The 115,343-nt window shown below is 44.8% G+C and carries 104 protein-coding genes, 6 tRNA genes and 2 pseudogenes (2 of these 112 cut by a window edge); 70 read left to right on the top strand and 42 right to left on the bottom strand.

The features are described 5' to 3' along the window. Positions 1–461, bottom strand: partial view of a PQQ-dependent sugar dehydrogenase gene (locus QE357_RS11415; RefSeq protein WP_309707512.1) — the beginning only. It extends 2,359 nt beyond the left edge of the window; only the first 461 of its 2,820 coding nucleotides appear in the window; its start codon is at positions 459–461; its stop codon lies off the left edge, out of view. Positions 462–668: 207 nt separating this feature from the next. Here QE357_RS11415 and QE357_RS11410 point away from each other — a divergent pair, with 207 nt between their 5' ends. After that, positions 669–1,382 (top strand): NrtR DNA-binding winged helix domain-containing protein, encoded by a 714-nt coding sequence (locus tag QE357_RS11410; RefSeq protein WP_307143134.1) that lies wholly within the window; start codon positions 669–671, stop codon positions 1,380–1,382. Positions 1,383–1,386: 4 nt separating this feature from the next. On the opposite strand, the gene QE357_RS11405 is transcribed toward QE357_RS11410, so the two are convergent. The 3 genes from QE357_RS11405 to QE357_RS11395 all read right to left on the bottom strand — a co-directional run bounded on the left by QE357_RS11405 (position 1,387) and on the right by QE357_RS11395 (position 4,231). After that, entirely contained in the window at positions 1,387–1,947 is a 561-nt protein-coding gene (locus QE357_RS11405; protein WP_309707510.1) for a TonB-dependent receptor plug domain-containing protein, read from the bottom strand. Positions 1,948–2,773: 826 nt separating this feature from the next. Then, positions 2,774–3,484, bottom strand: a complete 711-nt coding sequence (locus QE357_RS11400) for a DUF3307 domain-containing protein (RefSeq protein WP_309707508.1) — start codon at positions 3,482–3,484, stop codon at positions 2,774–2,776. A 90-nt stretch (positions 3,485–3,574) separates the two neighbouring features. Next, on the bottom strand, positions 3,575–4,231 hold the full coding sequence (locus QE357_RS11395) for a SatD family protein (protein WP_106634718.1): 657 nt from the start codon (positions 4,229–4,231) through the stop codon (positions 3,575–3,577). Positions 4,232–5,072: 841 nt separating this feature from the next. Here QE357_RS11395 and QE357_RS11390 point away from each other — a divergent pair. The 3 genes from QE357_RS11390 to miaA are packed head-to-tail and all read left to right on the top strand — an operon-like array spanning position 5,073 to position 7,506. Beyond that, on the top strand, positions 5,073–5,690 hold the full coding sequence (locus QE357_RS11390; RefSeq protein WP_106634719.1) for an LEA type 2 family protein: 618 nt from the start codon (positions 5,073–5,075) through the stop codon (positions 5,688–5,690). A 57-nt stretch (positions 5,691–5,747) separates the two neighbouring features. Continuing rightward, positions 5,748–6,584, top strand: coding sequence for a hypothetical protein (locus QE357_RS11385; protein ID WP_309707505.1), 837 nt, complete (start codon positions 5,748–5,750; stop codon positions 6,582–6,584). A 1-nt stretch (position 6,585) separates the two neighbouring features. Continuing rightward, positions 6,586–7,506, top strand: coding sequence for a tRNA (adenosine(37)-N6)-dimethylallyltransferase MiaA (miaA, locus tag QE357_RS11380; RefSeq protein WP_309707503.1), 921 nt, complete (start codon positions 6,586–6,588; stop codon positions 7,504–7,506). A gap of 44 nt (positions 7,507–7,550) precedes the next feature. On the opposite strand, the gene QE357_RS11375 is transcribed toward miaA, so the two are convergent. Both QE357_RS11375 and pepT read right to left on the bottom strand, forming a co-directional pair. Then, positions 7,551–8,384, bottom strand: coding sequence for a DUF3298 domain-containing protein (locus QE357_RS11375; protein ID WP_309707501.1), 834 nt, complete (start codon positions 8,382–8,384; stop codon positions 7,551–7,553). Positions 8,385–8,633: 249 nt separating this feature from the next. Continuing rightward, the gene (gene pepT, locus QE357_RS11370) at positions 8,634–9,887 is read right to left on the bottom strand and encodes a peptidase T (RefSeq protein WP_309707499.1); all 1,254 of its coding nucleotides are present in this window, start codon (positions 9,885–9,887) and stop codon (positions 8,634–8,636) included. Between the two features lie 192 nt (positions 9,888–10,079). On the opposite strand from pepT, the gene QE357_RS11365 reads away from it, so the two are divergent. The 4 genes from QE357_RS11365 (at position 10,080) to QE357_RS11350 (ending at position 15,614) form a co-directional block, all read left to right on the top strand. Continuing rightward, positions 10,080–11,360, top strand: a complete 1,281-nt coding sequence (locus tag QE357_RS11365) for a citrate synthase (RefSeq protein WP_106634724.1) — start codon at positions 10,080–10,082, stop codon at positions 11,358–11,360. A gap of 393 nt (positions 11,361–11,753) precedes the next feature. After that, positions 11,754–14,027 (top strand): NADP-dependent malic enzyme, encoded by a 2,274-nt coding sequence (locus QE357_RS11360; RefSeq protein ID WP_307143127.1) that lies wholly within the window; start codon positions 11,754–11,756, stop codon positions 14,025–14,027. Between the two features lie 283 nt (positions 14,028–14,310). After that, positions 14,311–15,054, top strand: a complete 744-nt coding sequence (locus QE357_RS11355) for a class I SAM-dependent methyltransferase (RefSeq protein ID WP_307143126.1) — start codon at positions 14,311–14,313, stop codon at positions 15,052–15,054. A 422-nt stretch (positions 15,055–15,476) separates the two neighbouring features. Further along, on the top strand, positions 15,477–15,614 hold the full coding sequence (locus QE357_RS11350; protein ID WP_157830157.1) for a hypothetical protein: 138 nt from the start codon (positions 15,477–15,479) through the stop codon (positions 15,612–15,614). 71 nt (positions 15,615–15,685) lie between these two features. Here QE357_RS11350 and QE357_RS11345 read toward each other — a convergent pair whose 3' ends face one another. Continuing rightward, positions 15,686–16,609, bottom strand: a complete 924-nt coding sequence (locus tag QE357_RS11345) for a glycoside hydrolase family 43 protein (protein ID WP_309707495.1) — start codon at positions 16,607–16,609, stop codon at positions 15,686–15,688. A gap of 166 nt (positions 16,610–16,775) precedes the next feature. Between QE357_RS11345 and QE357_RS11340 the strand changes: the two genes are divergently transcribed. The 7 genes from QE357_RS11340 (at position 16,776) to bshB1 (ending at position 24,985) form a co-directional block, all read left to right on the top strand. Continuing rightward, positions 16,776–17,840 (top strand): FUSC family protein, encoded by a 1,065-nt coding sequence (locus QE357_RS11340; RefSeq protein WP_307143124.1) that lies wholly within the window; start codon positions 16,776–16,778, stop codon positions 17,838–17,840. Positions 17,841–17,905: 65 nt separating this feature from the next. Then, positions 17,906–18,532, top strand: a complete 627-nt coding sequence (locus QE357_RS11335) for a 7-carboxy-7-deazaguanine synthase QueE (protein ID WP_232793521.1) — start codon at positions 17,906–17,908, stop codon at positions 18,530–18,532. A gap of 5 nt (positions 18,533–18,537) precedes the next feature. Then, positions 18,538–20,520: an OmpA family protein gene (locus QE357_RS11330; protein ID WP_309707492.1), complete on the top strand. Its 1,983-nt coding sequence runs from the start codon at positions 18,538–18,540 to the stop codon at positions 20,518–20,520. A gap of 286 nt (positions 20,521–20,806) precedes the next feature. Next, positions 20,807–21,781, top strand: coding sequence for a thioredoxin-disulfide reductase (trxB, locus tag QE357_RS11325; protein ID WP_106634731.1), 975 nt, complete (start codon positions 20,807–20,809; stop codon positions 21,779–21,781). Positions 21,782–21,930: 149 nt separating this feature from the next. Further along, positions 21,931–23,007 carry a peptidoglycan DD-metalloendopeptidase family protein gene (locus QE357_RS11320; protein ID WP_106634732.1) on the top strand — a complete coding sequence of 359 codons (1,077 nt, stop codon included), beginning with the start codon at positions 21,931–21,933 and terminating at the stop codon, positions 23,005–23,007. A 161-nt stretch (positions 23,008–23,168) separates the two neighbouring features. Beyond that, positions 23,169–24,266, top strand: a complete 1,098-nt coding sequence (locus tag QE357_RS11315) for a peptidoglycan DD-metalloendopeptidase family protein (RefSeq protein ID WP_309707488.1) — start codon at positions 23,169–23,171, stop codon at positions 24,264–24,266. Continuing rightward, positions 24,266–24,985, top strand: coding sequence for a bacillithiol biosynthesis deacetylase BshB1 (gene bshB1 / locus QE357_RS11310; RefSeq protein ID WP_307143119.1), 720 nt, complete (start codon positions 24,266–24,268; stop codon positions 24,983–24,985). Before QE357_RS11315 ends, bshB1 begins: the two co-directional genes overlap by 1 nt. A 105-nt stretch (positions 24,986–25,090) precedes the next feature. Here the strand turns inward: bshB1 and ygiD are convergent. Continuing rightward, a pseudogene (ygiD, locus tag QE357_RS11305) lies at positions 25,091–25,924 on the bottom strand (4,5-DOPA dioxygenase extradiol). Positions 25,925–26,103: 179 nt separating this feature from the next. Here ygiD and QE357_RS11300 point away from each other — a divergent pair. Continuing rightward, entirely contained in the window at positions 26,104–27,231 is a 1,128-nt protein-coding gene (locus QE357_RS11300) for a glycosyltransferase family 1 protein (RefSeq protein ID WP_307143117.1), read from the top strand. Positions 27,232–27,295: 64 nt separating this feature from the next. On the opposite strand, the gene pdxH is transcribed toward QE357_RS11300, so the two are convergent. Next, the gene (gene pdxH, locus QE357_RS11295; protein WP_309707485.1) at positions 27,296–27,949 is read right to left on the bottom strand and encodes a pyridoxamine 5'-phosphate oxidase; all 654 of its coding nucleotides are present in this window, start codon (positions 27,947–27,949) and stop codon (positions 27,296–27,298) included. Between the two features lie 178 nt (positions 27,950–28,127). Between pdxH and QE357_RS11290 the strand changes: the two genes are divergently transcribed. Beyond that, positions 28,128–30,239 (top strand): DUF349 domain-containing protein, encoded by a 2,112-nt coding sequence (locus QE357_RS11290; RefSeq protein WP_309707483.1) that lies wholly within the window; start codon positions 28,128–28,130, stop codon positions 30,237–30,239. A 182-nt stretch (positions 30,240–30,421) separates the two neighbouring features. After that, positions 30,422–30,494: transfer RNA gene (locus QE357_RS11285), tRNA-Thr, on the top strand. Positions 30,495–30,592: 98 nt separating this feature from the next. Here QE357_RS11285 and QE357_RS11280 read toward each other — a convergent pair. After that, a complete protein-coding gene (locus QE357_RS11280; protein WP_309707481.1) occupies positions 30,593–31,201 on the bottom strand; it encodes an acyloxyacyl hydrolase in 609 nt (202 codons plus the stop codon). 779 nt (positions 31,202–31,980) lie between these two features. On the opposite strand from QE357_RS11280, the gene QE357_RS11275 reads away from it, so the two are divergent. Beyond that, positions 31,981–33,240, top strand: coding sequence for a GAF domain-containing sensor histidine kinase (locus tag QE357_RS11275; RefSeq protein ID WP_106634740.1), 1,260 nt, complete (start codon positions 31,981–31,983; stop codon positions 33,238–33,240). Here the strand turns inward: QE357_RS11275 and QE357_RS11270 are convergent. Beyond that, complete coding sequence (locus QE357_RS11270) at positions 33,237–34,145, bottom strand: cation diffusion facilitator family transporter (protein WP_309707478.1); 909 nt, start codon at positions 34,143–34,145, stop codon at positions 33,237–33,239. The genes QE357_RS11275 and QE357_RS11270 overlap by 4 nt on opposite strands. Before the next feature lie 154 nt (positions 34,146–34,299). Here QE357_RS11270 and QE357_RS11265 point away from each other — a divergent pair, with 154 nt between their 5' ends. The 4 genes from QE357_RS11265 (at position 34,300) to QE357_RS11250 (ending at position 39,984) form a co-directional block, all read left to right on the top strand. Next, positions 34,300–34,584 carry a hypothetical protein gene (locus QE357_RS11265; protein ID WP_307143111.1) on the top strand — a complete coding sequence of 95 codons (285 nt, stop codon included), beginning with the start codon at positions 34,300–34,302 and terminating at the stop codon, positions 34,582–34,584. 259 nt (positions 34,585–34,843) lie between these two features. Next, positions 34,844–37,489: a DNA gyrase subunit A gene (gene gyrA, locus QE357_RS11260; protein ID WP_106634743.1), complete on the top strand. Its 2,646-nt coding sequence runs from the start codon at positions 34,844–34,846 to the stop codon at positions 37,487–37,489. A 167-nt stretch (positions 37,490–37,656) separates the two neighbouring features. Beyond that, a complete protein-coding gene (locus QE357_RS11255) occupies positions 37,657–39,129 on the top strand; it encodes a lipopolysaccharide assembly protein LapB (RefSeq protein ID WP_106634744.1) in 1,473 nt (490 codons plus the stop codon). A gap of 279 nt (positions 39,130–39,408) precedes the next feature. Continuing rightward, positions 39,409–39,984: a dihydrofolate reductase family protein gene (locus tag QE357_RS11250; protein WP_309707475.1), complete on the top strand. Its 576-nt coding sequence runs from the start codon at positions 39,409–39,411 to the stop codon at positions 39,982–39,984. A 46-nt stretch (positions 39,985–40,030) separates the two neighbouring features. Here QE357_RS11250 and QE357_RS11245 read toward each other — a convergent pair whose 3' ends face one another. The 3 genes from QE357_RS11245 to QE357_RS11235 form a co-directional block, all read right to left on the bottom strand. After that, positions 40,031–40,501, bottom strand: coding sequence for a nucleoside triphosphate pyrophosphohydrolase family protein (locus QE357_RS11245; protein WP_106634746.1), 471 nt, complete (start codon positions 40,499–40,501; stop codon positions 40,031–40,033). 747 nt (positions 40,502–41,248) lie between these two features. Next, a complete protein-coding gene (locus QE357_RS11240) occupies positions 41,249–41,680 on the bottom strand; it encodes a helix-turn-helix transcriptional regulator (RefSeq protein WP_307143109.1) in 432 nt (143 codons plus the stop codon). Positions 41,681–41,990: 310 nt separating this feature from the next. Continuing rightward, positions 41,991–42,809, bottom strand: a complete 819-nt coding sequence (locus tag QE357_RS11235) for a 2,3,4,5-tetrahydropyridine-2,6-dicarboxylate N-succinyltransferase (RefSeq protein ID WP_309707470.1) — start codon at positions 42,807–42,809, stop codon at positions 41,991–41,993. A 777-nt stretch (positions 42,810–43,586) separates the two neighbouring features. Here QE357_RS11235 and gap point away from each other — a divergent pair. Continuing rightward, the gene (gene gap, locus QE357_RS11230) at positions 43,587–44,585 is read left to right on the top strand and encodes a type I glyceraldehyde-3-phosphate dehydrogenase (protein ID WP_106634749.1); all 999 of its coding nucleotides are present in this window, start codon (positions 43,587–43,589) and stop codon (positions 44,583–44,585) included. A 59-nt stretch (positions 44,586–44,644) separates the two neighbouring features. Here the strand turns inward: gap and QE357_RS11225 are convergent, their stop codons facing one another. The 5 genes from QE357_RS11225 to QE357_RS11205 form a co-directional block, all read right to left on the bottom strand. After that, positions 44,645–45,937 carry a folylpolyglutamate synthase/dihydrofolate synthase family protein gene (locus tag QE357_RS11225; protein ID WP_309707466.1) on the bottom strand — a complete coding sequence of 431 codons (1,293 nt, stop codon included), beginning with the start codon at positions 45,935–45,937 and terminating at the stop codon, positions 44,645–44,647. A 53-nt stretch (positions 45,938–45,990) separates the two neighbouring features. Then, positions 45,991–46,935, bottom strand: a complete 945-nt coding sequence (locus QE357_RS11220; RefSeq protein WP_309707464.1) for a hypothetical protein — start codon at positions 46,933–46,935, stop codon at positions 45,991–45,993. A 127-nt stretch (positions 46,936–47,062) separates the two neighbouring features. Beyond that, positions 47,063–48,157, bottom strand: coding sequence for an SPOR domain-containing protein (locus tag QE357_RS11215; protein WP_309707462.1), 1,095 nt, complete (start codon positions 48,155–48,157; stop codon positions 47,063–47,065). 577 nt (positions 48,158–48,734) lie between these two features. After that, a complete protein-coding gene (locus tag QE357_RS11210) occupies positions 48,735–50,432 on the bottom strand; it encodes a TonB-dependent receptor (protein ID WP_309707460.1) in 1,698 nt (565 codons plus the stop codon). 27 nt (positions 50,433–50,459) lie between these two features. Further along, a complete protein-coding gene (locus tag QE357_RS11205) occupies positions 50,460–53,474 on the bottom strand; it encodes a tetratricopeptide repeat protein (protein WP_309707457.1) in 3,015 nt (1,004 codons plus the stop codon). Between the two features lie 217 nt (positions 53,475–53,691). On the opposite strand from QE357_RS11205, the gene QE357_RS11200 reads away from it, so the two are divergent. Next, positions 53,692–55,080, top strand: a complete 1,389-nt coding sequence (locus tag QE357_RS11200) for a peptidase M61 (protein WP_309707455.1) — start codon at positions 53,692–53,694, stop codon at positions 55,078–55,080. A gap of 44 nt (positions 55,081–55,124) precedes the next feature. Continuing rightward, positions 55,125–55,511, top strand: coding sequence for a PDZ domain-containing protein (locus QE357_RS11195; protein ID WP_309707453.1), 387 nt, complete (start codon positions 55,125–55,127; stop codon positions 55,509–55,511). A gap of 144 nt (positions 55,512–55,655) precedes the next feature. Here the strand turns inward: QE357_RS11195 and QE357_RS11190 are convergent, their stop codons facing one another. Beyond that, a complete protein-coding gene (locus QE357_RS11190; protein WP_106634755.1) occupies positions 55,656–55,901 on the bottom strand; it encodes a hypothetical protein in 246 nt (81 codons plus the stop codon). 1 nt (position 55,902) lies between these two features. Here QE357_RS11190 and QE357_RS11185 point away from each other — a divergent pair, with 1 nt between their 5' ends. Continuing rightward, a complete protein-coding gene (locus tag QE357_RS11185; protein ID WP_309707451.1) occupies positions 55,903–56,973 on the top strand; it encodes a tetratricopeptide repeat protein in 1,071 nt (356 codons plus the stop codon). A gap of 136 nt (positions 56,974–57,109) precedes the next feature. Here QE357_RS11185 and menD read toward each other — a convergent pair whose 3' ends face one another. The 6 genes from menD to QE357_RS11155 form a co-directional block, all read right to left on the bottom strand. Beyond that, entirely contained in the window at positions 57,110–58,822 is a 1,713-nt protein-coding gene (gene menD, locus QE357_RS11180) for a 2-succinyl-5-enolpyruvyl-6-hydroxy-3-cyclohexene-1-carboxylic-acid synthase (RefSeq protein WP_309707448.1), read from the bottom strand. A 106-nt stretch (positions 58,823–58,928) separates the two neighbouring features. Beyond that, a complete protein-coding gene (locus tag QE357_RS11175; protein ID WP_094810398.1) occupies positions 58,929–59,792 on the bottom strand; it encodes an RNA polymerase sigma factor RpoD/SigA in 864 nt (287 codons plus the stop codon). Between the two features lie 91 nt (positions 59,793–59,883). Continuing rightward, positions 59,884–62,091 carry a polyribonucleotide nucleotidyltransferase gene (pnp, locus tag QE357_RS11170; RefSeq protein ID WP_309707444.1) on the bottom strand — a complete coding sequence of 736 codons (2,208 nt, stop codon included), beginning with the start codon at positions 62,089–62,091 and terminating at the stop codon, positions 59,884–59,886. 266 nt (positions 62,092–62,357) lie between these two features. Further along, the gene (rpsO, locus tag QE357_RS11165; protein ID WP_106634758.1) at positions 62,358–62,633 is read right to left on the bottom strand and encodes a 30S ribosomal protein S15; all 276 of its coding nucleotides are present in this window, start codon (positions 62,631–62,633) and stop codon (positions 62,358–62,360) included. Between the two features lie 59 nt (positions 62,634–62,692). Continuing rightward, a complete protein-coding gene (locus tag QE357_RS11160) occupies positions 62,693–64,168 on the bottom strand; it encodes an LptF/LptG family permease (protein WP_309707442.1) in 1,476 nt (491 codons plus the stop codon). Between the two features lie 86 nt (positions 64,169–64,254). Further along, a complete protein-coding gene (locus tag QE357_RS11155) occupies positions 64,255–64,644 on the bottom strand; it encodes an START-like domain-containing protein (protein WP_106634760.1) in 390 nt (129 codons plus the stop codon). Positions 64,645–64,797: 153 nt separating this feature from the next. Between QE357_RS11155 and QE357_RS11150 the strand changes: the two genes are divergently transcribed. Then, positions 64,798–64,871 (top strand) — tRNA-Met (locus QE357_RS11150). Between the two features lie 356 nt (positions 64,872–65,227). Here QE357_RS11150 and holA read toward each other — a convergent pair. Next, positions 65,228–66,247, bottom strand: a complete 1,020-nt coding sequence (holA, locus tag QE357_RS11145) for a DNA polymerase III subunit delta (RefSeq protein WP_309707439.1) — start codon at positions 66,245–66,247, stop codon at positions 65,228–65,230. A 12-nt stretch (positions 66,248–66,259) separates the two neighbouring features. Next, the gene (locus tag QE357_RS11140; RefSeq protein WP_307143097.1) at positions 66,260–66,865 is read right to left on the bottom strand and encodes an ACP phosphodiesterase; all 606 of its coding nucleotides are present in this window, start codon (positions 66,863–66,865) and stop codon (positions 66,260–66,262) included. A gap of 152 nt (positions 66,866–67,017) precedes the next feature. Here QE357_RS11140 and QE357_RS11135 point away from each other — a divergent pair, with 152 nt between their 5' ends. Further along, the gene (locus tag QE357_RS11135) at positions 67,018–67,533 is read left to right on the top strand and encodes a peptidylprolyl isomerase (protein ID WP_106634762.1); all 516 of its coding nucleotides are present in this window, start codon (positions 67,018–67,020) and stop codon (positions 67,531–67,533) included. Between the two features lie 69 nt (positions 67,534–67,602). Here QE357_RS11135 and QE357_RS11130 read toward each other — a convergent pair whose 3' ends face one another. After that, positions 67,603–68,064, bottom strand: a complete 462-nt coding sequence (locus tag QE357_RS11130; protein WP_106634763.1) for a dCMP deaminase family protein — start codon at positions 68,062–68,064, stop codon at positions 67,603–67,605. A gap of 134 nt (positions 68,065–68,198) precedes the next feature. Here QE357_RS11130 and QE357_RS11125 point away from each other — a divergent pair, with 134 nt between their 5' ends. After that, positions 68,199–68,762 (top strand): DUF2911 domain-containing protein, encoded by a 564-nt coding sequence (locus QE357_RS11125; RefSeq protein WP_309707436.1) that lies wholly within the window; start codon positions 68,199–68,201, stop codon positions 68,760–68,762. 45 nt (positions 68,763–68,807) lie between these two features. On the opposite strand, the gene QE357_RS11120 is transcribed toward QE357_RS11125, so the two are convergent. The 7 genes from QE357_RS11120 to QE357_RS11090 form a co-directional block, all read right to left on the bottom strand. Beyond that, positions 68,808–70,130: an AarF/ABC1/UbiB kinase family protein gene (locus QE357_RS11120; protein WP_309707434.1), complete on the bottom strand. Its 1,323-nt coding sequence runs from the start codon at positions 70,128–70,130 to the stop codon at positions 68,808–68,810. A 15-nt stretch (positions 70,131–70,145) separates the two neighbouring features. Next, complete coding sequence (locus tag QE357_RS11115; protein ID WP_106634766.1) at positions 70,146–70,784, bottom strand: TetR/AcrR family transcriptional regulator; 639 nt, start codon at positions 70,782–70,784, stop codon at positions 70,146–70,148. A gap of 210 nt (positions 70,785–70,994) precedes the next feature. After that, positions 70,995–72,110 carry an acyltransferase gene (locus QE357_RS11110; protein WP_309707431.1) on the bottom strand — a complete coding sequence of 372 codons (1,116 nt, stop codon included), beginning with the start codon at positions 72,108–72,110 and terminating at the stop codon, positions 70,995–70,997. A gap of 231 nt (positions 72,111–72,341) precedes the next feature. Further along, positions 72,342–72,414: transfer RNA gene (locus QE357_RS11105), tRNA-Lys, on the bottom strand. A gap of 53 nt (positions 72,415–72,467) precedes the next feature. Then, positions 72,468–72,540, bottom strand: a tRNA-Lys gene (locus tag QE357_RS11100). A gap of 53 nt (positions 72,541–72,593) precedes the next feature. Continuing rightward, positions 72,594–72,666, bottom strand: a tRNA-Lys gene (locus tag QE357_RS11095). Positions 72,667–72,768: 102 nt separating this feature from the next. Continuing rightward, positions 72,769–72,841: transfer RNA gene (locus tag QE357_RS11090), tRNA-Lys, on the bottom strand. Positions 72,842–72,959: 118 nt separating this feature from the next. On the opposite strand from QE357_RS11090, the gene QE357_RS11085 reads away from it, so the two are divergent. Continuing rightward, positions 72,960–73,646, top strand: coding sequence for an SH3 domain-containing protein (locus QE357_RS11085; protein WP_106634768.1), 687 nt, complete (start codon positions 72,960–72,962; stop codon positions 73,644–73,646). A 4-nt stretch (positions 73,647–73,650) separates the two neighbouring features. Here QE357_RS11085 and QE357_RS11080 read toward each other — a convergent pair whose 3' ends face one another. Both QE357_RS11080 and QE357_RS11075 read right to left on the bottom strand, forming a co-directional pair. After that, the gene (locus tag QE357_RS11080) at positions 73,651–74,466 is read right to left on the bottom strand and encodes an SDR family oxidoreductase (protein WP_309707429.1); all 816 of its coding nucleotides are present in this window, start codon (positions 74,464–74,466) and stop codon (positions 73,651–73,653) included. Between the two features lie 51 nt (positions 74,467–74,517). Next, positions 74,518–76,740 carry a gliding motility-associated C-terminal domain-containing protein gene (locus tag QE357_RS11075; protein ID WP_309707427.1) on the bottom strand — a complete coding sequence of 741 codons (2,223 nt, stop codon included), beginning with the start codon at positions 76,738–76,740 and terminating at the stop codon, positions 74,518–74,520. 116 nt (positions 76,741–76,856) lie between these two features. On the opposite strand from QE357_RS11075, the gene rlmD reads away from it, so the two are divergent. From rlmD to QE357_RS11060, 3 genes are all read left to right on the top strand, one after another. Continuing rightward, complete coding sequence (rlmD, locus tag QE357_RS11070; protein ID WP_106634771.1) at positions 76,857–78,275, top strand: 23S rRNA (uracil(1939)-C(5))-methyltransferase RlmD; 1,419 nt, start codon at positions 76,857–76,859, stop codon at positions 78,273–78,275. A gap of 92 nt (positions 78,276–78,367) precedes the next feature. Next, positions 78,368–79,306: a beta-1,6-N-acetylglucosaminyltransferase gene (locus QE357_RS11065; RefSeq protein ID WP_309707423.1), complete on the top strand. Its 939-nt coding sequence runs from the start codon at positions 78,368–78,370 to the stop codon at positions 79,304–79,306. Between the two features lie 68 nt (positions 79,307–79,374). Continuing rightward, positions 79,375–80,040, top strand: coding sequence for an acyltransferase (locus tag QE357_RS11060; protein WP_309707421.1), 666 nt, complete (start codon positions 79,375–79,377; stop codon positions 80,038–80,040). Between the two features lie 59 nt (positions 80,041–80,099). Here the strand turns inward: QE357_RS11060 and dnaB are convergent, their stop codons facing one another. Then, the gene (gene dnaB / locus QE357_RS11055; protein WP_106634774.1) at positions 80,100–81,707 is read right to left on the bottom strand and encodes a replicative DNA helicase; all 1,608 of its coding nucleotides are present in this window, start codon (positions 81,705–81,707) and stop codon (positions 80,100–80,102) included. A 199-nt stretch (positions 81,708–81,906) separates the two neighbouring features. On the opposite strand from dnaB, the gene QE357_RS11050 reads away from it, so the two are divergent. The 5 genes and pseudogenes from QE357_RS11050 (at position 81,907) to QE357_RS11030 (ending at position 88,846) form a co-directional block, all read left to right on the top strand. Continuing rightward, complete coding sequence (locus QE357_RS11050; RefSeq protein ID WP_106634775.1) at positions 81,907–82,875, top strand: PhoH family protein; 969 nt, start codon at positions 81,907–81,909, stop codon at positions 82,873–82,875. Between the two features lie 61 nt (positions 82,876–82,936). After that, entirely contained in the window at positions 82,937–84,190 is a 1,254-nt protein-coding gene (locus QE357_RS11045) for a zinc metalloprotease (protein ID WP_309707419.1), read from the top strand. Between the two features lie 77 nt (positions 84,191–84,267). Then, positions 84,268–86,355: pseudogene (locus QE357_RS11040) on the top strand (ComEC/Rec2 family competence protein). A gap of 233 nt (positions 86,356–86,588) precedes the next feature. Further along, positions 86,589–87,164 carry a hypothetical protein gene (locus QE357_RS11035; protein WP_157830159.1) on the top strand — a complete coding sequence of 192 codons (576 nt, stop codon included), beginning with the start codon at positions 86,589–86,591 and terminating at the stop codon, positions 87,162–87,164. Between the two features lie 956 nt (positions 87,165–88,120). Next, positions 88,121–88,846: a hypothetical protein gene (locus tag QE357_RS11030; protein WP_309707417.1), complete on the top strand. Its 726-nt coding sequence runs from the start codon at positions 88,121–88,123 to the stop codon at positions 88,844–88,846. 170 nt (positions 88,847–89,016) lie between these two features. Here QE357_RS11030 and QE357_RS11025 read toward each other — a convergent pair whose 3' ends face one another. The 3 genes from QE357_RS11025 to QE357_RS11015 all read right to left on the bottom strand — a co-directional run bounded on the left by QE357_RS11025 (position 89,017) and on the right by QE357_RS11015 (position 90,585). Beyond that, the gene (locus tag QE357_RS11025; protein WP_309707415.1) at positions 89,017–89,172 is read right to left on the bottom strand and encodes a hypothetical protein; all 156 of its coding nucleotides are present in this window, start codon (positions 89,170–89,172) and stop codon (positions 89,017–89,019) included. Positions 89,173–89,326: 154 nt separating this feature from the next. After that, positions 89,327–89,887, bottom strand: coding sequence for a DUF4468 domain-containing protein (locus QE357_RS11020; protein ID WP_309707413.1), 561 nt, complete (start codon positions 89,885–89,887; stop codon positions 89,327–89,329). Between the two features lie 71 nt (positions 89,888–89,958). Next, positions 89,959–90,585 (bottom strand): LexA family transcriptional regulator, encoded by a 627-nt coding sequence (locus QE357_RS11015; protein ID WP_309707411.1) that lies wholly within the window; start codon positions 90,583–90,585, stop codon positions 89,959–89,961. 147 nt (positions 90,586–90,732) lie between these two features. On the opposite strand from QE357_RS11015, the gene QE357_RS11010 reads away from it, so the two are divergent. The 31 genes from QE357_RS11010 to QE357_RS10860 all read left to right on the top strand — a co-directional run. Next, on the top strand, positions 90,733–91,017 hold the full coding sequence (locus tag QE357_RS11010; protein ID WP_309707409.1) for a hypothetical protein: 285 nt from the start codon (positions 90,733–90,735) through the stop codon (positions 91,015–91,017). Positions 91,018–91,027: 10 nt separating this feature from the next. Further along, positions 91,028–91,447, top strand: coding sequence for a hypothetical protein (locus tag QE357_RS11005; protein ID WP_309707405.1), 420 nt, complete (start codon positions 91,028–91,030; stop codon positions 91,445–91,447). A gap of 413 nt (positions 91,448–91,860) precedes the next feature. Further along, complete coding sequence (locus QE357_RS11000; RefSeq protein ID WP_309707403.1) at positions 91,861–92,292, top strand: hypothetical protein; 432 nt, start codon at positions 91,861–91,863, stop codon at positions 92,290–92,292. Then, positions 92,273–92,506 carry a hypothetical protein gene (locus tag QE357_RS10995; RefSeq protein ID WP_309707401.1) on the top strand — a complete coding sequence of 78 codons (234 nt, stop codon included), beginning with the start codon at positions 92,273–92,275 and terminating at the stop codon, positions 92,504–92,506. Before QE357_RS11000 ends, QE357_RS10995 begins: the two co-directional genes overlap by 20 nt. Positions 92,507–92,524: 18 nt before the next feature. Beyond that, a complete protein-coding gene (locus QE357_RS10990) occupies positions 92,525–95,218 on the top strand; it encodes a DUF6371 domain-containing protein (RefSeq protein WP_309711364.1) in 2,694 nt (897 codons plus the stop codon). Between the two features lie 255 nt (positions 95,219–95,473). Continuing rightward, entirely contained in the window at positions 95,474–95,773 is a 300-nt protein-coding gene (locus tag QE357_RS10985; protein WP_309707399.1) for a hypothetical protein, read from the top strand. A 16-nt stretch (positions 95,774–95,789) separates the two neighbouring features. Beyond that, the gene (locus QE357_RS10980) at positions 95,790–96,020 is read left to right on the top strand and encodes a hypothetical protein (protein ID WP_309707397.1); all 231 of its coding nucleotides are present in this window, start codon (positions 95,790–95,792) and stop codon (positions 96,018–96,020) included. A gap of 12 nt (positions 96,021–96,032) precedes the next feature. After that, complete coding sequence (locus QE357_RS10975) at positions 96,033–96,338, top strand: hypothetical protein (protein ID WP_309707395.1); 306 nt, start codon at positions 96,033–96,035, stop codon at positions 96,336–96,338. A 58-nt stretch (positions 96,339–96,396) separates the two neighbouring features. Next, positions 96,397–96,786, top strand: a complete 390-nt coding sequence (locus QE357_RS10970; RefSeq protein WP_309707394.1) for a DUF3127 domain-containing protein — start codon at positions 96,397–96,399, stop codon at positions 96,784–96,786. 196 nt (positions 96,787–96,982) lie between these two features. Further along, on the top strand, positions 96,983–97,567 hold the full coding sequence (locus tag QE357_RS10965; protein WP_309707392.1) for a hypothetical protein: 585 nt from the start codon (positions 96,983–96,985) through the stop codon (positions 97,565–97,567). A 179-nt stretch (positions 97,568–97,746) separates the two neighbouring features. Next, complete coding sequence (locus QE357_RS10960; RefSeq protein WP_309707390.1) at positions 97,747–98,013, top strand: hypothetical protein; 267 nt, start codon at positions 97,747–97,749, stop codon at positions 98,011–98,013. A 448-nt stretch (positions 98,014–98,461) separates the two neighbouring features. Next, complete coding sequence (locus tag QE357_RS10955) at positions 98,462–98,734, top strand: hypothetical protein (RefSeq protein ID WP_309707388.1); 273 nt, start codon at positions 98,462–98,464, stop codon at positions 98,732–98,734. A gap of 170 nt (positions 98,735–98,904) precedes the next feature. Beyond that, positions 98,905–99,456, top strand: coding sequence for a hypothetical protein (locus QE357_RS10950; RefSeq protein WP_309707385.1), 552 nt, complete (start codon positions 98,905–98,907; stop codon positions 99,454–99,456). A gap of 177 nt (positions 99,457–99,633) precedes the next feature. Further along, a complete protein-coding gene (locus QE357_RS10945; protein WP_309707383.1) occupies positions 99,634–100,221 on the top strand; it encodes a hypothetical protein in 588 nt (195 codons plus the stop codon). Positions 100,222–100,228: 7 nt separating this feature from the next. Beyond that, entirely contained in the window at positions 100,229–102,520 is a 2,292-nt protein-coding gene (locus QE357_RS10940; RefSeq protein ID WP_309707381.1) for a hypothetical protein, read from the top strand. A gap of 40 nt (positions 102,521–102,560) precedes the next feature. Continuing rightward, on the top strand, positions 102,561–103,376 hold the full coding sequence (locus QE357_RS10935) for a hypothetical protein (RefSeq protein ID WP_309707379.1): 816 nt from the start codon (positions 102,561–102,563) through the stop codon (positions 103,374–103,376). A 433-nt stretch (positions 103,377–103,809) separates the two neighbouring features. Then, positions 103,810–104,367, top strand: a complete 558-nt coding sequence (locus tag QE357_RS10930; protein ID WP_309707377.1) for a S49 family peptidase — start codon at positions 103,810–103,812, stop codon at positions 104,365–104,367. A 33-nt stretch (positions 104,368–104,400) separates the two neighbouring features. Continuing rightward, positions 104,401–104,877 carry a hypothetical protein gene (locus tag QE357_RS10925; protein ID WP_309707376.1) on the top strand — a complete coding sequence of 159 codons (477 nt, stop codon included), beginning with the start codon at positions 104,401–104,403 and terminating at the stop codon, positions 104,875–104,877. 62 nt (positions 104,878–104,939) lie between these two features. Continuing rightward, entirely contained in the window at positions 104,940–105,929 is a 990-nt protein-coding gene (locus QE357_RS10920) for a hypothetical protein (protein ID WP_309707374.1), read from the top strand. Positions 105,930–106,021: 92 nt separating this feature from the next. Next, complete coding sequence (locus tag QE357_RS10915; protein ID WP_309707372.1) at positions 106,022–106,738, top strand: hypothetical protein; 717 nt, start codon at positions 106,022–106,024, stop codon at positions 106,736–106,738. A 171-nt stretch (positions 106,739–106,909) separates the two neighbouring features. Then, positions 106,910–107,542, top strand: coding sequence for a hypothetical protein (locus QE357_RS10910; RefSeq protein WP_309707370.1), 633 nt, complete (start codon positions 106,910–106,912; stop codon positions 107,540–107,542). A 311-nt stretch (positions 107,543–107,853) separates the two neighbouring features. Next, a complete protein-coding gene (locus QE357_RS10905) occupies positions 107,854–108,525 on the top strand; it encodes a hypothetical protein (protein ID WP_309707368.1) in 672 nt (223 codons plus the stop codon). Between the two features lie 137 nt (positions 108,526–108,662). Continuing rightward, complete coding sequence (locus QE357_RS10900) at positions 108,663–109,187, top strand: hypothetical protein (protein ID WP_309707367.1); 525 nt, start codon at positions 108,663–108,665, stop codon at positions 109,185–109,187. Continuing rightward, entirely contained in the window at positions 109,180–110,757 is a 1,578-nt protein-coding gene (locus tag QE357_RS10895) for a hypothetical protein (RefSeq protein ID WP_309707365.1), read from the top strand. The genes QE357_RS10900 and QE357_RS10895 overlap by 8 nt, the downstream gene beginning before the upstream one ends. 311 nt (positions 110,758–111,068) lie before the next feature. Further along, positions 111,069–111,374 (top strand): hypothetical protein, encoded by a 306-nt coding sequence (locus QE357_RS10890; RefSeq protein WP_309707363.1) that lies wholly within the window; start codon positions 111,069–111,071, stop codon positions 111,372–111,374. 2 nt (positions 111,375–111,376) lie between these two features. Further along, a complete protein-coding gene (locus QE357_RS10885) occupies positions 111,377–112,681 on the top strand; it encodes a hypothetical protein (protein WP_309707361.1) in 1,305 nt (434 codons plus the stop codon). Continuing rightward, positions 112,671–113,645 carry a DUF6712 family protein gene (locus QE357_RS10880; RefSeq protein WP_309707359.1) on the top strand — a complete coding sequence of 325 codons (975 nt, stop codon included), beginning with the start codon at positions 112,671–112,673 and terminating at the stop codon, positions 113,643–113,645. The genes QE357_RS10885 and QE357_RS10880 overlap by 11 nt, the downstream gene beginning before the upstream one ends. Positions 113,646–113,647: 2 nt before the next feature. Beyond that, entirely contained in the window at positions 113,648–113,896 is a 249-nt protein-coding gene (locus QE357_RS10875; RefSeq protein WP_309707357.1) for a hypothetical protein, read from the top strand. A gap of 9 nt (positions 113,897–113,905) precedes the next feature. Beyond that, the gene (locus QE357_RS10870; protein ID WP_309707355.1) at positions 113,906–114,676 is read left to right on the top strand and encodes a hypothetical protein; all 771 of its coding nucleotides are present in this window, start codon (positions 113,906–113,908) and stop codon (positions 114,674–114,676) included. After that, positions 114,595–115,257, top strand: a complete 663-nt coding sequence (locus tag QE357_RS10865) for a hypothetical protein (protein ID WP_309707353.1) — start codon at positions 114,595–114,597, stop codon at positions 115,255–115,257. The genes QE357_RS10870 and QE357_RS10865 overlap by 82 nt, the downstream gene beginning before the upstream one ends. Next, positions 115,247–115,343, top strand: the beginning of a protein-coding gene (locus tag QE357_RS10860; protein ID WP_309707351.1) for a hypothetical protein. It continues 227 nt past the right edge of the window; 97 of the gene's 324 nt are visible here — the first part of the coding sequence; it begins with the start codon at positions 115,247–115,249; its stop codon lies off the right edge, out of view. Before QE357_RS10865 ends, QE357_RS10860 begins: the two co-directional genes overlap by 11 nt.

Below are 115,343 nucleotides of genomic sequence, written 5' to 3'. Positions count from 1 at the left end.
TTTTCTGAACCCTCTTTCAAACCATCCTCTTCGACTACCCAGCGAGTAAGCAAATGCTTGTGTTCGGTAGGGTGGGCGTAGAACAAATAGATCCAGTGATTTTTTGTAAAGTTGGGATCCAGTGTCATTCCCATCAGCCCTTCTTCAGCCTCTGAAACTTTCCCTTCTGCACTGGTATACTTGGTATTCACTTCGAGTGTGCCAAGTAGATCTACCGATTTCGTTGCTGGGTTGTATCGCTTCACAGCTCCCTTACGTTCTATGATATACGCAGAGCCATCTTTCAATACTTCAAAAGACATGGGTTCGTCGAGGTCCTCTGCCACAACTACGGGAGTGAAACGACTTTCATCCGGTTTTTCCTGAGGGACCTGATCCCTCGAAATAAATGAGGCTAACCCAATGGCCATAGCCAATGGACCTAACAAGGCGATCCGCTGATAGGTTCGTTTTCGCTTCATGTGCGTGATTCGTTGAAATTTTATACTAGGTTTATCGGATTTTAATGAGCGTTTTCATCGGGTTATTGATACTAATTATTCTCAGATCAATATGAAAATCACTTATTGTATCATCAGGATACAATAATCGGTCTAGAAATTTCATTATCCAATCTTTTAGACGTATTCTTGAAAAAATTGTATAAAAAGGCGTTTATTAGAGAGGTTATGAGTTTAGAAAATCCTTACATTCCTCAACTTTCGCTCGACTGTGTCATCTTTGGCTTTCATGCCAGTCAGTTAAAAGTGCTGGTTTTGCGTTTTAAAAACTCGGATTTTTTTGCTTTACCGGGCGGATTTATCCGGCAGGATGAAGATTTGAACGAGGCGGCTCAGCGGGTATTAATGGAAAGAACCGGATTGACCGAAGTATATCTCGAACAATTTTACACGTTTGGTCAGCGGGAAAGGGGAGAGGTAAAGATGCAACGGGAGTGGGCGGAAGCAAATAAACGGGACGTTCCCGAGTGGTTAGAAAAACGTTTTATCTCCGTTGGCTTTTATGCCTTGGTTGATTTTTCAAAAGTCGTTCTCACCACAGATGAAATTTCTGATTCCTGTGATTGGATTGACATTAACGAGTTACCTTCTCTCATGATGGACCATAGCCTGATGGTAAAAAAAGCTCTGGAAACTTTGCGATTGCAGTTAGACCAAAAGTGGCTGGTTTTTAATTTATTACCCGAAATATTTACCATCGCTGAATTACAAAAAGCTTACGAAACAATTTTAGGAAAAACGTTGCTGCGGACCAACTTTCAGCGAAAAATGCTGAGTCTTGAAATTCTGGAACGTATTGAAAAAAAATATACAGGTAAGGCTCATAAAGCACCTTACCTGTATCGATTTCAAAAAACAGAGGATGAAGATAAGTTTTACTGATCGGCTACTTTTTTAAAGTAATCACAACAACGCCATCTTTTGCTTTTTCACCGTATTGGCTTAAAGCTTGTTCGCCCTTTAAAACATTTACTTTTTCAATGGTATTAGGGTCAATAGCATTCATTTGATCTTGGGTTACTTCTTTGCCATTGACAAGAATGATTGGCGTTTTACCCGAGGACTTGATTTTAACTTGATCCTTAGTTGTAATATGTAGAACTCCATTTTTTGCTTTGCTGAGAATTTCGGGATTATCCCCAAAATTCTTCTGAATGAAATCATCAGGAGTTTTTTTGAAAACTTCAACTGAACTAATTTGATCAGTAGTTAAATCTTTTTCTAATTTTTCTTTAGACCAAACTTTGTCATTGACAAGGATAACTACATTTTTATCCAATCCATTAATTTTTATTCTGTTCCCTTTCGAAGAAAGACTGGTGGTTTTGCCGATTTTGATAACTTTTTCTTGAGAAGTAGGAACAACTTCAGAGCGTTTACTACAGCTACTCGCCCCTAATAATGACAGTAGAGTAGCAGAGAGAATTAAGATTTTGCTGTTTTTCATAAGTGACAAGGTATAAGTGAGATAAATGATAATCCGATTACATCCGAAATATAGTTGATTATTCCGAAATATTCGGAATAAGTTAGACTTTTAACTTTCATTAAGATTTGAGAGGGATATATGGGATCTATTCAAACACCAATAGGTACGGTTACTTTAAGTAAAATACTAAGATTTAAAAAGTGAATAATAAGGATATACTTAAATACTTAAATTAATAATTAACCAGAAGTCATTAGTCAGGAATCAGCTCTTGAGTGGTAGCTAAATAAGGAATCTAGGGAAGGAGCCGTAGGGAACAATCGGGCAATTGTTTTTTTAATTAAGAGATCTGATTTGATAGATAGAGAAAATCTTCAAAGAGAATTACTGGATTTATACTTTTCTGTATTAAGAGGAGGAAGTGAAGCTTTTCGAGAAGATTGAGACGATTCTAACTAATCTGTTAACTAAATAAATAGTTCATGATTGGGAGTCTTTCTAACCAAGGAATAGCCATCATTAAGTTTCTTCAGAATTCATGAATGGTTAAATGGGGTATACCTTTTATCAAGGATCAAATAGGCTGAGGGATAAGCATCAAAATACACTTGCCAAGCTTCGTTAGAAACAGAAAAACGGCAGTGGAAACTGCCGTTTTAAATTGTACAAAATCAAGATTTCGTCTGAAATTTCCTTCTAAAATGCGGAAAGATGCGTAACATCTTAGCCTTATAGAGTATTTTGATTAGAATAATTATATAGTAAATTCATTTAGTTATAAAATTACCTTTACAGGTAGCTAATCAGAATGCTCTGAGAATCGTGTGAATGGGTAAAGGGTCAGTCAGAAACGCTCTATCAAAACCTCAGCGGCTGCCGCCAAGGCAATTGCTGCCCCATAACTTAATAGGGTACCGATTAACACGTACTCTGATTTGGGGGTAGCCTGTTTTTCCTCACTGAATCGTAGTAGCGATTTCGCTGCAATCAAAAAGCCGATGGCATCATAGTGATTGGCAAAAATCAGAACAATGATGATGATGCGTTCCACAAGCCCAATCCACATACCCGCTCGATCCAGGCCACCGGTACTATGCAGGTTGAGTTGATCCTGCCATCGCCGAGTAGCCATGTTGATAAGAATAGAAACGGGGAAGGTCCCCAGTAAAAAAGTTACCATTACGATCAAGCTATCTACATCGGAAAGTAAGTTACTCCATAGATAGGTCAGATTCCGATCGATGAGATAAAGCCAAGCCAAAATGAGTACGACGACATGAGCTACCTGATCGAGTAGAAAGTTCCGAACTTTGGCCTGCGAACGTCGGTCGGCCTCCAGCTTCCAGATGTCAATGCACAAATGCAAAATGGCTATGACTAAAGCAACGATCCACTGATTCCAGCTATTCAAAAATAGCCAGGTCAATAAAAAATGTAAACCCGCATGAGCATACAGATAAGGTGATTTATAACTACGTTGTTCTTTATCTTTTACCCATGCATGGCTCTGTAGGAAGAAGTCTCCCAGAATATGAGCAATCAATAGTTTTAGCATAATGAGTAGTTGAGAGGTGGTGTACATATTTTATTGTAGTCAATATGTTTATTATACAGTAATTGATGTATAATAAATGTTGTATTCAATTTATTTTGAATTAATGCACTGCAAAACAACTGTATAAAATCTTTTGACGAACAAATCAACGGCATTCCAGGAAGCGGCATTCGACCGCTGGTTCACTGCCGACTGCGTTATACCCAGCGTTGCAGAAATGTTCACTTCGGTGTGACCCAATAGCTTTAAATACATAATATCAGCCTGGGCTGCGGTCCACTTACTGGTAATGGTTTCGAGTAATACGAGTCCCGTATTGATTTCTGCATCCAGGGCGGGCCAGGAAGACTGAATTTCTATACGATTAGGATGCTTCTTCATCCCATCTAAAAGACGCCCTGAGTAATGAAAGGCCTCGCCATCTGACTCAGACAATTTAGGCGATTTATAGGCTACTGTACCGATTCCAATGCCAATTCGGGCATCCAGATTCTGTCCAGAATAAAAATCGCTTTTCAGGTAGGAGCGAATAAGCAGGGCTACTCGTAAAGCCTCGGCTGGCGTATCCAGTAACCCTTGAAAACTATCTCCTCTGAATACTTCAAATGGAATCTTCAATTGTAATTCGTTCTTCGCTTCCAGACGTGTAAAGAGATAGTCAAGATTCTTCATCAGGACTTTCCTTTCTGGAATCACTAGCTTCGTAGAATCCACAATGTCGCCTGTGAGTACAGCAAATACTTTCATTTTATAAGCTATTTATCTAATAATATTCAAATATAAGCTGTTTGTCTAATACTATAAAATTATAAGCTAATTAACTTATAAAATATTATATTTTAGGTTGTACTAGAAAATTGACTGCCCATTGCCCTGAGCAGTCTGGTTATGCGAAGAGATTGTGTAAAACTACAATCGTCGGCCCTGATGCGAATCATGACTTTTGAAGTCTTCACTAATTAAAAACCGGAAGACGATCCTTTATTTCTCTCAGCAGAATATGCTTAATATTCCTACCTCTCATTTCGAATGAGGGGAGAGACCTTCCGTGGGAATGGGACGAAATCAAAGAAGGATTGATCAATTTAGCCGTTACCCAATACGCTAGTAAAGCCCTCCGTCCAGAATGACAGAAGAGAGTAGGAAATAATGCTTCTATCATTTTACTTCTTAAACGGAAGTAGCTAGTGTCTAAGGGGAATAAAAGAATGAATCGAGAGGGGTTAAAACCCATTACGAATAAACTGGTGACTTTTTTATTCGTATATGGGTGGGTTGGATAATGAATAATTGTTGGCGTTACATAATAAAGTGTCTCTGATATCTATCAGATCAGTAGAATGTAATAAGGTATGGAAAGTGAATAGAAAAGATTTTTGCGGTAGCTATATATGGAGTAAAAGGCCGTAGTTAATAATTATTAACTAGATAAATATTATTGAATACAAATAATTTGTCAATAGAAATGTTATGTAATTATTGAATGCATTAATTATTGTCCATTTTAGAATAGTCAATAGTTTTAGTATAGATATGGGCTCAGTTTTTTAGAATATTTTTGTTGCATAAAAAGGCATTTCCCAAATCCATGAAAAAAATAATCTTATGGGGTTCGCTTCTGCTGGCAGCAGGTACGCTGAGCCGTTGCGGTGTAAACAAACAAATTGCGGAAGCGAAAGCTCTGGGCGATTGTCGCTACGATGTAACCTCCGCAGATAGCATTTATCTAGCTGGTGTAGACATTCGGGAGTTCAAGAACTTCGAAGCCCTTAATCCGTTGAAATTTCCACAGTTAGGAGCGGCATTGCTGCGTCAAAATGTGCCTTTAGATGCCCGGGTAAACCTGAATATCCAGAATCCAACGGGTAGGGCCGCCGGAATCAATCAATTGGAGTATAAAGTGCTGCTAACGGGGCAGGAGATTGCCACTGGGTTCATTAATGAGCGTATTTCGGTCGCTCCGGGCTCTAAAACGCAGGTTCCCATCCGAGTGTCGACAAACGCCTATCAATTGCTTTCTGATGCCAAAACGCGGGATTCGTTCATTCAGTTTGTACAGAATCTGGCGGGTAACAAATCAGCCAAGGCTAGTAAGTTAACCATCAAGATCAAGCCTACGCTTTCTTTAGGGGGAGCTCGGGTAAACTATCCGGGTTACATTACCATCGACCAGGAAGTGACCAATAAAATTCTGATTGGAAGATAAGATTACCCCTAGAGAAAAGAAAGGGTGGGGCATGGCTCCGCCCTTTTGTTTTACCAAATGACTTCATTACAGAACACGATATTTCGCGAGACGTTTGAACAATTCCTCTGGCAGGAAATGGAGGGAGAGGACTGGGTAAAAGCGGGTGAAGGCCAGTATGAAAATGAAGCCCGTCAATTGGCTATAGCTCTCAAAGTAGAAACGGATAAAATTGTACTTTTACAAGAATTAGACTTTTACGAAAGACGGGGTTGGCAAGTGATTCAATTATGGCAGGATGTATGGGAGAATCAACCTTCCATTGTGAAAAGTCGGCTGAAGTCTTTGCTTGGAAAATCAGCCCGAATTCCGGGGCGGCTGACGTTTGTAACACCGATTGAATCTGATTTTTTTAAAGAGTTTTTGAAAAAGAACCATTTACAGGATTCGGCTAAATGTCCCTATCGCTACGGCTTATTTTTAAAAAATAAGCCACAAAACCAGCTTTTTTTAAATGACCCAACCATCGTTAATGACTGTGTGGCCGTGGCTGGCTTCGGCCCTGTACGTTTCATGCCTGGCCGGGGAGAAAACTACTATTCAGGAGAATTAATTCGGTTTTCTAATGTGCTGAATCATACAGTTGTGGGCGGACTGGATAAATTGATCAAAGCCTTTTTGCTTGAACATCCCGTGCAGGATTTAATGACCTACGCTGACCGGGATTGGTCAACTGGTAAAAGTTATGAACGGCTCGGTTTTAAGCGTGTAGGAACAACACTGCCACAGGAGTTCTGTCTGGATTTAAAAACGAATATTCGGCATTACCCACATCGACTCAAAAAGGATTTTTCGGGAGAATTCAGGGAAGTGTATAATTCCGGTAATTACAAGTACATCAAGTTTTTAAGTTAATATGAGCGAGTTACAAACGCTTCAGCCCTTCGTTATTCTTGGGCCGACGGCTTCGGGCAAAACCCGTCTGGCGGTGCAGTTAGCGAAAGAATTTAATGGAGAGATTATAAGCGTCGATTCCCGGCAGGTATACCGGGATATGACGATTGGGACAGGGAAAGATCTGTCCGAATATGAAAATATACCCTACCATTTAATTGACCTGGTTGACGCCGGTACCGCTTATAATCTAGCGGAATTTCAACGAGATTTTCGAGAAAAGTTTATTGAAATCAAGGATCGTCAAAAAAGACCCGTGTTGTGTGGAGGGACGGGTTTATACCTGGAAGCGGTGCTTAAAAACCATCAGTATACAACCATTCCGAATGACTTTAAGCTAAGAACGGAATTGGATACCCTGACGGATGAAGAATTACAAAGTCGCTTTTCTCTTCTGCATTCCGCGTTTCATGCGGTCGCAGATCTTTCTACGCGGAAACGGACGATACGAGCCATTGAAATTGCGGAATACCTGCAAAATAATGCGTTGGAAGCTCGCCCTGAACTAACGTTAAATCCTCTGGTAATGGGCTTAAATCCACCCGTTGAAATCCGTCGGGATCGTATTACCAAACGTTTACGGGAACGATTAGAAAACGGAATGATTGAAGAAGTAGAGGCTTTACTGAATCGGGGCATACCTGCGAACCGACTGATGTATTATGGTCTGGAATACAAGTTCATAACTGAATATCTGGAAGGAAAATGGACGTATGCGTTACTCTTTGAACGATTGAACGTAGCCATTCATCAGTACGCTAAACGGCAGATGACCTTCTTCCGAAAAATGGAACGGGATGGCTTAACTATCCATTGGCTGGAGGGTTCGCCTGACGAAAATCTAATGACTGCTCGAATGCTTATCAAAGAAAACGGCGAATGAACCTGAAATCATTCGCCGTTTTTTATAAAGGTAATGGTATCCAATTATTGCACTGGATTACTCAATAATCCATCGCTTTTAATAATGCTTTTCAGCTCTGCGTAAGGAATCATAATTTCCGTTGGACCTTCAGCATATGACTTGATTTCCATCGCATTATAGCGGAATAATAAGCCCTCTTTCTGGATGCTGAAATTGTCATTTAAAGCAAAGGCATTCCCCGTAAAAAAGTAACGATCTCCGTAGGCATCCCCGTCTTTTAATCCTTCCTGTTTACGGAAAATTTTCTCGGCTACGGTCGAAAGAGTCTTCTCGTAACCTGGCTTAAATAATTCGGAAAGATTAATCCGGTGTCCGTTCGTAGTGAAGTTAGCGTATTGCGTGAACGTAACGGGATGAGCACCGCCAGAGTAATTGTAGCTGAAAATCGAAACGACAGTCAACTGAGGCGTTTGTCGGATTACCTCGGTTTTTACTTCACTCGCCCAGGCTCCACCTAAAATGGGTTCATTCGGAAAACGTTTTCGCTGATCGGTAATAAAGTCATCGAAGCCTGCCACAAAGTCCTTTACGACGGTATTCGGGCTGGCTTTCTTCATTTCTTCTGTACTGCTCTCTCCGTCCAGGTAACCCGAGGCCGCAACACTGGCCCGAATAATGCTGTCGGTCAGAGCTTTGTTTCCTTCAAAAACAGGATACGTGAAGCTGGCTTTCGCACACAAAGAGTCGGGACGTACGCATAACTGACTCTGAACGGAATCGCCTTTGATTTCATAGGCGGGGGCGTCCGAACCTTTGGCAGAGGACTGTTCCGATTGTTTGGACTCACAGGACGCCAATAGAAGTAAGGCGGGGAATAAGAGGGTTACTTTCTTCATAGTGTTCATGAATGGGACTGAGAACGGCTTGAATGGGCAGAAGGATGACCAGAAAAGGCTCTAGTTACGTTTGGGGCTGTTTGTTGTTCAATAGAAATGGTGGTAAATGGATCGTTAACCGTAAGAAGGTCGTGCCATAAAGCCATTTCAGTACGTTTGGAGCTAACATTCGGAAGTAAGGTTAACCCTTGCCTTCGGTGAGGTGTGAAAGTAACCAGAACTTCCGAATTACCCAGCTCAAACGAATAATTATGACTTTTCGGCCCAGATTTGAGCCAGATTTACGATGACTTCCACGGCTTTTTCCATGTCCTGACGTGTTACCCATTCCTGACGGGAGTGAAAAGCGTGCTCGCCTGCAAAAATATTGGGGCAAGGCAAGCCCATGAAGGAAAGTCGGGAACCGTCGGTACCCCCGCGAATGCTCATTTGCTTCGCCACAATACCGCTGCGTTCAATAGCTTCCAAAGCATATTGAGCTACTTGTGGATGCTGATCGAGTACCTCTTTCATGTTCCGGTACTGCTCCATAACCTTGAAGTCAATGCTGGAATTTGGATAATGCGTTAATACCTGATTGGTAATCTCTTTCAGAAAGGCTTCCTTTTCGTGCAGGCCTGCTTCCGAAAAATCACGGATGATGAATTCCAGTTCGGCTTCTTCAACCGTTCCATTCATGAAAGTCGGATGAACAAAGCCTTCCATCGCTTCCGTCGTTTCGGGCGAAAGGCGATCTTTAGGTAAAGCAGCCAGAATGTCTCCGGCAATCTTGATGGCACTTTCCATGCGTCCTTTGGCAAAACCGGGGTGCTGACTAACTCCCTGAATGCGAAGGTGAACGGCGTCGGCAGAGAAGGTCTCATCTTCCAGCGAACCCAGCGTTTCGCCGTCAATGGTATAGCCGAAGTGAGCACCGAGTTTCGCCAGATTTACGTGTTCTGTACCACGTCCTACTTCTTCATCAGGCGTGAAGAGGATCTTAATAACGCCGTGTTCAATTTCGGGATGCGTAATGAGGTAATGAACCGCATCCATAATTTCAGCCACACCGGCTTTGTTATCAGCTCCCAACAAAGTAGTTCCAGAGGCAGTAATCAAATCATTCCCAATCTGAGCGGCCAGGTCGGGGTGATCTTTCTGGCGAATCACCTGTGTGGGGTCATCGGGCAGAATCACATCGGAGCCATCGTAATTTTTGTGAACCAGGGGTTTGACACCGGCCCCGGAGCAGTCGGGCGAGGTATCCACGTGCGAACAGAAGCAGATCACCGGAATATTCGTTTTGCCGGAGGTAGCTGGTAACGTCGCATAGACGTACCCGAATGCATCCAGTTCAGCATCCGTAATACCCATTTCCAGAAGCTCCTGAACGAGTATTCGGCTTAAATCTTTCTGTTTTTCAGTAGAAGGAGAGGTTTTTGAATGCGGATCGGATTGCGTATTGACCTGAACATAACGTAAAAAGCGATCGGTGACGGTAAAATTATAATTCGCTGAAATCATTGATAGTCAATAGAATAAGGGATTTGTACAAAATTATATAGCAAATTAGCAAGTTTTTTTGCGGAATGGAGGCCGCTTTTTTACGTCATTCAAATTTATTTTTGTGCCGTGTGAAGGGTTTTTGTGTATTTTCGCTGTCATCAAAACGATGCCTCTCCTTAGCATGGCCATTGCCAAATAAATTTTTGCTTTATGTCTGATTTTGCAGAACTGTCCGTTGAAGGTAAAAAGTATCAACTTCCCATCGTAGTAGGGACGGAGGCTGAAAAAGCCCTCGATATTAACAAACTTCGCGATGAATCGGGATACATCACGATTGATTCTGGGTACAAAAACACTGGTGCTACGAAAAGTGCAATCACTTTTCTGGATGGTGAGAAGGGTATTCTGAACTACCGTGGCTATAGTATCGAAGATTTAGCAGCGAAAGCGACTTTCCTTGAAGTCGCTTATTTGCTTATTTATGGAGAGCTTCCCACTACTGAGCAATACGCTGAATTCGAAGGAGCGATTCGTCGCCACACGATCGTAAACGAAGGCGTACGTACGATCTTTGAAGGATTCCCCGTGAATTCGCACCCCATGGCGACGCTTTCCTCGCTGGTAAGCTCCCTGAGTGCCTTCTATCCAGACTCGTACGAAGGAAAAGACAATTCTGACCGTCATATCATTCGCTTACTGGCGAAGTTGCCTACAATTGCCAGCTGGAGCTATAAACGGGCGATGGGCCACCCGATGAACTATCCTAAAAATGATTTGGACTACTGTTCAAACTTTTTACACATGATGTTCTCGCTGCCCGTTGAGAAATACGAAGTAGATCCCGTGGTTGCTTCAGCCCTGAACACGCTGTTGATCCTCCACGCCGATCACGAACAAAACTGTTCGACTTCGACGGTACGTCTGGTCGGCTCTTCTCAGGCCAACCTGTACTCTTCGATTTCGGCGGGTATTAGTGCTCTCTGGGGACCTCTGCACGGCGGTGCTAACCAGGAAGTAATCGAAATGCTCGAAGCGATCAAAGCCGACGGCGGAGACGTTAGCAAATACATTGATATGGCTAAAAACGCGAAAACAACGGGCTTCCGTTTGTTCGGTTTTGGTCATCGTGTGTACAAAAACTTCGATCCCCGGGCGAAAATCATTAAGAAAGCAGCCGACGAAGTACTGGCGAAACTGGGCGTGAATGATCCCGTTCTGGAAATCGCAAAAGGACTGGAAGAAGCTGCTTTGAACGACGAATACTTCGTTGCTCGCAAGTTATACCCCAACGTAGATTTCTATTCAGGTATCATCTATCGTGCTTTAGGCATCCCAACGAACATGTTTACCGTTATGTTCGCCATCGGACGTCTGCCCGGCTGGATTGCTCAGTGGAAAGAAATGCGTGCGGCGAAAGAACCTATTGGTCGTCCTCGTCAGATTTATACGGGTGCTACGCTTCGCGAATTCGTTCCTATCGAAAACCGATAGTCACCGAACTGCTATTCAAAAATGTGGGCTTGTTCCCACATTTTTTTTGCCTTTACTTTTTCATGGCTTTTATGGGAAAGGCTTCCTCGGTTCGGGGAGGCCTTCTTTGTTAGGTAGTGAGCGGAAAAGATGATTGCACCGTACTCAAAATATTAGAACGTTTCTTTCAAACCTGACCGAAGGATGTTTGGATTTGTTGTGAAATGGTAAATTGAAAGATCAGAATCTTTTGGAAGAGGAGAATGAAACGATTCATTAGGGGCTTCTGGAGGCAATAAAGAATGCTAAATTTTGACACCAGCCTCGGCCTAAATGCACTACCTTAGTGGCCTATCGTACTTCTGAAGCGTTTTCCAGGGATTGGAAGACGTGCTTCTAAAAACTAACGCATGCATGGAAGAGAAAAAAAATCTTCGCCGTCAGGATGCTTTGGATTACCACTCCAAAGGCCGTCCTGGAAAGATCGAAGTGGTTACTACGAAAGAAACAGCCACTCAACGCGACCTCTCACTAGCTTATTCGCCCGGTGTTGCAGAACCCTGTCTCGCTATTGCTCAAAATCCTGAAGACGTATATACATACACCGCCAAGGGTAACCTCGTAGCGGTCATCTCCAACGGTACGGCTGTACTGGGACTGGGAGATATTGGTCCAGAGGCGGGTAAGCCCGTTATGGAAGGGAAAGGCGTACTTTTCAAGATTTATTCAGATATCGACGTCTTTGATATTGAGCTGAATACAAAAAACGTCGATGAATTTGTTCGGACGGTAAAAATCCTTGAACCGACCTTCGGCGGTGTGAACCTCGAAGATATTAAGGCTCCCGAGTGTTTCGAAATTGAAGATCGTCTGCGGAAGGAACTGAAGATTCCCGTCATGCACGATGACCAGCACGGAACGGCGATTATCTCCGGTGCTGCTCTGTTAAACGCTCTGGAAATCGTTGGAAAGAAAATCAGCGAAGTAAGATTCGTGATTAGTGGAGCCGGAGCGGCGGCCATTTCCTGTACAAAAATGTACGTGAATCTGGGAGCCCGTAAGGAAAACATCACGATGTTCGATAAAGACGGTACGATCTGTCTGGAACGCGATAACATCTTTGATATTCAGCGTGAATTTGCCGTAGAGAAATCCATTTCTATGGTAGACGCGGTCAAAGGTGCCGACGTTTTCATTGGATTAAGTGCGGCCAATGTCCTTTCGCAGGATATGGTGCGGAGCATGGGGGATAACCCCATCGTTTTTGCCATGGCTAACCCTTCGCCTGAAATCTCTTACGAAGACGCTACCGCGGCTCGTCCTGACATTATTATGGCGACGGGACGTAGTGATTACCCCAATCAGGTTAATAACGTCTTAGGTTTCCCGTATATCTTCCGGGGAGCTCTCGACGTGCGGGCCACGGGCATTAATGAAGCCATGAAAATGGCCGCTACGTATGCTCTTGCCGAATTAACTAAAGAACCCGTCCCCGATATTGTAACGATTGCTTACAACGAGAAAAACCTGTCTTTTGGCCGGAATTATATCATTCCCAAGCCGATGGACCCTCGTTTATTAACCAAAGTAGCTCCCGCAGTAGCGAAAGCAGCGATGGAGTCAGGCTTAGCAACCCAGCCCATTGAAGACTGGGAAGCTTACGAGCAGGTATTAGCGAAACGCTTAGGTCAGGATAACCAATTGACCCGTGCCATCGTCAACAAGGCGAAAAAAGATCCTAAGAAAGTAGTTTTTGCCGATGCCGAAAGTCAGGCGGTATTGAAAGCTGTTCAGCAAGTATGGGACGAAGGCATTTGCGAGCCTATTTTATTGGGTAACCAGACTAAAATTCGCCAGCTCATCAAGGAAGACCGTCTGGAACTGGAAGGCATTCAGATCATTGATCCTCGTTCGGAGGAGGCCAAATCGCTGGCGGATGAATTTGCTTCGGCTTTCTACGAAAAACGCAAACGCCGGGGAATTAGTCCCGCTGATGCCCAGCAATTTATGCTTCGTCGGACGTATTTCGGTGCGATGATGGTAGAGACGGGCAAGGCCGACTGTCTGATCTCGGGTCTGACGCGTAACTACCCCGATACCATTCGTCCTTCCTTGCAGATCATTGGTCGCCGGGAAGGCATTAGTAAGGTGTGCGGTATGTACATCCTGTTAACGAAAAAAGGCCCCTTATTCCTTTCTGATACGACGGTTAACTTCAATCCGACGGTTGAAGAACTCGTTGAAATCACGGAATTAACGGCGAATTCAGTGGAAAGCATGGGTGTTAAACCCAGAATCGCTCTGTTAACCTATTCTAACTTCGGTACGGCTGACGGTGAAGATGCTGAAAAAATGCGGAAAGCTACAGCCATCCTCCGTGGAAAGCATCCCGATTGGGTAGTAGAAGGCGAAATGCAGGCTCACCTGGCCTTTAATACCGATCTGGTGAAGCAACAGTATCCTTTCTCTGATTTAGCGGAAGAGGGAGCCAATGTGTTAATTTTCCCTAACCTGTCCGCCGCTAACATTGCCTATAACTTACTGAAAGAAGTAGGGGATCTGGAATACATCGGCCCTGTTCTTTTAGGATTGAAGAAACCCGTGCACGTATTGCAGTTGGGTAGTTCCGTTCGGGAGATCGTAAATATGGTGGCCATTGCAGTTACGCAGGCTCAGGAAATCCGGTAAAATACATTAGGAATCTCGTTGAAAGTTCCCGTCCGGTTTTTCCGTGGCGGGAATTTTTTATACATAAAAGTAAGTCTATTTCGCAAGCAAGAACTTGTAATGAAATGAGTATTTGTTTAAGTGTGTATTTCATTAAATAAGTAAATAGTGATTCAAGTAAAAGAGGTTATGATTAAATAATGATTTACGGAAATTATCAATTACTTATTTCAATAAAGAATTATTTAAGTAAATACACATTTGTAAAGAACAGTTAATCAGTGCCTTAAACCACCTTGATGTTATGAAAGATTTGTTTTCCCAGCAATCAGAAGCCTACGCCAAGTACCGGCCTACGTATCCACAGGAGTTATATGACTTCATTTTACAGCAGGTTCCCACGAAGGAAAAGGCATGGGATTGTGCTACGGGTAACGGACAAGTGGCCGTTAAACTGGCCGAATATTTCGAGCAGGTCAATGCGACAGATATTAGTGAAAGACAACTGAGTCAGGCTACCCCGGCTCAGAAGGTTCACTATGAAATCAGTCGGGCTGAAGAGACGCCCTTCCCGAATGATTACTTTGATTTAATAACCGTGGCTCAGGCTTTTCACTGGTTCGATTTTGAAGCCTTTCACCAGGAAGCCAAACGGGTACTGAAACCCGAAGGTGTCATTGCGGTATGGGGGTACGAGCTCTTAGAAATCTCCCCAGACATTGATCCCCTGATTCTGGAATTTTATGAAAATGTTGTCGGGCCTTATTGGGCACCCGAGCGGCATCATATAAAAGAGAAGTACAGCCGGATTTCCTTTCCTTACCGAGAAATTCAGGCTCCGGATTTTGAGATGGTAAAAGACTGGACGCTGGAAGATCTGGCGGGCTATTTCAGCTCCTGGTCGAGTGTGCAGGGATATAAGGAAGCCAACGAAGGCGAAGACCCCGTGCCGGAGTTAATCAAGCAAATCAGTCCGCTTTGGGATGTGGATACGCGACAAGAGGTAATCTTCCCGGTTTTTCTGCGGATTGGGATTAATAATCTATAGCCTGATGGTTCAATAGTTCTTCGGTCAGAAACATACACAACCTAACAAAAAATCCCCGAAATTGCTTCGGGGATTTTGTATTTTTCTAAGAGCCTGCTTGAGTTATTTCTCCACTGCTACCAGCGAAAAAAGCTGGTAGCGGTAGGTATGGAGTGATTTTAGACAGTGTTCAATTGCTTTTTTGTATGAATAATCAGTTCGTACTATTGCTATTGACGGACTCATGCCAAGAAGTAAGTCTGAATTAGCACTAAATCAATGTTGCCAGCGGCGGTAAGATTACTTGATCTTAAAAAACATAGCTTCTGAAGCTTTCACCGATTGAGAATGGAAAGGCTAATACATTTTTAAGAAGCGAGAAATTACGAAGCATACACCATCGGTCATTTCTCCACCGCTGCCAGCTTTTTTTGCTGGCAGCAATGACTCGCTCCCTCCCAGCTCATGCTGCCAGCAAAAAAGCTGGCAGCGGCAGTCCAAAAGTATCCCCCACGAGAGGTAGTACTTATTTCTTCGTCGCTTCCAGCGTGGCCCGGCCAGCTTTTTCGCTGGCAGCATAAGCTGGAAATCGGTCAATTCATTACTACTAGCAAAAAGCGGTAGGCAAGTAGTGACTTTAGGCAATCTTTAATTACTTGATCGCATTAAATTCAGCTTCAGTAATCGTCAAGACTGTTCCGTGACGAATGCCTTTGGGAAATTCTACCTGGTCAGATACATCTTCCCAGTGTTCCATGTCCTTCGAACGGAGGGCACCGTAGGTATGGTCGATGTATTTGTCGAAATACACGTAGACGTAATCGCCAATTTCTACCGCCGTTGGGCCTTCTGCCCAGTACTTACCCGTAATTGGAGCCGAAACCTCAACGGGATAAGGCCCTTCCGCTTTCCTTGACTTGGTAATCCGTATGTTTTTTTCCGCTGGTTTCGGATTCTCGTTTTTCACGAACATGTAATACCATTTTCCTTTTTTCAGCAAGCTTGCGTCAATGGCACTGAAGCTGGGATTAAAGAATAGCTTCGTCTTGCTGAATTTTTTGAAGTCTTTGGTCGTGACGTAATAGATGCGGTGGTTTAGTCCTTTTTCGTGTTCAGAATCGGCTATGTCCGCATGTCTTCCCGGAATGGTTGTAGCCCAGAAGATGAGGTACTGCTTTTGCTGATCGTCGTAGAAGACTTCGGGGGCCCAACTGTTCTTAGCGGTGGGTTCATGCTCCATGACCGGAATAGCTTGTTGAGGTGACCAGTTTTTTAAATCTTTGGAAGAACTATAGCCAATAATCTGATCGTGCCAGCCGGACGTCCAGACCATGTGGAATTGACCATCAGCTCCCCGAATGATACAAGGGTCCCGCATGAGCTTGTCTTTGCCTACTTCAGGGCTGAGGTAAGAAGCTCCCTGACGCAGGGCCGACCAGTGAAGACCATCGGTACTGGAGGCATAATGTAAACCGTCCTGACCGTTATCCGTGAAGTAAGAAAACAGATACACCTGTTTCTGAGCCGAACAAATCAGGCTCGCCAGAAAAAAGACTGGGAATAAGAATTTACGCATGAAAAGAAGGAAAAAAAATTAGACTCGACAAGTTATCGGTTTTCAATAAAAATAGGTGATGAGTAATTACTGAAATAATCAAATACTGATTTACTATAAAGATCATTTAAGTAATTGAGTATTTACTAGTGTCTGATTGTTAGTGCATTAATCGCATATGGAAAGAATGAATTTACTACATAGACCTCAAATTAAGTTATTGAAAAACTTTACCCGAAGCGATCTGGAAGGAGCTGCCTTACCCACACTTGGGGTATTTGTAGGGCTGGTATTAGCTCAGATTTCTTACTTTGGTCCCTTCGCCGGATTCATGGTGATGGTGATGCAATGCCTCATGAGCGTCCGGGCTAAGGGTTCGTACAGGGAGCGTCTGCAAATGCTGGCTTACGTTTTGCTCATTTTGATCGGGACGACGGCCTGGGGAATCTTCAGCTCTTTTCATACCATCAATGTCGTCTTCGGGGTGCTCTTATTATCCGTAGCTTTGACGTACTGGAGACATTTCTTTCCAGAGGACTGGAGGAGTATCAATGCCCCCGCATCGGCCTTGTATTTCGTAACCCTGGCGACGAAGGCGGATGAAAAAGCATTACTGGCGGTCTTATTCAGTGGAATTCTGGGCATCGGCTTGCAAGCGTTTCTCTGGTTTGTATACCCTCAGGCTTTTGATAAAAAGTCTCCCGTCATGCGACTGAAAAGTCGCCGGGCCCGGAAACGCCCTCGGGCCAACCCGGTCGATCTGACGCTCATTTCTTCGGTAAAGCCTGATCTCTGGCGTTACACCTTTCGGCTGATGTTTCTGTTGATATTAAGTGTCTGGATTGTGAATTACACGCATTCACTGCACGCGTACTGGATTCCCTTAACGGTAGTAATCGTGCTACAGGATAACCATCTGGATACGCTCAAGCGAGTAGGTGGGAGAGTGCTGGGCACCTTTATCGGGAGCATCATCGGGAGCTTCCTATTGGCCCTTCACCCGGATCCGCTACTAGGGATGCCTTTACTCATCCTCTGTATGTTTACCTTTCTGCTGATTGTCAAGCATAATTATCCAATAGCCTGTATTTTCCTGACGATTTATATTATTCTGTTGATTGGCCGACAATCGACGAACACGTTTCAGGTTGGCGTGGAGCGAACGCTGTTTACATTAGCGGGCGGGTTACTGGTATTTTTAAGCTCGTATGTGTTGTTCTGGCAACGCAAAAAACAACAAAGTGTCAGCTAAAGCTCTGGAACTTTACCGGATGCAATTGCCGTTGAATTATCTTTGTGAAAAGATTATAACGAGATATGTCAGAAGTGCTTATTGCTCCCCAGCCTGTTCAATTACCTGTGATGGAATCCTTTTATACGCTTCAGGGCGAGGGATATCATAACGGAAAAGCCGCTTACTTCATTCGCCTGGGTGGCTGTGAGGTAGGCTGTCACTGGTGTGATGTGAAGGAAAGCTGGGATGCCAGCCTGCATCCTCAATTTACGATTGAAGCCATAGTGAAAGGAGCCCTTCAGCATCCAGGACGATTGGCGGTGATTACGGGTGGAGAGCCCTTAATGCACGATTTAACGGATTTGACAGCGGCCTTACAGCAAGTCGGTTTTCAGACCAATATTGAAACCTCCGGCGTATATGCGGTGTCGGGAAGTTGGGACTGGGTTTGTTTTTCACCCAAGAAATTCAAGGAGCCGCATCCAGACATTTATTCGAAAGCGAATGAATTGAAGGTAATTATCTATAATAAGTCCGATTTTGAGTTTGCGGAAGAACACGCAGCGAAGTTACAGACTGACTGTCAGCTTCTGTTACAGCCGGAATGGAGCAGGCACGAAATGATGCTTCCCCAAATCATTGCGTACGTAAAAGACAATCCGAAGTGGCGGGTTTCGTTACAAACGCATAAATACATGAATATACCCTAAGCCGTATGTTTGAAAAAGGTACCTTAGTTCGGAATTTTTTTACGGAGCCCATGCAGGCCCGAAGATGTTTCAAAGCAGCCGCAGTGCTGGCCCTGTTCACACTGGGGTACCAAACTTCATTTGCTCAGGACAAAAGAGCACGGGATGCTTACGAGAAAGGGCAAAAGGCCTTGGCTAATCGGGATATGGGGGCGGCTCGCAAGGAATTTCAGAAGGCCGTCGAGCGGGACGAAAATTATGGCGAGGCTTATTTCAGACTGGCTCAGCTTTTCGAATATGACCGGAATCTGGAAGAATCGGCGAAGTATTACCAGAAAGCCGTTACGCTCAAGCCTGACTCGCCGGAAGTGCAGCCTGCCTTTTTATGGCTAGGGGCTTATTACCTGAAAACCGGGAACTACGCTCAGGCAGCTCCATTGCTGGAGAAATACCTGGAGGTTCAGAAATCCATTACCAAGCCGAGTCCGATTCTGAAAATAAGTCTGAAGCGTGCTCAGCGAATGCTGGATGTCTGCCGCTTCTCTCAGGAGGCAGTCAAACACCCGCTTACCGTACAAGTCAAAAAGCTTCCCGACGTTATTAATGCTTTTGATTCTCAGTATTTTCCGGTCTTAACTGCCGATCGGCAACACCTTTTCTTTACCGGAATTGAACAACCCAATGGGGATGAAAATCTCTACATTTCTTCGTATACCGAAGAACTCGGCTGGACGAAGCCCAGGGCGGTTTCCGGGATGATTAATACCGATGAAAACGAAGGAACTTCCAGCATTTCAGCGGATGGCCGGACGCTAGTCTTTACCGTTTGCCAGAGTCGCCTGCGTCGGGGATATGGGAATTGTGATTTATACATTACCTATCGAAATGGCGATCAATGGACGGAACCTGAAAACCTGGGGCCGCAGATTAACTCCGCTGCCTGGGAGTCTCAACCTACCTTATCGCCCGATGGACGGGTCATCTTCTTCGTTTCCGATCGTCCCGGGGGCCTAGGCAAGCGAGATATCTGGATGAGTAAAAAGGATTCACTCGGCCGCTGGATGCCTTCGGTTAATGCCGGGCCGGCTATTAATACCACCGAAGATGAAGTGTCTCCCTTCCTGCATGCCAATGGTACATCGCTGTTTTTTGCTTCCGATGGATACACGGGCCTGGGGGGATTTGATCTCTGGTTAACCGAATTTGACGGGAAAACTTTTTCAAAACCCGAAAATCTGGGGTATCCGCTGAACAATCATGAAGATCAGGTGGCTCTTTACATCACAGCCGATGGTCGGAAGGGCTATTATTCGCAGGAGGATCGCATCGAGACGGATCATCGGCAGTCGCGTTTATGGGAGCTGGATGTTCCTGAAACGTTGGCCTCCCGTTTCAAGCGGGCTCATGTGCTCAAGGGATTCATCGTCGATGCAACTACCAAGAAACCTTTGGTAGCGGCTCTAGAAGTGATAAATCTGAAAACCAAAGAAAAAGAAGCCGTTCTCCGCAGCGATAACCGCACGGGGGAATATGCTGTGGTTTTAACCTCAGGAAACGAATACGCCGTCTTTGTGAATCGGCCGGGGTACCTGTATAAGAGTCTTTCCTTTGATTTTTCGGGAACTAGTGCCGATAAAGTGTTGGATATCGCTCTGGAAGCCATCCGAAAAGATCAGCACGAAATCCTCAAAAATGTCTTTTTCGATTCGGGTAAATGGGAGATCAAGGAAAAGTCACAGGCAGAGCTGGAGAAGCTCGTAAAACTGCTGAACGAAAATCCGTCCGTCTCTATCGAAATCTCAGGCCATACCGATGACGTAGGAGAAGACAAAAATAACAAAGAGTTATCCCTGAAACGGGCCCGTTCCGTAACGGATTACCTGACCAGTCAGGGGATCTCCGCCCACCGTATCAAAGCCGTAGGCTACGGAGAAACGCAACCCGTAGTCTCCAACACCGACGAAGAAAGCCGGGCACTCAATCGGCGGATTGAGGTGAAAATACTTTAGCGTTGGGAGTGGAGGGTTTAGTGTTTTGAGTTAATACTGGTTCAAAATTTTCCTCGGGCTGTCAATAACTAGGGAATTATTCCGAGATGTAGTTTAGGGCCGATACTCAGATAAAGGCATTTAAGTAGGGGAGATTTCTGACAAAACTCTAAATCCCAAACGCAAAACTCCCAATGCTACACTCTGATTTTCAGTAAGTCTCAAAAAAATCTTGCCTTTCCGGCATGAATTGGCAATTTTTGTGTTAGCAACGTTGTTGCAAAGGAAGTATCATTTCCCATTTTTTATGTCAGCAGAACATATCCATTGCCTAATTATCGGCTCAGGCCCTGCGGGGTACACAGCCGCTATCTACGCCTCACGTGCGGGACTTAATCCCGTTTTATATACAGGTCCTCAACCCGGTGGTCAGTTGACTACTACTACGGAAGTCGATAACTTTCCTGGCTACCCCGAAGGAGTAACGGGTCCTGAAATGATGCAGGATCTGGAGAAACAGGCTCGTCGTTTCGGCACGGAAATCCGTTACGGCTTAGCTACCAAAGTTGATTTCTCGGACCCAACCTCCAAGAAAGTATGGATTGATGAAACGCACGAAATCTGTGCTGATGCCATCATCATCTCTACGGGAGCGTCTGCCAAATGGCTGGGTTTAGCCGGTGAAGATATCTACAATGGTCGCGGCGTTTCGGCCTGTGCCGTTTGTGATGGGTTCTTCTATCGGGGTCAGGAAGTAGTGGTTGTCGGAGGGGGTGATACCGCTGCTGAAGAGGCAAGCTATCTGGCCAAATTATGCAAGAAGGTATACCTGCTGGTGCGTCGGGATGAGTTACGTGCTTCGCAGATCATGCAGACCCGCGTAAAATCATTACCTAACCTCGAAATCCTGTGGAACACCGAAACGGAAGAGTTATTAGGTGATGAAACGGGATTAACAGGGGCTCGGGTGAAAAACGTAATTACGGGAGAAACGCAGGATTTATGCGTAACGGGCTTCTTCGTAGCGATTGGACACAAGCCTAACACCGATATTTTCAAGGATTATATCACCATGGATACTACAGGATACATTAAAACCGTTCCCGGTAGTAGCAGAACGAATGTAGCAGGCGTATTTGCCTGTGGTGATGCTCAGGATAATGTATACCGTCAGGCGATCACGGCAGCAGGTACGGGATGTATGGCTGCTCTGGACGCTGAACGCTGGCTGGCTGAAATGGAAGCCCCAGTGGTCATTACTCCAGAAATTTTGGAAAATTAATTGAACATAACTCCCTTACCGTACTCTAACGGAATAGAAGCGGGGCTTTCGGAGCCAAACCCTCCTGAAAAGCTCCGCTTCTTTTTGGGATAGACATATCGATCCATTCAATACGTCTGAATGGATACTTTTTAGGTGTACTGAAACACATGATGAAATTAGTAACCGCTCTTTTTTTCTGTAGCATCTGCGTGTTCGCCACCACGGAAAGCTTTGCTCAACAGGAAAAAGGTCTGTTTAAAAAGGCCCCCAGTATTAAGCCTAAGTCGACAGATAAGAAAAAAGTGAATGAGTTTGAGCTTCAGCAGGAAGCTACGCCGAGTCTTCGCTTTTCGGAACAGTTTGAACCCAAGAAAGCCGTAAACCCCGTGACCAGTAATATGGACACCACGCGGGTAGACGATAAAACGGAGAAAATTCCGACGGAAACCGAAGATCAGGTCTATGATGATTCTTCCGGGGTTTGGGTAACAACCCACCGCTACTTCTCCATCTGGGATCCCAATACCATTGATCCCTATAACATCAATCCACTGGATTTCGACGAACCTATCGATCTACTCCTATATGATGAGGCCAAAAGCCAACTCTGGTCGGCACCGCTCCAAAAAGGCGTGTTAACTTCCCAGTTTGGCCGTCGTTGGGGCCGCTGGCATACGGGAGCTGATCTTGATCTGGATACCGGAGAGGATGTGTTTGCTGCTTTTGATGGTCAGGTTAGGGTGGTCAGTTTTGATGGAGGCGGGTACGGTCGTTATGTCGTTATCCGACATTATAACGGTTTAGAAACGTTATATGGCCACTTATCAGCTCAATTGGTTCAATCAGGGCAGTTCGTTAAAGCCGGGGAAAAAATTGGTTTGGGAGGAAGCACGGGCCGGAGTACGGGACCGCACTTGCACTACGAAGTCCGCTACGAGGGTAATCCCTTTAATCCGCTGGAGATTTATAAATTCCCCGAAAACGTAATCAAATCCGATCATTACCTGCTCACTTCCAAGGTGTGGGACCACCTGCGGGGCGGCGGAAGTAACCGCGTTCAGTATGAATATAACACGGGGGAGAAATCGAAACAGCACCGTCAGATTCGATGGTATCGCGTTCGGAAAGGAGACACCTTATCCGAAATCGCTCACCGTTCCGGCATCACCATTACCCAACTGAAACGTCTGAATGGGTTGCGTAACAGTAACCTGAGTATTGGTAAAAAACTCCGGGTAAAATAAGGAATGAGTATACGCTAACCACCGCAGGCTGCATCGTCTGCGGTGGTTACTCGTTTTATTTGCTTCCTCATTAAACCCAGCCTTCGTAAATCCGTTCTTATTGGCTCAATTATTAGTAAGAGACAGGCACAGCCTGCCTCCTTATTTGTTACCTGGTATTCATGTCTTATTCCCACTATTTATGTACCGCCGTTTTCTTTCTAGCTACTTACTTCGCTACAACGCCCGCCCTGGCTCAGGAACGGGGTGTTTTTAAGAATACCCCCACCATCAAAAGTAAGATTCCTCCCAAGCCGGTAACGAAAAAATCGACGTTGGAAGAAGATCCCGTATTACTCTTACGGTCCTACGAGCAATTTGAGCCCTTGAAGTTACCTAATCCGTTCGTACGCAGTGCGGTTGATACCATGCATGCGTCTCAGCTGGAAACGGATCAGTTTATTGTAGAAACTTTTCAGGAAATTCGTCCTTATAATTCTGACACCTGGGCAAAAGTAAGTGAGCACTTTAGAGTGTGGGACGAGCACCATGTAAATCCCTATGGCTACGACATACGGAACTTTGACGAGTCAATTAACATTCAACTCTATGACACCACTCGTCAGCAGTATTGGTCGGCACCGCTTGAGAAGGGACAACCTACGTCGATTTTCGGCTGGCGGAAAATTCGCTGGCACAAAGGCGTGGATTTGAATCTAAATACAGGCGATCAGGTTCGGGCCGCTTTTGATGGCCAGGTTCGGGTGGTAAGCTTCGAAGGCCGGGGATTTGGTCGTTACATCGTCGTCCGGCATTACAATGGGCTGGAAACGGTTTATGGGCATTTATCCAAACAATTGGTGAAGCCCAAACAGCAGGTAAAAGCGGGCGAACTGATTGGGTTAGGTGGAAGCACGGGCCGAAGTAGTGGGCCACACCTTCATTTCGAGTTGCGGTACGAAGGTCATCCCTTTAACCCACTGGAGATTTTTGCCTTTCCTGAGAATGTGATACGCTTTAGCCAGTACATCCTCACGCCTAAAGTGTTTGCTTACGTGACCGGGCGTAAGTTTGAAGAAACCAAGAACGAGCCGGAAGGAGATGCTGACGAAGCGGAAGAAGAAGTAGAATACCGGGAAACCGATTGGTATACCGTACGGAAAGGGGATACTTTGGATGAAATATCACGTCGTTCGGGTATATCCATTGGCCGGATTAAAGAGTTAAATGGATTACGCACAAGCCGATTACAAATTGGACAAAAATTACGCATACGCTAATGAAATTAGACATACTGGTTCTGGCTGCTCATCCCGATGACGCGGAGATGTCCTGCGGAGGTACCATGGCTGCCGCAGTTGCTCAGGGGAAGAAAGTAGGAATTGTAGATTTTACCCGTGGAGAATTAGGAACCAGAGGAACGCCGGAGTTACGTCTTCAGGAAGCTGCCAACGCTGCCGAAATTCTGGGTCTCTCGGCTCGCGAAAACCTGGGCTTCCGGGATGGCTTTTTTGTAAACGATGAAGCCCATCAGTTGAAGGTCGTAGAAGTGATTCGTCGCTACCAGCCGGATTTATTAATTGCCAATGCCATTGATGATCGTCACCCGGACCACGGAAAAGGGGCTGCTCTGGCGGAATCGGCTAACTTCCTGAGTGGCCTCCGTCGCATCGAAACCTTCGAGCCAGATGGCACCCCGCAGTTACCCTGGCGACCCAAACAGGTGTTTCATTACATCCAGGATCGTTACATCAAGCCCGATGTGGTTGTTGACATTTCAGAGTTTTGGGAGAAGAAACTCGAAAGTGTGAAAGCCTATCGCAGTCAGTTCTACGATCCCGAGAACACCGAACCGGCCTCGTATATTTCCAGTAAAGAGTTCTTCGATTTTCTGGTATCACGCTGGCGGGAAGCGGGCCATCAGATCGGTGCTGAATTCGGAGAAGGATTCACCAATTACCGACAAATCGGAACGAAAGATCTCTTCGCATTACTGTAAAAAAAAGTCCTCATTTTCTATGATTCTGAAAATGAGGACTTTTTTTTGAGTAAATACGTAAAACAGTAATTACTAGAATAAGTAAACACTGTTTTACGTATTTACTTATCTTGAAAATACAACCGAAGTCATGGTTAAAGAGCCACCTACGGCCTTATCATTGAAAAACTGTACCTGATCTTTCTCGCTTTGTAAACCCAGGGTATACAGCAGCGGGTAATAATGATCGGGCGTTGGAATGGCGAGGGAAGCCGCTGGTCCCAGCTTCTCGTAATGAATGAGGTTCTGGTGTGTGTGTTCCAGAATGTTTTTCTTGAACGCCTCGTTCATGGACAGTGTCCAGTCATACCCATATTCGGGTTTATGCATGTGTTCCCAGGCAATCATCCGCAGGTTATGAACCATGTTGCCACTTCCCATAATTAATACCCCCTTTTTACGAAGAGCCGCCAGTTCTTTTGCTAAGGCATAATGATAGGATGCGGGTTTATTATAGTCAATGCTCAACTGTAAAACCGGAATATTCGCTTCGGGATACATATGGCGAATCACCGTCCAGGAACCGTGATCCAGCCCCCAGTCGTGATCTAAACCAACGTCGGTACTGGTAATAAGCTGTCTGGTTTCTAACGCAACGGACAAACTTCCGGGAACGGGATATTCAACTTCATGCAACTCCTGAGGAAAACCGCGAAAATCATGGATGGTCTTGGGGTGATCCATGGCGGTTACGTGGGTACCCCGCGTAACCGCCATGGATCACCCCAAGACCAGCACCGCAACGGGCTGAGGTAACTGTTTACCCAGTTCCCGCCAGGATTGGCTGAAGGTGTTATCTTCAATGCCGTTCATGGGCGAACCATGTCCCACAAACAGGACGGGCATTTCGTGCGTCTGTTTGTAAGTATCTGTTATTTTTTTTAGTGCCTGTAAATCCATGTTAATAGATGATAAACGAAGGATGATCTTCTGATTTCACACTATTGAATTATAATGTTAATACATTATATGTAATAACATATAAAAATAATAATTAATTCCTGTTAAGAATCATTAGTTTTGAAGATCATTCAGCCGGAAGCATTTAATGAGGTTACTGACGATTCAGTAACGAATCTATGAAAATTGGAATTGAAGCTCAACGCATTTTTGATCCCCAAAGACACAGCTCTGATTACGTAGCCATTAACCTGATCCAAGCCTTGCAAAAGCTCGATCAGCGAAATGAATACTTTATTTTTGCCCGTCCCGGCGAAGATCGGAGCAGTATGCAGGAAGCCTCCAATTTTCACGTCATCGAAATTCCGGGTTATAATTACCTTCACTGGGAACAGGTGCAGTTACCCCGGTACATGCGTCGCTTTAAAATTCACGTCTTGCACAGTACGGCTAATACGGCCCCGGTACGCCGTGAGGTGCCTCTGGTGCTAAATCTGCACCACATTAACTTTATGGATACGCACGACCGGACAAAAGCGGAAACGCGGTATCAGCAATTGAGTAATCGATACCGTCGCTGGATTGTTCCCCGGGTGGTCGATCAGGCAGAGTTAGTGATTACCGTTTCCGAGGAAGAAAAACAGCGAATTCTGAATCGTTTTCCGAAAGTGCAGGCAAATCGGGTGCAGGTAGTGTATAACGGTGTAAGCGAGGCGTATCATCAGGCCCATGAAGCGAATCAGGTTGCGGTACAGAAGCGTTATTCCCTGCCAGATCAGTACGTATTGCATTTCGGAAGCTCCGAGGCCCGAAAAAATACCCAGCGGGTAATTGAGGCTTTTGCCAGAGTAGCAGAGCGAGCGGATCAACTATGCCTGGTGATTACTAACGTTTCAAATGCTTTTGTAGAAAATAGCCTGGCTCACATACATAAATCTGAATTGCGGAACCGTATTCGTATTCTGGAAACGGTGAAGCAGAGCGATTTACCCGGACTATATCTGGGAGCAAAGGTTTTTATTTATCCTTCTACCCGGGAAAGTTTTATAAATCCGTTGCTGGAAGCCATGGCCGTGGGGGTACCCGTAATCACCTCTGACTTACCCGTTATGCACGAAATTGCTGGGCAGTCCGTCACGTGTATTGAGCCAACGGATGTATCTCTATTAGCAGAATCGATTCTTACGCTTTATACGGATCAGGCCCGGAGTAGCCGATTAGTGGAAGAAGCGAAACAGATTGCTCAGGATTTTACCTGGGAGCGAACCGCTCGACAAATGATTCAGATTTATGAATCCTTTAAATAGAAGGTTTCAGGCTTGATTTACTATCTATAAATCACCCCTGAAACCTTCAGCTCTTCTCAAATTATTAAGGAGCTAATCGCTCAATTTGCCATTGGTTATCCGTAAATGTGTACAACAGCCGATCGTGTAAACGGGAAGGGCGGCCCTGCCAGAACTCCATGCGTTGAGGAATGAGTCGATACCCACCCCAGTGAGCGGGTCGAGGGACAGGCTGATTCATGAATTGCTCCTGAAAACGCTTTTCGTTTTCTTCCAGCGTTTCACGGTTCGTAATAACCTGACTTTGGGGGGATGACCAAGCTCCAATCTGGCTGCTTCTGGGTCTGACGGCGAAGTAGGCGTCCGAGTCTTCCTCGGTAACTTTTTCCACTTTTCCTTCAATTCTAACCTGGCGTTCCAGTTCCACCCAGAAAAACGTCAGGGCTGCCTGTGGATGGTCGGCTAGCTCATGGCCTTTTTTGCTTTCGTAGTTCGTATACCACACGAATCCCTGTTCGTCCACGGTTTTTAATAACACAATACGACCGGAAGGCTGGCCTGAGGCCGAGACCGTTGCCAGGTGCATGGCGTTGGGTTCGGGCACTTGAGAAACGGTTGCTTCCTGAAACCAGATGCGAAACTGATCTATGGGGTTCGAGAAGACCGAAGAGACATCCAGATTGCCTTTGGTATAGTTTTCCCGGAGAGCGGATAAATCAAGCATAGGTGATGATGGCATGGCTTTCATACAAATTTAACATGGACAAAAGAAAGGACTAAGTCGTGATTACGAGCATGTTTTTCTAAATTTCATTTAAAAAACGGATTCAATTGCAGCGGAATCTACGAAGTGGTACAGTGCGTGCCGAATTTATTCTATTTTTGCCATTCCAATTCAATGGGTAAAGGATTTCAAAATGATTGACGACAACCAACTGACCCCTGAAGAGCAATCGACGGATTCGACAGCAGGACAGAACGCACCGCAAGGGCTGCCTACACAGGAAACGACATCACACGCTGGCACTGAAGATCAACCAACGACACCGGCTGAATCAGCAGAGACTTCTGCTGAGGGAACTCCCGTGTCGGAAGAGGTAGCACCGGCACAACCATCGGTGACGACCGAATGGGAATCCACGCCAGAAGTGGTCGCTGAGGCTGCACCTGAAGTGGCGGATCCTTCACTGCCCACTTCCGAATCTGATGAATCAGTGGTTGATTCGTCGGCGGATGAAGTCGAGGCCAGTGACCACACGCACACTGATTATACGCAATGGTCTAAACAGGATCTGGTAACGTTACTGGAGACCACGCTCATTGCTGTAAAAGAAGGAACTGCCGATCTGAAAGCTACCGACGCAATTCTGAAAGAAACCAAGCCCGTTTTCGAGCATATCAAAGCGGGTGAACGTCAGGAAGCTCTGCAACGTTTTATTGAGGAAGGTGGCGATGAAGAGGGGTTTGCGTACAAAGCCGATGCACTGACTCAAAAATTCGACCAGTTATACGGTCAGATTCGCGGGGAACGCGTTCGTCATTTCCAACAGGCGGAGAAAGCCCGTGAAGATAACTTCACGAAAAAGACGGAATTGCTGAATAAACTTCGTGAGCTCGTAGAAAACGAAGAAAAAAGCGGAGCTGGCGAGAAAAGCTGGGATACGTTCAAGCAAATTCAGACCGACTGGAAATCAGCGGGCAATGTATCTTCGGCTCATAACAACACGCTTTGGCAGACGTATCATGCTCTGGTAGACCGTTATTTCAACAATCGGAATATTTATTTCGAATTGAAAGAGCTGGATCGCAAGCGGAATATGCAGGCTAAAATCGAACTGATCGAGCGAGTAGAGAAAACTGCGGCGGCGGTTCAGGCTGGAGAAGAAGTGAGCGGAAAAATGCTTGATGATGCCAACGAGTTGTTTGAAGAATTCAAACACATTGGCCCAGCTCCCAAAGAAGTAAACGAAGAACTCTGGCGGAGATTCAAAGCTACCCTGGACACGCTTTACAGCAAAAAGCGGGAACAAAACGAAGCTTTGAAAACGCAGTCGGAGGAAATCTATAAATTAAAAGAAGACATTGCTTCACTGGTAGCCACATTCACGACCTTTCAGTCGAATTCCATTAATGAGTGGAACGATAAAACGAAGGCTATTCTGGCGATTCAGGATCAATGGAATGCGGTAAAAGGTCCCATGCCTCGTGATAAAGGTCGGGAAATGAGCCAGAAGTTCTGGGGAGACATTAAAACGTTCTTCCGTAACAAAGGTGAATTCTTCCGTCAGCTGGAAGCCAAGCGGGATGAGAATCTCCGTCAGAAAACGGCCCTTTGCGAACAGGTGGAGGCTTTGCTGGAAAGCGGACAGGACTCGGCAGAGACCACGCAAACGGTTATCGAACTGCAACGCCGCTGGAAATCCATTGGTCACGTTCCCGAGAAAATGCGGGATAAGATCTTTGATCGTTTCAAGAAAGCCTGCGATGCCTTCTTTGAACGCAAGCGAGATAAAAACGCCGGTATCGAGAAAGAATTTGAAGCAAACCTGGCTCAGAAAAAAGCCCTTTGCGATCAGATTGAACAGGAGGCGAAGTCGGGAGATACCGATGTGGATCGACTGAACGCATTCAAAACCCAGTGGGCAGCCATCGGATTTGTGCCACGCAAAGAAATTCAGCCCATTCAGCAACGCTACATCAAGGCTATTAATAGCTACGTAGCAGCGATGGGTAAACTAAGTGCTCACGAAAAAGAGCAATTAGTGCTGGAAAGCGAGGTAGAATTAGTGAAGCAGGAACGCGGTCGTGGCGGTCAGGTAGATCTGCGTGGAAAGGAAAACGACATTCGTCGCAAGATTCGCACGCTGGAAGACGAAATTGCTCAAATGGAAAACAACCTGGCATTCTTCGCGAATTCTAAAAACGCGGAGAAAATCCGTCTTGACTTCGAAAAACGGATCGAACGTTCTCGTAAAGATCTGGAACAACTACAACATCAGCTGCGTGTCGTTCGGGAAGCCGAAGATTAACTTTCATTAGTAACAAAAATGCCCATCTTACTCAGATGGGTATTTTTGTTAAAAACCGTTTTGATAACCAGATTATTAGAAAATATCTTCAAAAAAAATAAAAGACGGTCTTGACAAAGGGTCGTAAAAATACTAGTTTTGCGGAACGTTTGAGGGAAATGAAACACCCGCAAGCAACATAAGCCTCCTTAGCTCAGCTGGTAGAGCAACTGACTTGTAATCAGTAGGTCATTGGTTCGATCCCGATAGGGGGCTCTTAAAAGCACTTAACTACCTGGTTAAGTGCTTTTTTGTTTGGGGGATTTTTTGCATAACTCCCCAGGAAAGGACATAAGATCGTAATCCATTCTTCTCTAGAAGGCATAGTTGAGGTTACCGCCTATCATCACATTATCCAGGCCGTGGTTGGGCGGGAAAAGGCCTAAATTAGACATATGCCTTAGTCCGGCTTTTATTTCCATTCCTAAGGCCCCTGCAATGGGGAAGTGAAAGCCGAAACGAAAGTTATTATTAAAGATAAAGCCATTGTTTTGTCGAACAGGGGCCCGATCAATGTAATGGGGTCCGCTGCTGATGGAAGCAAATAAAAACACGCGGTGATGGTCCTTACCAGGATATACGCGAATCTTAAGTCCGGCGTTAATTCCTGCTTCCCAACTCGAACGGTTTTCCTTGAACTCCCAGTCGTGAAAATCAGTTGTATTGTATTGAGGGATGACCAGAAAATGCAAAGAAACCTGCTCGTCTGAATTACGTGTGACCGCCCTTTCGAGTTCTACCTGATGTGTAGTAACTACGTAACTATAATCCTGGTTGACTTTGTAGCCGCTCTTGATGCTACGTTCTACCGTGAAGGCGACGGAATGATTAAAAAATGTACGTGTGTCATTTTGGGCAAACGTATAATGTGAAACGGCGGTGACAAGCAACACCGAGGCAACCTTTCTGGCGGAAAGTTTCATAAAAAAGTATCTTCATTTGTAAACACGGAGACCGGTGCTAAAGAACAAGGTTTTATTTATCTTATCATCACCGAAGTGGATAAAATAGGATGCTGGGGACTATAAAAAGATCTTACCAAAAGTTCATAAATATTAGAGAAGATGCAAATCAGCGAAAAGATTATTTTTAAAGATTTATTTTATATCACTATTTAGATAACTATTTATACTATACGTTTATAATTTTGTAGCACTTCGTTCATGGTGATCGATTTTTTTAAGAATCACGTAGTGTTAAAATCTGATTATCTTTAGGCGTTTTGTTTGATAGGTGTGCCGTAATGAGAAATCGGCCTTCACACCGCTATCAAGTTTCTGAAAGGAGAAAAAGGTTACTAGCCCGAATCAGTTAACAGGAGGTTTTGGTAAATGAACTCCCCAAAACAACCATGTGAGTTAAACCCTATAAAAATAAATTAGGTTTGAAGAAAAGAGCTGGATCGTATTTTTCAAATGCTCCAGCGTTCATGCGATAACCAGAACTTTTCAGGCTCAAGTGTGGAGGTAGCTCAGTGTAGAAAAGTAGCAGAGTTATCGAGCGGTTTAAACCAAACCGGAACTATAGATTTAGTTTACTTGCATGAGTAATTACTTAAATGTTTAAATAGGGGTGGCTTTTCATTAAATACCTATTTACGTAAATAAGTAATGGAGTATAACGATTGCAGTTATTCAGTTATTAAGTAAATGAGTATTTAATTAAATAAGTATTTACGCTCGTTGAAATACGTTATAAAGCTATGATTTTGAGTGAACAATCGCGTTTGAAGGATTTAAATGAGTATCAGATTTTAGACACTCCACCCGAGATTGCTTATGATGCCATTACCCGACTGGCTTCTGCTATTTGCGATACGCCTATCAGTTTAGTGACCTTAATTGATCAAAATCGGCAATGGTTAAAGTCTAAAATAGGCGTTGATATCGACGAAATTCCCAGAGAAATAGCATTCTGTAATTATACCATACAGGAACCTTCGCACCCGTTGATTGTGGAAGATTCGGTATTGGATGTCCGCTTTTCAAATAGCCCTTTTGTTACGGGAGACCCTCACGTGCGGTTCTACGCCGGCGTGCCGCTGGTTTCCCCCAGAGGTCAGGCCATCGGAACCTTATGTGTGTTCGATCAGAGACCCAAACAATTGAGCCAGTTTCAAGTGGAAGCTCTACAGGATCTGGCGGCTCAGGTGGTATGGCTGTTCGAACTTCGGCGTTCCAGTCTGGAAAATATCAAAGCCAGAAATGAGTTGGCCGAACTTAATAAAAGCCTGCAACTGGCCAAAAGCCAGGCGGAGTTGGCCAGGGAAGACAAAGCCCGTTTTTTATCGACCATGAGTCACGAAATCCGAAACTCTTTGAATCCCATCATTGGTGCCTGTGATCTGTTATTGATGGAAGATTTGAATGAAGAATCGAAAGAACTGGTCGATATTCTACAGTTTTCATCTCAGACGCTTCATACGCTACTCGACGATATTTTGGCTTATAGTAAACTGGAAGCCGGAAAAGTCGTGCTGGAAAAAATTCCTTTCGATTTAAAGAAAGTGGTGCATCGGGTGATTGATGCCTATCAGCCTTCAGCCCGGGGTAAAGCCATTGAGTTGAATCTGAAGGTGGACGGCAGTATTCCTCAAACCATCTACGGAGATCCGGGACGACTGGTGCAGGTACTGAACAACCTGATTTCAAATGCCATAAAATTCACGGAGAAAGGTCAGGTATCCTTACGTGTTTTTGCTACGCAGATTACGGAAAAATGGGTAACGACTCAGTTTGAAGTAGCAGATACCGGCATTGGTATGCCCCCCGAGTTTCTGGACCATCTTTTCGAAGAATTTACCCAGGCCACCCCTGAAACCAGCCGACTGTACCAGGGTTCGGGCCTGGGCTTATCCATTGTACGCTTGATTCTGTTGCAATACAAAAGCCAAATACAGGTGGAAAGCAGTCCGGGCAAGGGCACTTGCTTCAGATTTGCCATCGACTTTTTGCTGTATTAATGGTGGTGTGTATCCAGGCAGGGGTCGTCTGGCGTTTCCGTTTCCAGGGTGGCATGCTGTATGGAGAGGTGTTCGAGGGTATGGCGGATCTCATGCTTTAGCTTAAAGATTTCGGCAGAACTCAAATGCGAAGGAATAACCAAATGGGCGGTTAATGCGTTTTCTGTGGTACTCATCGCCCAAATGTGAATGTGATGCACGTCAAGGACGGAAGGGTATTGAAGAATCTGCTCTTTGATGGATTGCGTAGATAAAGTGGCTGGAACGCCGTCGAGCGACAGAATTAGACTATCCCGAAGCAAAGACCAGGTGCTCCAGACCACTACCAGGGCGACGATGATCCCGAGAACAGGATCAAGCCAGTACCAGCCCGTTAGCGGCATAGCGATGCCTGCTGCCACTACCGCTGCGGATACCAAGGCATCGGCCAGCAGGTGGAGATAAGCCCCTTTGACATTGAGATCGTGCTCTTTCTGTCGAAAGAATAATAACGCTGTAAATGCGTTAATTCCAATACCGATACCAGCGACCAAGGCTATGGTGTCTCCTGCCACAACGTGAGCGGACCATAATCGGTTGAAGGCCTCATACCCAATGCCACCCATGACTACGAGTAATAACACAGCATTGGCCAGAGAAACCAGAACGGTGCTTTTCTGATATCCATAGGTAAAACGTTCGGTCGGTTTGGATTTGGCGAGACGAAACGCAAGCATGGCCAGTAATAAGCTGGCTACATCACTTAGGTTATGTCCGGCGTCGGTGAGTAAGGCCAGCGAATCGGTATAAAAACCAGCGGCGGCTTCAACGATAACAAAGGTGGTATTGAGAATGATGCCAATGACAAAAGCACGATTTACTTCGGCAGGAGCATGGGAATGATCGTGAGCGTGGGAGTGAGCCATAGGAATAAACGTTTTCAACGGGCGTATAAGCTGGGCTCAAAAGTAGCCCGGCAAGTCATGCAACAGGGAATCAATAACCAATTCATTGATAAATAATCGTTCATGCACTGATAAAGTCCGAATGATCGTTTCCATAAAACAGTCTGTTTACTTTATGAAATCAATACTTACGCTGGCTTTTAGCCTGATTCTTACTGTACTGATGAGTTCCTGCTGGGCTCCGAAGTGTCCCATGAAAAGCTGTCACGTCAAAATGGAACATCGTCACGAAGGAAGAATTTATCGGGGAAGCTCTATCTTTTCCAGTCCTACGCATGGGTTTGCCTGGAAAATGAAAAATCGTAGGGGAGAGGCCGAAGAAAAATCGCTCTACCGGGATAACAAAGATCCGAAGACCAGGAAAAAATTCAAAAAGCTATTACCCTGGGAAAAAGTATAAAGCCGTACGGGTAAGGTCTAAAGCCCCGTTAAAGCACTCCTATTCACGTCAAAAGCCGAATGAATTTCTGGCTGACTGAGTATGAGTGCTTTTCTGTTCCGTTCGTAGGGAGTAACCGCAAAATCCAATAATCCGTTGGCAAAGTTAGGTGTCCTTTTCTTGGGAAAATCTTTGAAAAAACGGTAAAAAATCAGTATTTTTGGTACTTCTAATAATAATGATTCCCTCGTAAATCGGGAAATTCTGCAATTGATTTAAAATGGCTGAAACTACAGAAGACCATCTGCCCGAAGACAATAGTAACTCTGGAAATATCATTCCCATTAACATTGAGGACGAAATGCGTGGAGCCTACATCGACTATTCGATGTCGGTTATCGTATCGCGTGCCTTGCCTGATGTGCGTGACGGTCTGAAGCCCGTTCACCGTCGGGTTTTGTTTGGAATGGACGAGTTGGGCGTTAACTACAACCGCGGATATAAGAAGTCAGCCCGTATCGTTGGAGAAGTGTTAGGTAAGTATCACCCCCACGGTGATTCTTCCGTTTATGATACCATGGTACGTATGGCCCAGGACTGGTCCCTGCGTTACCCCTTAGTGGACGGTCAGGGTAACTTTGGTTCGATTGACGGCGATTCTCCCGCAGCCATGCGTTACACGGAGGCTCGTCTGAAGCGTATTGCTGAAGAATTACTGGCCGATTTAGGTAAAGAAACCGTTGATTTTCAGAACAACTTCGATGATTCGCTGAAGGAGCCAACGGTTATGCCCGCAAAATTACCCAACTTGTTGCTGAACGGTTCGGCGGGTATTGCGGTGGGTATGGCCACCAACATGGCTCCTCATAACCTGACGGAGGTAGTGGATGGTATTGCCGCGTATCTGGATAATGCGGACATTACGATTCCTGAGTTAATGCAGCATATCAAAGGTCCTGATTTCCCCACGGGCGGGACGATCTACGGTTTGACGGGTATCAAGAATGCCTTTGAAACGGGTCGTGGTCGCGTGGTGGTACGGGCGAATGCTACATTCGAGCAGACTAAAACGGGTAAGGACCAGATCGTTATTACCGACATGCCTTATCAGGTGAATAAGGCGACACTTCAGGAGAAAATTGCTGAACTGGTTGAAGACAAGAAACTCGAAGGCATCTCCGCTATTCGGGATGAAAGCTCCAACCGGGAAGGTATTCGTTTGGTTATCGAACTCAAACGCGATGCCGTTCCTAATGTGGTCCTGAATAACCTGTATAAACATACGCCCCTTCAAACGGCATTCAGCGTAAACAACGTGGCCCTGGTTAAAGGTCGCCCGATGACGCTGAATCTGAAGGACATGATTCGCTATTACGTTGAGCACCGTCTGGATGTAATTGTGCGTCGGACGCGGTATGACTTACGCGAAGCCCGCAAACGGGCTCACATTCTGGAAGGCTTGCTGGTCGCTCTGGATCACCTCGATGCCGTGATAGCTCTGATTCGTGGCTCACGAGACCCGGAAGTGGCGAAGGCTGGTTTGATGAATGGTTCGTTCATGACGCCAGATCAACGCAAGAAGTTTCTGGAAAACCCGAATCGTTCGTTACAGATCGTCGATACCTTCAAAAACGAAGAAGGTTCCGAACTGATTCTGAGTGAAGCTCAGGCGAAAGCGATTCTGGAAATGCGTCTGCAACGTCTGACGGGTCTGGAGCGGGATAAAATCATGGAAGAATACAATGAGTTAATGAAACTCATTGCTGATCTGGAAGATATCCTGGCTCGTACCGAACGTCAGTATCAAATCATTAAGGATGATTTAGCGGAATTAAAAGCCCGTTACGGTGACGATCGGCGGACGCAGATTTCTCACGCGGACGACGAGTTATCGATTGAAGATATGATTGCCGATGAAGAAATGCTGATTACCGTTTCTTCACAAGGATACATCAAACGGACGCCATTGGCTGAATACCGCACCCAAAGCCGCGGCGGCGTAGGAGCGAGAGGAGTGAAAACGAAAGATGACGATTTCACCGAACACCTCTTTACGGCCACTATGCACAATTACCTGTTGTTCTTTACGGATACGGGTAAATGCTTCTGGTTACGGGTATTCAACGTTCCTGAAGGAAATAAGACGGCAAAAGGTCGTCCGATTCAAAACTTGCTGAACATCGAATCCGGTGATCACATTCGTGCCGTGATTAACGTGAAGACGCTGACGGACCCTGATTACGTAAACAATAACTTCATTGTGATGTGTACGGAACAGGGAACGGTGAAGAAAACTTCGCTGGAAGCTTACTCGCGTCCGCGTCAGAATGGGATCATTGCCGTAAATATCAATGAAGGTGATCGCCTGCTGGACGTAGCTCTGACGAATGGTAACAACGAAATTATCATTGCCGTAGATGCAGGTCGTGCGGTTCGTTTTAACGAAGGTAAAGTTCGTCCGATGGGCCGGACTGCCACGGGTGTCAAGGGTGTTGAATTGGCAGATGATGAAAAAGTGATTGGAATGGTTTGTGTGGTGGATCCCGCGACGGCTCAGTTACTCGTTGTATCGGAACAGGGCTACGGAAAACGTTCCGACATTGAAGATTATCGCCTGACGAACCGGGGTGCCAAAGGCGTTACTACGCTGAAAGTAACCGATAAAACCGGTAAGCTGGTGGCTATTAAACAAGTGACTGATAATGACGATTTAATGATCATTAACCGCTCAGGAATTGCGATTCGTTTTGCCGTAGCCGATCTACGGGTAATGGGACGAAATACGCAGGGTGTTCGACTGATCAGTTTACGTAATGGGGATGAGATTTCATCCATTACCAAGATTGAGAATGAAGAGCTGCTGGAGGTGACAGGGCAGGAGGGGGAACAGCCTACTACGCCGCCTGAAGCACCTGCTGAGGCATGATTTTTTAAGCCTTGAAGATTTTTAAAGTCTTCAAGGCTTTCTTTTTTGTTTACGATTAAAAGACTACAGAAATAAAGTCTTGTCAAACAAATCAATTAAAAGTACGTTTTCCGTATATCAGGAAAAGTACTTACTTCGCATAGTAACTAAACCAAAATAGTAGTACAATGAATAAACTCATTCTTCCGGCCTTATTAGGCCTGTTATCAGCATCCGCTTATGGCCAGAACAGTGCTTTGGCAGCGTTAGAAAGCGGAAAGCTCGACAAGGCAAAGGAGGAGATCGATAAAGCAGTTCAGGATGCCAAGTCAGGAGCAAAACCAAAGACGTGGTTAGTGAAAGGCCAGGTTTATGAAGCTCTCTCAACAGATCAGAAATTAGCGGGTCTTGATTCCATGTCTTCGCTGGCTGCTTACGATGCTTACAAAAAAGCAGTGGAGCTGGACACGAAAGATGGAAAACAGGGTAGTACTGCGAAAGATGCCCAGAAAGCAATCACGCAGGCACCGGATTCGAAGGATAAAGTTCGTCTTTACTATGGCTTGATTGGACAGGGAAATGCAAAATATCAGAACAAGAATTTTCCTGACGCTCTGAAACTTCTCAAGACAGCGATGGTCGTAGATCCTAAGGATACCACGGCTGCCATGTTTACGGGTATTGTGGCTCAACAAACGGGCGATAATGCCACGGCTAAGGAAGGCTTTGGCAAGTACCTGGAATTGGGTGGTAAAGATCCCGTTATTTTTTACACTTTGTCTAACATCTATCGTACTGAAAAGAACGATGATGAGGCGGTCAAAGTCTTAGATAAAGGGATTGCGGTTAACCCCGACAGCAAGGATCTTAAAAACGAAAAGATCAACATTTATCTGCAATCAGGTAATACGCACAAAGCGATCGATGATTTGAAGGCGTTAGTTGAGAAAGATCCCAACAACACGCAGAACATCGTTAACCTGGCCATTCTGTATGACAATGCCGCACAGAATACGCAGGAAGAACTGAAAAAGTATGCATCAGAAGCCAGAAAAGGCGGAGACGCTGACAAAGCAGTAAAAACGGCTGAAGCGGATGTGAAACTGTATCAGGATGAGGTAACTCGTTTGACGGCTGCTCTGAAGAAAAAACCAACGGACAAAGAATTAAAGCGTCAGTTGGGTGAAGTAAAATCTAAATTCGAATCAGCGAAGACTGCTTTAGCTTCAGCGACTCAGGCAAAGGCTGCTTCTGATCAGCAGAATTCTGGTAAAGCAGCCGAAGCTCAGGCGAAAGTTGCTGAACTGACGAAAAAACTGGAAGAGGAAAAAAGTGCGGCTAAGGCTGGCTACGAGAAAGTTCTTCAGATCGAGCCTAACAACTACGATGCCAACTATAACATGGGCGTTTATTATTTCAACGAAGGTGTTATGGTGAAAAGCAAAGTAGACGCGATGGACATGAACACCTATAACAAAGAAGGTAAAGCGGTTGAACAGGAAACGGTAGCTAAATTCAAGCAGTCATTACCATACTTTGAAAAAGCATGGTCATTGAAGCAGGAAGAAGCTCTGAAAAACAACTTGTCTCAAACGTATACCATTCTTAAGACGTTAGAGAAAACAGACGCTTACGATTCAAAACTTGCAGCGTTACAGTAGCAAATTTGAGTTGGTGTAGTATAAAAAGTCTCTGCGAGAATCTCGCAGAGACTTTTTTTGTGGAGTCAGCTACAGCCATAGAATTCTCAAAAACTTCATGTAGGGTGGATATTGGATTTAATTACTTAACATAATATAAATTATATAACATATATAAATAGCTGATTTACAGGGGTAATGGTACGGATTTACGGAGCTATGAAATGTATTTCATCCCTATACTGATTATAGATGGATCAATAATTTAGCAGATTACAATGAATCAACCATCAAATCAAAATGAGAAAATTAATTCTACAGGAATGGATTTCACTGGACGGTTTTGCGGCTGATGAAAACGGTCAGACGGATTTCTTTAATAAGCCTGAGTATAACGAAGAATCCGAGGCTGATGTGCTGGATTTTATGGGCACCATCGATGCCATCCTGTTGGGCTCCCGAACGTATCGCATGTTCGTGGAGTATTGGCCAACGGTAACCACTGAGGTTGAAACCATAGCTGACAAATTAAATGAAACGCCGAAGATTGTATTCTCACGCATGGTGGATCATGTTCCCTGGGGAAAATGGAACGATGCCAGGATTGTCAACAGAAATGCCGTTGAAGAAGTCACACGGCTTAAAAATAAGCCTGGACTGGACATGGTGCTTTGGGGAAGCCTTTCACTGGCACAATCGCTGTTACGAGCAGAATTGATCGATGAAATTCAGTTGCGGGTATGTCCCGTTATTCTTGGTAAAGGCAAACGGCTCTTTTCCGAAGAAATGAAGCATCTGGAATTAGAGCTACTGGAAACGCAATCTTTTAAGTCTGGGTTGGTCTTTTTAAAATACCAGCCTATTTATACAAGTTAATTTTTGGAGAGCAGGCTTCGTGAAGAGCTCCGAAGCCTGCTCTGGACTAGGATTGTAAAATAGATGCCAAATCCGCCGGTGAATAGTTGACCGATTTGAGCGTTTTATGGTCAGATTTGCGATATACGAGCCATTTACCGTTGTCTTCATGATAGGACGCCTCCGTGCCATCTTTCGCCAGATAGAAGGCAACCGTGGCCTGTGCTTCGGCCTCAGTAGAGCAGGCTTTGCTCATATTAGAACGATGCACCTCGTTGAATAGGTCAACAAACTTCTCTCCCAGACCAAATTCAAGCACCGCTCCAGACAGAACATATTGAAGGTCACAGAGAGCGTCCGCTACGCCAATCAAATCATTTGCTTCCACCGCTTCCTGAAATTCCTTCAGTTCTTCTGCCAGTAAAGCATACCGTAATTTCGATCTGTTCTCACTGGGTATTTGTGGATCAGATAAGACAGGAGCATGAAAAGTATGATGAAATTCAGCTACTTGTTGAAGAGAATTAAGTTGATCCATAGTGTATAATAACGTACTTTATGTTTAATAGAAAGAAAAAACACGTAGAAGAATCCCAGGTCAGGATACAAAATCTAAGCAAATATAAGCCTCACTCCCGCCCTTTTAAAGGTTAATTCTACCACAGGGTTTTGTTTCACGCCCGACTGGTAGCTAACTCTTTCACAATGAACAAATTAATATCCACGTGAAACATTAACTTTTAGAATATTAATAAATAGTTGAAAAATAGGTCCTTATAGGTCTCCTTCTCAATAATTAGTTGGTAGTGAAGCCTCAACGATTGCCAGCGTTATACCAGGGATTGTTATTCGGATTAGTAGAATGCTGAGACTGAAATGGTTTATGAAGAAACGCCGCAGTTGGCCTTTTGCTGTCTTAATTAATCGCAATTCTTTTCTCTAAGCCTTTATCTTCCTTTGAATGGATGTGTGTCCCGGAGGAATCCGATAGCAATTAAAGATGTAGCCGTCTTGCCCTATGAATCTTGTGAATCGGCCATCGGCAAAGTGATTGGGGAACACTTAATAGTATGAAAAATAGTAACTGTAAAGAGACGGTTAATAGGAAGGATCGAATCAGGGTATCTAAATCCCGCCACCGAGTCCGATCAAACTATTCTCAAAATGATCGTTGAGGCGTAGCCTCATGACCCAACCTAGTATGCACTAAAGTGCGTTTTTGAATGATTATTCATTCATATATGGGAGAATATAAATGTGTGAAAAGAATCATTATGCTTACTTATTAAAAAACCTCCTGCCAGGTTTGATCGGAATAGAAGACAATCATTTTAACGACGTGCTTATTCTCAAAAGAGGCTTTTTCATGAGCCTGAGAATACGCCAGATCGGGTCTTTGTCCTACTCCATTTTTTCTAGCGAAATCTGAGGACTTAACCTGAGGCTGCATTTCGTTAACAACGGGCTGACTATAAGCGGCTTTAGGGTGCGAAAAGCCATTTGATTTAATGACCGTCGGATTTTCATCACAAAGCCATTCATAGGTGATTTCAGGGAATTGCTTTACGATTTTGCGAGCAATATCCATGCTGAGCCGATTTCGGCCTGAGAGTATATGAGAAATGCTGGACCTTGGAATGCCAATAGAGTCTGCAAATTGTGCAGCAGTTAAGTCGTTGGATTCTAGCAGGTAAATTACTTTTTCTTTATCAGTCATAGTGGCTATATCGTATTGTAAACACTAGCATGTTACAAATGTATTTTACTTTTGTGAATTAACCAATGACGGATAGAAACATTTATAAATTCATCAATGTAAATAATTAAATACTTTTGTGAATTTAAAAATGTGAATATGTTTATTGTGTATAATCTGTTGAACATCAGTATTATTTACGAATGTAAATTACAATTGTGCTTCAAAAGTTTATGAAAGTTAACAGATCAAATATTCATTAGAAGGGTATAAAAAAAGGATAGGAGATTATTCCCCTACCCTTTTTACTGAGTTAATGTTATAGAAATCACTATACAGCTACGTTGTTTTCACGCAGAGCCTGATTCAATGAAGTCTTCAGATCCGTACTCTCTTTACGCTTGCCAATAATTAAAGCACAAGGAACCTGATAGTCGCCAGCAGGGAAATGTTTGGTATAGCTGCCTGGGATAACTACGCAGTTTTCAGGCACAAATCCGGTGTATTCAACAGGTGTCTCCCCAGTAACATCAATCACTTTTGAACTGCCCGTAATCACGACTCCAGCACCCAAAACGGCTTTTTTACCGATTCTAGCCCCTTCTACGACAATACAACGAGAGCCAATGAAAGCACCGTCTTCTATAATAACGGGTGCTGCCTGAGGTGGTTCAAGAACACCCCCAATTCCGACGCCACCACTTAAGTGAACGTCTTTACCAATTTGAGCACAACTTCCAACGGTTGCCCAGGTGTCAACCATAGTACCGCTATCAATATAGGCTCCGATGTTCACGTAAGATGGCATTAAAATAACGCCTTTAGAAAGGTAAGCTCCATAGCGAGCCACGGCTGGAGGAACGACCCGAACACCTAACTGTTCGTAACCCGTCTTCAATTTCATTTTATCATGGTACTCGAAGATGCCTACTTCCTGTACTTGCATGCTCTGTAAAGGGAAATAAAGAACAATTGCTTTTTTTACCCATTCATTAACTTTCCATTCTCCATTAGCAAGAGGTTCTGCTACACGAAGCGTGCCTTTGTCTACGGCTTCTACTACAGAACGAATAGCCTCTTTAGCAGAGTCCGTATTTAGCAGTTGACGATCGTCCCAGATCTTTTCAATCGTTGATTGTAATTCAGTCATATATTAAAATGGTTTCTGCAAATGTAAATAGAAACTCCCTTTAATAGATACGACAGTTTGTCACTTTAAAAAGTACAATATATAAAATTACAGCTCCTCAAATATCATTAAGATTATAGATGTTATTTAATTGATTTACAGGTATTTACTGGTATTATAGTTAAATCTTATACGTTCCTTATAATACAATTCAGAATATTATATGGATGTCAATGGATAATAATAAAATATGATTACAGGTCTACTATTGTCTATTCTATTGGAGTATTTACTGATTTATAGATAACTGTAAAAAATGTAATGCCAGCAATCCCTATTATACTATGGTGTTGGTGATTAGCAAAGGATTTGATAGATAAATGAAGGATAGAGTGCCGTGATCATTCTTAGGGGCGATATGTCTTTCTATTTTGTTTATTCCACATTATTTTCTACTTATTTCTAGACTTATCTCTCACATATTTATCATATATGCTATTTCCTGAATGATCTCTATTGCAGGATAATGACTATGAATACTGTTTTGGCTTATGTATTGGGGACCACCCTATTCTTCTAGGCAATTAGATAGAGGCAATACACTTTAGCAATGAACATAGATAGTTGATAATATATTTAGCAATTTTTAAATACTAAACTAATTTACTAAAATACTAATCATCTGTTATTGCTAATTTTAGTAGCTAGTTAATTGCTAAATTATTACTCTTTATAGGTGATAGGGAATTCGTATTATATTAATTAATATTGCATCGAAAACCATTAATCTATTTTCACATGGCAAAAGTTCGTGTCGCAATCAACGGGTTCGGTCGCATTGGACGGCTCTCCTTCCGTCGTCTATTAGAGAAAGAAAACGTTGAGATTGTTGCTATCAATGATTTAACAGATAATGCAACCTTAGCTCACCTCCTTAAATACGATTCAATTCACGGTAAATTTGCTGGTACAGTAGAGTCTGATTCAGAAAGCATCACTGTAAATGGCAGCAAAATCCACGCTTATGCTGAGCGTGATCCTAAGTTACTTCCCTGGGGTGATTTAAATATTGACGTAGTTATTGAGTCTACTGGCCGTTTTGTTGATGAAGCTGGTGCTGGACAACACTTAACTGCCGGAGCTAAGAAGGTAATCATCTCCGCTCCTGCCAAGGGTAATGTTAAAACAGTAGTATTAGGTGTTAACGATGACATCTTAACTGCTGATGACAAAATCATCTCTAATGCCTCTTGTACGACCAACTGCTTGGCTCCTATGGCTAAAGTAATTGAAGATACATTCGGTATTGAGAAAGGATACATGACTACTGTTCACGCATATACTGCTGATCAGAATCTGCAAGATGCTCCTCACAGCGATTTACGTCGTGCTCGTGCGGCGGCTCTGTCGATCATTCCTAGTACTACAGGTGCTGCGAAGGCCATCGGTCTGGTATTACCTAGCCTGAAAGGTAAATTAGATGGTTCTGCTTTACGCGTTCCTACACCTACAGGTTCTGTAACGGATCTTACTTTGGTATTGAAGAAAGAAGCCACTGCTGAAGAAATCAACGCTGCAATCAAAGCTGCTGCTGATGGACCGATGAAAGGTTACTTATTCTATGCTACTGATCCTATCGTTTCTGCCGATATTGTAGGCGATACTCACTCTTGTATCTTCGACTCAGAATTAACTTCTAGCCAAGGTAACTTAGTGAAAATCGTAGGTTGGTATGATAACGAAGCCGGCTACTCAAGCCGCGTTGCTGACCTGGTAGCTAAAGTAGCTAATCTGTAATTCCAGATTACCCTAGCACTAAAAAGCTCCTGAATGGATATTCAGGAGCTTTTTACTTTTTATAGCTGGTCTACCTCCGCCACGACAAACGTACTGCCTCCTATTACCACCAAATCGTCTTCATTTGCTTGGGATAATACCTCATCCAATGCTTCATTGACATTTACAAACCACGTTCCTTCTAATCCATAAGCCTGAGCCAGTTCTGTTAATTTTTCTGCAGCCAACGCTCGTGGCGTAGAAGATTGGCAGAATACATACTTTGCTTCTTTAGGATAGAGGGGAAGAATTTTCGACAAATCTTTATCCGCTACAAACCCCAGGATAAACCATAACTGATGGTAGGTGTAGGATGCAACCGTTTTTAAAACTTCTTTAATGCCGGCTTCATTATGCCCGGTGTCCCCATACACCCGGGGTTTTTCCTGAATTAACTGCCATCGTCCTTTCAGTCCGGTCAGCCCTATCACATTTTGTAATGCTTCTTTTACTACCTGCTCTGGCAAATCGTATCCCTGCTCACGTAATACTTCAACAGCCTGAAGCACACCCAGAACGTTTTTAGATTGATATGAGCCCGTTAAATCTAATTCCAGATCAATCGACCCATCTCCACCCTGAATACTTAGCTGCCTTTTTCCTTTGACTAGCTGTTCGGAAACAACCTGCAATTCATCAGAAGCAAACAGAATAGGACTTGTGGTTGATGCTGCTTTAGTAATAAACACTTCATCAATTTCTACCTGACGCTCGCTGATGACCACCGGAACCTGAGGCTTGATAATACCTGCTTTTTCAGCCGCAATTTTGGGCAGGGTATCGCCTAATACATCAGCGTGATCCCAACCAATATTCGTAATCAGGGACAGTTCGGGCAGGATTACATTCGTTGAATCCAATCGTCCCCCCATTCCCACTTCAATGACGGCAATATCTACCTGCTCTTCCGCAAATACGTGAAACGCCAAAGCAACGGTGAGCTCAAAGAAGGAGGGGTTTACCGATTGAATAAACATTCGGTTACGTTCAACGAAATCGATAACCTTCTGTTCCTGAATAGGTTGTCCATTGATTTTGATACGTTCACGGTAATCTTTTAGATGCGGGGAAGTGTAGAGACCCGTTTTGTACCCTGCCTGCTGAAAAATAGCCGCGAGCATGTGCGAAGAGCTTCCCTTCCCATTCGTTCCAGCGACATGAATGCTTTTGAATTGTCGATGAGGATTTCCCAAATGCTCCAGCAATGCATCCGTATTAGCAAAACCCGGTTTATAGGCTTTCTTGCCGGAGAGGTGAAACACGGGTAACTGTTGATAAAGGTATTCGATGGTTTCCTGATAAGTCATGGTCATAAAAAAATGCGTACTTCAAAAGTACGCATTCGTATGTATTGTAAGTAGTTTTTCTATTGAGAGCGGACTACGAAAGTGATCGTACCGGAGGATTGAGCCGCCCGGCTTCCAGCGGAATTGGTAGGAACGAATTCGAGTCGTTCAATCTCCCGCTCGCATTTACGAACATCAGCCGGACTTAGTGTGCTTTCCACCACAGATTTCGAAATCAGGTTACCGTTTTCGTCAATCTTGATCCGGAATACCACCTTTCCATCCGAATTCAATCCCTGCGGACTGGGTTTGCGACTCCAGGTCCAGCCCGTCATACTTAACGAAGAACCGTTACCCGTACCTCCACCGCCGCCTGAGCCTTTTCCATACAAGCCCCGACCATCCACTTTTCCATCTGGAGCACCGTAATCTCCTACCCCTTTATTTCCGGCAGGACCGTTGTTGTTACCTCCGGGATTATCACTGGTGCCGTTGGTTCCATTGGATTTCGCTTTCCCATACAAACCTTTTGTATCCACTTTAGGCTGCTCAACGGGCTTTGAAACCGTCTTCGCTGGCGTAGCTGGAGCTGGTGTTTTCGTCTCTACGGGTTTTACTTCTTTCGGCTCCGGCCTGGGGGGCACTTTAACCGGACTTTCTACTTTGGATGTTTTCAAAGGAGCCTCCACTGCCTTGGGAGTCGTTACCTTTTTTACCGGAACTACCTCTTTCACCTCAGGTTTGTGTACCCTTTCTTCCTTTACCTCTTCCTTGGCAGGCTTGGATTCTTCCCGATTCGTCAGTTTACTGGGCTTGTTACGAGTCTGAATGTCTCCACTACCCAGGGCCCCAGAACCGATATTGGCCAGTTCAATGCCCACCATAGGTTCTGGCGGTGGCGTTAATTTCCACATACCGACCAGCCATAACAGCAAAAACAAAAGAACATAAATGCCGGTCGTGACCATCAAAGCCACCGATCGGTTTCTGCGTTCTTCCTGTTCTAGTTGCACACTGCTATTCATATACGTTACTTATGATTCAAACGATTGATTGTAAAACGACTAAATGGGTAAATTGTTACGTAAAGTGTGGTAACAAAAAACCAAACCCGGCTGAGGTTTGGTTTCAAACATACGAATAAATAATTCCTTAATCAGCGATGGATTTCAGAATCCAGAGATTATTATTAAAATCAGGTCCCAGTTTCTGAGCCATGGCCTGAGCGGCACTGGCCGTGTTGAGACGGTCACTAACCGTTACTTTAACCAAACCTTTCCGGGGACGTAATAATTCTACTTTATATCCTTTTGAAAGCAATTGCTTTTTCATGACCTGAGCACTCTTGACGCTTCCGAAACTACCAGCTACTACATAATAGCCACTCGGAACGGCTTCTCCTTCAATGGTTTTCACCCGGGATGGAGTCACTAAAAACTTAACCTTATTCTTTACTACTTTCTCTTCCGCTGCCTCAACTTCTACTTTAGGAGTTTCGCGTATGTCAACTACTTCTACTTTAGGAGCAGGTTTGGGAGTAATAGCTACTTTCGCATGAATTGGGTCGTTTACTACGCTTACGGGCTGAGAAACCTTCTTTGAATTCAACCATGAGAAATCCAGAGCAGTCATGGGGTTCATGCTACTCAGGTTTGTTTTCTGTCCAGTATACCAGGCTCCTACTACCGTTACCACCACGAGCACCGCAGCGGCCACCCAACGGCCCAGCCGTTTGGAAGAATGAGCTACGGTTAGATTCGACTCCATCGGTTCTTCCGCCAGTGTTTCTACAACCGAAGCAGTTTCTGTGGCTTGGTTCACCGCATAATGACGGTGATAGGCAGGAACGAAGGAGGCTAAACCATACCCTTCTCCATAATAGTTAACCTTTTCCTGAGGAGCAAACACCAGTTTACCTTCTCCGTTTTGAGTGAAGGTTCCCAGATGCTCAAATCGATACTGTTGCTGACTACGAATGTCCAGTTTAACCTGCTCAACAAATTGCTTCAGACGGTTTCTGGTCTCTTCCCGGGAAATATTCTCCGATTTCGACACATGATTGGACAACAAGCCATCATCAAACTGTAACATCTCATTAAATACCAGCCGGGTACGAGGAGGCAGAACAGATCCATCGGATAAAAAAGTTGCTGAATCAAAATTGCCGATAAATCCCCCAAATTCGGGAATTACCACACAATCCTGTTCAAAAAGCAAGTTTCTTACGTGTTCGGGAATGGTAGCCATGAGATCCAGTGAGGTTGAAACCGTTATTACCTGAGCATGAAAGATCTGAGGAAGTTCAGATCATTTTAAAGTTTAAAGGTAGAATAACAACTACGAAAAGTCAAATGAGTTTTCGGTTTTTAGCAGATTGCCCTCACCTGCATGCAGTTTTTATTCAGTCAGGGCTCATTAACTCTTGTTATTTACAGGACATTGGAGACTGGGCTACACATGGCATTCTTCATAAAAAATTTCTCTCTTTTCGCTGGAGTATCCCTCTCTGTCATCCAGAGCAAAGCGAAGGACCTTATCACTTTTGCGAGCCTACTAGATCATGAGAGAACAGATTTACCTCCACCTCAACGCCGTCCCATTCAACGAGAAGAATTCATTTATACTTTGATCATTCGTCATCAAGGATCCAACGATTGTACATTATTAGTTTGCCTGTTAGAAATAAGTCGTTATCCTAATCGAATGACAGATTACGGTAAGAATGAACAAAGAGAGAGAAATTCCCGATTATCTTCTTAACATTCTCTATACACAAAAAAAGCCCGCTGGAAACAGCGGGCCTAATTAGAGCAAGAGTAATGATTTAGAATTGGTAGGATACGCCTGCCAGGAAGTTAACACCCTGTTGTTTGTAATACTGAAAGCGTTCAAAGTTCTTTCCTACAATGTTATTGACACTCACAAAAGCAGAAATGCGGTCGGTAATCAGGTAGGTGGTTCGCAGGTTCAGGTCAATGATGGGAGCCAGCGTTCTTACGACTCCTGAATTCAGATTTCGGCCTTTCAAACCGGTAATAACGTAGAAATCCGTTCCGACGATTAATTTCTTGCTGAAGGTTACTGTGTTACTCCAGGTAGCCGTGAATGTCGGACGATGGTAGGCAAAATCAATCTGCTTGAGGTCATACCCATACACATCAAATTTCAGGAACGAACGCCAGATGTCTTCATGCTGGTAGTTCAGTTGGCCCGACACGTTAATGACATTCGAGAAACCATTATCCTGCGGCTGATCGTACAACACGGAGAAACGAGTGGAGTCACTACCGGAATTATTAAACAGATACAGATTGCGGTACCGGCCAAAAGATACTTTAGCTTCATAACTAAAGCCTCCCTGAATCAGCCCTTTCGTTCCAATGTAGAAATCGTGCACTTTTTCCGTATTCAACAAGCGAACGTTTGGAGCCAGGTAAGGATTCTCATCAGTCAGGCTGGCCAGCGTATTCCGGTGAATGTCTCCCTGATACCCCGCAAACACGTGAATATCCTCTACAGGCATCAAATCCAGTTCAACTACCGGATAAGCATGTGTGGGTTTCGACAGGGCGTTGAGATTATCCGTTTCATTGACAACGTTAATACCCGCCAGCACGCTAAAGCGATCGGTCCGATACTGGAAGGTTGGCTTGATGCGGAACAGGTTCCGGCTGTTGGTCAGCGAATCATTCCGCTGGGTTAGGTAAGCATCTCCGGCCAGGTGAGCAAAAAAGTTTTTCGTAATCGGAAAAGTCGCTTTCAGGTTCGTACCCCAATCGTATTCATTCGCCTGCGTAAACGTACTTAAGGAACGCAGTTTTGTTTTAATGGAGTAATCAATAACCGCATCTTTCTTCGTATTTTCAATGCCAATGCCGACGTTGAAGTTATTGAGTACCTGCTTGATATCTTCTCGTTTGGGCGTTTCAATAGCCCGGCTGTATCCGTAGAAGTAATACTGATTACGGTCATACCCTAGACTACCCGTCAGCTTCATGCTACCTCCACTGTAACGTCCATCGACCTGAATCAACTGGTGACTGGTACCAGAGTTACGACCATCCACCGGACCGGTAGCCGTGGAATTGTGTAATCCCTTTATGCTCAGTCCGTAAGGCAGGTCATTGCGGGAATTGACATTAGCCTCTAGTAAGAAGCGACCATAGTTACCAGCTCCAGCCTTGACTTCGGAATTAAACAGCGAACCATCATTCTGCGATTTGGGCATTTCGGTTACTGCTGGATTAAACTGAGGCGGAGCAATGAGTAGCTTCTGATCGGTGAACTGATACTTGAGTGGCTGCCGATCAGGCCGGGCCGATTGGCTGGCCGGTATTTTCTCGAAATTGCGGTTTTGGGTAGTCAAGTTGATTTTACGTTCACGAACGATATCAATTTCCCCGGTCTGGATTTCTCCTTCACCTGGATTTCGGTTTTGGGCAAAGCTGGTGACACTACTTCCCAATAAACCCACAAAACCCAGGGATTGAAGGAAGGTTCGAATGGTGCGATTATGACTCATGTTTGGACAGATCTTCAGTTGAATGGATTACTTATTTCCCAGAGCAGCTAATTTTTTACGAGCTTCTTCTACTACTTCTTTATTCTCAGCTCCCTCGATAATGGTATTGAGCAGAGCCTTCGCCTGAAATGCTTCATTCAGACACACATAGACATCGGACAGTAGCAGGAAGCCCCGGTCAATCCACAACTGATCGGTATATTGCTCCTTGAGTTCATTGATAATCTTATCGCGTGATTCTTTGCATTTCTTCTCTTTATACAGGATCTGAGCGACGTTATAAATCGCCTCCGCTCCGTAAGAATCTTTGGCGAGTTTAGCAGTCTTCTCAAATTCTTCGATGGCTTTCTTGGAATCGCCTTTCGCCAGAGCAATTTTTCCGGCGAACAGCTGGGCCCGGTTTTGGGCTCCTAATACTGCATTACCACCATTGATGACTTCTTTTGCATACACCAGCGAAGAATCCAGTTTATTGCCCTTGAAGTACGTTTCCATCAACCCCAGCTGACCCGCTACCTGATCTTTCTTGTTACTGGACGTGCGAAGTAAAGTCTGGTAGTTGTTAGCGGCGGCCCGGTAGTTTTCGTTTTGGTACTCTAGTTCCGCAGCCCGCTGAGCTGCCCGATTGACAAACTGGGTTTTGTTTTCGCGAATTACCTGATAGTAATACCGTAACGCATTCATGCGGTCTTCCGTCCGGAAATAGGAATCAGCCAGGTAATACACGCCTTCGGGGGTAGAAGCACTCTTCGGATATTGTTGAATGTAACTCTGGAATGCTTCAATCGCTTGAGCGTATTTCTCTCCGAAGTATAAGTTCTTGGCGGCTTCGTATTTCACTTTCTCCAGCGATTCGCCATTCGGGTTACTTTGCTCGTATCCCTTAATAATAGTAGAGAATTCTTCGGGACGACCTGCGGAATTCAGGGCATCCTGTACACCAATCAGGGCTGATTCTGCACTTTTGGACGCTGCGTATTTACTCAGGATTACCTGATAATCGGCAATGGCCTCATCGTAACGCTTCATGTTACTGTAGGCAATGGCTCGTTGCAGATAAGCTGCGTGCAGGATAGGACTTTGGGGCTGCTGTTTAATCAGTTTCGTAAACTGGGCAACGGCTCCCTGGTAATTCTGCTGATTCAGTTCCACCATACCTAACTGAAAAATGGCATCATCTACATAGGGCGAATTAGGATACTGATTCAGTAACTGATTCAGCGTAGTCCGGGCTTCGGCGTATTTATCGGTATAGAGCAGGGAAATTCCTTTATTATAAAGGGCATTATCCTTATCTGATTTCCCCGTAACCGCAACCTGATCGTAAATCTTGGTAGCCTCATCATAACGTTTCGCCACTAGGTACGTATCAGCCAATCGGATCATGGCATCCTCGTAGTTGCTGCGATCCGCCGAAGGTAGTCCACGCACCGCATCAGTATAAGCCTTGAATTGCGTGGATGCTTTATCGTATTCCCGGGTGTTATAATAGGCATAACCCAAGCCGTAACGACTCCGAATTTTATAATCCGGCACTATTCGGGACTGTTCACTGCTGGCAATAAGCTGGGTATACAGAGGAATGACTTCGGCGTATTTCTGCTGGGCTGAAGTTGCTTCTGCTTTCCAGAAACGAGCCGCTACCGCCAGATCGCGGTTATCATTGTATTTTAGGGATTTGTCAAAAGCTACGATGGACCGGTCAAACTGCTCGGCATTATAGGCGTTTATTCCAATGTTATAGGCTGCCTGCTGGTATTGATTCCGTTGTTTCGGGCTCAGGTTGCGTTCTTTATCGAGATAATCCAGAATCAGAGCGTAGTTATTGGAAAGTAATAAACCTTCGCCCCTTAATTCTTTGCTTTCATTCAGGTACGCACTGTTGGGATACGTCTGGATGAACTGATCGAATTCCTTTACGGATTCATTTCCATTTCCCAAATCCAGTTGAACTTTTGCATGATTGAACGCGGCGTCTTCCTGAACCGATTTATTAAAGTTCAGGCGACGGGCCTGATCCAACGCAGCCAAGGAATACTGTAGATTATCCGTATTCAGATAACTAATCCCCATGTAATAAGAGGAATACTGTCCGAGGGTATCTCTATTGGCCGCCAGCGGCTTGAAGGTGTTAATGGCTCCGTTAAAATCGTTCTGGCGATACAGGGAATACCCATACCGATAGGCCGCCGGTGCGGGTAACTTCCCACCCCGGAAATTAGTATGCATCTTATAGTATTCGGAGGCTTTGGCGTAATTGCCTTTCTGGAAGTACACATCAGCCGTTAGCAACGATAGGTCGTCCAATTTCTTACCCGATTTATTTCCCTTCCGTAAAATGGGCTCTGCGTAAGAAATCAGGGAATCGTATTGTCGCTGGCGATAATAGGAATGAGCAATCCAGCCGGGGGCTTCATTCCCAAATTCCTTGGAGTTTTCAATCCGGCGAAAGTCGAGGACGGCACCGGCATAATCTTCATTCTTGAAGCGAATCACTCCGGCATAATAGCTAGCTGCGGTAGCAAACTCCGTACTGCTTTGCTTCACGACATCTAGCGAAGTCAGGGCTGCCGGATAATTCTGAGTGTAATACTGAGCCATCCCCAGCTTGAAGGTCGCTTCCATCCCACTGGCTTTTTCCAGGTAAGGAATGGCCCGGGCGTAATCACCATTGTTATAATAATAGTTACCCAGATCCGCATACAACTGCTTGGCTGCCGGGTGATCGCCGTGGTTTTTCACAAACCGCTCCGAAAGAATTTCGGCTTCAGGCTGATTCAGATACAAAGCCGACATAGCGATGTAATACTCCGCATTGACGGCATTCAAATCATTACTGGCCAGTAAGCCCTTATTCGTATCCAGAAATCGCTGGAATTCCTGACGGGCAGATGCGTAATTTTTCTTTTCAATAAACTCAATTCCTGAACGATAATACGTATCCGGTGAGGTATAATTTAATGTATTCTGAGCTAACAAAGCTTGCCCGGAATACATCGAAAGTAAGCACGACCCCAAGAGGGACAAGCGGCGTGTACGCATAGAGAGAGGCTGATTTAGGATCATTCAGAACTTAATACTTATAAAAATCTATGAAAAAAGAGGCCAACGGCATAGAACAACCCCTGCAATAACCACAAACCAGAGGGTTTTGTGAGGGTTTATTACAAAATGCTACAAAAAAAGACAAATAAAGGGCGGTGTCTTCATTTCCATAGACTATTTTCACGGTTTAAACGCAAAGAAATACAAAACCGATATGATTCAACGACTCGTTGTTTTCGTTTTTATCGTGTTCTTCCTTTGCGGTTTCGTTTTTGTGCCTGATTCCATGAGTCAAACCCATATACAGTACACCATTTCGATGCCTGAGCCAGCTACACACTGTGTTGAGGTCGAAATGCAAATTTCAGATGTAAACCAGCCGGACCTCCAGCACCAGGGTTATATTGATTTAAAAATGCCCGTCTGGACACCCGGTTCCTATCTGATTCGTGAGTATTCCAAAAACGTTGACCGCTTAGAAGCATGGACGGATCACCAGCCAACGGTGGCCCGAAAGATTAGAAAAAATGTCTGGCGGATACCGCTCAGTTCTTGTACCAAACACTTAAAAGTTCATTACCAGTTATACGCCAACGAGTTAACCGTTCGCACTAATTTTCTCGACGATCAACAAGCCTACCTAACCGGGGCGGCTACCTTTTTATACGCCGAACCCTTCGTTCATTTACCGCATTACGTTACCATAAAGCCCTTTTCTGACTGGAAATCAGTATCGACGGCCCTCCCCGCCGTCGAATGGGATCCTCATACCTATCGGGCAAATCATTTCGATTTGCTGGTTGATTCGCCTTTCCAGATTGGTACGCACCGTACTCTGCATTTTGAAGCCTGTGGAATTCCCCATCAGATTGCCATGGTTGGCTCTCACGCTCCCGTAGATGAAGAGCAACTCTTAAGCGATTACAAACGCATTTGTGAGGCGGCCTTAACTGTCGTTGGGCAACATCCCTGTTCACACTATTTGTTTATCGTTCAACACACCAACGGTGGACTGGGCGGACTTGAGCACTTGCATTGCACGACTTTGCAGGCTAACCGGAATACGTATAGCCAGGACGTTTCATACGCAAACTTTCTGGGGCTTGTAGCTCACGAGTATTTTCACCTGTGGAATGTGAAACGAATCCGTCCCATTGAGCTGGGACCTTTCGATTACGAGAATGAAAATTATACGCACCTACTGTGGGTTGCGGAAGGCTTCACCAGCATGTACGATAATCACATCCTGCGTCGAGCGAAACTGAGTAGTGTCGAAAAATACCTGGCTGATGTGGCGAGCGATTTCAGTTACGTGGCTAACACACCTGGCACCCGAATCCAGTCACTGACGGATGCCAGTTGGGATGCCTGGATCAAGTACTACCGTCCTAACGAGAATGCGATCAATAGCCAGAGTTCTTACTACGTGAAGGGGGCAGCTGTGGCCACGTTGTTGAACCTTGAAATTCTTCACGCCACCCAGGGGAGCCGCTCCCTTGACGATGTGATGCGTTACTTGTATACGACGTATTACCTGGAACAAAACCGAGGCTTCAGTGAAGAAGAAAAATTCAGTCTGCCATCGAGCACATCGCCGGAGTAAGTTTTGACTCCTTTTTCAGCGATTACATCTGGGGAACGAAAGCTTTGAATTTTAATAAATACCTGGCGTACGTAGGTTGTTCTCTTGCGAACGAGATTCAGCCCTTCACAACAGCTTTTCTCGGAGCAAACGTAGCTCCCGGCAAAAATGTGGTATCATCCATCATCAAAGACTCTCCGGCCTATCGGGCTGGTCTGAATGCAGGCGATGAACTGGTCAGTGTAAACGGCCAACCACTCACTGATTTGAATCGGTTTATTCTAACTCAGAAGCCCAATGATGAATTACTTTTCGAAGTAAGGAGAAGTGGTTTGATTCGAACGTTTGATGTCAAACTAAGCACTTCTCCCTTGAAAAAATACGTCATTGTCAGGGATGCTAACCCGAGTAAGGAACAGCAAAATCTATTTGAAACCTGGGTTTGGGCGTAATCGATTATTCGCCAAAAGGATCATAAAACCTGCTGGATCTATGCTGATTAAAAAACCTGACTAAGGCCAAAATACCTTTAGTATTATTTAGTTAGCAAATACTAAATTTGATTTTCAAGGCATTACGGTATTTGTCTACGTTTTTTAATCATCTAATTCGTCCACGGCTTCGCCCCAATCTTTGGCCATTTCTTCGAAACGACGCATCACTTTGTCCAAAAAAGGACCATTCAACATTTCTTTTAAATCATCCTCACTTGTAATATCATACTCATTAATTTTATACGTCTGCTCAAAATAACCGGCTTCAACTTTAACAATGTAGCGATTGTTCCAGGCATACAGGGTGATTTTACAGGAAGGATGCGGTACTTCTCCAATGACTTTCATAATGAATGCGAATAATGTGAATACATGGCAACGAGCCATTTCCAGTACGAATATGCGATTACTATCCCTACTTTTCCTAGTTTTTTCTGTCAGTTGTGGAAACCAGCGTGAACAGGAAGCATACCAATTTTTCCTTCGCGGCAACGACCAGTTACTGAAACAGGATTACCCGCAAGCCATTCGTTTTTATACAGAAGCCATCAAGAAAAAAGAAGATTTTTCAGAAGCATTGACCAACCGGGGCCTCTCCTACTTGCAACAGGGTGATACGGAAAAAGCCCTGAGTGATTTAAATAACTCCCTGAAAATCAATCCTAAACTTGGAAGCACGTATCAAAATCGGGGTAATCTTTTTTCGCTGGAAGGCCAATATGCCCCTGCTCGAAAAGACCTGGAAGAAGCCGTAAAACTGATACCCGATTCGTCTTCGGCCTGGGCTTTATTAGGTAATGCCCAATACATGACGGGTCAGGAAGATTTAGCTTTTTCATCTTTTGATAAAGCCGCTCAATTACGCCCATCCGATTACACTACCTACGCCTTCCGGGGGTGGATCTATGTACTTCGGAAAGAATACGCCAAGGCTCAGGAAGATTTCAAAAAAGTATTGCAGTATAAACCCAATGAGCCTAGTTCGGTTAATAACCTAGCTATGGTTAGTACCATGCTCGGAAATCCGCAGGAAGGTTTGAAATGGGCCGATCTGGCCGTAAAAATTACGGAAGGCAAACTTCTCGCCTACTCCGTTAACAACCGGGCTTTTGCTTTGCTGGAACTTAATCGACTGGAAGAGGCCAAGGCTGAACTAGATCGCTCCCTCCGGCTTGAGGAAAATAATGCCTGGGCTTACCGTAACCTGGGTATCTATTACCTGAAGAAATCAGATGCTGCAAAAGCCCTGCAAGAATTACAAAAAGCCGAAAAGCTGGACCCTTCGGTAGATGAAATCAATTATTACTTCGGAAAAACGTACGAGTTACTGGGTCAGTCGGCTGAAAAGTGTAAATCCTGGCAAAAAGGGGCTGCTTTGCATGAGAAAAAAGCATTGGAAGCGGCTAAAACCTGCCGATAATACTCTCTGAGAATTGAACGGAACGGGCACTATATCGAGCTTTGTTCCTCTATCCAATTCTCAGAAGGCATTATTGATCAAAATACTGACGTAATACTCACCATAAACTACTCATTTCAAAGGACTTACAAGAGACCTAAAGTGCTTTCATAAGGGTCTTAAAATGATCAAAGTAATTTTGATTCATCTCAGCATTACTACTGATTTCCAGGAGTTTAGCATTTTCATCCTCTAAAACGAATGAAGGAAGAGCTTTTTCGAGTTCTTCGTAGCTAGTCACGTGCTCGTAATGCAGTCCAGCGTCCTGAGCGGTGTTTCGGGCCGAGGTCTGATGACGCGTTTCAAAGAAGGTCTCCAGTTCAGGTTGCTGACGAGGTCCTTCAATCATTCGAAAAATGCTACCGCCTGAATTATTGATTAAGACAATCCGAAGGTTAGCCGGTATATGGGGATGCCATAAAGCATTTCGATCATAGAAAAAGGCTACGTCTCCAATCAGTACAAAAACCAACTGATCGGTTGTCAACGCAGCACCGACAGCCGTACTTAAACATCCATCAATGCCACTGGTTCCACGGTTTGAAAAAACGGTAATGTTTCTCTCATGCCCAATAAAATTGGCGTATCGAACCGACATGCTATTGGCCAGATGTAACTGGGAATGAGCTGGCATTACCGCCATCACTTCATCGATAGCTTTGAATTCTACGAAAGCTTCCGTCAACCGAAAATTTGAACGAATAGCCTGAAGTGATTTTTGTTCGGCCTTTTCCCAGTGAGCCAGGTATTCCGTTTCGATTTCATCGTCACCATTTCGGAATGCCCGTAAGTCCAGCGTTTCCAGTAACTCTTTAAAAAATAGCTCTTTATCAACTGCAAGCTGATGTGTTAAAGTCTGGAAGGGATCAATCAGTTCCCGTCGGGAAGTAATGTGGTAATGATCTTTCGGTTTATGTTTTCGGAGGTATAATTTCAGATTTTTGGAAACGAATGCATCTCCAAAAGAAATGACCAGGTCCGGCTGTAGCTCTTCCAGTAAATCCGTATGGGTAGAAGCCAGAAAAAAATCGGGATGGGTAATGAAATTTCCGTGAAGATTGGAGAGCACCTCCCCTACTACGGGTATGCCTAACTCCTCTTTGATTTGGCGAAGTGTTTCCAGTAACTCGCGGGAAATCACCTGCTGACCCGCTAAAATCAAAACCCGATCAGTGGATTCAATTTTTTGAAGTAACTCTTCCCAGGTTTCTACTGGTAACTGAGTTTTACCCCTTGAACGCAGAATCACCTTAGGTGAACCATAGGTGTACGATTCATCCGCTTTCGGATAGAAGGGTTCGCGGATGGGCACATTCAAATGAACCGGTCCCTTCGGATCTTCTTCCGCCGTGTGAATGGCCTGATTTACACTTCGTTCGATAAACCACAAACTATCCGAATGGGTATAATCTGCTGGTAATGAAATAGACTCCTTGACGTGTTTTCCATACACCGAATCCTGATGAATCATTTGTCCATCCTGCTGATAAATCCATTCGGGGGGGCGGTCGGCAGTGAGTACTAGCAAGGGCACTCCCAGAAAGTAGGCTTCGGCGACAGCCGGAGCAAAATTCAGAGCTGCGGTTCCAGAAGTACAGATAAGTACAACGGGTTTATTCAATTGTTGTGCCATACCCAGGGCTATATAGGCCGCCGCTCGTTCGTCGGGAATCACTTTTGTTTCAATAGAAGGATGTCGGGCAAAAGCTAACGTCAAAGCAGCAGACCGAGAGCCGGGCGAAATGACTGCCTGGGTTATGCCGCGACGTACGCATAATTCTGCCAGATCCAATAGCGGTTGCAAAATCATAATAGATTATATCGTAAGCGGACGGAGGTCCGAAGTACTTAAAAATAAATCCTATAAAAAAAGCCCCCGAAGTGGAGGCTTTTTTTATTTTTCTGGACTTGAAAAATTATCCTAAATACGTTTTTAACGCTTTACTCCGTGAAGTATGGCGTAAACGGCGAATGGCTTTTTCTTTAATCTGGCGAACACGTTCACGAGTCAGGTTAAATTTCTCACCAATCTCTTCCAGTGTCATGGCATGGTTACCATCCAGACCGAAATAAAGGGTGATGACATCTGCTTCGCGTTGAGTTAACGTAGACAAGGCCCGTTGTACCTCTTTACGAAGAGACTCATTCACTAATCCTGAATCAGGTTTGTCTTCACCGTCATTTTCAAGAACGTCAAGTAAGGAGTTTTCTTCTCCCTGTACGAAAGGAGCATCCATTGAAACGTGACGACCTGAGATTTTCAGGGTGTCTACTACTTCGCCGGCGGAAATTTCCAGTACTTCGGCTAACTCTTCGGGAGAAGGTTCCCGCTCAAAACGTTGCTCCAGTTCAGAGAACGTTTTAGAAATTTTGTTCAGGGAACCTACCCGGTTCAGGGGCAGACGAACAATACGAGACTGTTCGGCCAAAGCCTGAAGAATAGACTGACGAATCCACCATACAGCGTATGAGATGAATTTAAAACCGCGAGTCTCGTCGAAACGCTGAGCGGCTTTGATCAAACCTAAGTTACCTTCGTTGATTAAGTCACCCAGAGAAAGACCCTGGTTCTGATATTGTTTAGCTACTGACACTACGAAACGTAAGTTTGCTTTAGTCAGTCGCTCTAACGCTAATTGGTCACCTTCACGAATTCTTCGAGCCAGTTCTACCTCCTCGTCCGGGGTGAGCAAATCCACTTTACCAATTTCCTGAAGGTATTTATCAAGAGATTGGCTTTCCCGGTTAGTGATCTGCTTAGAAATTTTTAGCTGTCTCATCTGGCATCAGAATTTGCTATGGGTTGCTGATGATTATGTAACATGAAATCGTAGAAAAAAAATTCAGGAATGGAAGCTTGTCCTACAAAAATTAATTGCGGGGGCGACGATTCTCAGAATTTCCCCGGTCACTGCGTTCGGGGCGGTCGCTACGTTCGGGTCTTTCGGGACGTTCCTGATAACCTTCGGGTTTGGGTAACAACACCCGACGAGATAAACGGAACTTTCCGGTTTTCTGATCTACTTCAATCAGTTTCACCTGAACTTCTTCACCTACTTCCAGAACACCTTTCATGGCGGGCAAACGATCCCATGAGATTTCAGAAATATGTAACAGGCCATCACGTCCTGGTAAAAATTCTACGAAAGCTCCAAAATCAGTAACCGTTTTTACTTTACCCGTATACACTTCACCTACTTCAGGAACAGTTACGATTCCTTTCACGCGACCAACCGCAGCATCCATGGCTTCTTTATTGGTAGCAAAAATGCTAACGAAACCTTTACTGTCTTTTTCTTCGATGGCGATGGTAGCTCCCGTAGTTTTCTGAATTTCCTGGACAACTTTACCACCAGGTCCAATCACTGCACCAATGAATTCCTGAGGAATCTCAATGATGAAGGCACGTGGAGCATGAGGTTTAAGATCCGGACGAACTTCGGCAATAGCTTTTTTCATTTCGTTCAGGATATGCAGACGACCCGCTTTTGCCTGAAGTAATGCTTCTGCCACCACTTCATACGCTAAGCCATCAATTTTCATATCCATCTGGCAGGCCGTGATTCCTTTTTCGGTACCCGTTACCTTAAAGTCCATATCACCTAAGTGATCTTCATCACCCAGGATGTCGGATAACACGGCGTACTTACCCGTCTCAGGATCAGAGATTAATCCCATCGCAATTCCTGAAACTGGTGCTTTAATTTTTACGCCTGCATCCATTAGTGCCAGTGTACCGGCACAAACCGTTGCCATAGAAGAAGAACCATTAGATTCCAGAATATCCGAAACGACACGAATCGTATATGGATTTTCAGCATCTGCCGGCATTACTTTCTTAATGGCACGCATGGCCAGGTTACCATGTCCTACTTCACGGCGTCCAGGTCCACGGTTTGGCTTCACTTCTCCGGTAGAAAATCCAGGGAAGTTATAGTGCAACATGAATTTATTGTAACCGGAAAATAAAGCCTGGTCCACAATCTGTTCGTCCATCTTGGTTCCCAGCGTTGCCGTCGTAATGGACTGCGTTTCTCCGCGGGTGAACACAGCCGAACCATGGGCACGGGGCAGGTAATCCACTTCACACCAGATCGGACGAATCTCGTCTAACTGACGACCATCCAAACGGCGACGCTCGTTTAATACCAGATTACGGGCGGCATCTTTCTCAATATCGTGGAAATACGTTCCTACCAGCGAAAGGTCAATGGTGTGATCTTCGGGTAAGCTATCCAGATATTCCTGACGAACCGCCTTGAATCCTTCTTTACGAATGGTTTTGTTCGCATTACCTTGAGCGGCAACGGCATAAACCTTATCGTAATAAGCATTATATAATGACTTCTTCAGTTCGGGATCGTGCGTTTCGTGACTGTACGTACGTTTCACTGTTTTCCCTACTTCTGCTTCTAATTCTTTCTGAATCGCACACTGAGCTTTGATCGCTTCATGAGCTGTTTTGAGTGCCGTTAACATATCTTCTTCCGATACTTCGTTGCACTCTCCTTCTACCATCAAAATATCATTGCTATTTCCAGCAACAATCAGATCCAGTTCAGCACGATCCAGCATAGAGGTAGGCGGATTGATCAAATACAATCCGTCAATTTTTGCTACCCGTACTTCTGAAATGGGACCATTGAAAGGAATGTCAGATACCATTAAAGCAGCTGATGCGGCTAAACCGGCCAGGGCATCAGGCAATACTTCAGGATCTGCGGAGATCATCATGATATTCACCTGAACATCTGCGTGAAAATCTCCGGGAAAGGTGGGACGTAAAGCTCGGTCTACCAGACGGCTTACCAGGATTTCGTAATCAGAAAGGCGACCTTCCCGACGCTGAAAACTTCCTGGGATTTTACCAGCAGATGCAAATTTTTCCTGATAGTCAACCGATAAAGGTAAGAAATCGGTGCCCGGACGTGCATCTGCAGCGGCTACTGCCGTGGCCAGTAACATCGTATCGCCCATGCGAACTACGACTGAGCCGTCGGCTTGTTTAGCCAGTTTCCCTGTCTCAATGGTAATAAAACGACCATCGGGAAGGGTAATTTTTTTAGTTACAACGTTCATATTTTTTCGTTTAGACCGCTTTTGAGACCGCTCTCCACTAAGCGAGGGACCGCTGTGTAGCTCATCCTAGAGGAGGAACCGCTTTCAAGAGGTTAACCAGAAAATGCGTTTCTGGTTTACTATATTTTTACTCCTGTGCAGTCTTTATTCTATTAGAGTAAAAAAAGCACGGGAAGTAATCTGTTTGTCGAAAATAAATTTCAGGACAAACGCAAAACAAGTCAGGGAATCCACAAAAGGAATTCCCTGACTTGACAATCATCCGATTATTTACGGAGACCTAATTCTGCAATAATTGCACGGTAACGATTGATATCTTTTTTGTGCAGATAGTCGAGTAGACGACGGCGTTTACCTACTAATTTCAAAAGACCTGCTTGAGTAGCGTAATCTTTTTTGTGTACTTTCAAGTGGCTCGTTAAAGAGCTAATCCGGTACGTAAACAGAGCAATTTGCGATTCAGCCGAACCTGTGTCGGTTGCTGACTTGGCATGCCCCTGCGATTCAAAAATTTCTTTTTTCTTGTCGGCAGTCAGATACATGTGATGCAGCTAATATTAATTGTGAATCGCAAAAATACAACGATTTAAACGAAAAAACACTATACTGCTCTGCTTTTTTTCTTAAATAATGTGGTCTGCGACTTCCAGTTCATCACTTTTTCTTTCAAACGGTTGAAAGCAATGCTATATACGTCAGCTTCAAACAACCGGGAATCATTCAAGGCCTTCATCAGGAAGTAAATACCAAAACCAAACAGCACCAGATTGGACATCCAGGCGGCTAAAGGCACCCACATGGTTCCTTCCTTGGCGTATTTATCACCCTGAATTGTTAATACATACATCAGAATGAAAAAGACTATGGCCACCAGAACGGGTAAACCGAATCCACCCTTTTTGATAATGGAACCCAGCGGAGCCCCAATCAAAAACATAACCAGACAGGATATCGCGGTTGTGAATTTGTGATTCCACTCCAGCTCATTTTTATAAATATTCTTACGGCGGTCATACATCAGCAAATCATCCGTTTCAATGGAAGTCAACCGGGACTTGGCCGAGCTTAACGCACTCGCTGTAATATCCGTGCTTTTGACCAGCGGTAACTTTTCTCTTGCTGTAATCAGGGAGTCAACCCAGCGGTTAGGCATTTTTTGGGCTGTTTCACTAAGCGGTTGCAGGTGGTAAGAATAATACTGCCTTGCCATGGAGACCAGTCCTTTAATCGCCAGCTCGTAATTATTTTTCAGCGAATCCCCGTCCATCGAAAGCTGACTTATGGACTTCATGATCGCGTGGTTTTTAAATTGGTCCTCGTCCGTTTTCGTCATTTGAAACGAACGCATATTGATGTATTTCTTGGTATGCTTGAAAGCGTTTTTGGCAAAGTCAGTGGTATTTCCGTCGCCGGAAGACTTATCCACATCTTCTACATAGTCGGTGGCATTAAATAACTCAAATACCAGATACCCTCCATCCAGAATCGTGTACGTTCGGGCAGAATCAGCTATCGTCACGTGTCGGTTGCCATTACTCTCCGCATGATCATAGATCAATACATTTTTCAGCGAACCATTTTCGTAGTTTTTGGAAACTTTAATACTATAGCCGGGAAGGTCATTATTAAAAACACCTTCTTTGAAACTTAGCGTTGCTTTCGTTGTCTTAATGTCCCAAAGCAGACTATAGCCCTTCAAATTTGCCCAGGGTTGAACCGTGTTATTAAACCAGAGTATGAATCCGGTAATAAACACCATAACCACCGCCACGGGCCGAATAACCCGGCCCAGAGAAATGCCCGCACTTTTTACAGCCGTTAACTCTGAGAATTCGCCCAGGTTACCAAAACACATCAGCGAAGACAAGAGCACCGCCAGCGGCATGGAAACCGGAACGACCATTAAGCTGAAAAAGAAAAACAGACGCCCATAGACATCTAAGCCTACGTCGCGACCAGCGATTTCGTCGAAATAAAGAAGGATGAAACGGGTTAAAAAAATAAATTCAGTAACGGCAAAAGTTACAATGAAAGGCCCCCAAAAAGCCTTTAACACTAATTTATCTAATTTTCTCATGGCAGATTCTGTCAATCGGGCTCAAGTATAACCAAGAAATGAAGGAATCATCTCTTGCAGTAGCCAGATTTAACAACTCCTAACATTTATCCCCCTACTACTTCCCGCAAACTATCAATTAATCCATCCCAAAGAGCCTGGAGGTCTTCCTCATCGTTGTTATCCGAGTAATCCGTAATTTTCAGGAATGTAGAATTGGTAAGGTCACTTTGTTCGAGACGAAATTCCATATAGTTGCCTTCGGTTTCACCGGGCTCAGGTAAGAAATCATACTTGATACTTTTATTCTGGCGTATCGAAGTAATCTTGGCAGGGTGGTTTTCGCCGTCCCACTCAAAAATCATAGACTGATTGGAGCCCACGTTTACTTTATTAGCAAACCATTGCTGAAGGCCAGAAGCAGTGCTGATATAAGAAAAGAGCATCTTGGGAGAAGCCCGGAGTTCGTATTCGGTAACAAATTTGTACTTAGTCATAATTTTTTTCGTCAATGACGCCTCCAGTTAAATTACTCAAAATCAATAAAATATTCAATTACTCAAACGGGTCATTGAAAGAATTCTCGATTTTTTTTTCACAAGGTATAGCTTTTCGCTGAAAAATCACATACTTTTGCACCACAAAATAACGGCGGGGTAGCTCAGATGGTTAGAGCGTCGGATTCATAACCCGGAGGTCACGAGTTCGATTCTCGTCCCCGCTACAAAACAAAACGCAGGCTTTCGGCCTGCGTTTTTGCATTTATACCCTTTCTATTCGTGCTTTTCTGCTACTGCTGGGCTTGCTAAGTATTTGCTAAACGACTCCTTTCCGTATCGGAATGAACCAGTTTTGTTCCCTCCGCTACTCAATAATCCTCAACTTCGTTCGGCACGGATTTTTGAATCCATATGGTTCCATTTTTGTCCATCTATTCACCTAAATAGCTGAAAATGACTGATTCACAAATCAGGACAAAAAATAAGAAACGTATTCTGCCATATTGACTGCCTGTCACAAATGCCTCCCCAACTGGGAGAATGTTACTTTTATGTAGTTTTAAGCAGAAATTTAGAATCCCTAATGCAAAATCTTGAAAATTAATTCTTTAAGGATAATTTCATCGGTAATTGTACCTCCGTCTACCCCTTTGGCATAGGCATCCGCCTGTCTCAGATATTTAATCACCTGAGCTGTTTTGTCCAGGCTGTAGTTGCGTACACCCGCCAGGTAATCTTTCACAAAAAAGGGGTTAACTCCCAGCTCAGAAGCCAGATTCCGTTCGCTTTTGTCAGCAATGGAATGTACGAATAACAGCTTGCTAAAAAAATTATAAAGGATGATTAAGGTGGGCTGAATGGGGTTATCCTTCGGGTTCTTTGCGAAGTGATACGCAATGCGATTGGCTCGTTCGGTATTTCGCTGAATAAGGGCTTTCTGTAATTCAAAATTATTATACTCCCGGCTCACGCCTACAAAGCGTTCTACGGTCTCGGCCTGGATGGATTCGTCCGCTTTCAAGTTCAGGATAATCTTCTCCAGTTCATTGGCAATTCGTTTAAGATCATTACCGATAAACTCCGTTAACATTTGTAACGCCTTCGGGCTAATCTTCACTCCTTTGTCGTGACAATACGCGGCAATCCAATCCGGTATCTTGTTGTCATACAGCTTTTTAGAAGAGAAGTAGACACCTTTCTTATCGGCTGCCTTTACCCAGGCCTTGCGTTCGTCCACGGTACTTTTGAAGCATAGCACCAGGATGGTAGAATCCAGCGGATTAACAATGTAATCTTCCAGAAAACGTACGGTATCTTTGGAATCAAGCCCCTGCATGTCCTGAGCTTCCTTGACTATCACTAGCTGTCGGTCGGAAAGCATGGGGTAACGTTTGGCATGACCTAATAAAGTCGCAATGCTCGTATCTTTTCCATACAGAACAAACTGATTGAAATCGCGGGCTGAAGGAGAAAGGGCATTTTCTTCCAGGTAACTAGCAAGCTGATCAATGTAGAAGGGTTCGTCTCCGGCCAGAAGATAAATGGGTGCAAACTGATTTTTCTTTACGTCTTTCCAAATCGCGTCAAACGTCTGGGGCATAGGATTACTCAATTATAAATGATTCGATTCCTGTAAGAACTGCTGGCACCGCTGCTGTAGATCGGGCCAGAACTCTTCAAAATCGGTTTTAAAAAATTCGTATTCATCGGCCAGTTGTCCGATGCTGCGTTCGATACCCGCCGCTGGCGGAAAGCGTACACCAATTCCTTTCAGGGACCATTCAATCCCCGCCAAAGTGGCATACCCGGTAAACCAGTCCCGGCTGGTCAGCGAACGAACGGTGCTTTGCATGACCTCGGGTAATACGGCCTGGTGTCGTAAAACGGCCTGGTAGAAGTCCTGAGCGTAGGCGGTCAGAGGTCCGGTCCCGTATGTCTTCCATTCCCGGGCTAATACATAATCATAGAACATATCCACCAAAATGCCTGATAATAACCCGTATTCCTCCACGAGACGGTCTTTGCTGCGGCGAGTAACCGGATGATGGTCCGTAAAATCATCGATGATTCGATGAAGCCTTACCCCTACCAGCATATCCTGAGAAATGCCTTCGGGATGATAATTTTCCAGGCGGCCCTTCACGAATTCACCCAGCAAATTACCGACCTGCACGTCTTGATTACGCCCCGAAAGTACAGTATGTGCCAGAAAATTCATGGGTAAATAGAAATTTAGTCCGATCCACTTTATATTGGAATGGTTATTTAACCAACAAGGTTCAGTTTAAATCCATTCGACCTTTTAATCTTTTCAACTGTCTTATTTCTCAAGCCGGCGTATGATTGGTACGTTTGCAAAAAACAAAGCTCATGGAAATTACAAAAAACAAAGTAGTTCTTTTAACGTACGACTTATCAATCAAAGGCCCGGATGAAGCAGACTTTGAATTGGTAGAAGCCATTGGCGAAGAAGAACCAATGGGTTACATCCATGGTCTGAGTGGATATCCCGAACGATTTGAAACCAGCCTGGAAGGTTTGAAACCAGGTGACACTTTTGACTTCTCCATCTCTCCCGACGAAGGCTACGGTCAGCGTGATCCCGAAGCGGTGGTTGATTTACCACTTGATGTATTTAGCGTTAACGGCGAAATCGACCAGGACTTACTTCAGGTTGGTAACGTGTTACCCATGACCAACGAAGAAGGTCAACAAATGAATGGCCGTATCGTAGAAATTACGAACGATGCCGTTTGGATGGATTTCAATCACCCGCTGGCTGAAATGCAATTACATTTCAAAGGTAAAATCCTTGACGTTCGTGAAGCTACTCCTACGGAATTAAGCCACGGTCACGTACACGGTGAAGGCGGCGTTCATCACTAAGATGAGCTCTACTTAAGCTTCCCATTATAAAAAACAGCAACGAATCAATTCGTTGCTGTTTTTTATTAATCAGGCCATCGTTGGTACATATTCTTCTACGGTAACCCCAAACTTTCGCAGAAACTCGACGCCTTCGTCAACGCCAATGCCTTTATACTTCGCATAAGAGTCCTTAAAAACCACGCGGGTAATGCCCATGGAATAAATAATACGGGCACAGGCGATGCAGGGCGAAAGGGTTACGTAAATCGTGGCTCCCTCAATACTAGCTCCCAGTTTGGCCGCGTAAAGAATGGCATTCTGTTCGGCGTGCAGAGCCAGCGAACAACTTCCTTTGGAATCCCTGGGACAGCCTACTTCGGGAAATTCTTCGTCGCAATTGTGAGTTCCGGCGGGGGGGCCGTTATAACCAATGGAAATAATACGGGTGTCTTTCGTTAATACGGCACCAACCTGAGCTTTGATGCAGTGGGATCGTTTGGCCAGGTTAATGGCCAGTTCCATAAAAATATCGTCGAAATGGGGTTTCATGAATTACGCTGACAATCAGATCAAATAAGCGGAAATGGGAGATAATCTCTCGAAAGGTATCTTATTTCGTTGTTTTTGTTCGTTAACTTTTGCCGAAAGTTCCGACATTAAAACGACGTACGCTTACTTAAACTATGAAATTATTTCATTTGCTCGTTCTGCTTAGTCTGTTTGCGGGTAAAGTTCAGGCTCAGGCCGACTCCACCCAGTCAACACCTACCGTTGAATTAGTACAGCCCCAATTACGCCCCAGCCCCGTGGCTATGGCTCAGTATAAAACCGAAAATTGTTACCTGAAACTAACCTATGGCCAACCCATGCGAAAAGGTCGGGAGATTTTTGGGAAGCTTGAACCTTATGGTAAACTGTGGCGGACAGGAGCCAACGAAGCGACCGAACTGACCTTTACGAAAGACCTTAAAATTGCGGGTGTTCCCGTTCGTTCAGGCACTTATACTTTATTCAGCATTCCTAATCAGAATTCATGGACCATTATCCTGAACACCGACCTGGGGCAATGGGGAGCTTTTAATTACAAACCCGAACATGATTACGTTCGCGTAGATGTTCCCGCGATTAAGAATAATCAGATTTACGAAGCCCTCACCTTCAAGTTTGAAGAAACCAGCGAAGGAGCGACGCTCCAGTTAATGTGGGATGATGTAAAAGTTCAGATTCCGATGGCTTTTGCCAAGTAATCCCCATAAAAAAAGACCTTTCTCTGGAAAGGTCTTTTTTTATGATTAGGCTTTAGCTTGAGGACGTAACCAATCCGGTCGGTTTGTCTTAACCTGGGCTTTTAATTCATTCAGAATGGAATACAACCCGAAGTAGGTTCGGTTCACATATAATCCATGCTGACTACCCCGAGCTACCTTGGAATTACGGATTTCCTCAATGCGTTGCAGCTTATCGGCAAAGGCGTATACCTCTTCGAAGTAGGCATCATCCCCAAAATCAAATGTTTCTTCTTTAAACGGACGACCCAGCAGATGAATCATCTGAACGAAAAGTCCTGAGAACAATTCTTTCTCATGGTCGGAATCACCCGGATATAAGAATTCTAGGTTATAGAAAATCGTCTCCGTCTTTTTCTGATCTGCCACGGTATCGGGGTTAATCAGGGCGAAGTAATTTTCGTAATAATACTGCGGAATGTCCTTGATACAACCAAAGTCAATCACTCCCGTAGTGCCGTCGGGACGAAGCAGGAAGTTACCGGGGTGCGGATCGGCATGAACCTGTTTGAGGGTGTGAATCTGGTAATCATAAAAATCCCAAAGCGTCTGTCCGATGCGGTTCCGCACTGCCTGACTGGGGTTGGTCTCCAGAAATTCACTCAGGTGTTTTCCTTCCAGCCAATCCATCGTCAGAATCCGTCGAGCCGAAAGCTCTGGATAATATTGCGGGAAAATCAATCCTTCAATGTGAGCACAGGCTTGAGTAATTTCCTTTCCCCGGCGTAATTCCAGCTCGTAATCCGTTTCTTCCAGCAAGCGAAGTTCTACTTCAGCCGTGTAGCGATCTACGTCTTTCTCGTTCAAACCAAAAAGCGTTTTCGCCATTGGTTTTACCATTTTTAAATCTGAACTGATGCTATCCGCCACCCCGGGATACTGCACTTTTACGGCCAGATTTTTGCCATCTTTCGTGGCTTTATGTACCTGACCAATCGAGGCCGCCGCGGTAGCTTCCATTTCAAAGGTATCGTATAGTTGCTTAGGTGACTTTCCGAAAAGCTTCTGAAAGGTCTTCGTCACCAGCGGAGCCGACAAAGGAGGTGCCGAATATTGCGATAACTGGAAACGCTGGGAATACTGCTTCGGTAGTAGATTCCGATCCATGGACAGCATTTGAGCTACCTTTAAGGCAGAGCCCTTCAACTGACTCAGGGATTCGTAGATGTCAACGGCGTTATCTTCGTGCAGTTCATCCCGACTTAGATCAGGATTCACCAGTTTCTTAACATTATGCTTTAAATAGTTCCCGCCAATTTTAACGCCCGTTTTAACAAACTGCGTGGCCCGGGCTACTTTAGATGTGGGGATGGATTGCTGTGATTTCATACTAATAGAGAATACTTAGCGATTTTGATACACGAACTTGGCCAGATCCAGTGCCGAGTCCAGAGCGGAAGCTCCCAGCAGATCGAAGGCCATGTTAACGGCTTTTTCAATAGCCGTATCCGTTTTCTCGAAACCTTTGGACGTGTCCTTGCTCCAAAAATCCAGTAACCAGAGCGTCTGGAGCCAGAACGCATCCGGGTATTTATTTTCAATGATGCGACGAGACTGTACTTCACGACTCTCCCGCCCCTCAGCCATCAGATCTTTGACGAACTTTTCAAACTGATACTTGAATTCTGCCAATGTCGAAGGCGTGCGAAGCGAACGGTGCTTGCGGGCTTCCTGCACACTACGAATGACGAAACTCCGATTGTTCGTGAGCGTTTCGATCCAGGTATAATAAAAGGCCAGTAACTTCTCCCGAACGGAATACGTTTCATATACCTCATCATTACGGAGGCGAGCCAATGTATCTTCGAAAAAGCCCAGCCAGATACTGCTTTCAATTTGTTCGAAGGAATTATAATACTCGTAAAAATCCGCTTCCTTGATTTTGAGTTTCTTGGCAAAAGCAAAAACGGTCGGTGGTTGTTGACCGTGTTCTAAGAGATAGTCGATATACGAATCTTTAATCTTGGTTAACGAAGCTGCCATATGTTGCGGGAAAGATATCTAATTGATAAAACGTAAAACGACTTACGGTAGTTCTCAAATTTTAGAGAATCGTTGCAGGATTTACTAGATATTTTTCCGGCAAATAACAAATGAATGCGAAAGAGTAATACAGGAGAAGGATGAACGGTAAGGGAACCCAACAAAGAGGCACGCTTTCGCGTGCCTCTTCTAATTTTACTATACGTTCTCTCACCCCAGTTTTTTTCTTAACCATGCACGAACCGGCTCATCATACCATTTCAAGCTTACGTAGGCCAAGGCAACACTACCGATCAGGATTAATAAAGCATAAGGCCAGGCTTGGGCGAGCGTTACGCCTTTATGATTACTGATCCAGGCTACGTAAAAATAAACGAGTGGGTAATGAACCAGATAAAGCGGATAGGATATATCTCCCAGGAATTTACACAGTCGATACTCCATCTTCGTATGCACCACGCCGCTGGCTCCCAAATAAACGATGAGGGGAAAAATGAAGATTATACAGACTGATTCATACATGCCATTTAGCCACAGATGCTCAGCACCGCCTATGCGTGGCATGTATAATACAAGAGCTACCAAGAGGCTGCACCATAAAAAGGCACGTTTTACGCGAGTGGGCCTGGTGATGCGTGACAACAGTAATCCGGCAAAAAACGGATACATCGTCCGGGTAATTCCTATCCGTACCTGCTCCGCATTCAGGGTCCAGCCACCGCTGACGTCTCCGCTGGGACTAGTAATAGCCCAATGAGCCAGGGCCAGGGCTGCGATACCTACCAGTATACTGAGGGTAACAGTCGAGAATTTCCGTATGCCGACCGCGTAGAGGATGTTGGCAATGTATTCAAAGAACAGGGACCAGCCTACACTGTTGAGCGGATGCATTTCCTGCCAGCCCCGTATGTCAAGGGATAACGGAACGGGTAGAATCGTGTACCCCATGAGCAGGACCAGCAACATTTTCCACCAAGGAACGGTGTGAATCAATGGCCAGATCGTTGAATCTGTATAGTAGAATCCGATAGCTCCAAGCGTCATTCCCAATATGACCATGGGTTGAAGCCGTATGAGGCGACGCTTAAAAAACGAACCGACGGTCATGGTATGCCATCGGTCATCGTACGCGTAACCCATAACAAAGCCTGACAACAGAAAGAAAAAATCAACGGCTAAGTAGCCGTGGTTCACAAGGATATCCAAATGCCCGGTCCCTAAGGGCTCCGTCAGGTGAAAGGTAACGACGATAAGGGCTGCCACGCCGCGTAATCCATCCAATATAGGATAATGCGGCTTTGCCGAACGTTCACTACTAGTAATCATTGATAAATTTCAGGTTTAGAGTTTCGTATGAAAAACTATACTTCGCACAAATAATTACCTATTTGCACGAAATTTCAGGTATTCTTTAATGATTTGAGGGACTTTGTATTAGGAAAGATGCTTGGCTCCGGTTTTACCGAGGTTATTGAAATCTCGTTATACAGGCAAGAGTATCACTGATTTAACCTGAAGCCATAAAAAAAACATCCTGGTTTAGGATGTTTCTTGAAGTGATTCCGCTGGGATTCGAACCCAGGACCCATACATTAAAAGTGTATTGCTCTACCAGCTGAGCTACAGAATCGATACTCGTAAATTTCTGGTGTACTGAAGCGACAGGATCGCTAAACTTATTTGTGATTCCGCTGGGATTCGAACCCAGGACCCATACATTAAAAGTGTATTGCTCTACCAGCTGAGCTACAGAATCGATACTCGTAATTTCTGGTGTACTGAAGCGACAGGATCGCTAAACTTATTTTGTGATTCCGCTGGGATTCGAACCCAGGACCCATACATTAAAAGTGTATTGCTCTACCAGCTGAGCTACAGAATCGTACTAATTTGCTGATGATGCGGTAAATCTAAGTTGAAATAGTGAGTTAAGGCAAGTCTGATGGGAACTTAAAAAACTCTGATTCGTACTTTTCTTTACTTGTGATTCCGCTGGGATTCGAACCCAGGACCCATACATTAAAAGTGTATTGCTCTACCAGCTGAGCTACAGAATCATTATCTTTGCTTGACAGAAAGCCTTTCCGTTTTTGCGAGTGCAAAAGTAGTGTTATCAGAAGCCGAACGCAAGTGTTAAGAGTTAAAATTTTACAATTTCTTTATCTTTTTTTCGTTTTGAGCCTCGGAAACGCTGTTGCTCAGAACGTCACGGCCAAGATTCAGCAGGCCGATTCTTTGTTTAAAATTCACAATTTTTCGAAAGCTACCCTCGCTTACGAGGATGTCCTGAAAGTTTCCAACCGCATTTCTCCCGCTATTTTTCTCAAACTTGCGTACCTCTACGAGCAAAAAAAAGACTGGTTGCACGTTCAGTATTACCTGAATTTGTATTACGAACAGATTCCTGATGAAAGGGTACTGAGAAAAATGAATGAAATTGCCCGCGATCAGGGCTGGAAAGGATACGAACTCGACGATTTTAATCTACTGGTTTTGTTATTCAAACAGTATTCCGGCTATCTCATCGGCCTTTTGCTTAGCGTGGGCTTATACGTTTTTATTATCCTGCTGATTAAACGGATCAAGCATCAGTACATTGCTTTTCGGTATAAAGCTCTGTTTTTTCTGTACTGGTTAGCCATTACCCTACTCGTCAATCTTCCCGGACGTTACCGACAGGTTATCATCCGAAAACAGAATTCTATTCTTCGTTCAGATCCTTCGGCGGCGGCCCCTCCTACTGAGATGGTAAAAGAAGGCCACCGATTAAAAGTCGTAGGAAAGTCTGATATCTGGTATCAGGTCTTGTGGGAGAATCAGCTCGTTTACGTGAAATCTGCGGATGTGTGGATTGTCCGGTAATTCTCTAAGATCGATTTCGTAAGGGCGAGTTATCTTCTTTGGCCAGTGTATTATACACCATTTTGTCCATAAACTTGGGGAATAGCTTATTAAGAAAGACGGTGAGCTTTCCCTGAGAGGTCAGAATCAATTCGCGTTTACGATTCACAACGGCTTTGTAAATATGGACGGCTACCTCTTCCGCTGACATCATTTTTTCCTCATCTCGCATGGTTTCGCCCATGCTTTTTCCATCCTTGCCGAGTGAAGCTACCCGAATATTGGACGCCGTAAACCCAGGCGAAGCCGTCAGTACATGCACGCCCGTATGTAAAAGTTCCGTGCGTAAGGCTTCTAAAAAGCCATTTAAAGCAAATTTAGACGCCGAATAGCCACAACGAACGGGTAAACCCCGGTAACCTGCAATAGAGGAAATTCCGACAATGCTGCCTTTGGCTGCTTTGATGTATGGAAGTGAGGCTTTGGTCGCGTATACACTTCCGAAGAAGTTAATATCCATTACCTTCCGAATTACTTCCGGGTCCATGTCTTCAAACATGGCCCGCATGGAAATTCCCGCGTTATTAATAAGTACATCCAGTCGACCGTATTTACTGATAATTTCTTGAATCATGCGGTCATTATCTTCGGCAATACTCACATCCGCCACCAGACTTAGATAATCAATACCTGCCCGACTTAATTCCTGATTAACCTCAGCCAGTTTCTTCTCGTCCCGTCCCGTAATCACGACTTTACTACCCTGCCGGCCAAATTCAAGAGCCAACGCCTTGCCAATCCCCGACGAACCGCCCGTGATTAATACTACCTTATCTTTCATTGTAATGGTTATTCATTAAAGCACTCAAAGTACGTGATTTTTTCCATCGAGTCATCGAAGGAGGTTCACAACCCCTTTGAATTGCCGTTTGCTGTACTTAATCAGGTAATAAAACTGTCCCGTTGAGGTATTTTCTCCGGTCCACCGAAAGGTTGGTTTGGTATCCCGAAAGATCTGCTTTCCCCAGCGGTTATAAATTTCCACGAATTCAAATTGTTCAAGGCAGTTATCCAACGGTAAATCGTCAATGGAGAAGTAATCATTTTTTCCGTCATCGTTCGGCGTAAACACGTTTGGCGGAGTAAACGTATAGTCCACCATACGGTCGCGAATGGTTAACTCCACTTTTACGGTATCGAATCGATTGGGGTTACAGGAGTTATCTTCCGTTACAAAGTCAATCACAAACGTTTTTTCGGGTAACCCTTCCATTAACGCACACGTAGGTATCCACTCAAAAGGACCGCTGGCCTTACCCGTACCCGATCGATTTTGCCAGCTCATGCCGGCAGAAGCCAGCGTAAAGCCCCGCCCGTTCCCCGTCAGTGTAATCGGATCATTATCAGGATCCTCGGCATTAACCATAAAACGAACGGGTTGCCCGGTGGTTCCTTCCAGCAGGACAGTAGCGGTATTACCGGCAAGTGTGGTTTCAACCCGTGGCCTTTGACTGGGTCTGCCCGTGGCTTTCAGTTCCACACTGACCGAATCCCGGCGATTCCGACCACAACGGAGGTCAATGACATAAAAGTCCACGACATAGGGTTCATTTCGAACGGCACTACAAACGGGAGTCCACTGAAAAGGAGATCGGGCTTTTCCCAAGCCGCTGGAAGGAGTAAAAGTCATTCCTACACTGGCCAGAGTAAAACCTCTGCCTCGGGCTTCAAGACGAATGCTATCGGGATCCAGATCAAGACCATCAATATTGAATTGTAAGGGCGTACCCATCGCAATCGTCGCCCGATTGTTAGCCAGTGTCGTAGAAATTTGAGGTGGCAGATTCGGTCTTGGTCGGACAAAAACGCTGATGGTTAAAGTATCATGCTGCGGTAATGGACAACTTTCATCACTGGCAATCACCTGAAACCGCAGCGGCCGACCTTCAAAACTTTCGGCACACTCTGCCAGACAAATCCGTGCTTTGGCCGTGTCCCCTGCATGGGTAATCGTTACCTGAGAATGGTCGAGCTTAAAATCCAGTGGCGTTGGATACAAAGGATTGACTTTCAGATTCAGACGAGAATTCGCGTCCTGATCCGTAAAAAATAAGTCAAGGCAACGCTCCTGACCCACGGCCATTTCGATGGTTTCTCCGGCTCGGTAAAAGTTACGTTTTCCTGCTTCTCGAGCCATCACCCGTGGCGGGGCACTCATCGGGCAGTCAATGACTTTGAGCTGAAAATCCCGTCGCACCAGACCAATTCGTTTGCCAGCCCGAAACTCTTCCACCATCACTGAAAACACATACAACCCCAGTTGCGTAGCCGTTACCGAAAGCCGACCCGTTCGACGATCAATGGCTAAAGGAGGATTGCCGGGAATGGCATTCGTTGCCGAGTACCCCGCCCCCCAACTTACAGCCGGATAGGCCGAACTGCCTCTGGCCAAAGGTGCAGGCTGAGCCGCGGTGCTATACCCGTTCAGGGGTGTTACCAGCGAATAGGATAAGCTATCACCGTCGGCATCGGTAGCACTAAAATCGAAAGTGAAAGGTTTGTTAATGCAAATAAAATCCCCCTTAACGGTTTCGAAACGAGGAGAAGAATTTACAAAAACCCGGTTATTCTGGTAAAGAGCAGGCATTTCCAGATAAAATGCGGTTCCGGCACTACTCGGGCTGACGATATTATTAATAATGTTATTGCGGCAACATCTTTCCCAAACCAGGTAATACCCATCGGGGTCATTGAACACTTCCTGACGAAAAATCACTTCTGACCCGTATCGAATCAAACGGGTTCGCAAAGAGGCGGCTGAAGTGCTACACAGCGGGTTGCTGTACGGAATAATTTCATCCGTTAACCTCGGCATGACCAGGTCCGACATCCGGGCGTTGTCCTTTTTTCGAAAAATGGAGATCGTGACACTGGGATCATCCGCTCCGCGATTCCCATTAATGTCATCAAAGTAAAGATTCAGGTAAATGCGGTGCGTCCCCCCGTATAAACTGGCTCGCAATGATTCGACCTGAAGCTCTCCACCAACGATGTGCGTCGCCCAGGCGGCAAGGGTACTGAAAAGTAGTAATAAAGTCAGGTAAAGTTTTGCCATAGAAGATTCGGTTCCGCTCTGAAATTACTCTTTATGAACGATTTAACAAAGAATCCCCGACGAGTACGCATTAAATAGCGATTGACCTGTAGAAATTATCTAATTTTGTAAAGTCAATGAGAAAGAACAAACAGAAAACACCCGTAATTCTGGAAAATTTACGGGTTGAAGATTTTGCCGCAGAAGGTAAGTGTCTGGCCCGGAATGATGGTCAGGTGATTTTTATTGAGGGTGAAGTCGCCCCCGGTGATCTGGTAGATGTCCGCATTTTCAAAACCAAAAATAGCTTTAGAGAAGGCCGGGCCATTGCTGTACATGAGTTTTCGAACGTAAGACAGGAGCCTCGTTGTCAGCATTTTGGCACTTGTGGAGGCTGTAAATGGCAGCACATTCAATACGAAACTCAGCTTGATTTTAAAACCCGTCAGGTACGGGATTCGCTGGATCGGCTGGCTAAAGTTCCTCATCCGGGCATTCTTCCCATTATTGGCTCTGCTCAGGAGTATGGTTACCGTAATAAACTGGAATTTACTTTTTCGTCAAACCGCTGGTATACCGACGCCGAAATAGCTTCGGGCGATACGCTGGAACGGCGGGCCGCTGGTTTTCACATTCCCAAGCGTTTCGACCGTATCCTCGACATTGAAAAATGTCATTTACAACCAGAGCCTTCTAACGCCATTCGACTGGCGATTAAAGCTTACGCTGAAGATCGGGATTGGACGTTCTATGATCTTATTAAGCACCAGGGCTTTATTCGGAACGTCGTTATTCGTACAGCCAGTACGGGTCAGGTTATGGTGATTGTTCAGTTTGGCGAACCTCAGTGGGAAGCGATTAACGAACTGACCCGTTACCTACAGGAAACGTTTCCGATGATTTCTTCGCTTCATGTGGTAGTAAACGAAAAGGTAAACGATACGTTTCAGGATCAGGACGTGATTCACGTATCAGGAACGCCTTACATCGAAGAACAAATGGAAGGCCTGATTTACCGGGTGGGTCCGAAATCTTTCTATCAGACCAATTCCGATCAGGCTTATACGCTATACAAGATTACCCGTGACTATGCTCAACTGAAAGGCGATGAGCTAGTGTACGATTTATACACCGGAACGGGCACGATTGCCAACTTCGTAGCTCGTCAGGCTGCTCATGTAGTTGGCATTGAATACGTTCCCTCAGCCGTAGAAGATGCTAAGGTTAACTCAGAAATCAATGGTATTTCGAATACCAGTTTCTTCGCCGGAGACATGAAAAAACTGCTTCGGGCTGAGTTTTTCTTTGAACATGGCAAACCCGACGTCATCATCACTGATCCTCCACGGGCCGGTATGGATGCAGATGTGGTTGAAGCAATCATTGCCGCCGCCCCCCAGCGGATTGTCTATGTAAGCTGTAACCCTGCCACCCAGGCCCGCGACGTAGCGATGTTATCGGAATTATACGAGGTGAAAGCAGTTCAACCCGTTGACATGTTCCCGCATACTCATCACGTAGAGAATGTGATGTGGCTGGAGAAGAAAGCACAATAGATCAGAGAAGATTACCCGATAGTTTAGAGAAGGCTCAATTTTTTTGAGCCTTTTTTTTATGCCGCCAGCCCAGCTTTCTAAACTCTCTTTCGATGGAACGCAAGCAGTCTCTATCTCGAATAGCCTACTTGATTATTGCTCATCATCAGCCTTCTCACCTGGCCCGGCTCATTAAGCAATTGGAACATAGCGATGATCATTTTTTTATTCATGTAGATCGCAAACAATCAATAGAACTGTTTCAGAACGAAGTAATGACTACCGAAAATATTCACTGGATAAGCGATCGTAAGTCCATTTTCTGGGTAGGCATAGGAACTGTATTAGCGGAGGTTGAATTACTCCGGGCGGCGTATCAGTATGGAGCATTTGACCAGTACATTTTACTTAGTGGTTCAGACTATCCCATCAAACCTCCTGAATACATTAGATCTTTTTTAGTACAGGAAAAACGCATTTTTATTCCTGTACAGGGTTGCATTTATCCGACTACTGACCGTCGGTTTAGTGACCGATTTAACCATTATCATTTCATTAATAACGACTTCTTAAACCCTCGGGGCAAGCACAGTAATCAATTTTTCTTTCATCAGGTAAGGAAGTATTTAAACAAGCATCCCTTACGCAGAAGAATCCCCGAAAACATTCAGTTATACCAGGGCCCAACCTGGGTTGGATTAACTCATGCATTCGTTAAGTACTTATTCACCGAGGTTGCTATTCAGAAGCTGATTCGTTTCTATAAATTCATGTATTGCCCCGATGAAATGTTCTTACCGACTTTGGTAAAAACCTCTCCTTATGCAAATGATTTATATTTTGACTATGAAAAAAATACCGATGGATTAAACTGGTTAGGGTTATTCTACACCGACTGGCACACTCCTAATGTCATCTTACCCAAAACCCTGGTAGAAGAGGACTTTACGGCTTTAAAGGAAAGTCATATTCATGCCTTATTTGGGAGGAAATTTGATGAAGTCAAGTCTAAAGAATTATTACTTTTGGTCGATAAACATTTGTTAAAATAAATCAACATTTAAAATTCGTAAAGTATACTTGTAAGTCAATCCTGACCTTGAAAGATTAAGTATCATTTATGAAGAGGTATTTTAACATTCTATCTAACATCAACCTACAAACCATTCGGTTCAACTTTAAGTATTTCCCGTTTAAACAAGCCATACGTTTTCCCGTTTACGTGGCTCCTCAGGTACACTTCAATCACTTAGCCGGGCAAGTTTCCATTGAAGGCCATCTTTGGCCGGGTAAGATTAAGATTGGTTATGGTGAAATTGGCATATTTGATAAACAAAAATCACGTTCAATCTGGCAAGTTTCCGGGAATGTTGTTTTTAAAGGAGCGTGCAATATTGGCCATGGTTCTAAAATTTCGGTTGGCGACGATGGCACTCTGATCTTTGGGGATAATTTTACGATCACGGCAGAAACGTCCCTCATCTGTTATCGCAAAATTGAATTCGGTGCGAATTGTGTACTTTCCTGGGAGATTCTAATGATGGATACGGATTTGCACACCATAAAAAATAGTCAAGGCGAAGTCATTAACTATCCTAAACCTATTCATGTGGGAGATAACGTATGGATTGGCTGCCGCTCTACCATTCTCAAAGGAAGCACGGTATCGAGTGGCTCTATCGTAGCGGCAGGAAGCCTTATCACGAAGCCGTTGGAAGGGACCAAAGCTATTTTTGGGGGAAGTCCTGTACGAATCTTAAAAGAAAATGTCCGCTGGCAGGTTTAATAAAAAAGGAACCCGATTGATTCGAGTTCCTTTTTTATTATGCGTTCTTTCAGCCATACCTAGAATGGGACGTCACCCATCCCCGTACTGAAGCTGCCAAACTCACCCGGAGGTGGGGTTTGACTTTGCTGATTCACTTTACTACCAAAGGTCCTGGCAGGAGCCTGATTTTCGAAGGACCCAATCGTCTCGCTGTTATCCGCTGGACTGAAACGAGGAGCATCCATCATGGAGAAATCTCCTCCACCTAAATCAGCGAATTTGGTAAACTTATTAATAAAGCGAAGCGGCACCGTTTCGGTAGAACCCGAACGGTTTTTCGCAATGATTACTTCCCCTACACCCGTCGTTGGCTGTCCATTTTCGTCTTGAGTAATACCGTAGTATTCAGGACGATACAGGAACATTACCATATCCGCATCCTGCTCAATCGAACCCGATTCCCGTAAATCCGAAAGCTGTGGTTTTTTCTCTCCACCCCGCGTTTCCACGGCCCGGCTCAACTGGGACAGAGCAATCACGGGTACGTTCAATTCTTTCGCCAGGTTTTTTAAAGCTCGTGAAATCGAGGCAATTTCCTGCTCCCGGTTTCCGCCGCCTTTCGAGCTATCGCCCTGCATTAGTTGCAGGTAGTCAATAACCACCAACTGAATATCGTGCTGCTGCTTCAATCGACGACATTTCGCCCGAAGTTCCAGAATGGATAAGGCCGGGGTGTCATCAATGAAAATTGGAGCCGAGTTGAGCTTCCCAATTCGGGCGTGTAACTGAGCCCACTCGTGGTTGGCCAGACTTCCTTTTTTTATTTTCTCACTTTCAATTTCTGCCTCCGCCGAAATCAGACGGTTTACTAATTGAACCGAAGACATCTCCAGCGAGAATACGGCTACGGCCTGATTCCAGTCCACCGCTGCATTTCGACACGCGGAAAGAATAAAGGCGGTCTTACCCATGGCAGGACGAGCCGCAATAATCACCAATTCGGACTTTTGCCAGCCCCCCGTTACCCGATCCAGAGCTGTAAAGCCCGAAGCCACGCCCGTCAGACCATCGCGTAAGTGTTTCTTTGCTTCGAGTTCTTCCAGAGCTTGTTTCACCACCGCATTCATATCCGAAAAATTCTTACGAATATTCGATTCTGAAATCCGGAATAAGTCCTGCTCGGCCTTATCCAGAAGGTTAAAAACGTCCGTGGTATCTTCATACGCCATTTTCAGTACTTCATTGGAAGAAGTAATCAAATCGCGTTTGATTGAATTTTCAGCAATTTTACGGGCATACGACTCTACGTTAGCGGCGGAACTGATTCGGCTGGTTAACTCGGCCAGATAAGCCGAACCACCCGTAAATTCAAGCGTGCCATCATTTCGCAGGCGTTGTGTAACGGTTAATAAGTCAACAGGTTCCGAATTATTGAAAAGCGTTAGAACCGCCGAAAATATTTTTTGGTGAGCTTCGCGATAGAAACTCTCTGGTTTCAGGATATCCACCACATTGGTTAATGCGTCTCTTTCCAGCATTACCGCCCCCAAAACCGCTTCTTCCAGATCAACCGATTGGGGGGGGATCTTTCCAAGTCCCGTATCGAGCCAACGATTACTAGTGGCGAGCCCTCCTACCGAAGTTGTTGGTTTTCTTGCAGTTATGTTTCGTCGTTTGTCATCCATAGGTACAATGTTACGCAAAAATGACGCTCATTTCACAGGGAATAAGCTCATTTTTTTCAGAAATCTGCTAAATGGCTGATACTGAAAATAAACCCGAATCCCAGGGCTCAAACCTGAAAAAAAAATAGACAAGCTTTCGGAAAACCAGTCGCAAATCATTACTTTAGTCAAAGAAATTTTCACAAAACCTCTGTATAGTTTGATAGAAAAGACCATTACCCTCGACGAGGTTTCACTAGTTGACTTTTTAGGCGTCGAGAATACGAATATCCGGGAGCTTTCTGCGGCTTTCCCGATGAGTAAGATTATTTCAAGAGGTAATGAAATTACCATTCGGGGTACCTCCGCTGAAATCAGTCGAATTACAGAAATTTTAGAATCTCTACAACAGCATTATTTACGGTTCGGTAAAATCACTTCTGACAACGTAAAGAATTACCTCGGCCATACCGAAGAGGAAGGCTCTGTTCCACAGACCCCAACCGATGATGACGTTTTTCTGTACGGGAACAAAGGCATTGTGATCCGTATGAAAACGGCCAACCAACTGGCCATGGTTGATGCAGTTGCTAAACACGACATTGTATTTGCGGTGGGTCCGGCGGGTACCGGAAAAACCTATACGGCCGTTGCCATTGCAGTTAAAGCTCTGAAAAATAAGGAAGTAAGAAAAATCATCATTACTCGTCCCGCCGTGGAAGCTGGCGAAAATCTTGGCTTCCTGCCTGGCGATCTGAAAGAGAAAATTGATCCTTACTTACGCCCGATTTACGATGCTCTGGACGACATGATTCCAGCCGAAAAGCTGAAATTATACATCGAAAACCGAACCATCGAAATCGCCCCGCTGGCGTATATGCGGGGACGGACGCTCAATAATGCCTTTATTCTGCTGGACGAAGCTCAAAACACGACGACCATGCAGCTAAAGATGTTTCTGACGCGGATGGGTCCAAACTCCAAGACCATTATTACCGGGGACCGCACTCAGGTGGATTTACCAACCAAGATGAAATCTGGTTTGAGTGAGGCTTTAACCATTTTAAAGGATGTTCCCGAAATTGGTTTTGTTCAGTTAGACGGACGTGATGTGTTACGTCACAAATTGGTGCGATTGATCATTGAAGCCTACGAAAAGGCCGAAGCTCCTCATGAATCAAAAAGATAGTCACTCCAGTATTCTTTGCAAAAAGCCGCTCCTCAGCGGCTTTTTGCTTGGACTTTTATGCATGAGTACCAGCTGGGCTCAACGCATCCGGGATTGTGCGTTTTCTCCGGTGTATCAACAGCAGGTTTTGAAGGTAAAAAACGCAACCATCTCCCGGCAGATTTTCGAAGATTCGATTCGGCATTACATCCAGAATAAAAAAAATCGGGGTGGCCGTACCGCTGAGAAAATTATTCGCATTCCCGTGGTCGTTCATGTGATCCATAACAACCCTGATTCATTAACCATCGGCGGACGCGGAAACGCGAATATTTCGGTGGAGCAAATTGAGTCGCAAATCCGGGTCCTGAATGAAGATTATCGCCGGAAAGAAGGTACGAATGGCTATAATACCAATGCCGTAGGTGCTGACATGGAGATCGAATTCTACCTTGCCAATCGGGACCCTAACGGCAATGCGACTACGGGAATCATTCGTCGGTATCGAAACAAATCCATTTATTCGATTGATACGGATTTGGAAACAGTTAGTGCCACAAGCTACTGGCCTTCTGACCGTTACCTGAATATCTGGGTCTTACCCGACATTTATTCGTACCTGGGTTATGGACAATTTCCAGCTTCCACCTCGGTTCCCGGCTTAAGTTCTTACTTTCAGGATTATGCCCATACGGATGGTATTTTCGTGGCTCACCAATACTTTGGTTCTACTGGAGATCTGGCTGATCAATCTTACGCATTGGGCCGAACGGTTACCCACGAAGTAGGCCACTGGCTGGGGTTGATTCACACCTGGGGCGATGAATATTGCGGTACTGATTACTGCGATGACACTCCCCCCACGGAATCGTCTAACAACACCCGCTTTTGTAACGACCGCTACTCCAACTGCGTTTCAGGACAGACCACGCGAAATATGATTGAAAATTACCTTGATTATTCGCCCGATGCTTGTATGAATGTTTTTACCCAGGATCAGAAAAATCGGGTGCGGGCCGTTTTAGAGTTAAGTCCCCGCCGAAAACAGTTGGTTAATGCTAATAATTCGCTCGAAGAAACCTCAACGCTACAACTGAAGGTTTACTCGAACCCAATTCAGAATAAGATACTTTATTTTGACGCTACTTTTCAGGGATTACATTCGGTCAAATATCAACTCACTAATACGCAGGGCCATACTTTGTTTCATTCAGAAGCAAACAATCAGCCCAGCAGTAGTTACTCAATCCCGGTCGGGCAATTAACCCCAGGTACCTACATTTTAACCTTTGCGACGGAATCCGAGAAAGCGAGCCATCGCATTGCGGTCCCTTAACCATTAGCTAAGTATACTCAGTTTTAGCAAGGATTCGTGAAAATAGATTTCAACTTTGAAGCCTAAAAAATGACTTCATGCGTTGGAATCTATTTCCTTTTTTAAGGTATGTAATAGCCCTCTCTGCGGGTACTCTACTCTACCATTGGGGGCACTTCTCCTTTCAAACTTTTCTGATCATTTCAGGAACGGCGTTGATCGCATTCCTGGGGCTTCAGTTTACTACCGTCGGAATCAAATGGCTTGGCGGTCTGGCGGGAACGGTATTCTGTATGGGTTTAGGAGGATTGATTACTCACACCTCCGATGAAAAACTTGCGATTAACCATTTTACACCTCTTCAGGATTCTGTTATAGCCTACCGGGCGGTTTTGTCCTCTGCCGTTGAGAAAAAGCCCAGCACCTACCGAGTTATTGCGGAGATCAATGCCGTAAAAGTTCAACATGAATGGCGGGAGACTCAGGGAAAAATACTTCTGTTTATCGACCGGACCATTACGCATAAGCCCAGGTATGGCGACGTATGGCTCATTCGCAAAAGACCGGAGTTAGTCGAACCACCTTCTAATCCCGATGAATTCAATTATCAGGCTTATCTGGGTTACCAGGGCATTTACCATCAGCAATATGTACACGCCTTTGATTTTGACCGGCTTGGTAACCATCCCCCTTCGGTGTTACTCAATTTAGCCTACACGATCAATGATAAAGCATCATCCCTACTGGCAGAGAAACTGCCCTCAAGACAGGAATACGCCGTAGCGGCTGCCATGTTATTGGGCGTTCGGGAAGAACTTGATTATGAGTTGCTCCAGGCTTATTCCGCTGCCGGTGCCATTCATACACTTTCCGTTTCCGGGATGCACGTGGGTATCCTTTTTCTGGTGTTAAGTTGATTACTAACACCCCTGCGAAAAGGATCCAGTCACCAAAAGTGGCTCTTTGCCAGTATAGTTACTTCGTTCCTCTGGGGATACGCTTTGGTAACGGGTTTATCTGGCCCAGTGCTACGATCGGCCATTATGCTGAGTGTCTTTGTCTGGAGTGATACCTTTCGACTCAGCCGAAATGCGTTTAATACCCTGGCCTTTTCCGCTTTTCTCATTCTGCTTTTCAGCCCTTACAGCTTGTTTCAAATGGGCTTTCAGCTTTCCTACCTTTCCGTGGCAGGAATCATGTACCTCTATCCCAAGCTGCATTGGCTCTGGAAATTTGATAACCCCTTGGGGGCCGAACTTTGGAGTTTATCCTGCGGAGCCGTGGCCGCACAGGTGGTGACTTATCCGCTGGCGGTTTATTACTTTCATCAGTTTCCTACGTATTTTCTAGTGGTCAATCCGTTGGTAATGGCCTTTTCCAGTCTGGGGTTAATCGTAGGTATGGCGTATCTAATCTTCGCCAGCGTTCCGGTTCTCAATGACTTTCTGTTGTATGTATTAAAATTATCCTTCGGTGGCTTAAACGTAGTAGTGAAAGCAACCGAGCATCTACCCGGAGCTTTATGGAATAATCTGCTGATCACCCCTGTGCAATTGGTAATCATTTACGGAGTTATCCTGATGATTTTGATGCTTTTTCTAAAAAGGCAAAAAGCCTATTTATGGGGCGGATTGGGGCTCGTCATTCTATTTTCGTTCAGCAAGGTATATGCCTTTACGCAACATCGACAACAGCAAATTATCTGCATTCACCACCTTAAAAAGCATACCGCTATTAGTCTGATCAAAGGCAGAAAGCTACACCTACTGGCTGATTCAGCTTTATATGGCGATACCAGAACTCAATCCTTACACCTGGTGCCTTTCTGGATTAATCATGATATACGTTCCAAAGAATCAGGCGTAACGCCGACTCATGTCCGTCCCATTCCTTACGGGAATTACATTGAGTGGCAATCCAGAAGTATCGTTTGGATACATAAAGAAATTCCTAAGTACACTTCGTTTTCCATCAACCAATCGTTCGATATTTTGCTCCTCACCAATAATGCGATTCGTTACCCGGGTGATTGGATAAAACAGGTTTCAATGAAACAAGTGGTACTGGACGTAACGAACAGCAAAAGCGTTACCAAACGTTGGGTAGAAACTTGCAGAAGATTACGTATTCCCTGTTATGATATTCGAACTTCAGGGGCTTTTGTATACGGTTATGAAGGAATGTAAAACCATCTCAAAAGATGGCTCCATTCAGACACCTAAATTTTTCTAAAAAAAATAGGTTTAAAACCTACAGACTTACTCTATTAAAAGCATGAATCTAAGTATTATTTCTCACGTATAAACACCCAAAATAAGGGGATTTAGATAAAGGGTTTTGTATTTAGTTGATAAGCTTTTAGTATTGAAGACGCATATACCTAGGTACCGCCTACGCACATTTAACTATTTGAATTCTTATGCTCAAACATGTATTGTTTGCAGTATTCCTGCTCTCTATTTTCTCATGTAACCATGAGCTTACCAAAGAGGAAACTTGCGAAAAACTTGATTCATCCTTAAGAAAACATCTTGAAGATCTTGCTTTTAAAGGTAACTACCCATGTACGATCTATGAACTTAGAACCGTAGACTTTGAAGAAGTTAGCGATAACTACCTTGACTCTATGCGGCTGACTACTAACTATCAGGATTATGAAGATTACAAAAGTCTGCTTGAATCAACCATTGAACTTGCCCAAACAGAATCATCCCAAGCCAACCTGTACTTAGAAACGTTTGGTAAGGGTTCTTTATCAGATATTTCCAGAGAAGACGCCCAGAAACATATAAATGAAGCTACGCAATATAAAGATTCGCTAGTAGCCATTATTAAAAGAGATTCCGTCATAAAAGCACGAATAGCTTTAAGAAAACATGCGGAAAGAAAGTATTTTAAAACCAAAACTTTCCTAAAAGCCACCCTCGGCGATCATAACAAGCTTGATACCGTAAACTACATTTTTACCAAAGACTTTAAACCCGTTATTAATTAAAGTAAATAGGTTACCTGATATACCGGCTACGAAAAAGTTAATTATTTTGAGGGCTTCTACAGTAAGGCAAGTAATAAAAGCAAAACCTAAGTATTCTTACCCACGTTCAAATAATATAAATGAAAGATTTCAGATAAAATATTTTGTAATATTTTAACAATCTTTTAATATTGAAGTTTATATGTAAACAGTACTACCTTTCAACTTTAACTATTCGCCCTTTGTACCGCCTAATTATTCTTGCCTCTTTCCTGATCTTAAGGACAAAAATCTCTTTCTCACAAGGAATCTGTAAAACAGAATTTTAAATAATTTAGGACAACTGGTTACTTCACCTAAAGCGTTGGTTTGATAATGGACTTTCCAGTGCTACTACTCAGAAGTTTTAAAGTAATATAATTCAACTAATTCCTTCATGAAGAAGTTTTCCTTATTTGCTTTATTGTTAAGTTTATTTCTAATCCTTTCCTGCTCCAAAGACACAGAGCGTTACGAGTATCTCATTGAATATATCATTACAGGGAATACTACTCCTATAACAATAGTGTACAATAATGAAAACGATGTACTAGATACGGTTACCGTTACCTCTCTTCCTTACAAGATTCAATTAAGAAAAAATACGATTGAGAAGACCTGATTACAAGCCTGGAAGCATACTAATGCAGGTACTATCACAGTAGAAACCCGCTATAAGGGCAAAACGGTTAAAACTCAACGTACGGAGCGTGAACATGGTCAGGTCCATATCCTCATCATAAAAGAAAATGACATTCTAGCTATTGAACAACAGCCTGAAGAATGGGAATGCGGAACCTACAACGGAAATCGTCTTCGCACGGGTCCAAAAGGTGGTTGTTATTACATTAACAGTAATGGCAATAAAACCATATGTTGACCGGGGGCATTGTAACTGCCAGTAATTTTATAAAATTATTAAATGTATTTAATTTCCTATGAAACACCTTTACACTCTCCTATTTTTCCTCTCCACCTATTCTAGCTATGCTCAGGTAGCCATAGGTACGGAAACACCCGATCCCAGTGCTCAGTTAGAAATAAGCTCAACGGATAAAGGGCTACTTATTCCAAGGATAACCTATGCCAACCGCCCCGGTAGCCCAGGCAAGCTAGCGGCTACAGCTGGTCTAATCATCTATCAAACCGATAATGATCCGGGATTTTATTTTTACGATGGTAACGTATGGGAAAAGATAGTTAAGAAGTCAGAGCTTCCTACGCTCAGTTACATGGATGCTACGCTTACATTTGGACCACAAGCTACAAGGTTTATAGCTTGGAATGGGTTTAGTGATTATCCTCTACCATTCACCGTACAAAGCTCCTCCCCGGATATTACCCTCAATGCCGATAGTACTACCTTTGTCATCCAAAAAGGAGGCGTTTATTCCATCGAATATTGCATTAACGCCGAAACCATTTCTGGAAATTCATCTATAATTGAATTCAGAATCAACGGAAAGTTAGAAAGTCCGCTTACAGGCATAGCAACTTTGAAGACCCCAAGGGTATTAATTACAAGAATAGTACGGATTGAACCTACCTCAACCATTAGAATAAAAGTCAGTCCCAGCTACGTCGAGAATAGAATAGCCCCTACTGTAATGGACTTTTATCCCCTTGGAACGAAGGGATATATTAAAATAACCAAGCTTCAATAAATCTTATCTAGCTAAAATGTCAAGAGTAATATCTGGTGCAGGTAGTTTCTAAGGAGTGGCGACTCACCCACCTCATTTAAGCATGCAACTGCGTTTACTTACCCCCTGAACACATTAACATTAGAGAGATAAGCCGGTCGTTTTGGTCTCTTCGCTGCTCAACGGAGAGACTAGCGACAGGCATAGCCAAAGCTCGGGTGTGATCTATGCGTTAATAATACCAGTTTTTTATATCCGAAATTCAGCAGGGGGCCTAAACGCAGAAAACCCGATAAACCAGCTTTTACAGCCGATTTATCGGGTTTATCTCGGGTTTTACCCCTCACGAGAGTGACGTTGGGGAGACTCGAACTCTTACATTTTATGGTAAAAACCCTTAAATTTTAGAGTATTGGCACTTTTGACGAGACATTTTGAAGACATTTCAGAAAAAAAGTGAGGCATAGAAAAAAGCTATATCAATTTAGCAAAATACCTATTTTAAAAGTCTGTGTCGCTTTTGCTCATTGCTTTTTTGAGACTGGCAATTGTGCTTTGCATATCTTTATCCAATGACTCTTTGATACTATTCCATTCTTTTTTAGAAGGTCGTCCCATCATTCCGACTTTAGGTTTTTCTTGCTCAAGACTACCGCCATCAGTCCAATTTTCTGTATTCTTTCCTAATGGGCGTTCATGGTAAAAATTATCTATGGTGTATTTGTACTTACCATCTTTAGATACGATGGTAAACATTGCATTTACCCACCCAGCATCGGTATTGCCCATTATTGGTACTTTAATAATTATGGGGATATTGCCTTTGCCTATAATTTTACCATTGTCTTTGTCTTCAACTTGCAATACTGATTTTGAAGATTTGAATGATTGAGCAAACCATGTCAAGGCACGACCATAAAGTTCAACCTTAGAACTGCCAGGAACGTCTACAACTTCAGAGTAAGTGATTTTGCCAGATTCTTTATCTACGGGCAAATCTTGAGCTTTTACTATCGTAACTAAGCTTAAAAGAATGAAAGATGTGAGTAGTACTTTTTTCATTGATTGGACTGATTTGAGTTAATAGTATAGAAATGTGTAAAAAATACAGTGTATTAACTACAATATGTTTTTTACAATAGTTTACGCTGAACAGTGCCTTTTACTAAGTACATCTGAAGAATTTCTGCCTTCGGTAATTCAAAAGCTTCGTAAAAATCATTATGAGGCACTAACAGAAAGTTGTTAGGATTCGCAGACTTTTTAACATACTTAACAGTACGCATTGTATCAGTAATCACTAGGAATACTTCTCCAAACAGAATATAATCCCTCCAATTATCAACAAGCTTTAATAAAATAACATCACCCCCATTGATATATGGACTCATGCTATCCCCATAATGATTAACTGCATGTTGGCAGTCTTCAAAGCCAGGAATTTGTATAAATCCAGTTGGCTTATTATCAGAATTATTTTCCAATTGCACCTTTCCCCCGGTTACATCTACGTTACCCCAGTAAGAAATCAATGGCCCATTTGGTATAGTTTGAATTTCTGCACCTTCAGTAAGGAAAGAAATTGTAGTATTTAAGACTTCGGCAATTTTTTTAAGCTCAGGTATAGATGGGGAATGTTTATTATTTTCCCAGTTTGATACAATTTGTTTATTGCTTTTTCCTACCAATTTAGCCAATTCCTCTTGGGAAAATCCTAATTTGCTTCTTGCCTCTTTCAGTCGTTTACCAAACTTATCCATCAAAATCTCAAAAAATAGTTGTTAAATTATTTGACAGGTTGTCATAAATATTTACTTTTGAATCCGTAATGAATACGGCGTAATGATTACGCCGTAAATTTTACGGAAAAATAACAATAATCAAATCATTTTAACATGAGCTGTCATATGCCCCATACAACGGTTCATATCAGGGACGAACTTTTTACGGTTGAATATTGGCGTAATGAGTTCCAAAGCCTGGTATTAAAACTTGGTAGAAACTGGCGAAAGGAGGTTAAATCTATAGATCCTAGTATTGATTCAAGTGTACTGGACTATGTAAAAGATGGCAGGGGTGGTATTGATAATACGCGACGCGTCGTTTTAGCCCTTCAAAAACTGACCCCTGAGAAGGTGAAGAGAAAAAGACCGATTTCCAGCCGTCAAAAAATATCAAGAACTAATAAATAACCTCAATTTTATGGAAGCCTTACAATCAACCAGTTTACCCGTTCAACCTGCAAATGATACTCTTAAAAAGCAGGTTATTAAAGCGTTAAAGCTTTTAGGCTTTTCTACTTATAGCTCTTACAAGGTTCTATCTGCTACAATCATTGATAAGGACGGCCCAGATACTCCTAATAAAGAACAAATTGCCAATCAATATCATAGGTTAGTCCCCCCCACGGCTACCTGGGACAATATTCATTTATTGGTCAAATTTGATGAACAGCCTGAAGTACAAGCAACCTACAACAGTAAGATAAACCTTCTGTATCTCCAATGCTTTAATAGCTCTGAAGAGCTTGTAAGCATATTGTTAAAAAACCTAGTCATCAGGGATTTTATCAAGCCTAAAAAACTAGAAGCTTATCTAGCCAAAAATCATTTACGTATATAGTATATCGTTCATGGAATCAATTCAGGAGCTAGTCGTATTGTGGCGAAGTAAGACACTTTTCAAACATAGAAAACTTAAAACGCGGGTTATCAGAGCATACATGACAAAATTCTGTCTAAGCAAAGCAACAGCAGATAATACCCTTAACGGTAGAAGAACACCAGCTAACCCCGAAGAAGTAGTTTTTTTAAGTAAGCTATTTCGATCTGAATTTAAATCAATCACCCTGCCTTAAATCCCTAATAATCATGTATTTATTGATTGCTGGCTTAACTCTGTTTATAACAACGTTATTGAAAGGGAAAAAGCCAAAGCCTGTTATTCGGTCGCGTTACCGTGGCTATCGCGGACGTCGTAAAGAGTCTTAGTACCATTCCTTTCCCTTTCCCTAATAATTTAACGTACCACTCAAAATGAACCTTCTTCAATTTGTCGCCCTACCCGGCGACCAGGTAACTGTTTGTGCCCAAAATAAGGTATCTAATGGCAAAGTCGCTTTCGCTACAGCCGTTCAAATCATTCGTGAGCGGCCAGATGGCACATTAAGAATCTATACCGATACCAGGTACCAGGTCGACATCGATGGCGTATTGATCGAAACCCGCAACTATAATACCTATACGTTCAGCTTGGACGATGTTAAATGTTGGTTTTGGCAGCATGAATTACTGGGCTTTAGCTGCAAAGAGTTACACGAAATCGCCCGTATGGTTAAGTATGCCTTCGATTGTGCCAGCCCTTCCGACATTGATGAATATCGGCTATTATCTCGGATTCTTTTCATTACTGAAGAGTACATCACTAAAGCCCGAAACCCACTCAGCTATGAGCCTAGACGAGCTTAAAACCCACTACTGGAACGGCGACCTAGACGATTTGTCGACGCTGGATCTGTACGAGGCCGAAGCCTTACTGAATACCTGTCTGGCCTATTTCGAAGGTTTGGAACGCACCCTGGTCGATGCTGAAGCAAACGAACGCGATGTCCAGCTACGAATCAAAGACTCGGTGAAAGATTTGCTGATTCACCGAAACATTTTTATCCAGACCTGGCATTAATGCCGCCTTTTCTTATGTCTGAAACCATACCATTTCGTTTTTGAACGCCACCCCAAAAAGAAGGGAACCTGCCCTGGTTGTGGTAAAAAAGGGATGTTCCGATTCTATGAGGATCGGGAAGGAAACCGCCTTTCTGAAGACTTCGGCAAATGTGATCGAACTTCGAAATGTGGCTACTTCGCCCCGCCGTCTGGCGTCATATTCGAAGGAAATACCGACTACGTACCGGAACCCGAACCCGAAATCGTTTTTCCTGAAGGCGACGTACTAAAAAAGATTACCGGCGACCTGGGCAAATGCACTTCGAATTTTCACGCCTTCGCTCGTTCCTTAACAGTTTCAAACGAACACCTGGAACGATGGCTGGTCGGTACCAATGCAAAGGGCATGACGTCTTTTGTAATGAAAAACCGCGATGGCCATGTGATGAATGCCAAATGGATCCGCTATAACGAAAAAGGCAAGCGTGGCCATGACGAATACGACGAATACAGCCTAAAGCAATTGCCAGCGGATTCAGGCCGTAAATATGCCCAGTGTCTTTATGGCGAACACCTTTTGCCCGAAGATAAAGCCATTCCCGTCTGTCTGGTAGAAAGCGAAAAAACGGCCGTTCTAGCGAGTTTTTTCTACCCGGACTATAGTTGGCTTTCCTGTGGATCCGCAAACGGCCTGACGGCCGCTAAAATCACGCCGTTACTGGGCCGAAAGGTCTACTGGTTAGCCGATGCCGATAAGGACGGACGCGAAAAAGCCAGTTCATTAAAGAACCTGATTAAATATCAGGTAAAACACAAGATCGTCGATCTTTTCCCAGAACGAAACGATGGCTGGGATATAGCCGACGGACTGTCAGCGGGCCTTCGTCCTGAACTCAAAGAAGCCATGAATTCGGCCGAATGGGTACGTCTGACCCTCGAAGAAAAACCGAAGGAAGAATCCCCCAAACCCGTAAAGGAAAAGGCCCGTAGACTATCGACGGCGGAAACGTCCGTGGAATACCTTACCCACGACAAATTGATTCGGGTGGCATCTAGCAAAAACTGGGTGACGTGTTGCGATGGGTACCTTTTTTACTTGCGGTATGTGACCGAAGACGAGCAGGAAAACGTTAGTTGGATTATTGAATTTATCCCCTTTCAGGAAGAACATAAATTCACCCTGGAACTCACCAACAAAGAATTCTTATCGCCGGATTCATTCGATGAAGCCATTGCCAGCAGGGGTTTAGCCCTGAACGGTGGCAAGGCCGAACTGAAGCTGATACGGACGTATAATTTTCAAAAGTTTGGGGTTAAGAAAGCCGTTAAGGTCATTCGCTTTGGCTATCACGAACCTAGTAAAACCTACTATTTTTCGAATAAGGCGTTTAATGGCCAGGTGGTGGAACCGGACGATAATAATATCATTCATACCAACGATTTGCACGTCGTTTTACCTAGCCTAAACGACGACATCGACGACCGTTTCGTCTTAACCCAATCACCTATATCATTTGACCAATGGTTCGATTTATACGTGAAAGCTTATTTATGGGATAACGCTTTTTTGCCCGTCTGTTTTTACCTGACCAGCCTATTCCGGGACATCGCTTTAAGTCATAAGAAAATTGCCCCGCTTTTGTACGTCTACGGGGTGGCAGGAACGGGTAAGTCGTCGGTTCTTCGATCTTTAACTAATCTTTTCGGTAAAGAACAACCCGAAATCAACCTGAAGGCCGACAATACCGATGCCGTGGTTCCAAAAATGATTTCGCTGGTTTCGAACGGCCTGGTTCAATTCGATGAAATGACCGACGATTCGAAGTTCCAGGGAATGTTCCAGGCCAGTTATGACAACATTGGCCGGATGCGTACCCCTGATAACGCACGCGGCAAACTGGACTTTGAAAGCATCGAAGTAAAGTCGCTCATTATGCTAACGGCCAACCATATGCCTAAGTACCAGCCATTCCTAGAACGTTGCCTTTTTATGATTAACAACAATAAAAAGAAGACGGAAGACCAGCGGCGAAATTGGGAACAGTTGCAGGAACTAGGACGTGGCGGTCTGGCGGGTATTTCGGTTGAATTGCTTCACCATCGGGACTTGATTAAGAAGGAATATTCAAGGGCTTACAATAAGCTTTTGTTACGCTTCAAAAGCCTATTCGGTGGGGAGATTTACGAACGGAACTTCAATAACGTGACCCAGCTACTAACGGTTGCCTATATACTGAAGGTAAACGGGAAAATCAATTTAGGAATGGAAGTCACTGACGAAACCGACGTGCTGGAAGAATTCGCCCAAATCGCCTATCAGCAGATCATCTTCCAGCATCGTATCCTAAGCGAAAAATCGGCCCTGTCTGAATTTATGGAAATGATCCAGTGGCTATACGATAATAACAAGATCTACGACGGTATTCATTTTCGCTTTGATGGTCACTTCGTTATGTTCCGTTTTTCTTCGATTTATACAACTTTCAAACAGCAGTATTACTTCCAGTACCAGCAACCGGCCCCCACAAAAGACGCCATCGAAGAAGAAATCATCCAGTTCGAAACGCCCCGGCCGAAAGAGGATATTTTCAAAGGAATTCGGTTTCGGGATCCAGACAACCCGGAAGAACAAAAGCTAAAAGACAAGGTAAATCATTCATGCGTAATGACTTACGACCGATTAGTCGAAAGATTTGGTCTAGATCTGACCGCAAAAAAAACGATGAGCTAATGATTTTTCCAGCGAAAAAACTTGCAAAATCCTGACCACACACCACACAGCGACTTAACTTACTAATAATCAATATATTATATAAAATTATGTGTGGTTTTCGTGTGGTTTTCTGTGGTCAGTGTGGTTTTTGTGGTTTGGGTGAACCACACCGAAACCACACGAGAAAACACTTAAACTATTGATTATCAATACTTTTTATCCGTGTGGTCATGTGGTCAGCGTTCGACAGTAGTTTTTTGAAAAAACAACATCATGGCAAAAAATGACGAACCCGAAAAAGTACAAGACGGCGAAAGCTGGGATTTAGGCTTTAAAGTCCGCAAGTATAGCCGCTGGATGGATCAGAAAGGGCGGATTTTCATAGTAATCGACCATACCGTAGAATGGGACTTAAAACGCCAGGAAACGAAAAGCTGGGAAACAATTACGCTGTATAACCTACACCTAACCAAAAATGAGTTACCGATGCCTTTTGAGCGATTTACCCACTATGTCGCCAAAGGAAAATTAGTTCGGTATCTACCTAAACCAGCACCTAAAAACCCTTTTTAATCCATGCCCTTCCAGTATGAAAATTCAACTTGAAATACCAGAACTAACGAGATGGCAGGAAGCCAATGGCCATAACTGGGTAGTGCTGTCAGTCTGGCGAAAAGCCACCAACGGGCCAAACGAAACGATCAAAATGCTTTGGGTAGAAAGCGAAACGGAACACGAATTCCAATACGAAACCATCGTTCGCAACATCGTCAACGGCACTTTAAAACAGGTTCATAGAATCAGTACGATTAACGCTTAATCCTTTCAAAAAATGGAACAAATTACACAAGTCGTAATCACTCAAACCGACGATTTCCCATGTGGGGAATGTCGACGGGCTTTTAATCTGGCTAAGATCCACCAGGACAAAATCAAGTGGGAAACGGCCAAAGACTTCTATCAGGGATTTCTGGAAACGTTTACCCTGGATGTAAAAAATTCCCGGAAAGGATTGGTCGAATTCGGCTGGTTAGAATTCCCTTACAAACTGGGAATTTATCTAAGAAACCAAAAGGGGAAAACGGTATTCGTCGAAATCATTCAGGTACACGTTCGCGACTTCGGTGTTATTGCATAATTACTTTAATTACTTCCAATAAATCATTCATTTCTAATTATTTACTCAATTCTTAATCATGGAACAATTAGCAATTACAGGAAAGTTTTTAGGTGCTGGTAACGCGAAAGAAGTAGGAACAAACGGACTTATTGTTCGGGAATTCTGGCTGGATATTACGGATAATCCCGACTGGCCCAATACGCCCGAATTTCAACTGAAGGGCGATAAAGTTACGCTGGTAGATAACTTGGTGAAGGGTCAGCAAATCAAAGTTACATTCCGCCCAAATGGCCGCAAGTTTACCCGTAAAGACCAAACCACCGGCATTATTACCACCCTGGATGCCTGGAAGATCGAAGTTATCTCGACCCAGTCGGCGGCCATAGCTGGCCGTACACCCACGCCGTCCGCCCAGCCTACCCAAACCCAGCCAGTAGCGGCTGGCAATGACGACTTACCCTTTTAATTGGCTCTTATGCTTACTCAACTATTAGAATTTGCCGATAAGCACCCGGATCAATCATTCATATTTCTGTTAGTGATCTGCGTTTTCTTATACAGCATCGTCAGAGTTATCGCCCGAAGAAATCACTCTGAAGAATAAATCAAACCTCGATGATTCCCTGGCAACAGGGGGCCATCCTAAAAAGGCTAATCAAATAATGAAAGTATTAATTGCTTGTGAATATTCTGGGAAAGTGAGAGATGCGTTTTTGGCGAAAGGTCACGATGCTATTAGTTGTGACATTCTGCCCACTGAATCACCTGGCCCACATTATCAGGGAGACGTTCGGGATATGCTTAACCAGCACTGGGATTTGATTATTGCCCATCCGCCCTGTACGTACTTTTCCAATGCTGGATTACATTATCTCAAGACTCAACCAGGTAGACTTCAAAAGCTTCAAAAGGCATTTGAATTTGTCAAGCTAATATGGAATTATAAATGCTCAGCAGTTTGCATAGAAAATCCTATTGGCTGGTTAAATACAAACTGGAAAAAGCCAGATCAGATAATAAGTCCTTATCATTTTGGCGAACCTCATATCAAGAAAACTTACCTATGGCTCAGAGGGATACCTGAACTTAAGCACACCAATAATATTGGCAAGCCTAACCCGCTAGGTTTTTGCATTAAGAGCAATGGAAGGAGATATAATTACTATTATCACCAGTCCAAATCAGCAAAGGAAAGAGCTAGGTTCTTCGACTGTATCGCCCAGGCAATGGCAGACCAGTGGGGTTAACGATTTTTTCAACACTCTCATTTTATAAGTTTATGATTCGTTTATTCTCTTTAATCTTTTGGTTGCCTATTATTTTAGCCCAAGCGGTGGTCGTATTTGTCTGTTTATTAGTGTCACCTAATGATACCTATAAAGAACTAAAAGACAAAAATGATTTTATCTAACTTAAAATAAAGTATATGGAAATTGAATTCGGGTTAATCGCACCAAAAATAAAAGACCAATTAAAGCGTCAACGAATTGAATTCAACGTAAATAAAATTGGGCAAATTCAAAAAAGTGCCGACGCTATTACCCGGCTTTATTATGACGAGCTAATTGATAAGAAGCTTATCACACGACTAAGGGAAAAGCTTCTGTCAAAAATAAAAGAAGCCACTAGAAGCCCCGGAACGAAACCAACTAGCCGTAGAAATGCCAGTCGACTACAAAAAGTATCATCCTAAATGGTCGCTTATTTCAAAGCTTATTCGATTTAACCCGGGCGGGTAATTGTTGCGAGTTTTGCGGGGTTAGAAACAATGAGCTAATAGTTCGGGATGGGATAAAATATCGCTACGCCACGGACGACGAAACAGGAAAAGTTTTAGCCCATCGCAAGGCTGGAATTAAATACTGGCAAGCCTTAAAAAAAGAAGGATTAACGCGAATTATTTTGACCGTTGCACACTTAGATAGAAACATCGAAAACAACCGATTTAGTAATCTAAAAGCATTGTGCCAATACTGTCATTTAAATTACGATAGACCTGAAAATAATAGGCTTAAATATTACGGCAAGAACGATTCTACCCTAACACTTTTTTAATTAATTAATTAATGGAGAACAATGAGCTTATAAATTTTTGGGTATTCATGGGCTATTGTAAAGAGCGAAACCGTACCGAAACTTTTATGAAAGAATGGCTAAAAAACACTTACAAAACTTTTACTGGATCCATTCAGGAATTTAAAGAAAAAGCCGACTCGGTACTGGCTGATTACATTAAAGAAAACCCTTCGCATGGTAAGGTTTCTATTTCTGAGGTCATTGTTCATGGTCATTTTTTAGACGGATACCCGTGTGGGTGGCACTTTTCAATAGAAGTAAAAGGCAGAAGGCAAAACCCAGGACTTTGGGCGACCCTTCAAAAGAGACCCGAAGAACAGTCGTCCAATGAAGACTAGTAACGCCTGGTTAGGTTTGGATTCTCATATCGAAAACAGATCTAGTAAAGGCCATGAAGTAGTTAAAAAATGCCCCGATGTTACCAGCATCGGGGCCATTCCTTCACCAGTTTTTCGCGTATAGTGATCGGGCATTCCAAAAATACGAACTTTTTTTGAATAGCCCCATCATGCTAATTTCCGTACCCGTCAGACCCCATATTAAGCAATACTTTCAGAGCGAAGCCGCCGCCGGATCTGAACCCATCGAAGTTCGTAGAAACAGCCGGATCGGTCAGATTTTTACGGCGATCTTCGCGGTGTATCCTTTGCATGATGTGGACATGGAGTCTTTGGAACCTAACGAACTTTTGGATGCTCGAAAGCTTCACCTTTTTTTGACGTTCGACGTCAACCCCCAACTCATCACGGATGCCCGTCTATCTCAGTTAGGGCAAGTGCTGGAAGTTTTATTTGAAACGTCTGCCATTGCTTTTTGTAAAGGTCGGATGGACGTATTCAATAGTGCCAACGGGGCGGCCGAACGTTTCTGCCAGGTACATAAAATTACCCCGGCGGAAAACTACACACCAGACGCGGTTCGCAAACTCGTATCACGAAGTACCCCCAAGAGTAGCACCATCCGGGAAAAATTGAGCGTAACCGAAAAACGACAAATCGCGACCTATTCGGAAGAATTACAAATCGGCTCGAAAAAAAATAACGTCCAAGTTTCGGCCTAAAGCGTCCAACTTTGGCCCAATTGCGTCCAAAGTTCGACCTAATTGTCCAACGATTTTTAAGGTTAGAAAATGCCTCTATAAAGGGTGTTTTCTAACCTTTTTTTGTAGGGTTCTGGCCTTTTTTAGGGGTAAATATGAGTCCTACTTTATTAGATAAGGACGGGTAAACTTTAGCGTATGTTTATAAAGACCCTACCCGTGGCAACTGGCCTTACCGTGGCTGAAGGAGAAAGCAACGCGGCCGGCATTTCGCGGCTTCGTTTAATTCCGTCAGACCTTCTAACGGTAGACCTTCCTGACCCGATTCATCAATTCGGGTTGGCTGATTTATTCATTGATTCCAGATCCATCTACCTAAATGATGATGCCGACTTTGTCGACATGGAATTGATACCCGATTACGCTTCGTACTCGGAAGATCCCGCCAGCAATGATAATGGTGCCCTTTATAACTGTAATATCCAGATCGTGATTCCCAAAGATCGCAGAGACGTTACGGCTTGGATCCACCGCAACCGTGAAAAAAGATGGATTGCTTTAATCCAGGATAGAAATGGCAATTGCCGGATGGTCGGCACCATTGACCAGCCCTTAAGCCTATCCGTTAAAAATACCTTGGGGAACAAAACGGGAAGAAACAGTCGAAGCCTGGCATTGAATGCTACTTCGATCATGCCCGCCCTTTACCTGGATTCGGTAGAAAGCAAAGATCTATTTGGCACCTACGAATTTGATTTCTCATTCAGCTACGACTTTAACACTTAATAATGCAATGGTAAACCCTGAAGAAATCCTTCAAAAAATTGAAGAACAAATCCCTAGTTCGCCGCCCGCCCCTGCCAGATCTAATACAGCGGAAAGCATCCGTGACATTCTTTCGGCACTAGTGCAATGGGTCGTTGAAAACGACTATACCCCCCAACACGAATGGGATGGTACGAAAATTCGCTTCGTGCGAGCGGATGGCGTCCCTGGTCAATGGATCGACTTGAAAGGAAGAATAGGAGACATTCCGGCACATAGTTGGGAAGGGACTGTACTTCGATTCCAAAACCCAGATGGAACGACCGGAAATCCGGTAAACTTACAAGGGCCTGGCGGCAAGGGCCTAGCCTGGAAAAATGCCTGGCAACCTAATACGCAGTATTATGAGAACGACGGGGTCGAATACGGCGGTAGCTCCTACCGGGCCAAATCTGATTTTGTATCGGGTTCCGCCTTTAATGCTGTGAACTGGTCACTGATTGCTCAGGGCGGAACTACGGCTGATGGAACCGTAACCCTGGCAAAACTAGAGTACTATATCAGTGCCTTGGTTAGCTTCCTAAGTCAGACCGTAGAGCAAGGAAATCAGCCTTTCAGAGTGTCAGACCAAAATGGGAATCTAGGGGCGGAACTAACTCAAGACGGTTTATTTCGTCTTTTGAAGCTATTTGTTCATTACGGCATTTCGGCGGGATCGGTTACGGCTAGTCAGGTGAACGGGGTAGAATTTGAAAACCATCCTGATTTTTTTGAACTCCTGACGGATAGTTTAGGCAACGTAGCCCATAGCGTTGATATGAAAGGGCGGCAAAAGACCAGGGAGATTACTACCCTAGAGCTGAAGCTTTCAGACAAAGTAAGTTTGCGTTCGGATGGATCGGGCGGGATGGTCTTTAAAAACCTGCTCACTAATCAGGATATTTTTGCCATTTCACCGACTGGCGGCATTGAGCTAAATGATCTGAAGGTATTTGTTAGCTCTGAAGAACAGTTTCCTTTCGCCTATACCGATGCCGCCGGTAACGTAGCCAATGGTTACGACCGCAAAGGGAATCCTTTACTGGGTGGCTCTACAACCACTGCCAAAGGGCCGTTGGGTATTGTGGCTGATGTTTATATCAATGCCCTCATTAGTCAAAGTTTAGGACTCGGAGCGTACGGTTCGCCTGCCTTTACAGCCACGCCCGAACCCTATTTACTTCAGTTCACGAAGGGACCGAGAATGATGGAATTCGATAACGATTCCACCCGCTTTTCGGGTTTGGTTCCCCTGGTCGAAACAGGTAATTCGGGTAATCTGGAAACGCCCTGTAGTTCCTACGCCAGGGCGTTTAAAAAGGCCCTGGCGGCTGACGGATTCGTGATGAATGACACGAACCAACGGCTCGAAATGATTTCGTTTGCTTCAGGTACGTCGGGGGTTACCATCACGGATTTATCGAAAGGTTCAGTGGGTTATCAGCGATTTGTGGACTGTTTGAACGCGGCCAAAAACCTAACCAAAGCTCAGGGTAAAACGATGAACTTGCCCCTGATCTACTGGATGCAGGGAGAACACAACGTCAATGATTCGCAGTCTTCCTACAAAGCAAAAATCCTTCAACTCAAAAAAGACCTGATTGCGGAAGTCAAGGCCATCAATCCTACGCAAAAAAATGAGTTGGTATTTTTGACCTATCAGCTTGCCTTCCACAACGCGGCGAACCCGAATTCCACGCCTTCAGGAGCGTATCCAAATATTGCGTTGGCTTTCCTGGATTTAGCCTTGACAGAACCCGGCTTTTACTTAGGGCCGGTCATGTACCCTTACGTTTACGCGGATAATATCCACCTAAGCGGGCCTTTTGAATACATGAAGGTAGGAGCCTTAGCGGGCTACATTGCCGAGCAGATCATTATGAAGGGGGATTTTAAACCCATTCACGTAAAAGATTACCTCTATGAAGGTAACATTCTAACGCTTCGTTTTCACGTTCCCGTAGCCCCCTTGGTTTTCGATACGGAAACCGTCACCGATCCGGGTAACAAGGGTTTCAGGCTCTTTTCCGGTAGTACTGAGCAAACGATTACGTCGGTAGAAATCACCCGGCCTGATACGGTAAAAATCGTGTGTGTAAATCCTGTTTTAGCGGGAATGAAGTTAACGTATGCGATCAACGGAACTCCTCTTAAATCGGGGCGGACGGAAGGCAGTCGGGGCTGTCTACGGGATAGCCAGGGCAATACCGTCAAGTTTGAGCCTACAGGCTATAGCTTCCGATTGGACAACTGGTGTCCGATCTTCGAAAAGTATCTCTAATCATTTTCACGCACTCAAAATACTTTTAATTCATACTCAAATGGGATTTCAATTAGTTGACAAAACGGCAAGTTTTCCGAATGACTTAGGCAATGTGAATTTGTCTGAAACCTTCATTAAAACCGCTTCGATTACCGACGAGAAGTTTAAGACGGCGTATCGAAACTTTTACACCAGCTTTAAAAAAGCGGGATTCTTTCAAAAGTTTGCCGTGGCTCGTCTGGCCGGGGCGGGAGCGGTAGCGGACTCCCTAAACCTAGTCAACCCCGTTTTAGGGCCAGCGGCCTACCAGGCTACCTTCGTGAACGATAAGCCCGAATATCACACTTCGGCGGGCTGGACTCCAAACAAGGCGGCGGGATCGTATGCCCGTTCGAATTTCCTGATGAAAGGAGACTTAACCAATTTTCACATGCACGTGTGGAATACGGGGCCTGAAGACAGCACGACAACAGAGAACCGTTTCCTACTCTCAGCTCAATCAACCCAAAACTTTTATGTAGCCCTTCAGCGAAACGACCAAAACCGGACGCGGGCGGCGATTGGTTCATATAGCTCTATTAACTATATGACCACGAACGCGATACCCGTGACGCGATTGGGGTTACTTTCTGCTTCCCGAAATGGAAGTGTAGGAAAAATGTATGATGCCGGGGTGGCGATTGTAAATAGCACGATTACCGATACGCCTGTATTGTCGGGTACGGTGGAAATGTTGGAAGGAAGCATCGGTTCATCTGCAAACATTAGTAGTGCAACATTTCGTTTTTGGGGCTACGGGTTTTCGTCCTGGTCAGATACGGATGAAATCACGCTAAGAGACATGATTGCGGCATTCAACGCCGCAATTGCATAATAGCTTTAATTGAAACCAAAAGCCCGGCTGATTCTTCAGCCGGGCTTTTTTTTGTGTCCTATGCCATCGCCATCGGCCGGGGTAATGTTGCGTTTGATTTTATCGCGAAGCAACATTCCTTACCATGATCGAACAGTATTTGTCGGCCAAATGGGCCTTAAATGCCGACTTCCATAACCAGATGGCCGCCCTTGCCTTACGGCGTATGGCCAGCGGTAAAACGCCCTTCGTTGCTGGCGGGGAGATCGCCGGCCCGTACCTAGCCTGGGACGATGAAGACGACGATAGGGACGCCGTCGCTAGTACCGGCTACGAGTGGTTATCTAAGGCCCATACCGATAAAGGCCAGGTCGTTATTATTCCGATTGTAGGCACCATGACCCGGTACGGCGGTCTATGTACCTATGGTTCGGAGACATACGCTAGTTGGATCATGGAAGCTAACCAAGATCCAGCCATTGCCGGAATCGTACTAGAACTTAACACGCCCGGCGGTCAGGTCGACGGTACTGAAATGCTGGGCGAAGTCATCCGCCAAAGTGAGAAACCGATTGTCGCTTTTGTGACGGGCATGGCCGCCAGTGCCGGCTATTGGATCGCCAGTCAGGCCGATTACATCATGCTAGAATCGGAAACGACCGCCGAAGTCGGATCTATCGGCGTTCTGGCCACGCACTACGACTATACCGGATTCCTGGAAAAAGAGGGCTACAAAATTACCATTATCCGGGCGGATGGCTCAGAAGACAAAGCCCTTTTTAACAGCGTCGAACCCCTTTCCGAAGCCGTTCTGGCTGAAACTAAAGAAATCCTGAATACAATTCGCGACACCTTTATCGACATCGTAAAGGCGGGCCGCCCCGGTATTGGAGAAGTCTTCACCGGCAAAATGTACGTGGGCCGTGATGCTCTCAAACTCGGAATGTGTGACGGTTTTGGATACCTGGGCGACGCCGTGGCTAAGGTTCTGGAACTAGCACCAGCAGCGTAATTTTTCACCTTTTTTATACCCTTTTTTCAAGCCATGATTAAGCCACTAGCCAGTCTTTTCGCTAAGAAAGCAGCCGAAAAGAAAAAAGCCGATTCCAGCGAAACGGAAGAAAAGAAAACCAAACCCGACCAGGGCGAAGACGACGAGTTGGAGCCTGACGACGAAGACGAATCGGAAGACGACACCGACGACGAGCAGGAAGACGAATCACAGGACGAACCAAAGAAAAAGTCCGCGTCAGTCGGTAAGAAGGTCGGCAAAAAGGAGGCCGCGATGGTGAGCATCAAAGCCAGCGAGTACGAGAAACTGAAGACTGACGCGTTGGCCTGGAACAAAAACAAAGCCGAATTTGCAGTGCTTCAGGACTGGCATAAGAACGCAAAAGGTGTCGGGGCGACCCATGCGAAGGAAGACGAAAATACCCGTTCGGGCCGTCGCTCAGGGAGCAATTCAGTCGCAGAAAAACCCTGGAATAAAAAGGCTCAGGAACGGGCCGAACAGGTGAAGTAAGCCGCTGACTAGCGGTTTTTTATACATATTCAATCACTTATTTTTCTACTCATTTCTAACAGATGGATTCTTTAAATCTTTCCGATTTTGCCACCTCGCTAACCGACTTTGCCCGCGATAACCGGCTACACATTTTCGCCAGCCTTTTGATTCCAGGTATGGCCGGAATCGCGGGAACGCCGATCTGGGCTATTGAGGACTACATGCAATTGATTCCGGGAAACGATGAAGTTGTTCTTACTCAATTGGCGGTCGCGAATGTGCTTCAGCCCGGCAACAAAGGTTCGTTTAACCCGACTCAAAACGCGGTGAAATTTAAAAATCGCCGTGCTAAAGTTCGCCCCGTAAAAGTCGATTTGGAGTTCACCCAACCGACCATTATGAAAATGTACAAATCGTACATGGGCCAGGTGACAGCAAAGAAAATCGACCCAGAAACGTATCCGCTCGAAGCCTACGTCATTGACGCAGTGATCGCCAAAGCCAAAGAAAACTTGCGGGTTATCTCTCTGTTTAATGGTGTTTACAACGAAAACGGAAATTCGCCCCTGGACATTTTCGACGGTATTTTGACTCAGGTAACAAAAGCCATTGCGGCCGGCAATGTACCCGCCGACAACATCGTCGAAGTGGCCCCCACAACGGGCGAAAACGCGGTAGCGAATCACGAAAAAGTGATTCAGGAAATCCCAGATGCCTATTTCTACGGAAGTGATAGCCTGATTTGTTTGACCAACCGTAAGCTTTTATCCGCCTACGAAACGGATTACCGAAAGAAGTTCGGCACCTTGCCTTACAACACATCGACGGAAAAAGCTTTCATCGACGGAACGAACATTCCGTTCGTTGTGGAACCCGGTCTTTCTACGCTGGAAGAACCCATCTTCACGACGAAAGACAATCTGTGCTATCTCTACGATGACGAAGGCAAGCAGGATTCGCTGGAATTCGATTACAATAAACGTGATCGTAGTCTGGCGTATATGTTGGATTACCAGGCCGGTACGGGTATTGGTGCCGCCGAATTACTGTGGATGGGTCAATCGGCCTAATCTCTTTCCCTGATGCCAGGCTGACCTGGCATCAGGGCTTTCCATCCGTTTATTTTTCTAACGATTCACTTTAAAGTTACCCGTTTACTCCAATGAAAAATTTCAATTTGAAAGAATTAGTCCTGGCCGTTTTTGTTTTTGCGGTCGCTATTGTACTTCCCCAGGAAGCTTTTTCGGCCCTGGCGACGTCGGATCTGGCCAGCCATTTGCCGGCCCTGTTTAGCCCTGAAGCCGCTGGCGGCGTAATGACGGGCCTGGCGTTCGTTTCCCTGGTCAACATCGACGGAAGTTCCGAAGGTCAACCCAACCCCGGCGGTACCCGGAATTTGTACATCATTGCCCGGAAAGACTTTGATGGCGTTTGGCCCAAAGCGGCCGACATCGTAGATGGTGAAATTACGGTGGCTCCCAAACTTTTCGCGGGCAAGAAATTCGCCGAATACGAATTTCCAGACGGAACGTTCGAACTCGCTGACGATGGTGGCGGGGATCCCGGCTTCCAGTCGTATAAGCATACAGCCGACTTTATGCTGGCGGGCTTTGACAAAAAACTGGTGGCTGAATTACGTAAACACCTGAACACGGCGTCGGTAATCATTGGCGAATTAAACGATGGCCAACTGGCCGTTATCGGTTCGTCTGATAATGGTATCTATCTGAAACCTAGCTTCAAGTCTGGGAAGAAAGGTAACGATAAGCGGGGATATACAATCAAGGGAGAACAAGACGGTTTCATGTGGGGTGTTATGCCGCTGAAAGCTGAAATCGCGGCCGCCCTACCCTTACTTTCAGCACCCGTTCAGGTTTAAAGTAAATGCTTAAAAAATACAAGCTGGTCGACGCCTTCGAAGGGGGCGTCGACCACTTGATCGACGGAAGACGCGTTCCCGTTTCTCAGGACATGACGGACGAACAGGCCGAAGTCTTAATCAACGCGGGATTGCCCTATTTCGAAACGATCAAGCAACCAATCGAAGCCAATGGCCAAACAAACGAAAACCACGAAAACGACGAAAACAGCGGAAGCGACATCGTCGATTCACCCGGCGGAAACAGCGACCAGCCAGCCCCAACCAAGCCAGCCCGAAAGCCCAAAGCCAGCCGAAACGCTAACTAATCCCACCGATGAACCAGGTAATCATGTTGGGGCATCCGTCAGCACGAACGACGGCCCTTTTGATAGCGATGGCACCGGCGGCGGTGATCGTGATCGACCCGGAACCGAGCCAACGGGAACCGTTAACGATGGAGGATCTGTTTTTCCTACGGACTCAGCAGATAGTGGAAACGAAGATCCTTCAGGAGGAATTCAACTACTGGCAGAACCTAGTTCAGATGGAAATGACACGGGAAGTACCGGAACCGCCGACACTGGCGATGTGCCCGAAAGTGATACCGCTTCCAGTGATGAGTCAGCACCGGCGGCCGATCCAACGCCGGACACTCAACCGGGAACCACGCAACCCGAAAGGCCGCTAACCTGGGAAGAAAAAGTAAAACGGAAAGCGAAACTGAAGCTTTTGTCTTTGCAAATGGAGTCGGGTTTTCGTGCCCTGAAGGCTTTAAACGAGCAAAAAGAAGCCCAGGAAGACCGTCGTAAAAGTTCAGAATAAAATTTCGTTCTGGATCCTGAGCAGCGGCCCGTTTCCCAACTCATATTTTACAAAAGCGGCCTTTTCAATCAAAAGGCCGCTTTTTTGATAGTCTACTATGGAAGTGAACCTGCCTTTGTTATCCCGCTATTTAAGCGAAGCCGAAATCGAGCCTAAAAAGCTTATTGAGGTATTAAACACGTATTGCGGGGATCTGGTGAACCTGGTGGCCGTAGATTATCCCCCTTACGATTATCCGCTGGAATACCTGGAATGTAAAAGACACCAGGACACCATTGAAGTATTCATCGAAACCCTGAAACGATTATCCCATGACCGAAGCAGAACTGAAGCACCAACGGACGATGGCGAAAGCGAACTACCAGTTGAAGCAGATGGAAGCCCGAAGCGGCAAAGTGAACGCCGAAGACGTAGCCGAAGCGAAGCGGATCTATGAGGCATTAAGGGATTATAAAATCCCGGAACCGTCGGATGAAAAAGACGAAACGCCAGCCCCGAAGCCGGAAATTTTACTGCCTAAAATGGCCCAGGATGAATTTAAGGACGTGCTGGAAGATCTAACGATGCAACGCCATGAAGCCCATCGGCAAATGTGCTTATTGTCGAACACGCTGGCCGACTATCCCGACGATGTAAATGTAAAGGGCGTAGTCGATGAAATCGAAGCCTTTAAACAGCAACGAAACGCCCTGGGCGAAAAGATAGACTACTTGAAAGCAAACCATCGTTTGCCGGCGGAAACCCAAACCCACACACCCCTATTTAGCGACGAAGCCCAAACAGTCTATTTAGATAACTTACCCGTCGACCGTTACGAATTAAATAAGCTTTTGAAAGATTCGCTGATGCCGATGTTATCCAAAGCCCGTAAAAACGCAACGAAGGCCAAAACAGACGTCAAACGGCTTCAATATGAACAAAAGGCCGTCAAGCTCGAATTGGAAATCAAAATCGCAAGGTCGAAACTGGCTTCGATGAGTTAATGACTTTCGTGCAAAAAAATTGCCCGATAAAGCCTTTCAATCCCCTAAAGCCCTAAAAATAGGGCTTTTTTTTGTCCTGTTTTGCCTGTCTGGGTTTCTGTATTCTCGCTGACTGAATACGAAAATTTTTCTACGAGATGGCAAAATTGACAGCCCTTCAGCGAGCTAAAAAAGCCCTGAAGATCGACGAAAACAAGCTGGACAAATACCTTTCCTACTACTTCGAAAACACCAAGCTTTCCGACGCCGAAATGGAAATGCTGGCTAAATATCGAATGGCCTTTTCGCTGATGAGCCTGGGCCGAACGGATCAAATGGTCATTAGTACGCTGATGAAGGATTACGACATCCTGGAACGGCAAGCCCGCTACATTATTTCGGAGGCATCCTGGCTATACGGACGCGTACAAAATGCCGACCGCCAGGGTAAGAAAGTCGCGTCGGCGAACTATTACCGTTTGCTTTCCAATCTAGCCCAGCAGGCCGGCGATACGGAAGCGGCGATAAAAGCCTGGGAAAAAGCCGACCGGATGGAAGGTTTACTGGATCCTGAACACATCGGCCTGAACCCTGAAGACTTCGAACGGGCGGCCAAATTCGTCTTTATCAATAATGTCAACGTCCTCAATCAGCAGGCTAAACGGATGGCAGAAGATGAGTAAGACGGTTAAGATTTACGCGAACGCTAAACAAATAAAGTTTCTGCGATCCAGGGCAAAACGCAAAACGTTCCAGGGAGGTCGTGGATCCGGCAAAACGACCACCCTAGGAAATGTCGTCGGCATGATGTTTGAAAATTTGCCACGGGCGAAAGTCGTGCTGGTTGGGCTTACTTATGTTCAGTTGGATTTGATTGTCATGCCTGAACTAAAAAACGCCCTTTCCCGAATGGGCTACGTGGAATTTAATAAATCCAACCCCCACGGTGTCTATGTAATTGGCCAGCAACCGCCCGATGCCTGGTACAAAGCGTTTGCCAGCCCTGGAAAAAAAGGCTGGCAGTATTGCATTTCCTTCATCAACGGTTTTACGCTTCAACTAGTCAGTCAAGACCGGCCCGATAGTCAGCGGGGGATCAATAACGATGGTGTCCTGGTGGATGAATCCGCCACGGTAAACCCGGACTTTTTGAATACGATTATTTTGCCCGCCAAACGGGCGAACCGGCGATCCAATTTTGCCCACCATCCCTTGCACCTATGCTATTACGATTTTAGTTCGGCCGCCTGGACCAATGAGGGAATGTGGATCTACGAAACCGAGGCTTTGTGGATGCAGGAAATGGCCGAACGGGCTACGTGGTCAGATCAGCAATTAATCGACACCCCACCCGAATACCTTTTTTTGCAAAGTAGTTGGAAGGACAACGCCGACGTATTACCCGAACGCTACTATGACGACCTGGTTAAATTATTACCACCCCTGACGCTGGCCGTCGAAGTCGACAACGAACGAATTACCCAGCGGCCGAACGGATTCTATGGTGGTTTCTCAACCGCCAAACACAATTACACCAAATCCCACGATTACGAATTCGACGAAAAGACGAAGCTTCATTTACACAGATCGAAGGATTATCGCGAGGATGTTCTACTGGAAACGAGCCTGGATTTTAACGCCGACATTTGCTGGCAGGTGATAGGTCAGGAAGTAGGTAACGAGTTTCGAACCATTGAAAGTGTCTTCAGGAAGCCTAACCCCTTGCAAAACGACACGAACCTGGTGGTTCAACTGGCGGATTACTTCGTTGAAACCTATAAAAACCATCCTAAAAAAGAGGTAGCCGTATGGGGCGACCCTTCAGGTAAGCAACGTTCGGCCCGCGACAGCAAGGACAATAAGCCACTCTTTGAACAGTATTGCAATGTCCTCATAAAGGCAGGCTGGTCAATACGTCGGGAGTATGAGCGGTTCACCTATCCAACCCATAAGGATAAGTACGTACTCATTGACTACTTGCTACGGGAGACGTCCGATCGGACGCCCCGGCTTCGCTTCAACCAATACAAAAACAAACCGCTTATCATCGCGATTCAAATGGCACCGATGAAAGGCGACTTTGAGAAGGACAAGGCGAGTGAGACGAGTAGCAACCAGACCAACCGCGAGTACGCCACCGATGGCACCGACGCCTGGGATTACATGATATGGGGCAAGTACCGTAAGCTCATGCCCAGTAGCCGACCAGCCGGTATGCAGAACCAGATCTGGACACCGGGTCGAAGAGCCTAGAAGAAAAGCGGGTGCCGTACTTTATTCAGTCAGATTCTTACAGATCGACCCCAGCCCAGGGGTCGATCTTTTGCTTTTATATTCTAAAAATGCCGATGGCAATTGCCGCTTTTGTCAAAGGGCGGGCGAGGTAGGCGTGACAGAATCGCTTCAAAAAATGAATTTTAGAAGGTAAGTGTCTGCCATCCAGCAGGGTAGATCGGTTATAGACTGCAAAACCTGTTTGGTTTTTCCCTGAAAAAGTGTGAAAACGCGTCCTATCGCACGCAAAAAGCCCGGTTTATCCTTGCATCGTCTTAGTAATTCAGCAGATGTATCAGGGAACAATCTCACTCAAAACCGTACTCCACGAAATTCAGGAACCGGGCACCCTCTTTTCGATTAAGTTTCGAAAACTGGATGGGGGCATCAGTGAAAAACACCAGGTAAAAAAGAACCCAACGAAAGTAAAAACGCCCGCCGGCACGGAGGACAAAAAAGATTTGTCGACCGTCCGCCGGAACATGACAAAGGCGGGGGCTTTGCTACTCTACGACGAACGGACGAAAGAGCGGTTCGAATGCAAAATCGAACTACTAGTCGCTTACAACGGATACCGGATTTTTCACAACTACTAGCCATGAAACCAAAGATTCGGCAACATACCGATAAGGCTTACACCATTCAGTTTTCAAAAAAGGAAGCGGTTCTGGTCACGTTTGGGGACACGGATACAGCCTATTCAGCCACCGCCGGCGGTGGAAGTAACAGAAGTGATTTTGTTCCCTGGGGGGCGAAGAATGACCAACTGTCTGAAATGCACTTGCTGGCTTGTGAATCCCCGAACAAGTGGCGGTTAATGAAGACCCGGCGGGACTTCATCGTCGGTCGCGGGGTGTATGCTCACAAGGGAGAAGACAGCAATAAAGCGGGCCTGCTTTTCAAGCCCGTCTACGACCCAGACTTTGAAGCCTGGAAAGAAGATGTCGAATTCGATCTGGTCTTTATTTCGATGTGCCTTCAGTTCGCCTTTTCGGCAAACGTATTCATCAAACTCACGTTTGATCTATCGAAAAAGCTGGTCGGCCTGGAAGTCATCGACGCGTTTAAAGTTCGGATTCGCAAGCCAGGGCCCAAAGAAAACCGAATTTCGGCCTACCTGGTAAATCCGAACTTCGGTACCAAGCACTATAAGCCAGCCGAGACTGACGTTGTGCCCGCTTTTGATCGAAAAGACCCGGCAAAGTATGCCGTTTCCATCCTGCATTTGAAAGAAAATTTGCCCGGCCAGGATTATTACGCCTTTGCCGACTGGTGGGGAACGAAGGACTGGGCAAAAGTCACGAACAAAATTCCCAAATTCCACGACGCCGGACTGGATAACGGGTACAATGTCAAACTTCATATTTCCATCCCGGATAACTACTTCGACAAAGAAGGGTTAACCGACGAGCAAAAGGAACAACTGAAAGAAGACACCCTTCAGGGAATGGCCGATACCTTCGCGGGCGTCGAAAATGCCGATAAAATACTGGTGACGTTCCACCAAACGGAAATGTTAGGCCAGAAGGCCATGCCTGGCGTTCAGATTAAGCCGCTTGACAACAAAATGTCAGATGATGCCTACACGACTTTATTCAATACGGCCAACGTCGCCCAGGCGTCGGGGCATGGCGTCTTACCAGCCCTGGCAGGTATCGACACCGGCGGTAAATTGGGCGGATCCGGGAAGGAACTCGAAGCGGCCGCAAACTACCAACAAGGCTTTTTAACCTACACCGACCGCCTCATTCTTTTAAACGTCCTCAATATCGCCAAACGGGCTAACGGTTGGGACAAAGAACTGCAATTCGACATCCGAAACATTGCCCTATATACCTACGATGTAACACCAGGGGCGGCCAAACAAAACCAGAAAAACGAGGGCGAAAACGATGCTCATTAACGACCGGGAAATCCTAAAAAAACAGCTAGGCGGCATTCAAAAAGTTGGGGACTTTGCCACCTGGGAACCCTTCGTTCGTTCGGCTGAACAAACGTATATTATACCCGCCATCGGCTGGGAGTTATACAACGAACTCAAAAGCCTGCAAGCCCCTAACACGATTCAGGAAACGCTTCTGGATCAGTTACGCATGGCCATCGCCTGGTTTGCCTACCTGGAAGCATTTCCCCATTTGACCATTTCAATCGGCGATGCCGGCATTTCGGTACAAACGCCCGCCAACTCCCAGGCAATGGGCAAATGGCAGTTTGTTGCCATCACCAAAGAAGCGGCCGCCAAAGCAGACCGGTACCTGGAAGCGTCTTTGTCCTATCTGGAAAAATTCGAAAGTAGCTTCCCTGCCTGGAAAAATTCGTCGGCGTATACGCTTAGCCGTGGGTGTCTGATTTCTTCGGCTACGGAAGCAACCCGGTACTTTCCAGCCATGCAACGAAGCCGTCGTCTTTTCCTTAACCTACGGGATTATTACCAGTTAGCCGAAGACGAGTTCGTCCGTCCTATTTTGGGGCCGCTATACGGCGAATTGCTGGCTAAGATCAAAGCTGGAAACCCTATTCTGGATCAGGAAGCCGAAGTTCTGCAAATGGCCCGAAAAGCGGTCGTTCAGTATGGCTTTTCCCAGGCCGTGCCCTATCTGAATATGAACGTCGATTTTCGCCTGGTAAGCGAAACCGATGGTATTCTGAATGAAGATGCCCTGAGCGTTTCCCGCTTGAATGCCATCAGCCAGAAAGCACTGGCCGAAGCCACGGAAAAAGCCGCCGAACTTCGAAATTATCTCAACGCAAACGCATCGTCGACCGTTTTGTCCGCTTACTACCATTCTGGCCTATACGTCGAACCCGTTGGGGCATACATTAAACGGCCCCGAAACAATCCTAAAAACCCTTATTTCGCTTTGTAGCCATGAAAAAGTATCTGATTCCTGTGGGTGTGGTCTTTGCTATGCTACTCCTGATTTCTTTATTCTTTTCCGCTTTAAAACTACTCGACGCCGGCCCGTTTGGGCTTTTAGCCTGGGACGTGATTTTCGCCCCGGTCTGGTGGCCCGCCGTCGGCGTTTGTATCGTCGCTTTTTTAGTCGTTCTTTTCTTTTTAACGGGGTTGGCCTGGAATGTACTCAAGGGCATCTGGACTACCTCATTCAAATCCTAAGTTTCAGCCATGCAAACGCAAACCATGCCCACCGGCGACCTGACTTCACCAGTAATCCCCTTAAACAAAATTTCAGATCTGGCCCAGGCTGAAGCCGATGCTCATGCCCTGGTGGCCCAGGCTAACGCCAAACTCGACCAGATTGCCCAGCAACGCGAACGCGAACGGCTGGAATACGAAGGCCAACTTTTAAAAGAGTACGATGGCCGGATGAAAGACGCTAAATTTTTCCGAGAACAGGCCCGCCAGGAAGACGACCCGAAGGAAAAGCGGGCTTTACTGGCACTGGCCGCCCAGGACGAAGAAAAAGCCCGCGAAATTGCGTCCGAATTAGCCCTGCCTATGCCAGCAGTCGATACGGCCGATAAAACGCCGTGGTGGCAATTTACCCACGGGAAAATGGCCATTTTTCAAGTGGTGGGCATTCTGGGACTTTTGATTTTCTTTTACCAGCAGTTTGTAGGCTACCAAGCCCGTATTGTCGAAATGAACAAGACGCTTCCGTTCGATAAGCAGTTGCAACCCTACGACGAAACCAGTATCCAGAAATTCTTTTTCGAAAAATTGGTGCAGTTTTCGGATCTGCCAACGGCCCTTTTGATGGTCTTTTTAGTGGTGCCCTTTGTCGGTTTTTATGTCCTACCATTCTTCGGTTTCGGGCGGAATATTTACACCGAATTCAAAGAAGAATTGACCGCATGGCAACGTACAAAAATTACCGTCAGTATTATTCTGGGCTTTTTGTTCTATTTGGCTTTCTCGCATTTAGTCAAGCCCTAGCCCAAAACAAACCGGCGGCTCCGAAACCTAAACAATGGATCGGGGCCGTCATTCCTTTCAAAAGCGAAGACGCCCTACGCCAGGCAGTTTTTGATACCGCAAAGGCCCAGTTACACGTCCGGGAAAAGACCAACCGGAACGACCATCGCGACATCGCTAAGTATAACCAGGCGATCCTACTTCCCAAAAATGCTTTCTATTGTGCCAGTGGGCTCTATTGGTGCCACCTGGCGAACGGGGTTCGCCTTCCAATTACGGCCCCAGGGGCCGTTTATAGCTGGTTTTCTGACCCCTCCAAAATCATTTACCGCCGATCCAGCCGGGGAAACCAGCGAATCGGACGCCGGCCCCAACTCATGGACGGCGTCAGTCTTTTCCAAAGCCACGTTGAAGGCTACGCCAGTAAGACCTGGGATCCAGACAGTGAATATATCCAGACCATCGGGTTCAATACCTCCGGCGGAAAAGGCACGGTCGGCGGGGTGTATCTCGTTAGACGCCGCCTTCGCGACGTGAAACTGATGGTCAATCATATTTCGCCTTATTTCCAATCCCTAAAGGCCTTAAAAAATGCCCAATAAAGAAGTACTCGAAGCGATGAATAGGCAAGATGGCATTGCCTTTATGATCCTGGGAGCTTTTATCTGGCATTTAGCCTTTTCCGCAA

The sequence above is a fragment of the Siphonobacter sp. SORGH_AS_0500 genome (genome assembly GCF_031453245.1).
Taxonomy (GTDB): domain Bacteria; phylum Bacteroidota; class Bacteroidia; order Cytophagales; family Spirosomataceae; genus Siphonobacter.
This window is presented reverse-complemented; position numbering and strand designations above follow the sequence as displayed.

What these genes read in the sequence shown, in the direction of transcription:
- QE357_RS11410 (WP_307143134.1), top strand. Translation starts at nt 669, where the DNA reads ATGAGTTTAGAAAATCCTTACATTCCTCAACTTTCGCTCGACTGTGTC.
- QE357_RS11405 (WP_309707510.1), bottom strand. Translation starts at nt 1,947, where the DNA reads ATGAAAAACAGCAAAATCTTAATTCTCTCTGCTACTCTACTGTCATTA.
- QE357_RS11400 (WP_309707508.1), bottom strand. Translation starts at nt 3,484, where the DNA reads ATGCTAAAACTATTGATTGCTCATATTCTGGGAGACTTCTTCCTACAG.
- QE357_RS11395 (WP_106634718.1), bottom strand. Translation starts at nt 4,231, where the DNA reads ATGAAAGTATTTGCTGTACTCACAGGCGACATTGTGGATTCTACGAAG.
- QE357_RS11390 (WP_106634719.1), top strand. Translation starts at nt 5,073, where the DNA reads ATGAAAAAAATAATCTTATGGGGTTCGCTTCTGCTGGCAGCAGGTACG.
- QE357_RS11385 (WP_309707505.1), top strand. Translation starts at nt 5,748, where the DNA reads ATGACTTCATTACAGAACACGATATTTCGCGAGACGTTTGAACAATTC.
- miaA (WP_309707503.1), top strand. Translation starts at nt 6,586, where the DNA reads ATGAGCGAGTTACAAACGCTTCAGCCCTTCGTTATTCTTGGGCCGACG.
- QE357_RS11375 (WP_309707501.1), bottom strand. Translation starts at nt 8,384, where the DNA reads ATGAAGAAAGTAACCCTCTTATTCCCCGCCTTACTTCTATTGGCGTCC.
- pepT (WP_309707499.1), bottom strand. Translation starts at nt 9,887, where the DNA reads ATGATTTCAGCGAATTATAATTTTACCGTCACCGATCGCTTTTTACGT.
- QE357_RS11365 (WP_106634724.1), top strand. Translation starts at nt 10,080, where the DNA reads ATGTCTGATTTTGCAGAACTGTCCGTTGAAGGTAAAAAGTATCAACTT.
- QE357_RS11360 (WP_307143127.1), top strand. Translation starts at nt 11,754, where the DNA reads ATGGAAGAGAAAAAAAATCTTCGCCGTCAGGATGCTTTGGATTACCAC.
- QE357_RS11355 (WP_307143126.1), top strand. Translation starts at nt 14,311, where the DNA reads ATGAAAGATTTGTTTTCCCAGCAATCAGAAGCCTACGCCAAGTACCGG.
- QE357_RS11350 (WP_157830157.1), top strand. Translation starts at nt 15,477, where the DNA reads ATGACTCGCTCCCTCCCAGCTCATGCTGCCAGCAAAAAAGCTGGCAGC.
- QE357_RS11345 (WP_309707495.1), bottom strand. Translation starts at nt 16,609, where the DNA reads ATGCGTAAATTCTTATTCCCAGTCTTTTTTCTGGCGAGCCTGATTTGT.
- QE357_RS11340 (WP_307143124.1), top strand. Translation starts at nt 16,776, where the DNA reads ATGAATTTACTACATAGACCTCAAATTAAGTTATTGAAAAACTTTACC.
- QE357_RS11335 (WP_232793521.1), top strand. Translation starts at nt 17,906, where the DNA reads ATGTCAGAAGTGCTTATTGCTCCCCAGCCTGTTCAATTACCTGTGATG.
- QE357_RS11330 (WP_309707492.1), top strand. Translation starts at nt 18,538, where the DNA reads ATGTTTGAAAAAGGTACCTTAGTTCGGAATTTTTTTACGGAGCCCATG.
- trxB (WP_106634731.1), top strand. Translation starts at nt 20,807, where the DNA reads ATGTCAGCAGAACATATCCATTGCCTAATTATCGGCTCAGGCCCTGCG.
- QE357_RS11320 (WP_106634732.1), top strand. Translation starts at nt 21,931, where the DNA reads ATGATGAAATTAGTAACCGCTCTTTTTTTCTGTAGCATCTGCGTGTTC.
- QE357_RS11315 (WP_309707488.1), top strand. Translation starts at nt 23,169, where the DNA reads ATGTCTTATTCCCACTATTTATGTACCGCCGTTTTCTTTCTAGCTACT.
- bshB1 (WP_307143119.1), top strand. Translation starts at nt 24,266, where the DNA reads ATGAAATTAGACATACTGGTTCTGGCTGCTCATCCCGATGACGCGGAG.
- QE357_RS11300 (WP_307143117.1), top strand. Translation starts at nt 26,104, where the DNA reads ATGAAAATTGGAATTGAAGCTCAACGCATTTTTGATCCCCAAAGACAC.
- pdxH (WP_309707485.1), bottom strand. Translation starts at nt 27,949, where the DNA reads ATGCCATCATCACCTATGCTTGATTTATCCGCTCTCCGGGAAAACTAT.
- QE357_RS11290 (WP_309707483.1), top strand. Translation starts at nt 28,128, where the DNA reads ATGATTGACGACAACCAACTGACCCCTGAAGAGCAATCGACGGATTCG.
- QE357_RS11280 (WP_309707481.1), bottom strand. Translation starts at nt 31,201, where the DNA reads ATGAAACTTTCCGCCAGAAAGGTTGCCTCGGTGTTGCTTGTCACCGCC.
- QE357_RS11275 (WP_106634740.1), top strand. Translation starts at nt 31,981, where the DNA reads ATGATTTTGAGTGAACAATCGCGTTTGAAGGATTTAAATGAGTATCAG.
- QE357_RS11270 (WP_309707478.1), bottom strand. Translation starts at nt 34,145, where the DNA reads ATGGCTCACTCCCACGCTCACGATCATTCCCATGCTCCTGCCGAAGTA.
- QE357_RS11265 (WP_307143111.1), top strand. Translation starts at nt 34,300, where the DNA reads ATGAAATCAATACTTACGCTGGCTTTTAGCCTGATTCTTACTGTACTG.
- gyrA (WP_106634743.1), top strand. Translation starts at nt 34,844, where the DNA reads ATGGCTGAAACTACAGAAGACCATCTGCCCGAAGACAATAGTAACTCT.
- QE357_RS11255 (WP_106634744.1), top strand. Translation starts at nt 37,657, where the DNA reads ATGAATAAACTCATTCTTCCGGCCTTATTAGGCCTGTTATCAGCATCC.
- QE357_RS11250 (WP_309707475.1), top strand. Translation starts at nt 39,409, where the DNA reads ATGAGAAAATTAATTCTACAGGAATGGATTTCACTGGACGGTTTTGCG.
- QE357_RS11245 (WP_106634746.1), bottom strand. Translation starts at nt 40,501, where the DNA reads ATGGATCAACTTAATTCTCTTCAACAAGTAGCTGAATTTCATCATACT.
- QE357_RS11240 (WP_307143109.1), bottom strand. Translation starts at nt 41,680, where the DNA reads ATGACTGATAAAGAAAAAGTAATTTACCTGCTAGAATCCAACGACTTA.
- QE357_RS11235 (WP_309707470.1), bottom strand. Translation starts at nt 42,809, where the DNA reads ATGACTGAATTACAATCAACGATTGAAAAGATCTGGGACGATCGTCAA.
- gap (WP_106634749.1), top strand. Translation starts at nt 43,587, where the DNA reads ATGGCAAAAGTTCGTGTCGCAATCAACGGGTTCGGTCGCATTGGACGG.
- QE357_RS11225 (WP_309707466.1), bottom strand. Translation starts at nt 45,937, where the DNA reads ATGACCATGACTTATCAGGAAACCATCGAATACCTTTATCAACAGTTA.
- QE357_RS11220 (WP_309707464.1), bottom strand. Translation starts at nt 46,935, where the DNA reads ATGAATAGCAGTGTGCAACTAGAACAGGAAGAACGCAGAAACCGATCG.
- QE357_RS11215 (WP_309707462.1), bottom strand. Translation starts at nt 48,157, where the DNA reads ATGGCTACCATTCCCGAACACGTAAGAAACTTGCTTTTTGAACAGGAT.
- QE357_RS11210 (WP_309707460.1), bottom strand. Translation starts at nt 50,432, where the DNA reads ATGAGTCATAATCGCACCATTCGAACCTTCCTTCAATCCCTGGGTTTT.
- QE357_RS11205 (WP_309707457.1), bottom strand. Translation starts at nt 53,474, where the DNA reads ATGCGTACACGCCGCTTGTCCCTCTTGGGGTCGTGCTTACTTTCGATG.
- QE357_RS11200 (WP_309707455.1), top strand. Translation starts at nt 53,692, where the DNA reads ATGATTCAACGACTCGTTGTTTTCGTTTTTATCGTGTTCTTCCTTTGC.
- QE357_RS11190 (WP_106634755.1), bottom strand. Translation starts at nt 55,901, where the DNA reads ATGAAAGTCATTGGAGAAGTACCGCATCCTTCCTGTAAAATCACCCTG.
- QE357_RS11185 (WP_309707451.1), top strand. Translation starts at nt 55,903, where the DNA reads ATGAATGCGAATAATGTGAATACATGGCAACGAGCCATTTCCAGTACG.
- menD (WP_309707448.1), bottom strand. Translation starts at nt 58,822, where the DNA reads ATGATTTTGCAACCGCTATTGGATCTGGCAGAATTATGCGTACGTCGC.
- QE357_RS11175 (WP_094810398.1), bottom strand. Translation starts at nt 59,792, where the DNA reads ATGAGACAGCTAAAAATTTCTAAGCAGATCACTAACCGGGAAAGCCAA.
- pnp (WP_309707444.1), bottom strand. Translation starts at nt 62,091, where the DNA reads ATGAACGTTGTAACTAAAAAAATTACCCTTCCCGATGGTCGTTTTATT.
- rpsO (WP_106634758.1), bottom strand. Translation starts at nt 62,633, where the DNA reads ATGTATCTGACTGCCGACAAGAAAAAAGAAATTTTTGAATCGCAGGGG.
- QE357_RS11160 (WP_309707442.1), bottom strand. Translation starts at nt 64,168, where the DNA reads ATGAGAAAATTAGATAAATTAGTGTTAAAGGCTTTTTGGGGGCCTTTC.
- QE357_RS11155 (WP_106634760.1), bottom strand. Translation starts at nt 64,644, where the DNA reads ATGACTAAGTACAAATTTGTTACCGAATACGAACTCCGGGCTTCTCCC.
- holA (WP_309707439.1), bottom strand. Translation starts at nt 66,247, where the DNA reads ATGCCCCAGACGTTTGACGCGATTTGGAAAGACGTAAAGAAAAATCAG.
- QE357_RS11140 (WP_307143097.1), bottom strand. Translation starts at nt 66,865, where the DNA reads ATGAATTTTCTGGCACATACTGTACTTTCGGGGCGTAATCAAGACGTG.
- QE357_RS11135 (WP_106634762.1), top strand. Translation starts at nt 67,018, where the DNA reads ATGGAAATTACAAAAAACAAAGTAGTTCTTTTAACGTACGACTTATCA.
- QE357_RS11130 (WP_106634763.1), bottom strand. Translation starts at nt 68,064, where the DNA reads ATGAAACCCCATTTCGACGATATTTTTATGGAACTGGCCATTAACCTG.
- QE357_RS11125 (WP_309707436.1), top strand. Translation starts at nt 68,199, where the DNA reads ATGAAATTATTTCATTTGCTCGTTCTGCTTAGTCTGTTTGCGGGTAAA.
- QE357_RS11120 (WP_309707434.1), bottom strand. Translation starts at nt 70,130, where the DNA reads ATGAAATCACAGCAATCCATCCCCACATCTAAAGTAGCCCGGGCCACG.
- QE357_RS11115 (WP_106634766.1), bottom strand. Translation starts at nt 70,784, where the DNA reads ATGGCAGCTTCGTTAACCAAGATTAAAGATTCGTATATCGACTATCTC.
- QE357_RS11110 (WP_309707431.1), bottom strand. Translation starts at nt 72,110, where the DNA reads ATGATTACTAGTAGTGAACGTTCGGCAAAGCCGCATTATCCTATATTG.
- QE357_RS11080 (WP_309707429.1), bottom strand. Translation starts at nt 74,466, where the DNA reads ATGAAAGATAAGGTAGTATTAATCACGGGCGGTTCGTCGGGGATTGGC.
- QE357_RS11075 (WP_309707427.1), bottom strand. Translation starts at nt 76,740, where the DNA reads ATGGCAAAACTTTACCTGACTTTATTACTACTTTTCAGTACCCTTGCC.
- rlmD (WP_106634771.1), top strand. Translation starts at nt 76,857, where the DNA reads ATGAGAAAGAACAAACAGAAAACACCCGTAATTCTGGAAAATTTACGG.
- QE357_RS11065 (WP_309707423.1), top strand. Translation starts at nt 78,368, where the DNA reads ATGGAACGCAAGCAGTCTCTATCTCGAATAGCCTACTTGATTATTGCT.
- QE357_RS11060 (WP_309707421.1), top strand. Translation starts at nt 79,375, where the DNA reads ATGAAGAGGTATTTTAACATTCTATCTAACATCAACCTACAAACCATT.
- dnaB (WP_106634774.1), bottom strand. Translation starts at nt 81,707, where the DNA reads ATGGATGACAAACGACGAAACATAACTGCAAGAAAACCAACAACTTCG.
- QE357_RS11045 (WP_309707419.1), top strand. Translation starts at nt 82,937, where the DNA reads ATGAGTACCAGCTGGGCTCAACGCATCCGGGATTGTGCGTTTTCTCCG.
- QE357_RS11035 (WP_157830159.1), top strand. Translation starts at nt 86,589, where the DNA reads ATGCTCAAACATGTATTGTTTGCAGTATTCCTGCTCTCTATTTTCTCA.
- QE357_RS11030 (WP_309707417.1), top strand. Translation starts at nt 88,121, where the DNA reads ATGAAACACCTTTACACTCTCCTATTTTTCCTCTCCACCTATTCTAGC.
- QE357_RS11020 (WP_309707413.1), bottom strand. Translation starts at nt 89,887, where the DNA reads ATGAAAAAAGTACTACTCACATCTTTCATTCTTTTAAGCTTAGTTACG.
- QE357_RS11015 (WP_309707411.1), bottom strand. Translation starts at nt 90,585, where the DNA reads ATGGATAAGTTTGGTAAACGACTGAAAGAGGCAAGAAGCAAATTAGGA.
- QE357_RS11010 (WP_309707409.1), top strand. Translation starts at nt 90,733, where the DNA reads ATGCCCCATACAACGGTTCATATCAGGGACGAACTTTTTACGGTTGAA.
- QE357_RS11005 (WP_309707405.1), top strand. Translation starts at nt 91,028, where the DNA reads ATGGAAGCCTTACAATCAACCAGTTTACCCGTTCAACCTGCAAATGAT.
- QE357_RS11000 (WP_309707403.1), top strand. Translation starts at nt 91,861, where the DNA reads ATGAACCTTCTTCAATTTGTCGCCCTACCCGGCGACCAGGTAACTGTT.
- QE357_RS10995 (WP_309707401.1), top strand. Translation starts at nt 92,273, where the DNA reads ATGAGCCTAGACGAGCTTAAAACCCACTACTGGAACGGCGACCTAGAC.
- QE357_RS10985 (WP_309707399.1), top strand. Translation starts at nt 95,474, where the DNA reads ATGGCAAAAAATGACGAACCCGAAAAAGTACAAGACGGCGAAAGCTGG.
- QE357_RS10980 (WP_309707397.1), top strand. Translation starts at nt 95,790, where the DNA reads ATGAAAATTCAACTTGAAATACCAGAACTAACGAGATGGCAGGAAGCC.
- QE357_RS10975 (WP_309707395.1), top strand. Translation starts at nt 96,033, where the DNA reads ATGGAACAAATTACACAAGTCGTAATCACTCAAACCGACGATTTCCCA.
- QE357_RS10970 (WP_309707394.1), top strand. Translation starts at nt 96,397, where the DNA reads ATGGAACAATTAGCAATTACAGGAAAGTTTTTAGGTGCTGGTAACGCG.
- QE357_RS10965 (WP_309707392.1), top strand. Translation starts at nt 96,983, where the DNA reads ATGAAAGTATTAATTGCTTGTGAATATTCTGGGAAAGTGAGAGATGCG.
- QE357_RS10960 (WP_309707390.1), top strand. Translation starts at nt 97,747, where the DNA reads ATGGAAATTGAATTCGGGTTAATCGCACCAAAAATAAAAGACCAATTA.
- QE357_RS10955 (WP_309707388.1), top strand. Translation starts at nt 98,462, where the DNA reads ATGAAAGAATGGCTAAAAAACACTTACAAAACTTTTACTGGATCCATT.
- QE357_RS10950 (WP_309707385.1), top strand. Translation starts at nt 98,905, where the DNA reads ATGCTAATTTCCGTACCCGTCAGACCCCATATTAAGCAATACTTTCAG.
- QE357_RS10945 (WP_309707383.1), top strand. Translation starts at nt 99,634, where the DNA reads ATGTTTATAAAGACCCTACCCGTGGCAACTGGCCTTACCGTGGCTGAA.
- QE357_RS10940 (WP_309707381.1), top strand. Translation starts at nt 100,229, where the DNA reads ATGGTAAACCCTGAAGAAATCCTTCAAAAAATTGAAGAACAAATCCCT.
- QE357_RS10935 (WP_309707379.1), top strand. Translation starts at nt 102,561, where the DNA reads ATGGGATTTCAATTAGTTGACAAAACGGCAAGTTTTCCGAATGACTTA.
- QE357_RS10930 (WP_309707377.1), top strand. Translation starts at nt 103,810, where the DNA reads ATGGAAGCTAACCAAGATCCAGCCATTGCCGGAATCGTACTAGAACTT.
- QE357_RS10925 (WP_309707376.1), top strand. Translation starts at nt 104,401, where the DNA reads ATGATTAAGCCACTAGCCAGTCTTTTCGCTAAGAAAGCAGCCGAAAAG.
- QE357_RS10920 (WP_309707374.1), top strand. Translation starts at nt 104,940, where the DNA reads ATGGATTCTTTAAATCTTTCCGATTTTGCCACCTCGCTAACCGACTTT.
- QE357_RS10915 (WP_309707372.1), top strand. Translation starts at nt 106,022, where the DNA reads ATGAAAAATTTCAATTTGAAAGAATTAGTCCTGGCCGTTTTTGTTTTT.
- QE357_RS10910 (WP_309707370.1), top strand. Translation starts at nt 106,910, where the DNA reads ATGGCCAAACAAACGAAAACCACGAAAACGACGAAAACAGCGGAAGCG.
- QE357_RS10905 (WP_309707368.1), top strand. Translation starts at nt 107,854, where the DNA reads ATGACCGAAGCAGAACTGAAGCACCAACGGACGATGGCGAAAGCGAAC.
- QE357_RS10900 (WP_309707367.1), top strand. Translation starts at nt 108,663, where the DNA reads ATGGCAAAATTGACAGCCCTTCAGCGAGCTAAAAAAGCCCTGAAGATC.
- QE357_RS10895 (WP_309707365.1), top strand. Translation starts at nt 109,180, where the DNA reads ATGAGTAAGACGGTTAAGATTTACGCGAACGCTAAACAAATAAAGTTT.
- QE357_RS10890 (WP_309707363.1), top strand. Translation starts at nt 111,069, where the DNA reads ATGTATCAGGGAACAATCTCACTCAAAACCGTACTCCACGAAATTCAG.
- QE357_RS10885 (WP_309707361.1), top strand. Translation starts at nt 111,377, where the DNA reads ATGAAACCAAAGATTCGGCAACATACCGATAAGGCTTACACCATTCAG.
- QE357_RS10880 (WP_309707359.1), top strand. Translation starts at nt 112,671, where the DNA reads ATGCTCATTAACGACCGGGAAATCCTAAAAAAACAGCTAGGCGGCATT.
- QE357_RS10875 (WP_309707357.1), top strand. Translation starts at nt 113,648, where the DNA reads ATGAAAAAGTATCTGATTCCTGTGGGTGTGGTCTTTGCTATGCTACTC.
- QE357_RS10870 (WP_309707355.1), top strand. Translation starts at nt 113,906, where the DNA reads ATGCAAACGCAAACCATGCCCACCGGCGACCTGACTTCACCAGTAATC.
- QE357_RS10865 (WP_309707353.1), top strand. Translation starts at nt 114,595, where the DNA reads ATGGCAACGTACAAAAATTACCGTCAGTATTATTCTGGGCTTTTTGTT.